Annotated in this window: 89 protein-coding genes and 2 pseudogenes; 64 read left to right on the top strand and 27 right to left on the bottom strand. The window is 69.8% G+C overall.

Annotated elements, in window-relative coordinates; genetic code table 11:
- The 14 genes and pseudogenes from AB0L53_RS53815 to AB0L53_RS53750 form a co-directional block, all read left to right on the top strand.
- Positions 1 to 1,004, top strand: a pseudogene (locus tag AB0L53_RS53815) (hypothetical protein); the annotation flags it as partial.
- Positions 1,001 to 1,423: a roadblock/LC7 domain-containing protein gene (locus AB0L53_RS53810; protein ID WP_214641568.1), complete on the top strand. Its 423-nt coding sequence runs from the start codon at positions 1,001 to 1,003 to the stop codon at positions 1,421 to 1,423. The pseudogene AB0L53_RS53815 and the gene AB0L53_RS53810, both read left to right, overlap by 4 nt.
- 65 nt (positions 1,424 to 1,488) lie before the next feature.
- The gene (locus AB0L53_RS53805; protein ID WP_214641717.1) at positions 1,489 to 1,836 is read left to right on the top strand and encodes a DUF742 domain-containing protein; all 348 of its coding nucleotides are present in this window, start codon (positions 1,489 to 1,491) and stop codon (positions 1,834 to 1,836) included.
- On the top strand, positions 1,817 to 2,407 hold the full coding sequence (locus AB0L53_RS53800) for an ATP/GTP-binding protein (RefSeq protein WP_214641567.1): 591 nt from the start codon (positions 1,817 to 1,819) through the stop codon (positions 2,405 to 2,407). The genes AB0L53_RS53805 and AB0L53_RS53800 overlap by 20 nt, the downstream gene beginning before the upstream one ends.
- 149 nt (positions 2,408 to 2,556) lie before the next feature.
- Positions 2,557 to 4,107, top strand: a complete 1,551-nt coding sequence (gene ffh / locus AB0L53_RS53795; RefSeq protein WP_364013069.1) for a signal recognition particle protein — start codon at positions 2,557 to 2,559, stop codon at positions 4,105 to 4,107.
- 220 nt (positions 4,108 to 4,327) lie between these two features.
- On the top strand, positions 4,328 to 4,798 hold the full coding sequence (rpsP, locus tag AB0L53_RS53790) for a 30S ribosomal protein S16 (protein WP_225290503.1): 471 nt from the start codon (positions 4,328 to 4,330) through the stop codon (positions 4,796 to 4,798).
- Position 4,799: 1 nt separating this feature from the next.
- Positions 4,800 to 5,045, top strand: coding sequence for an RNA-binding protein (locus tag AB0L53_RS53785; RefSeq protein WP_020546537.1), 246 nt, complete (start codon positions 4,800 to 4,802; stop codon positions 5,043 to 5,045).
- 71 nt (positions 5,046 to 5,116) lie between these two features.
- Positions 5,117 to 5,617: a ribosome maturation factor RimM gene (gene rimM, locus AB0L53_RS53780; protein ID WP_364013065.1), complete on the top strand. Its 501-nt coding sequence runs from the start codon at positions 5,117 to 5,119 to the stop codon at positions 5,615 to 5,617.
- Entirely contained in the window at positions 5,617 to 6,495 is an 879-nt protein-coding gene (trmD, locus tag AB0L53_RS53775) for a tRNA (guanosine(37)-N1)-methyltransferase TrmD (protein WP_364013062.1), read from the top strand. The genes rimM and trmD overlap by 1 nt, the downstream gene beginning before the upstream one ends.
- 137 nt (positions 6,496 to 6,632) lie before the next feature.
- Positions 6,633 to 6,995, top strand: coding sequence for a 50S ribosomal protein L19 (gene rplS / locus AB0L53_RS53770; protein ID WP_214641562.1), 363 nt, complete (start codon positions 6,633 to 6,635; stop codon positions 6,993 to 6,995).
- A gap of 141 nt (positions 6,996 to 7,136) precedes the next feature.
- Complete coding sequence (gene lepB, locus AB0L53_RS53765) at positions 7,137 to 7,997, top strand: signal peptidase I (RefSeq protein ID WP_364013059.1); 861 nt, start codon at positions 7,137 to 7,139, stop codon at positions 7,995 to 7,997.
- Positions 7,997 to 8,587, top strand: coding sequence for a signal peptidase I (gene lepB / locus AB0L53_RS53760; RefSeq protein WP_364013056.1), 591 nt, complete (start codon positions 7,997 to 7,999; stop codon positions 8,585 to 8,587). Before lepB (AB0L53_RS53765) ends, lepB (AB0L53_RS53760) begins: the two co-directional genes overlap by 1 nt.
- 53 nt (positions 8,588 to 8,640) lie before the next feature.
- Entirely contained in the window at positions 8,641 to 9,309 is a 669-nt protein-coding gene (locus AB0L53_RS53755) for a ribonuclease HII (protein WP_357942947.1), read from the top strand.
- 39 nt (positions 9,310 to 9,348) lie between these two features.
- Positions 9,349 to 9,672, top strand: coding sequence for a DUF2469 domain-containing protein (locus AB0L53_RS53750; protein ID WP_026215037.1), 324 nt, complete (start codon positions 9,349 to 9,351; stop codon positions 9,670 to 9,672).
- A 755-nt stretch (positions 9,673 to 10,427) separates the two neighbouring features.
- Here the strand turns inward: AB0L53_RS53750 and AB0L53_RS53745 are convergent.
- The gene (locus tag AB0L53_RS53745; RefSeq protein ID WP_364013053.1) at positions 10,428 to 11,081 is read right to left on the bottom strand and encodes a maleylpyruvate isomerase N-terminal domain-containing protein; all 654 of its coding nucleotides are present in this window, start codon (positions 11,079 to 11,081) and stop codon (positions 10,428 to 10,430) included.
- A gap of 657 nt (positions 11,082 to 11,738) precedes the next feature.
- Between AB0L53_RS53745 and AB0L53_RS53740 the strand changes: the two genes are divergently transcribed.
- The 7 genes and pseudogenes from AB0L53_RS53740 (at position 11,739) to AB0L53_RS53710 (ending at position 19,537) form a co-directional block, all read left to right on the top strand.
- On the top strand, positions 11,739 to 12,092 hold the full coding sequence (locus AB0L53_RS53740) for a YraN family protein (RefSeq protein WP_357942951.1): 354 nt from the start codon (positions 11,739 to 11,741) through the stop codon (positions 12,090 to 12,092).
- A 1-nt stretch (position 12,093) separates the two neighbouring features.
- Positions 12,094 to 13,629, top strand: a complete 1,536-nt coding sequence (locus tag AB0L53_RS53735) for a YifB family Mg chelatase-like AAA ATPase (protein ID WP_364013050.1) — start codon at positions 12,094 to 12,096, stop codon at positions 13,627 to 13,629.
- Between the two features lie 112 nt (positions 13,630 to 13,741).
- Positions 13,742 to 15,346 carry a DNA-processing protein DprA gene (gene dprA, locus AB0L53_RS53730; RefSeq protein ID WP_364013047.1) on the top strand — a complete coding sequence of 535 codons (1,605 nt, stop codon included), beginning with the start codon at positions 13,742 to 13,744 and terminating at the stop codon, positions 15,344 to 15,346.
- A 257-nt stretch (positions 15,347 to 15,603) separates the two neighbouring features.
- A pseudogene (locus tag AB0L53_RS53725) lies at positions 15,604 to 15,723 on the top strand (acyl-CoA thioester hydrolase/BAAT C-terminal domain-containing protein); the annotation flags it as partial.
- 235 nt (positions 15,724 to 15,958) lie between these two features.
- A complete protein-coding gene (locus AB0L53_RS53720; RefSeq protein WP_364013044.1) occupies positions 15,959 to 16,105 on the top strand; it encodes a hypothetical protein in 147 nt (48 codons plus the stop codon).
- A 179-nt stretch (positions 16,106 to 16,284) separates the two neighbouring features.
- A complete protein-coding gene (locus AB0L53_RS53715; protein ID WP_364013041.1) occupies positions 16,285 to 17,847 on the top strand; it encodes a cellulase family glycosylhydrolase in 1,563 nt (520 codons plus the stop codon).
- 823 nt (positions 17,848 to 18,670) lie between these two features.
- A complete protein-coding gene (locus AB0L53_RS53710; protein WP_364013080.1) occupies positions 18,671 to 19,537 on the top strand; it encodes a tyrosine recombinase XerC in 867 nt (288 codons plus the stop codon).
- Between the two features lie 72 nt (positions 19,538 to 19,609).
- On the opposite strand, the gene AB0L53_RS53705 is transcribed toward AB0L53_RS53710, so the two are convergent.
- On the bottom strand, positions 19,610 to 20,521 hold the full coding sequence (locus AB0L53_RS53705) for a M23 family metallopeptidase (RefSeq protein ID WP_364013038.1): 912 nt from the start codon (positions 20,519 to 20,521) through the stop codon (positions 19,610 to 19,612).
- Positions 20,522 to 20,926: 405 nt separating this feature from the next.
- Between AB0L53_RS53705 and AB0L53_RS53700 the strand changes: the two genes are divergently transcribed.
- Complete coding sequence (locus AB0L53_RS53700) at positions 20,927 to 21,403, top strand: GNAT family protein (RefSeq protein WP_364013035.1); 477 nt, start codon at positions 20,927 to 20,929, stop codon at positions 21,401 to 21,403.
- Between the two features lie 371 nt (positions 21,404 to 21,774).
- On the opposite strand, the gene AB0L53_RS53695 is transcribed toward AB0L53_RS53700, so the two are convergent.
- Positions 21,775 to 23,166, bottom strand: coding sequence for an MFS transporter (locus tag AB0L53_RS53695; RefSeq protein ID WP_364013032.1), 1,392 nt, complete (start codon positions 23,164 to 23,166; stop codon positions 21,775 to 21,777).
- 68 nt (positions 23,167 to 23,234) lie between these two features.
- Between AB0L53_RS53695 and AB0L53_RS53690 the strand changes: the two genes are divergently transcribed.
- From AB0L53_RS53690 to AB0L53_RS53665, 6 genes are all read left to right on the top strand, one after another.
- On the top strand, positions 23,235 to 23,843 hold the full coding sequence (locus AB0L53_RS53690; protein WP_364013029.1) for a winged helix-turn-helix domain-containing protein: 609 nt from the start codon (positions 23,235 to 23,237) through the stop codon (positions 23,841 to 23,843).
- Between the two features lie 220 nt (positions 23,844 to 24,063).
- Positions 24,064 to 25,002 (top strand): 30S ribosomal protein S2, encoded by a 939-nt coding sequence (gene rpsB, locus AB0L53_RS53685; RefSeq protein ID WP_364013026.1) that lies wholly within the window; start codon positions 24,064 to 24,066, stop codon positions 25,000 to 25,002.
- A 299-nt stretch (positions 25,003 to 25,301) separates the two neighbouring features.
- Complete coding sequence (gene tsf / locus AB0L53_RS53680; RefSeq protein WP_364013023.1) at positions 25,302 to 26,135, top strand: translation elongation factor Ts; 834 nt, start codon at positions 25,302 to 25,304, stop codon at positions 26,133 to 26,135.
- Positions 26,136 to 26,258: 123 nt separating this feature from the next.
- A complete protein-coding gene (pyrH, locus tag AB0L53_RS53675) occupies positions 26,259 to 26,957 on the top strand; it encodes a UMP kinase (protein ID WP_217709034.1) in 699 nt (232 codons plus the stop codon).
- 43 nt (positions 26,958 to 27,000) lie between these two features.
- Positions 27,001 to 27,558, top strand: a complete 558-nt coding sequence (frr, locus tag AB0L53_RS53670; RefSeq protein WP_364013019.1) for a ribosome recycling factor — start codon at positions 27,001 to 27,003, stop codon at positions 27,556 to 27,558.
- Between the two features lie 68 nt (positions 27,559 to 27,626).
- Positions 27,627 to 28,466: a phosphatidate cytidylyltransferase gene (locus AB0L53_RS53665; RefSeq protein WP_364013017.1), complete on the top strand. Its 840-nt coding sequence runs from the start codon at positions 27,627 to 27,629 to the stop codon at positions 28,464 to 28,466.
- Between the two features lie 22 nt (positions 28,467 to 28,488).
- On the opposite strand, the gene AB0L53_RS53660 is transcribed toward AB0L53_RS53665, so the two are convergent.
- The gene (locus tag AB0L53_RS53660) at positions 28,489 to 29,511 is read right to left on the bottom strand and encodes a suppressor of fused domain protein (protein ID WP_364013014.1); all 1,023 of its coding nucleotides are present in this window, start codon (positions 29,509 to 29,511) and stop codon (positions 28,489 to 28,491) included.
- A 132-nt stretch (positions 29,512 to 29,643) separates the two neighbouring features.
- On the opposite strand from AB0L53_RS53660, the gene rlmN reads away from it, so the two are divergent.
- Entirely contained in the window at positions 29,644 to 30,744 is a 1,101-nt protein-coding gene (gene rlmN / locus AB0L53_RS53655) for a 23S rRNA (adenine(2503)-C(2))-methyltransferase RlmN (RefSeq protein ID WP_364013011.1), read from the top strand.
- Positions 30,745 to 30,768: 24 nt separating this feature from the next.
- Here the strand turns inward: rlmN and AB0L53_RS53650 are convergent, their stop codons facing one another.
- From AB0L53_RS53650 to AB0L53_RS53640, 3 genes are all read right to left on the bottom strand, one after another.
- Positions 30,769 to 31,470, bottom strand: a complete 702-nt coding sequence (locus tag AB0L53_RS53650) for a GDSL-type esterase/lipase family protein (protein WP_364013008.1) — start codon at positions 31,468 to 31,470, stop codon at positions 30,769 to 30,771.
- Between the two features lie 80 nt (positions 31,471 to 31,550).
- The gene (locus tag AB0L53_RS53645) at positions 31,551 to 32,222 is read right to left on the bottom strand and encodes a hypothetical protein (protein ID WP_364013005.1); all 672 of its coding nucleotides are present in this window, start codon (positions 32,220 to 32,222) and stop codon (positions 31,551 to 31,553) included.
- On the bottom strand, positions 32,219 to 32,989 hold the full coding sequence (locus tag AB0L53_RS53640) for an ATP-binding cassette domain-containing protein (protein ID WP_364013002.1): 771 nt from the start codon (positions 32,987 to 32,989) through the stop codon (positions 32,219 to 32,221). Before AB0L53_RS53640 ends, AB0L53_RS53645 begins: the two co-directional genes overlap by 4 nt.
- 142 nt (positions 32,990 to 33,131) lie before the next feature.
- Here AB0L53_RS53640 and AB0L53_RS53635 point away from each other — a divergent pair, with 142 nt between their 5' ends.
- The gene (locus AB0L53_RS53635) at positions 33,132 to 33,680 is read left to right on the top strand and encodes a DivIVA domain-containing protein (RefSeq protein ID WP_357656443.1); all 549 of its coding nucleotides are present in this window, start codon (positions 33,132 to 33,134) and stop codon (positions 33,678 to 33,680) included.
- 30 nt (positions 33,681 to 33,710) lie between these two features.
- Here the strand turns inward: AB0L53_RS53635 and iolD are convergent, their stop codons facing one another.
- The 4 genes from iolD to iolC are packed head-to-tail and all read right to left on the bottom strand — an operon-like array spanning position 33,711 to position 38,222.
- Positions 33,711 to 35,567 carry a 3D-(3,5/4)-trihydroxycyclohexane-1,2-dione acylhydrolase (decyclizing) gene (gene iolD, locus AB0L53_RS53630; protein WP_364012998.1) on the bottom strand — a complete coding sequence of 619 codons (1,857 nt, stop codon included), beginning with the start codon at positions 35,565 to 35,567 and terminating at the stop codon, positions 33,711 to 33,713.
- Positions 35,564 to 36,400, bottom strand: coding sequence for a 5-deoxy-glucuronate isomerase (gene iolB, locus AB0L53_RS53625; protein WP_364012995.1), 837 nt, complete (start codon positions 36,398 to 36,400; stop codon positions 35,564 to 35,566). Before iolB ends, iolD begins: the two co-directional genes overlap by 4 nt.
- On the bottom strand, positions 36,397 to 37,293 hold the full coding sequence (locus tag AB0L53_RS53620; RefSeq protein ID WP_364012992.1) for a deoxyribose-phosphate aldolase: 897 nt from the start codon (positions 37,291 to 37,293) through the stop codon (positions 36,397 to 36,399). The genes iolB and AB0L53_RS53620 overlap by 4 nt, the downstream gene beginning before the upstream one ends.
- Before the next feature lie 5 nt (positions 37,294 to 37,298).
- Entirely contained in the window at positions 37,299 to 38,222 is a 924-nt protein-coding gene (gene iolC / locus AB0L53_RS53615; protein WP_364012989.1) for a 5-dehydro-2-deoxygluconokinase, read from the bottom strand.
- A gap of 258 nt (positions 38,223 to 38,480) precedes the next feature.
- On the opposite strand from iolC, the gene AB0L53_RS53610 reads away from it, so the two are divergent.
- The 10 genes from AB0L53_RS53610 to AB0L53_RS53565 are packed head-to-tail and all read left to right on the top strand — an operon-like array spanning position 38,481 to position 49,717.
- On the top strand, positions 38,481 to 39,875 hold the full coding sequence (locus tag AB0L53_RS53610) for an extracellular solute-binding protein (RefSeq protein ID WP_364012986.1): 1,395 nt from the start codon (positions 38,481 to 38,483) through the stop codon (positions 39,873 to 39,875).
- Complete coding sequence (locus tag AB0L53_RS53605; protein WP_358553786.1) at positions 39,850 to 40,776, top strand: sugar ABC transporter permease; 927 nt, start codon at positions 39,850 to 39,852, stop codon at positions 40,774 to 40,776. Before AB0L53_RS53610 ends, AB0L53_RS53605 begins: the two co-directional genes overlap by 26 nt.
- A complete protein-coding gene (locus AB0L53_RS53600; RefSeq protein ID WP_357656434.1) occupies positions 40,773 to 41,591 on the top strand; it encodes a carbohydrate ABC transporter permease in 819 nt (272 codons plus the stop codon). Before AB0L53_RS53605 ends, AB0L53_RS53600 begins: the two co-directional genes overlap by 4 nt.
- The gene (locus tag AB0L53_RS53595) at positions 41,591 to 42,661 is read left to right on the top strand and encodes an ABC transporter ATP-binding protein (protein WP_364012983.1); all 1,071 of its coding nucleotides are present in this window, start codon (positions 41,591 to 41,593) and stop codon (positions 42,659 to 42,661) included. Before AB0L53_RS53600 ends, AB0L53_RS53595 begins: the two co-directional genes overlap by 1 nt.
- Positions 42,658 to 43,842, top strand: a complete 1,185-nt coding sequence (locus AB0L53_RS53590; protein ID WP_364012980.1) for a CehA/McbA family metallohydrolase — start codon at positions 42,658 to 42,660, stop codon at positions 43,840 to 43,842. The genes AB0L53_RS53595 and AB0L53_RS53590 overlap by 4 nt, the downstream gene beginning before the upstream one ends.
- Entirely contained in the window at positions 43,833 to 44,726 is an 894-nt protein-coding gene (locus tag AB0L53_RS53585; RefSeq protein WP_364012977.1) for a TIM barrel protein, read from the top strand. The genes AB0L53_RS53590 and AB0L53_RS53585 overlap by 10 nt, the downstream gene beginning before the upstream one ends.
- A gap of 34 nt (positions 44,727 to 44,760) precedes the next feature.
- Entirely contained in the window at positions 44,761 to 45,852 is a 1,092-nt protein-coding gene (locus AB0L53_RS53580) for a Gfo/Idh/MocA family oxidoreductase (protein WP_364012974.1), read from the top strand.
- The gene (locus AB0L53_RS53575) at positions 45,849 to 48,581 is read left to right on the top strand and encodes an alpha-mannosidase (RefSeq protein WP_364012971.1); all 2,733 of its coding nucleotides are present in this window, start codon (positions 45,849 to 45,851) and stop codon (positions 48,579 to 48,581) included. The genes AB0L53_RS53580 and AB0L53_RS53575 overlap by 4 nt, the downstream gene beginning before the upstream one ends.
- A 37-nt stretch (positions 48,582 to 48,618) precedes the next feature.
- Positions 48,619 to 49,464 (top strand): hypothetical protein, encoded by an 846-nt coding sequence (locus tag AB0L53_RS53570; protein WP_364012969.1) that lies wholly within the window; start codon positions 48,619 to 48,621, stop codon positions 49,462 to 49,464.
- Complete coding sequence (locus tag AB0L53_RS53565; protein WP_364012966.1) at positions 49,457 to 49,717, top strand: hypothetical protein; 261 nt, start codon at positions 49,457 to 49,459, stop codon at positions 49,715 to 49,717. Before AB0L53_RS53570 ends, AB0L53_RS53565 begins: the two co-directional genes overlap by 8 nt.
- Before the next feature lie 53 nt (positions 49,718 to 49,770).
- Here the strand turns inward: AB0L53_RS53565 and AB0L53_RS53560 are convergent, their stop codons facing one another.
- Positions 49,771 to 50,265 (bottom strand): Lrp/AsnC family transcriptional regulator, encoded by a 495-nt coding sequence (locus tag AB0L53_RS53560; RefSeq protein ID WP_225290547.1) that lies wholly within the window; start codon positions 50,263 to 50,265, stop codon positions 49,771 to 49,773.
- Between the two features lie 262 nt (positions 50,266 to 50,527).
- Between AB0L53_RS53560 and AB0L53_RS53555 the strand changes: the two genes are divergently transcribed.
- The 7 genes from AB0L53_RS53555 to AB0L53_RS53525 all read left to right on the top strand — a co-directional run bounded on the left by AB0L53_RS53555 (position 50,528) and on the right by AB0L53_RS53525 (position 58,297).
- Complete coding sequence (locus AB0L53_RS53555; protein ID WP_364012963.1) at positions 50,528 to 51,961, top strand: gamma-aminobutyraldehyde dehydrogenase; 1,434 nt, start codon at positions 50,528 to 50,530, stop codon at positions 51,959 to 51,961.
- A 9-nt stretch (positions 51,962 to 51,970) separates the two neighbouring features.
- Positions 51,971 to 53,038, top strand: coding sequence for an ABC transporter ATP-binding protein (locus tag AB0L53_RS53550; RefSeq protein WP_364012960.1), 1,068 nt, complete (start codon positions 51,971 to 51,973; stop codon positions 53,036 to 53,038).
- 39 nt (positions 53,039 to 53,077) lie between these two features.
- The gene (locus tag AB0L53_RS53545; protein WP_358553804.1) at positions 53,078 to 54,271 is read left to right on the top strand and encodes a spermidine/putrescine ABC transporter substrate-binding protein; all 1,194 of its coding nucleotides are present in this window, start codon (positions 53,078 to 53,080) and stop codon (positions 54,269 to 54,271) included.
- A gap of 3 nt (positions 54,272 to 54,274) precedes the next feature.
- Positions 54,275 to 55,126 (top strand): ABC transporter permease, encoded by an 852-nt coding sequence (locus tag AB0L53_RS53540; RefSeq protein ID WP_364012956.1) that lies wholly within the window; start codon positions 54,275 to 54,277, stop codon positions 55,124 to 55,126.
- Positions 55,123 to 55,908 carry an ABC transporter permease gene (locus AB0L53_RS53535; RefSeq protein WP_358553808.1) on the top strand — a complete coding sequence of 262 codons (786 nt, stop codon included), beginning with the start codon at positions 55,123 to 55,125 and terminating at the stop codon, positions 55,906 to 55,908. Before AB0L53_RS53540 ends, AB0L53_RS53535 begins: the two co-directional genes overlap by 4 nt.
- A 75-nt stretch (positions 55,909 to 55,983) precedes the next feature.
- Positions 55,984 to 57,378 carry an FAD-dependent oxidoreductase gene (locus AB0L53_RS53530; protein WP_364012953.1) on the top strand — a complete coding sequence of 465 codons (1,395 nt, stop codon included), beginning with the start codon at positions 55,984 to 55,986 and terminating at the stop codon, positions 57,376 to 57,378.
- 46 nt (positions 57,379 to 57,424) lie between these two features.
- Complete coding sequence (locus AB0L53_RS53525) at positions 57,425 to 58,297, top strand: alpha/beta hydrolase (protein WP_364012951.1); 873 nt, start codon at positions 57,425 to 57,427, stop codon at positions 58,295 to 58,297.
- 3 nt (positions 58,298 to 58,300) lie between these two features.
- Here the strand turns inward: AB0L53_RS53525 and AB0L53_RS53520 are convergent, their stop codons facing one another.
- From AB0L53_RS53520 to AB0L53_RS53485, 8 genes are all read right to left on the bottom strand, one after another.
- Complete coding sequence (locus AB0L53_RS53520; RefSeq protein ID WP_364012948.1) at positions 58,301 to 59,821, bottom strand: MFS transporter; 1,521 nt, start codon at positions 59,819 to 59,821, stop codon at positions 58,301 to 58,303.
- Positions 59,822 to 59,856: 35 nt separating this feature from the next.
- Positions 59,857 to 62,664 (bottom strand): BTAD domain-containing putative transcriptional regulator, encoded by a 2,808-nt coding sequence (locus tag AB0L53_RS53515; protein WP_364012945.1) that lies wholly within the window; start codon positions 62,662 to 62,664, stop codon positions 59,857 to 59,859.
- 52 nt (positions 62,665 to 62,716) lie between these two features.
- Positions 62,717 to 63,469 carry an isocitrate lyase/phosphoenolpyruvate mutase family protein gene (locus tag AB0L53_RS53510; RefSeq protein ID WP_364012943.1) on the bottom strand — a complete coding sequence of 251 codons (753 nt, stop codon included), beginning with the start codon at positions 63,467 to 63,469 and terminating at the stop codon, positions 62,717 to 62,719.
- The gene (locus tag AB0L53_RS53505; protein ID WP_364012940.1) at positions 63,466 to 64,251 is read right to left on the bottom strand and encodes a cytochrome P450; all 786 of its coding nucleotides are present in this window, start codon (positions 64,249 to 64,251) and stop codon (positions 63,466 to 63,468) included. The genes AB0L53_RS53510 and AB0L53_RS53505 overlap by 4 nt, the downstream gene beginning before the upstream one ends.
- 84 nt (positions 64,252 to 64,335) lie before the next feature.
- Positions 64,336 to 65,046, bottom strand: coding sequence for a DUF998 domain-containing protein (locus tag AB0L53_RS53500; RefSeq protein WP_364012938.1), 711 nt, complete (start codon positions 65,044 to 65,046; stop codon positions 64,336 to 64,338).
- Positions 65,043 to 66,257, bottom strand: coding sequence for a glycosyltransferase (locus tag AB0L53_RS53495; RefSeq protein ID WP_364012935.1), 1,215 nt, complete (start codon positions 66,255 to 66,257; stop codon positions 65,043 to 65,045). Before AB0L53_RS53495 ends, AB0L53_RS53500 begins: the two co-directional genes overlap by 4 nt.
- Before the next feature lie 106 nt (positions 66,258 to 66,363).
- Positions 66,364 to 67,167 (bottom strand): DMT family transporter, encoded by an 804-nt coding sequence (locus AB0L53_RS53490; protein ID WP_357943044.1) that lies wholly within the window; start codon positions 67,165 to 67,167, stop codon positions 66,364 to 66,366.
- Positions 67,168 to 67,203: 36 nt separating this feature from the next.
- Entirely contained in the window at positions 67,204 to 67,821 is a 618-nt protein-coding gene (locus tag AB0L53_RS53485; protein ID WP_358553824.1) for a DedA family protein, read from the bottom strand.
- A 438-nt stretch (positions 67,822 to 68,259) separates the two neighbouring features.
- On the opposite strand from AB0L53_RS53485, the gene AB0L53_RS53480 reads away from it, so the two are divergent.
- On the top strand, positions 68,260 to 69,237 hold the full coding sequence (locus AB0L53_RS53480) for a hypothetical protein (protein WP_364012932.1): 978 nt from the start codon (positions 68,260 to 68,262) through the stop codon (positions 69,235 to 69,237).
- Here the strand turns inward: AB0L53_RS53480 and AB0L53_RS53475 are convergent.
- The 3 genes from AB0L53_RS53475 to AB0L53_RS53465 all read right to left on the bottom strand — a co-directional run bounded on the left by AB0L53_RS53475 (position 69,145) and on the right by AB0L53_RS53465 (position 71,969).
- On the bottom strand, positions 69,145 to 69,774 hold the full coding sequence (locus AB0L53_RS53475; RefSeq protein WP_358553828.1) for a VC0807 family protein: 630 nt from the start codon (positions 69,772 to 69,774) through the stop codon (positions 69,145 to 69,147). The two genes, AB0L53_RS53480 and AB0L53_RS53475, sit on opposite strands and share 93 nt — an antisense overlap.
- A gap of 261 nt (positions 69,775 to 70,035) precedes the next feature.
- On the bottom strand, positions 70,036 to 70,716 hold the full coding sequence (gene leuE, locus AB0L53_RS53470) for a leucine efflux protein LeuE (protein ID WP_364012928.1): 681 nt from the start codon (positions 70,714 to 70,716) through the stop codon (positions 70,036 to 70,038).
- A 47-nt stretch (positions 70,717 to 70,763) separates the two neighbouring features.
- Positions 70,764 to 71,969, bottom strand: coding sequence for a serine hydrolase domain-containing protein (locus AB0L53_RS53465; RefSeq protein ID WP_364012926.1), 1,206 nt, complete (start codon positions 71,967 to 71,969; stop codon positions 70,764 to 70,766).
- 195 nt (positions 71,970 to 72,164) lie between these two features.
- Between AB0L53_RS53465 and AB0L53_RS53460 the strand changes: the two genes are divergently transcribed.
- Positions 72,165 to 73,259 (top strand): putative sulfate exporter family transporter, encoded by a 1,095-nt coding sequence (locus AB0L53_RS53460; RefSeq protein ID WP_364012923.1) that lies wholly within the window; start codon positions 72,165 to 72,167, stop codon positions 73,257 to 73,259.
- An 88-nt stretch (positions 73,260 to 73,347) separates the two neighbouring features.
- Entirely contained in the window at positions 73,348 to 76,680 is a 3,333-nt protein-coding gene (locus AB0L53_RS53455; RefSeq protein WP_364012920.1) for a BTAD domain-containing putative transcriptional regulator, read from the top strand.
- Here AB0L53_RS53455 and AB0L53_RS53450 read toward each other — a convergent pair.
- Positions 76,653 to 78,002: a CocE/NonD family hydrolase gene (locus AB0L53_RS53450; RefSeq protein WP_364013078.1), complete on the bottom strand. Its 1,350-nt coding sequence runs from the start codon at positions 78,000 to 78,002 to the stop codon at positions 76,653 to 76,655. The genes AB0L53_RS53455 and AB0L53_RS53450 overlap by 28 nt on opposite strands.
- Before the next feature lie 464 nt (positions 78,003 to 78,466).
- Here AB0L53_RS53450 and AB0L53_RS53445 point away from each other — a divergent pair, with 464 nt between their 5' ends.
- From AB0L53_RS53445 to AB0L53_RS53435, 3 genes are all read left to right on the top strand, one after another.
- Entirely contained in the window at positions 78,467 to 80,299 is a 1,833-nt protein-coding gene (locus AB0L53_RS53445; RefSeq protein WP_364012917.1) for a M14 family zinc carboxypeptidase, read from the top strand.
- A gap of 403 nt (positions 80,300 to 80,702) precedes the next feature.
- Entirely contained in the window at positions 80,703 to 82,391 is a 1,689-nt protein-coding gene (locus tag AB0L53_RS53440) for a carbohydrate-binding protein (protein ID WP_364012914.1), read from the top strand.
- 206 nt (positions 82,392 to 82,597) lie between these two features.
- A complete protein-coding gene (locus tag AB0L53_RS53435; RefSeq protein WP_364012911.1) occupies positions 82,598 to 84,250 on the top strand; it encodes a carbohydrate binding domain-containing protein in 1,653 nt (550 codons plus the stop codon).
- Between the two features lie 49 nt (positions 84,251 to 84,299).
- Here the strand turns inward: AB0L53_RS53435 and AB0L53_RS53430 are convergent, their stop codons facing one another.
- On the bottom strand, positions 84,300 to 85,883 hold the full coding sequence (locus AB0L53_RS53430) for a molybdopterin-dependent oxidoreductase (RefSeq protein ID WP_364012908.1): 1,584 nt from the start codon (positions 85,881 to 85,883) through the stop codon (positions 84,300 to 84,302).
- A 117-nt stretch (positions 85,884 to 86,000) separates the two neighbouring features.
- Here AB0L53_RS53430 and AB0L53_RS53425 point away from each other — a divergent pair, with 117 nt between their 5' ends.
- Positions 86,001 to 87,392 (top strand): hypothetical protein, encoded by a 1,392-nt coding sequence (locus AB0L53_RS53425; RefSeq protein ID WP_364012905.1) that lies wholly within the window; start codon positions 86,001 to 86,003, stop codon positions 87,390 to 87,392.
- On the opposite strand, the gene erm is transcribed toward AB0L53_RS53425, so the two are convergent.
- Complete coding sequence (erm, locus tag AB0L53_RS53420) at positions 87,381 to 88,202, bottom strand: ErmE/ErmH/ErmO/ErmR family 23S rRNA (adenine(2058)-N(6))-methyltransferase (protein ID WP_364012902.1); 822 nt, start codon at positions 88,200 to 88,202, stop codon at positions 87,381 to 87,383. The genes AB0L53_RS53425 and erm overlap by 12 nt on opposite strands.
- A gap of 229 nt (positions 88,203 to 88,431) precedes the next feature.
- Here erm and AB0L53_RS53415 point away from each other — a divergent pair, with 229 nt between their 5' ends.
- The 10 genes from AB0L53_RS53415 (at position 88,432) to AB0L53_RS53370 (ending at position 98,767) form a co-directional block, all read left to right on the top strand.
- A complete protein-coding gene (locus tag AB0L53_RS53415) occupies positions 88,432 to 89,493 on the top strand; it encodes a MoxR family ATPase (RefSeq protein ID WP_364013075.1) in 1,062 nt (353 codons plus the stop codon).
- Positions 89,490 to 91,268, top strand: coding sequence for a hypothetical protein (locus tag AB0L53_RS53410; protein WP_364012899.1), 1,779 nt, complete (start codon positions 89,490 to 89,492; stop codon positions 91,266 to 91,268). The genes AB0L53_RS53415 and AB0L53_RS53410 overlap by 4 nt, the downstream gene beginning before the upstream one ends.
- A gap of 41 nt (positions 91,269 to 91,309) precedes the next feature.
- Positions 91,310 to 91,990, top strand: a complete 681-nt coding sequence (locus tag AB0L53_RS53405; protein ID WP_358553871.1) for a response regulator transcription factor — start codon at positions 91,310 to 91,312, stop codon at positions 91,988 to 91,990.
- On the top strand, positions 91,987 to 93,375 hold the full coding sequence (locus tag AB0L53_RS53400; RefSeq protein WP_364012895.1) for a HAMP domain-containing sensor histidine kinase: 1,389 nt from the start codon (positions 91,987 to 91,989) through the stop codon (positions 93,373 to 93,375). Before AB0L53_RS53405 ends, AB0L53_RS53400 begins: the two co-directional genes overlap by 4 nt.
- Before the next feature lie 44 nt (positions 93,376 to 93,419).
- Positions 93,420 to 93,959, top strand: a complete 540-nt coding sequence (locus tag AB0L53_RS53395; RefSeq protein WP_364012893.1) for a hypothetical protein — start codon at positions 93,420 to 93,422, stop codon at positions 93,957 to 93,959.
- Between the two features lie 34 nt (positions 93,960 to 93,993).
- Positions 93,994 to 95,097, top strand: coding sequence for a peptidoglycan-binding domain-containing protein (locus AB0L53_RS53390; protein ID WP_364012890.1), 1,104 nt, complete (start codon positions 93,994 to 93,996; stop codon positions 95,095 to 95,097).
- Positions 95,097 to 95,846 (top strand): ABC transporter ATP-binding protein, encoded by a 750-nt coding sequence (locus AB0L53_RS53385; protein ID WP_364013072.1) that lies wholly within the window; start codon positions 95,097 to 95,099, stop codon positions 95,844 to 95,846. Before AB0L53_RS53390 ends, AB0L53_RS53385 begins: the two co-directional genes overlap by 1 nt.
- Complete coding sequence (locus AB0L53_RS53380; protein ID WP_364012887.1) at positions 95,843 to 97,045, top strand: ABC transporter permease; 1,203 nt, start codon at positions 95,843 to 95,845, stop codon at positions 97,043 to 97,045. The genes AB0L53_RS53385 and AB0L53_RS53380 overlap by 4 nt, the downstream gene beginning before the upstream one ends.
- Positions 97,046 to 97,146: 101 nt before the next feature.
- Positions 97,147 to 98,007, top strand: coding sequence for a hypothetical protein (locus tag AB0L53_RS53375; protein ID WP_364012884.1), 861 nt, complete (start codon positions 97,147 to 97,149; stop codon positions 98,005 to 98,007).
- A 79-nt stretch (positions 98,008 to 98,086) separates the two neighbouring features.
- A complete protein-coding gene (locus tag AB0L53_RS53370) occupies positions 98,087 to 98,767 on the top strand; it encodes a DUF6597 domain-containing transcriptional factor (protein WP_364012881.1) in 681 nt (226 codons plus the stop codon).
- Here AB0L53_RS53370 and AB0L53_RS53365 read toward each other — a convergent pair.
- Complete coding sequence (locus tag AB0L53_RS53365) at positions 98,724 to 99,764, bottom strand: AI-2E family transporter (protein WP_364012878.1); 1,041 nt, start codon at positions 99,762 to 99,764, stop codon at positions 98,724 to 98,726. The genes AB0L53_RS53370 and AB0L53_RS53365 overlap by 44 nt on opposite strands.
- Positions 99,765 to 100,026: the final 262 nt, after the last annotated feature.

Here is a 100,026-nt window from a genome sequence, read left to right as displayed (position 1 = left end):
TGGGCCTGTTCGTGGTCGCCCGACTGGCGCACCGCCACGGCGTCCGCGTACAGCTGCGCCCGCACGGCTCCGGCGGTCTGACCGCCATGGTGCTGGTGCCCGAGAGCCTGCTCGGCAGCCAGTCCCCGGCCTACGCCGGGACGCAGGGCGGCATGCCCGTGCGCGAGGAGACCTACGCGGCTCCCGCTCCCACGGCCGCGCCGCCCCCCGCGCCTCCGCAGTGGCAGGGCGGCGGCTACCAGATGGGCCCGGGACACCCGTCCTACCCGTCCAACCCGGAACCTGCCGGTGCGGGCGCGGGCGCCTGGCCGTCCATGCCTCAGTGGCCGTCCGACGTCAACGGCTGGCCCTCCGACCCGCGCGCCAGCAGCGGCGGTTACGACACCGCCGACGTCTGGGTGCCGTCGCGAGGCCAGGGTGGTGGCGGCGGTGGCAGCTGGGGCAGCGACAACGGCCTGCCCAAGCGGCCCACCAGCGACCAGCCGCCGTTCCAGCCGCCACAGGACTGGAGCTTCGGCAACCGGCCGGTGGAGCAGAGCCTGCCGCCCAGGCCGAGGTACGACTTCCCGGAGACGGAGTCGGCCGCGACCGGCCCCATCCCGGTGGTCAACCCGCCCTCATCGGGTGACGAGTACCTGCCGATCTTCGCTTCGGTGGAGTCGGCCTGGTTCGAGCACGGTGGTGAAAGCGGCGCGAACTGGGGTTCCTCCAAGGCGGATGCCGGTTGGAACGCCGCGGCGGCCGCGGTCGAGCCGGTACGTGACGGCTCGACGGCCGCCGGGCTGCCCAAGCGGGTGCCCAAGGCCAACCTCGTGCCGGGTTCCGCCGACACCGCCTCGGCGCCGAAGGGTGTCACCCCGATGCCCTCTGTCTCGCCCGATCGTGTCCGCAGCCGCTTGTCCAGCTTCCAGCAGGGCTTCCGCGCGGCACGTGACGACATCAGCGAGGGCAAGGCGTACCCCGCCGGCTCGAGGCCCGTTGATAGCAGGGAGGAGGGCGTATGAACGACCTGAGCCACGCGGCACGCGGAGTCGACTGGTTGATAACCGACTTCGTCAGTACCGTTCCAGGTGTCGCCCACGCGGTCGTTGTCTCGTCCGACGGTCTGCCGCTGGCGGCATCGTCGGGCTTCCCCGTGGACCGGGCTGATCAACTGGCCGCGATCGCGTCCGGCCTGGTGAGCCTGACGCAGGGAGCGGCCAGGGTCTTCGAGGGCGGCGCGGTCAACCAGACCATCGTCGAGATGCAACGCGGGCTGATGCTGATCATGTCGATCAGCGACGGCTCCTGCCTGGCCGTGCTGGCGGCGCCCGACTGCGACATGGGCCTGGTCGCGTACCAAATGACGCTTATGGTCGATCGTGCCGGTCAGGTACTTACTCCGGCGGTGCGCGCCGAGCTGCGCGCCAGCCAGACCAGGTGATGTAGGTGACGGACCCAAGGTGGAACAGCGGTGGCTGGGATCCCCATCCGCAACCCCAGCCGCAGCTGAGCTCAGATCCCGCGTCGCCGGTCCGTCCATACGCCGTGACGGGAGGACGGACCGCGCCCCGGGTCAAGCTGGCGATGGAGGCCCTGGTCTCGTCCGCGACGGCCGAGCACCGGGAGTTCTCCCACATCACGCCGGAGTATCAGGCGATCAGCCAGCTCTGCCGGCAGGTCCGGTCGGTGGCCGAGGTGTCGGCCCTGTTGCGGATCCCGCTCGGCGTGGTGCGCGTGCTGATCGCCGACATGGCGGCCGAAGGTCTGGTACGCGTACACCAGCCAGCGCTGGAGTCCGGACGGCCAGACGTAAACCTGCTCGAAAGGGTGCTCAGTGGACTTCGCAGGCTCTAGCCCCGGCCTCACCTCGACGAAGATCGTGGTGGCCGGAGGGTTCGGGGTGGGCAAGACGACGTTCGTCGGCGCGGTGTCGGAGATCATGCCGCTGACGACCGAGGCCGTCATGACGGACGCTTCGGCGGGCATCGACGACCTCGGTATGACGCCGCTGAAGTCCACCACGACCGTGGCGATGGACTTCGGCCGGGTCTCGCTCGACCGTGACCTGATCCTCTATCTGTTCGGTACGCCCGGACAGCACCGGTTCTGGTTCATGTGGGATGACCTGGTGCGTGGTGCGATCGGCGCGGTGGTGCTGGTGGACACGCGGCGGCTGGCCGACAGCTTCCCCGCGATCGACTACTTCGAAGAGGCGCAGCTGCCGTTCGTCGTGGGCGTGAACGGGTGGGATGGGTCATACCCGCACAGCGACGCGGAGGTGCGCGACGCTCTCACACTGGCGCCGCACATCCCGCTGGTGCGGCTGGACGCCCGGTCGAAGGACTCGGTCAAGAGCGCGCTCATCAACCTGGTCGAACACGCGCTGACGGTCCGGATGGCGGTGCCGGGCTGGAGCGGTAGCTGACCTCGCCTGCCGCCTGGCAGGCGACCGTCCGGGATGTCGCCGTCTGGGGCATGCTGACAGACCGGATGGCCGAGCCAGGCTGGAAGGGCTGCCGGAGCGGATAGGCTGAACCATTAGACCAACATTCGCTTCGAGGACTGGCCTACCACGTGTTCGAGACGCTTTCCGACCGGCTGACATCGGTCTTCTCCTCCCTCCGCTCCAAGGGTCGGCTGTCTGAGGCCGACATCGATGCCACCACCCGCGAGATCCGCATCGCGCTGCTCGAGGCCGATGTCGCGCTGCCGGTGGTCAAGGCGTTCGTCGCCCAGGTCAAGGAGCGCGCCCGCGGCATCGAGGTCTCCCAGGCGCTCAACCCGGCGCAGCAGGTCGTCAAGATCGTCAACGACGAGCTGATCGAGATCCTCGGCGGCGAGACGCGCCGGCTCCGCTACGCCAAGACGCCGCCGACCGTCATCATGCTCGCGGGCCTGCAGGGCGCCGGTAAGACCACCCTGGCGGGCAAGCTCGCCAAGTGGCTGCGCGAGCAGGGCCACGCGCCCATGCTCGTCGCCGCGGACCTCCAGCGCCCCAACGCCGTGCAGCAGCTCCAGGTCGTGGGCGAGCGCGCGCAGGTGGCCGTCTACGCGCCCGAGCCCGGCAGCGGCGTCGGCGACCCGGTCGGGGTCGCCCGCCGGTCGATCGACGAGGCCAAGCGCGCGCAGCACGACGTCGTCATCATCGACACCGCCGGCCGTCTGGGCATCGACCAGGAGATGATGCGGCAGGCCGCCGACATCCGCGACGCGGTCTCGCCCGACGAGGTCCTGTTCGTGGTCGACGCCATGATCGGCCAGGACGCCGTGACCACGGCCCAGGCGTTCATGGAGGGCGTCGGCTTCGACGGGGTGGTGCTCACCAAGCTCGACGGCGACGCCCGCGGCGGTGCCGCGCTGTCGGTCAGGCACATCACCGGCCGGCCGATCATGTTCGCGTCGACCGGTGAGAAGCTCGAGGACTTCGACGCCTTCCACCCCGACCGGATGGCCTCCCGCATCCTCGACATGGGTGACATCCTCACCCTGATCGAGCAGGCCCAGAAGACCTTCGACGAGGAGCAGGCCGCCAAGATGGCGGGCAAGCTCACCTCGGGCGAGAACTTCACGCTCGAAGACTTCCTCGAGCAGATGATGATGGTCCAGAAGATGGGCCCGATCAAGAATCTGCTCGGCATGATGCCCGGCATGGGGCAGATGCGCGACCAGCTCAACTCCATCGACGACCGCGACCTCGACCGCATCGCGGCCATCATCCGCTCGATGACGCCGGGCGAGCGCCAGGACCCGAAGATCATCAACGGCTCCCGCCGCGCCCGCATCGCCGCCGGCTCCGGTGTGACGGTGAGCGCCGTCAACAACCTGGTGACGCGGTTCTTCGACGCCCAGAAGATGATGAAGAAGATGGCGGGGGGCATGGGCATCCCCGGCATGCCGGGCGGCCGGGGCAAGGCGGCCAAGGCCCAGAAGAAGACCAAGAAGGGGCGGCGCGTGAGCGGCGACCCGCGCAAGGCCGCCCTGGGTAAGGGCGACTCGGCTCCCGCCGAGCCGCAGCAGCCGACCAAGGGTGGTCTGCTGGGCAACCTGGGCGGGAAGCTGCCTCCGGGCATGGAGCTGCCGCCGGGCTTCGACCCCAGCAAGTTCAATCTCCCGGGCCAGAAGTAGCAACTTTTCTGGATATTCCGGGTTTAAGAGCGCGGCGACCCGCGCCAGCGGGTCGTGCGCAGTCCTGTGCGTCTGGCACAATGACATGTTGGAACACCGTGGCCAGGTGGGTGCCCTCTCACCTCCCGCCGGTCATGCCTGTCCCTGGAGCGGACTCCCATCGTGCCCCACTCGATGTGATGCCGTTCACCCACGCTCGAATGCAGGAGAGACCACACCAGTGGCAGTCAAGATCAAGCTCAAGCGGCTCGGTATGATCCGTAGCCCTCAGTACCGCATCGTCGTCGCCGACAGCCGCACCAAGCGTGACGGCCGGGCGATCGAAGAGATCGGCCTGTACCACCCGAAGGAAGACCCTTCGCGCATCGAGGTCAACGCCGAGCGCGCGGCCTACTGGCTCGGTGTCGGCGCGCAGCCGACCGAGCCGGTGCTCAAGCTGCTCAAGCTGACCGGTGACTGGCAGAAGTTCAAGGGCGAGGCCGCCCCTGCGCCGATGAAGGTCGCCGAGGCGGCGCCCGACCGTCACGCCCTCTACGAGGCCGCGGCCAAGGAAACGCTGTCCGGTGGCGACACCGGCACGTCCGCCACCACGCCGAAGAAGGCTCGCAAGAAGGACGAGACGGCCGAGGCCGCCCCCGTCGAGGCCGCTGCCGCCGCTCCCGCCGAGACCAAGACCGAGGGCGAGGCCTGAAGTGCTCGAGGAGGCTCTCGAGCACCTCGTTAAGGGCATCGTCGAACATCCCGACGATGTCCGGGTCCGCGCACGCCGCATTCGCAGCGGGCGCGTCCTGGAGGTCCGGGTGCACCCCGAGGACCTGGGCAAGGTCATCGGTCGCGGTGGGCGCACCGCCAAGGCGCTGCGCACTGTCGTGAATGCCCTGGCCGACGGGAAGTACGTTCGGGTCGATCTGCTCGACCTGGACGAAGCCGTCCGTTAGCGTCAGGTTCCTGCGCCCTCATCGGTTTCTTGCCGATGGGGGCGCTTGCGTTAGAAAAGGTGGGAGTTCACGTGCAGTTGGTCGTCGGCCGGATAGGCCGCCCGCACGGAGTACGCGGCGACGTGACCGTGGAGGTGCGCACCGACGATCCCGAGCTCCGCTTCGCCGTCGGCGCGGCCGTCGCCACCGATCCCGCCGACAGGGGGCCGCTGGTCATCGAGAGCCGCCGCTGGCACAAGGGCGCGCTGCTGATCACTTTCGCCGGGGTGACCCAACGCGACACGGCCGAAGAACTGCGCGGCACGATGCTGGTCATCGACTCCGACGAGGTGACGCCCTCCGACGACCCCGACGAGTTCCACGATCACCAGCTCACCGGGCTCGCGGTCGTGACCGTCTCCGGGGAGGCCGTCGGCGAGGTCACCGACGTGCTCCATCACGGTCAGGACCTCCTGGTCGTACGGCGGAGCGGCCAGGACGACGCGCTCATCCCGTTCGTCAGAGCCCTGGTGCCCGAGGTCGATCTCGACGGCGGCCGGCTCGTCGTCGACCCGCCCGAAGGGCTGCTGTGATGCGGCTCGACATCGTCTCGATCTTCCCCGAATACTTCGCGCCGCTCGACGTCTCCCTCATCGGCAAGGCCCGCGAGCGCGGCACCCTCGACGTCCGGGTGCACCAGCTCCGCGATTGGGCGCACGACGTGCACAAGACCGTGGACGACACGCCCTATGGCGGCGGACCCGGCATGGTCATGAAGCCCGAGGTATGGGGCGAGGCCATCGACGCGGTGATCGAGGGCGGCTCGCCGACGGCGGTCACTGAGGCGATGGCGGTCACTGAGGCGATGGCGGTCACTGAGGCGACGGCGGTCACTGAGGCGATGGCGGTCCGTAAGGGGGGCTTGCCGCGTCTGATCGTTCCCACGCCGAGCGGGCGGCCGTTCACCCAGGAGCTCGCCCAGGAGCTCGCGGACGAGCCCTGGCTGCTGTTCGCGTGCGGGCGCTACGAGGGCATCGACTCGCGTGTCATGGCCGAATACGGCACGCGCCTGCGCGTCGACGAGATCAGCATCGGCGACTACGTGCTGGCCGGCGGCGAGGTCGCGACGCTGGTGATGGTGGAGGCCATCGGCAGGCTGCTGCCCGGCGTGCTCGGCAACGCCCACTCGGCCGTCGACGACTCCTTCGCGCCGGGGGCCATGCGCAACCTCGTCGAAGGCCCCGTCTTCACCAAGCCGCCGGTCTGGCGGGGGCACGAGGTGCCGCCCGTACTCCTGTCCGGGCATCACGGGAAGGTCGCGCGGTGGCGGCGTGACGAGGCGCTGCGCCGTACCGTCGCCAACCGGCCCGAGCTGGCGGCGGCGCTCGACCCCGAGACGCTCGACAAGCACGACCGGCGGCTGCTGGAGGAGCTCTCGTTTCGCTTCCAGCCGGAAGATATGGCAAACTGAAGCGCTACCGACCATCATGTGGTTGGTCTGCCATGCCCGGGGGACAGTCCCGGGTTCATCGAATCAGCAGGCGCGTCCGCCGCGAGCTCAGGCCGGGTGGACCTCCGCGTGCTCGCGAGGACTTGAGGACAGCTCTCATGCACACGAAGATCCAGGAGCTCGAGAAGGCGACCCTGCGCGGCGACGTGCCGGATTTCCGCCCCGGTGACACGCTCGAGGTTCACGTCCGCGTCGTCGAAGGAAACCGCTCCCGCGTCCAGGTCTTCAAGGGCTTCGTGCTGCGCAGGCAGGGCAGCGGCGCCCGCGAGACCTTCACGGTCCGCAAGGTCAGCTACAGCGTCGGCGTCGAGCGGACCTTCCCCGTGCACAGCCCGATCATCGAGAAGATCGTGCTCGTGACCCGCGGTGACGTGCGTCGCGCCAAGCTTTACTACATGCGCGATCTGCGCGGCAAGGCCGCCCGGATCCGCGAGAAGCGCGAGGCCGTGCCCGCCAAGTGACACAGACCTTTCCGAATGGCCCGCGTCTTGCGCGGGCCATTCGGCTTTGCAGGGGCATTTCCTTTATGTGGAGCGACTCGGGCGCGGGTGTAACGTCGGTCGAGACTTGTCGAGCCGACGCATCATCTAGGCTCGTCAGCGATGACTAGCGAGAGCCAGGAGCACGGCGCGCCGCGCCGCCCTGTCAAGGACGAGGTGGACGTGGTCGCCGAAGAAACAGAGAAGCCAGCAAAGGGCGGCAAGAAGGACAAAAAGGGATCGTTCTGGAAAGAACTCCCCGTCCTGGTCGTCGTGGCGCTGGTGTTGGCCCTGATCATCAAGACGTTCGTGATCCAGGCCTTCTACATCCCGTCGGAGTCGATGGAGAACACTCTCCTGAAGAACGACCGGGTCCTGGTGAACAAGATGGTCTACCACACGCGTGACATCGAGCGCGGCGACGTGGTGGTGTTCTCGGGCGTCGACTCCTGGGACGGCGAGTTCGAGATGGAGGAGCCGTCAAACCCGGTCGCGGCGTTCTTCCGCTGGGTCGGCACCGCGTTCGGTGTGGTGCCCGGCGAGAAGGACTACATCAAGCGGGTCATCGGCGTCGGTGGCGACCACGTCAAGTGCTGCGATCCCAAGGGGCGCATCACGGTCAACGGCGTGGCGATCGACGAGGGTAGCTATCTCTATCCGGGCAATGTGCCCTCCGACAAGTTCTTCGACATCAAGGTGCCTGAGGGGCGGCTGTGGGTGATGGGCGACCACCGCTCGGTGTCGCTCGACTCGCGCTCGCACCAGGGTGACCCGGGCGGCGGCTCGATTCCCGTGGGCCAGGTGGTCGGGCGGGCGTTCGTCATCGTATGGCCGTTCAACAGGGCGACCACGCTGCCCATCCCCGACACGTTCGCGCAGCCGGCGTTGCAGGCGCTGGGCGGCTCCGTCCCGCTGGTCGCCGGGTTCGCGGGAGCACTACCCTTGGTGCTGATCCGTCGGCGCAGGCGAAGCAGGAGGCCCTGATGTCCTTCACCAAGAAGGCGGCGGCGGGGGAGAAGAAGAAAAAGGGCGGCTTCCGCGAGACGATCCTGCTGCTGGTCCTCGGCGTCGGCATCGCGCTGCTGTTGCAGGCGTATGTCGTCGGATCGTTCTACATCCCGTCGGAGTCGATGGAGAACACCCTGCTGATCAACGACCGGGTGTTCGTCAACAAGCTCTCGGGCAAGCCCGAACGCGGCGACATCATCGTGTTCAAGGGCTGGAACGGCGAGGACACCATCAAGCGGGTCATCGGCATCGGCGGTGACAAGGTGGCCTGCTGCGACGCCAAGAAGCGGGTGACGGTCAACGGCACGGCGCTGGACGAGGAGTCCTACCTCTATCCGGGCGACTTCCCATCGGGCGACACGTTCAAGTACACCGTGCCGCCGGGCAAGTTGTGGCTGATGGGCGACCACCGCAGCGCCTCCGCCGACTCGCGCAGCCACGTCGAGGAGCCCGGGGGCGGGTTCATCTCAGAGGACGCGGTGGTCGGCAAGGCCATCATGCGCTACTGGCCGCTGTCGCGAGGCAGCATCTTCATGCACCCTGACACCTTCGCCAAGGTCAAATAGCGGCGGCTCCCGGTCGCGGTTTGCGGCGATTGGGGCGTACGCTGCCTCTTGTCATGACAGTTGCGTTCCGCCCTCGGCCCAGCGTTGTCCGGCGTGATTCCGGACTCTATGCCTATGAGCGGGCATTGGCCCGCCGTGGCCTGACCCCGATCGCCGGCGTCGACGAAGCAGGCCGGGGGGCCTGCGCCGGCCCGCTGGTGGTCGCCGCGACCATCCTGCGCAGGCCGATCGAGGGTCTCAACGACTCGAAACTGCTGGTGCCGGCCGTACGAGAACGGCTCTATGACCTGATCATGGACTCGGCGCACGTCGGGATCGTCGTCATTCCCCCGGCGGAGATCGACGCGCGGGGGCTGCACAAGAGTAACGTGGCCGGAATGCGCCGGGCCGTCGCGCGGTTGACCTGTGACCCGGGGTACATCCTCACGGACGGCTTCCCCGTCCCGGGCCTGCCGGCGCCTTCGCTGGCGGTGTGGAAGGGGGACCAGGTGGCCGCCTGTGTGGCGGCGGCCTCGATCGTGGCCAAGGTCACCAGGGACCGCATGATGATCGAACTGGACGCCGAGTTCCCGGGTTACGGCTTCGCCGAGCACAAGGGGTACGTCACCCCAGGACATCGGCTGGCGCTGGAGACGAACGGGCCGTGCTCCCACCATCGTTACTCCTTCGTCACGGTGGCCAGGGAGATGGGGGAAAATGAAATGGGGGCCGGGGTTGCCTGACCAGGCGAACCGGAAGACCGGTACGACAGGAGGACCGCGATGAGCGCAGAGGATCTCGAAAAGTACGAAACCGAGATGGAGCTGCAGCTTTACCGCGAATACCGCGATGTCGTCGGGCTGTTTACGTATGTCGTGGAGACGGAACGGCGCTTCTACCTGACCAACTCGGTAGACCTCGACGTCCGGACCGCGGAGAACGGGGACGTGTTCTTCGATGTGAAGATGCAGGATGCTTGGGTTTGGGATATGTACCGGCCGGCGCGGTTTGTGAAGAATGTGCGGGTGGTCACGTTCAAGGACGTCAACGTCGAAGAACTGGCCAAGGCCGACCTGGAGATGCCGAAGGAGGGGTTCTCGGGGTAGGCGCTTTTTGAGGATGTTCGTACGGGGTGGCTGTCTGATGGACGCCCGCTGGGAGCCACTCACTCACTCGGGGGTTAGTCACCCCGGTTCCTTACACGTCCGCCCGTGACCAACTGGCTGGCTGTCAGGGGTCATCGACCAGGCCGATCCACAGCCGCGCCGCAGGGGGCCTGCCTGCCGTCAGTCGCCGGGCACCGCAGCCACGGCAGCTCGCCCCCTGCTGGGCCACACCCACTCGGGGGTCAGTCGCCCCGGTTCCCGCGCGCCCACGGATAACCGACTGCCTGGCTGCCATAGCCAATCCACAATCACCCGCCGGGGCCTACCCGTAGCCTGCCGCCGGGAACCGCAGCCACACGGTCACCCACCAGGCCGCCTGCCCCCTGGGCCACCCATCCACTTGGGGGTCGACACCGTGGTTCCTCGCACGTTCGCCCGTGACGAACCGCCCGGTTGTCAGGGCCCATCGACCGGGCCAATCCACAGCCGCGCCGGGCCTACCCGCAGCCAACCACTGGGCACCGCAACAACTTGGCCACCCGCCTGGGTCTCTTCCTCATAGGCACTCGCGAGATCCCATATGGCCACCCGCTACGGCGCCAGCCCCTCATGGGCCCAAGCACGGCCCCCCTGCCCGGCCCCGTAGCCCTCTCCGTGGCCCTCTCCATGGCCGTCTCCCGATGGCCCGTAGACCTGATGGCCCGTGGACCCCCAGGGGCCGTAGACCCCACGGGCTGTAGCCCACAGTGAACCGCTCAGCCGAGGATAAGCGGGAGCTTAGCGGCGAAATCACCCAGCGCGGCCTTCTCCGCGTCGGTCGGCATACGACGTCCGGTGCCGATCAGCAGCGCGTCCTTGTCGGAGAACGAGGCGGGAAACGAGGTCTTGCCGATCTTCTCCAGCGACGCGCGTGCCGCCACGAGGGTCTCGGTGGGCGGCTCGGCGGCCGCCGGCAGATGCGCGATCAGGTCGAGGTGGTGCAAGGTCCATTCGAGCACGTACGCGGACAGATAGTCGCCGACGGTCAGCACCTCGTCGCGGGTACTGACGCGCACGGCGGGATCGGCGAGTTCGGCAGCACGACCAGCGGCGGAACCGACGTCGTCGAGATGGAACTTGAGCAACCACGGCTCGCCATACGCGGCGGCCAGCCGGGGGATCAGCGCATCGAGCGGGTCCTCGCCGGTCGGGGGCTCGACAAGGTTCCAGTAGGTGACCGCGTCCACGGTCGGCTCGGTTTCGGCGGGCGTGACCAGCGTGATCAGTACGTCCTGGGCGTCGATGACCAGGTGGCACACCAGGTCTCGAACGAGCCAGCCGACACAACCGGACGGCCGCTCGAAGTCCTCATCCGAGATTGCGGCGACCGCCGTACGCAACGCCGTCCAAGAGCGTGAGAAGAGATCCACTGCGGCACGGTAGTGCGGACTGGAACGGCGGACAAGCGTAATCGAACGCCCGATTCACGTACCCGGACGGTTGTTCGCTCATCTCGGCGGCCTCTCACGCTAACTAGCGCAGCTCACCCACCACGCCACCCGCACCGCCCCAAGCCACCCGCGCTTCCCGCAGTCACCCGGCACCCGCAGTTACACCCGCACTCGCGCTGCCACCCGCACTGCCCCAAGCCACCTGCGCTTCCCCCGTTTTCCGCACTCGTGCTGCCACCCGCACCGCCCCAAGCCACCCGCACTCCCCTCAGTCACCCGCCACGGCCGACCCGCAGCCGCCACGGGTCACCCGCACCCACCGCCACTGACCACCCGCACCTGCCACAGGTCACTCAGGGTGGGTGAGCTGCCTGGACCGATTCACTCTGGGCGGATGGATCACCTGGGTCGGCTCACTCAGGGCTGGTGGATCACCCGGCGAGGCCATCCGGAGCGGCCAGCCGGCGAGGCCAGCCGGAGCGGAAGCGCACCTCACCCGGCGCGGTGCCAGATGCCCAACCCCGTCCCCGACTTATCCACAACCCCCCGGACCCACAGCCCCCTCTGTCCACAGAACCTCGCTCGGCCCCAATCGCCCATCCCCGATCCGCGAAAGTCAGGGCCCGGAGGTGCCACATGGCCGCGAGGAACGACCTCGGCAAACACGGCGAGCAGCTCGCCGTCAACTACCTGGAAGCCGAGGGAATGACCATCATCGAACGCAACTGGCGTTGCCGCCACGGCGAGATCGACGTCATCGCCGAGGACGGCCCCAACCTGGTCGTGGTAGAGGTCAAGACCAGATCCAGCCGATCACACGGCACAGCCTTGGAGTCGGTACGACCGGCCAAACTGGCCAAGCTCCGCATGCTCGCCGCCAAATGGCTCATGACCCAGCCCCGTGCCTTCGACACGGTCAGAATCGACGTGATCGCCCTGGAGCGCTTCGCCGGGGACTACTCCCTCCAGCACGTACGGGGGGCGATCTGAGATGGCAGTCGCGAGGACCCGCAGCGTGGCCCTGGTCGGCGTCAAAGGCCGCAGCGTGGAAGTGGAAGCCGACGTGGGCAACGGCTTGGCGGGGATCCACCTCATCGGCCTGCCGGACATGGCACTCAGCGAGGCCAGAGAACGGGTCAGATCGGCGATGGTCAACAGCCATTTCCCCTGGCCAGACGCCCGGATAACAGTAAGCCTCTTCCCCGCAAGCCTCCCCAAGCGTGGCAGTCAGTTCGATCTCGCCATAGCCGTGGCCATACTGGGCGCCGCCGGGGTGGTCCCCGCTGACCGGGTCGCGGAGCCGTTCTTCCTCGGCGAACTCGGCCTCGACGGACGCCTGAGACCCGTGCGTGGCGTTCTCCCGTCGGTCCTGGGCGCGGCCGAGCACGGAGACGTCACGGTGGTCGTCCCCGCCGCGAACTCGGCGGAAGCGGCGCTGGTGCCCGACGTCAAGGTGGCGCCGTTCACCGACCTGCGCCAGCTGGTGGAGTGGCTACGACGGGGAGACGACCTGCCCGAGTGGCACATCCAAGACGCTCCAGAGCCGCCTCAGCCGATCATCCAGCCCGCCGTCGACCTGTCCGACGTGGCCGGCCAGCCAGTCGCCCGCCGAGCACTCGAGATATGCGCGGCGGGAGGCCACAACCTCTGGATGCTCGGCCCGCCCGGCACAGGCAAGACCCTGCTCGCCGAACGCTTGCCCACACTCCTCCCCGAGCTGGAGCTGGACCACGCTCTTGAGGTGACGGCCATCCACTCGGTGGCAGGCGTACTGCCGCCCAGCAGCCCCATGCTGAGCAGACCACCGTTCGTCAGCCCTCACCACACCGCCACGGCGGCGGCCATCATCGGCGGCGGCAGCACCGTCATACGCCCCGGCGCGGTCTCCCTCGCCCACCGGGGAGTCTTGTTCATGGACGAAGCCCCCGAATTCCCCCGCCACATCCTCGACTCCCTCCGCCAGCCCCTGGAGGCCGGTCGCGTGACGGTGTGCAGATCAGCGGGCTCCGTCACCTTCCCGGCCCGCTTCATGCTCGTCCTCGCGGCCAACCCCTGCCCCTGCGCCCAGCCCCAGGACCAGGGGGAAAGCTGTCAGTGCTCACCCACGATGAGACGCCGCTACCTGGCCAGACTGTCCGGCCCGCTTCTCGACCGCGTAGACATGAAGGTCACAGTCGCCCGTACGTCCAGACGCGAGCTCATGGCCGACCGCCAGTTCGTCGAACCGAGCAAGATCGTGGCCGAGCGCGTGCTGGCAGCCCGCCAACGAGCCGCCAAACGCCTGGCCGGCACAGCCTGGCGCACGAACGCCGAAATCCCGTCGGCCGCCCTCCACGCCGACTACCGCCCTTCAGATGCCGCCATGAAGTGCATGACGGCCGCCCTCGACTCGGGCACCCTCAGCGCGCGCGGCCTCGATCGCGTCCTACGAGTCGCGTGGACCCTTACGGACTTGGCCGCCAAACCCCATCCCGAAGACGCGGAAACGTCGACAGCTCTCGCACTGTGGCTGGGGGTGAACACGTGACCCCTCAACCCGCCGCGCAGCCACCACCGAGGCCCGGCGCACCCGAAGCCCACATTCCCACCCCTCAGGAGCGTCGATGACGAGAGCAGAAGTGGAGGCGAGGGCCGCCCTCATGCGCGTGGCCGACGCTGGAGACCCGACGATGGGTCGCCTCGTCGCCTGCTGTGGCGCCGAGGCAGCAATCGACGCTGTACGCACGGAGACCCTCCCGCCCGATTTCATCACCCAGGTAACCCAAGACCACCACATCCCGGACCCCAGCCAACGCCGACTGGCGGACCTCGGCGGGCAGTACCTCCCGGACCTCACCCAACACCGACTGGCGGACCCCAGCGGGCAGCAACTCCCGGACGCCACCCAGCACCAACTGGTGGACCCCACCCGGCAACACCTTCCGGACCCCACTCAGCAACACATCGCGGACCCAACGTGGCGGCACATCGCAGCCGACCTCACTAAACGTCCGCCAAATGACCCAAGCTGGCAACTCAGAGACAATCCCATCCAGAGGCAGAGCACAGACTCCGGGGGGCAATGCGGAACGACGACCATCCCTCAGCAACGGATCTCCGACTCCACTCAGCAACACGTCACAGGCCTCGCCCAGCAACTCGGCACAGCCCTCACAGAGCGCCGCATAACAGAGCTCACCCAGCGACTTCGCGCCTGGCGCGCCCGTCTGGAGTCCGCCGATCCCGCAGCCGACCTCGCCAACGGCGAACGAAGCGGCGCCAGATTCATCATCCCCGGCAGCCCAGAATGGCCTACTCAGCTGGACCAACTCGGACCGCGCCGCCCGCTCGGCCTGTGGCTCCACGGCTCGGCCGACCTGCGCTTCTCCTGCCTGCGATCGATCGCCGTAGTCGGCGCACGGGCTGCCACGGCGTATGGTGTGCACGTCGCGGCTCAGTTCGCCGTGGGATTCAGTGACTCCGGCTGGACAGTGGTCTCGGGCGGCGCGTTCGGGATCGACGGCGCGGCCCATCGCGGCAGCCTGGCCGCCGACTCCCCGACGGTCGTCGTCCTGGCCTGCGGCGTCGACGTCAGCTACCCGACCGGACATCACGAACTGTTCGCAGCCGCCCGCGACCAGGGCGTTGTAGTCAGCGAGTGCCCTCCCGGCGTACACCCCACCCGTGCGCGCTTCCTCATCAGGAACCGCCTGATCGCCGCCCTGTCACGAGGCACCGTCGTAGTGGAGGCGGCACTCCGCAGCGGCGCACTCAACACAGCCGGTCACGCTCTGTCACTGCAACGCCACCTGGCGGCCGTGCCAGGCCCGATCACCTCCACCATGTCGGCCGGCTGCCACCGCCTACTTCGCGAACGCAAGGCCGTCTGCGTCACCTCGCCCGAGGAAGTGATCGACCTGGTCGGTTCGATAGGCGATGACCTAGCCCCCCAAACTCGCGGCCCGGTCGTCCCACGAGACACGCTGAGCGAGACAACCAGCCGGGTCCTCGACGCCATCCCCACACGCGGCGCCGCAGGCCCCGCCTCCATCGCCGTAGCGGCCGGAGTCTCTCTGGACACGGCCCTGAGCGCACTGGGCGGCCTGGCCGCCGCAGGCTACGTAGAACGAGTGGCCAAGGGCTGGCGAACCCGCAAAACGCCACCAAAGACGTACGTGAAAGCCGACGAAACAGCACCTCCTAGGCAGTACCCCTCAGACCTAACCGATGACGACGATCTCCCACCTTCACCCGACGATGCGTGAACTTCCTGCGGGCAGTCCACACCCATGTGCCAACGAGCCGCCCATGACCGTAAGCGATACTGCCCGGCGAAGGGGCGAAGGGGCGAAGGGGCGAAGGGGCGAAGGGGCGAAGGGGCGAAGGGGCGAAGGGGCGAAGGGGCGAAGGGGCGAAGGGGCGAAGGGGCGAAACGCCTACCGATCTGGCCCCTGGGCGGCCACCCGGTGTCTTATGTCCCGGATGACCACGCCACTCACGACGGCTCGCACCGCTTCGCCCGATCTACGAACGCAGCCTCCGATCCGATGCTGTTGCGGCGGCGGCGATTCCGGTGGAGCGGATCAACGGGCCGGTGCTGCTGGTGACCGGGGAGGACGACCAGGTCTGGTCGGCCAAGCGGTTCGCCCGTGAGCCCGAGGCGTGGCGTGGCGTGGCGCGGCGGGCCGGTCTGCTGACCCAGCTGCGGATCGGGTCGGGGGCGCGGGTTATCGGGTCTTGCTGTCGGGGGAGTCGCTGCCGGCCTGGCGGTCGTTCACGGTGGCTCACTGGAAGCGGACGCGCGCCGCCGCTCGGCGGCCCCATGGCCCGGCGGCGTTCGGGGCGCTGGTTTGGCCGCGCCTGCTGGAGCTGTTGCGGTGCAGGCCGCCCTGCTGGTGGCGCTGGGCTCGATGATCGGCGGCTTCTTCGGCGCACGCCTGGGCCGCAGGCTGCCCGCGCCGATCCTGCGCGGCGTGATCGTCTGCATCGGCGTCGTCGCGATCGTCAAGCTCCTGGCGACCTGATCGGCCGGAGGGTGGCCGCGGGCATCCGCCGGTTGTTGCCCGCTCCCGAGCGCTAGTTTGCCCAGTGAAACTTTCAAGCATTCTGCCTGGTCACAGCCATAGAACCCACGGTGCGTTGACGAGTGTGAAGACGGCAGCCGAGCATGACGCCGCGTTCTCCCTCTCCGAAAGGCACCCCCATGCACTTGTCCAAGGCGCTGACGGCCGCCCTGGCCACGCTGGTGGCCGGAGCGGCAGTCGCTGTCGCGGTGACCACGGTCGCCCCGGCAGGCGCGGCCGCCGGCACGGGCACCGGCTACCTGCACACCAGCGGCAACAAGATTGTTGACAGCACGGGCGCGACCGTGCGCCTGACCGGCCTCAACTGGTTCGGCATGGAGACCGACAACCGGACCTTCCACGGCCTGTGGTCGAGCACTCCGTGGAAGGGCCACCTCGACAAGATGGCCTCGCTGGGCTACAACACGATCCGCGTGCCGTACTCCAACGACGCGCTCAAGTCCGGCGCCACGGCCACCGGCATCAACGACTACGTCAACCCCGACCTGATCGGCCTGTCGCCGCTGCAGATCCTGGACAAGATCATCGCGTACGCGGGCGGCAAGGGCATGCGGATCATCCTCGACCGCCACCGCCCGACCGCCGCGGGCCAGTCCGCGCTCTGGTACGTCTCCGCCACGCCGGAGAGCACCTGGATCAACGACTGGAAGGCGCTGGCCCAGCACTACGCGAACAACCCCACCGTCATCGGCGCCGACCTGCACAACGAGCCGCACGCCGAGGGCACCAACCCCAACGCGACCGGCTCCTGCTGGGGCTGCGGCGACCAGGCCCGCGACTGGCGGCTGGCCGCCGAGCGGGCCGGCAACGCGGTCCTGTCGGTCAACCCCAACTGGCTGATCTTCGTGGAGGGCGTGAGCTGCCCGAGCGGCGGTCTGTCCAACGTGTGGGACGGCGATCCCAGCAACGACGAGGACTGCGGCTGGTGGGGCGGGAACCTGTCGAAGGCGGGCCAGTATCCGGTACGGCTCAACGTGGCCAACCGCCTGGTCTACTCGCCCCACGACTATGCGACCTCGGTCTACCACCAGACCTGGTTCGACGCCCCCGACTACCCCGCCAACCTGCCGGCCATCTGGGACAAGTACTGGGGTTACCTGTACAAGCAGAACATCGCGCCGATCATGATCGGCGAGTTCGGCACCACTCTGGCCGCGAACGTGGACAAGATCTGGCTGCAGGAGCTCCTGAAGTACACGGGTACCGGGGTGAACGGGATGTCGTTCACCTACTGGTCGTGGAACCCGAACTCCGGTGACACAGGGGGCATCCTCAACGACGACTGGACCACCGTCAACCAGGCCAAGCAGGCCATCCTCCAGCCGTACCTGATCCCGCCGACCGGCGGCACCGGGCAGCCCTCCGATACGCCCACGCCCAACCCTCCCGGGCAGTGCACGGTGACGTACAAGCAGACGAACTCCTGGCAGGGCGGCTTCCAGGGCGAGCTGACGGTGAAGAACACCGGCACCAGCACGATCAGCGACTGGACCGCCACCTGGACGTTCCCGTCGGGAGTGACGCTGGTCAACGGCTGGAACGCGGTCGTGACCCAGTCGGGCACCACGTGGACCGCCAAGGGCCCCGACTACGCCAAGAACCTCGCCCCCGGCGCGTCGGTCGCCGTCGGCTTCACCGTCAACGGACCGGCCGCCCAGCCCACCAACGCCACCTGCTCCTGACCCTTCCCACCGTCCCGAACTCGCGCTCATTCCCACCGTCACGGGCTCCCCGCTCCTCCCCATCGTCACGGGCTCCCGACTCTTCCCACCGTCAAAGGCTGCCGGCCTTACGACCGTCGCGAGCTCCTGACCCTCCCACCGTCGCGGGCGGACCCGCTCCCGCCCGCGGCCCCCGAACGAGCGCCCGCCCCGCGATCCACGACCGAGCACCGCGGGGCGGGCGCTCGCCTTCCCTCTCCAAGGGACAGCACCCAACGCCCCTCTCCAAGGGGCAGCACCCAACGGCCCTCCCCAAGAACGGCGAACTCCAACGCATCCAAGGTCTCTGGCTGGGGTTGCCGGGCGGCCGGCGCAGATGGCACTGACAGCCGCTGGCGGAGCATGGGTTGCTCATCCCTCTACGGGCGAGGCGCTGCCGCGAGCAAGGGATCATCGAGGGTGGGCCCAGCGGGCGCGGGCGCGTGATCGCGATCTGGGCTGCTTCCGGCCAGGAAACGGCGGGTGGTGTCCCACCCAGTGGTGGATCCACGAGCTCGCCGCATGGCTTGGTTGCTACCAGGGAGGATCGGGTCCGAGTGGCCGAGAAACCGCGCCACTCCGCGGGTCGTCATCGATCCGCGACCAACAAGACACCGCCCCATCGGTCGGCTGCTGGTCGTGGACCAATGTGCAAAGGTGAAAGAAGCGAGGCGACGGTAGGCCGATATACGGGTACAAGCCCGGCCGTGGACTGTCGATCGCCTGGTGCGCACGGCTCCGGCAGCGGTCGGCGTCTGTGAGAGGGGAGGCGCTTGTGGCCGACGGGTGGCTGGGGGCGGATGAGGTGACAGCCGAATTCGGCAGGTACTTGCGGTTTGAAAGAGACCTGTCACCGCATACCGTGCGTGCTTATCTCTCCGACGTCACGGCCCTGTTCGAGCACCTGGACGGTCGGCTCCACGGTCTTGATATCAGTACGTTGCGCGAATGGCTGGCCGAGCAGCATGCCGACGGTAAGGCGAGGGCGACGCTGGCGCGCAGGACCGCCTGCGTACGTACCTTCACGGCCTACTGCCATCGCAGAGGCTGGTTGCCGGACGACCCCGGCCTGCTGTTGGGCAGTGCCAAGGCTCCCCGCCCGTTGCCTGCCGTACTCGATCTGGAGCAGGCTCAGGCCACCCTTGAAGTGCCGTCGGACGGAGAGCCCAAGGAACTGCGGGATCAGGCCATCCTGGAGCTGCTTTACGCCACGGGGGTGCGAGTGAGTGAGCTGTGCGCGCTGGACGTCGACGATGTCGATCGGGATCGGCACGTCATCAGGGTGCTGGGCAAGGGCCGTAAGGAACGGTCGGTGCCGTTCGGGTTGCCCGCGCTTCGTGCTCTGGACAGATGGTGCGTCCACGGACGCCCCCGGTGGATCCGCGCTGGCTCGGGGGCGGCGGTGTTTCTTGGGGTACGAGGCGGGCGGATCGACGCGGGTACAGTGCGCCGGGTGGTGCACGCTCGCTTGCGTGAGGTCGAGGGAGCACCGGATATGGGCCCGCACGGGCTGCGACACACCGCGGCGACGCACCTGCTAGAAGGCGGCGCCGACCTGCGCAGCGTCCAGGAGCTTCTCGGACACGCATCGCTGCACACCACCCAGATCTACACGCACGTCTCGATCGAGCGCCTCCGCACGGCATACCGCCAGGCACACCCCAGGGCGTGACCGGACATCGGTTCGGGGCCCAGTGGGGGAGTGGGCTCGGGTCCAACGGGGCCTGGGTTCCGGGTCCAAGGGTTATCGCTTGGTGGGCCTGGCTCTGCGTCGGCGCTTTCGTGGGGGTCGATTGCGCTGCTGTTTGCGGTGCTGACCTCGTGTGGTGCGCGGGTGCTGCGTGCGTGTACTTCGATGGCGGCGGATCAGGGTCAACAGCAGTAATGCGCTGAACAGCGTGCCCACGCTGATGACTGAGATGGCGGGTGTCGAGGCGGAACGTGCCGCGAAGCGGAAGGCGGAGTTGGCGGCGGGGGGCCAGGTGGGTCCGCTCGAAACGGTGGGGCCGGGCGCAGGGGTGCGACCTGACTGAGGTGGCGATGTCAGCGGTCGGGTGGTTGCCGTTGTTGCCGTAGAGGGAGCCATGTCGGTGGGTGCCGGGTGGAGGCGTTTGGTGCTTGAGGGTGGTGGCTGCGTCCAGAGGGCGGCGGTGCCCAGGGCGTCCAGGTTCCAGTAAGGGAGGAGGCGGATGTGGGCTCGGCCGAGGAGGAGCAAGGGGTCGAGGTAGTGGGAGCCGCGCAGGAGGCCCCAGTGAAGACAGGATTCTCGGCAGTGGCCAGTTGGGCGTTCGATGACTCCGAGGCGGGTGCCGGGCGTTACGCGCTGGTGCCGGCGTACTGATGCGTTGACCGGCAGATACGTCGTGCGTAGGCCGTCCGTGTGCTCGATGGTGACCACACCCCGGCCCGCGAGGGGGCCGGCGAAGCGGACGATGCCTGGGCCTGCGGCTACGACAGGGGTGCTGGGTGGGGCGCCGAGGTCGATGCCCCGGTGGCCCGACAGCCATGGCTCGGGTGGGGGTGCGAACTGGCGGAGGACTCTGGGGTGTCCGTCCAGTGGCCATCGCCAGGTGGGGCGGTCGGCGGCGGCGGGGCTTGCGAGTGCCAAGGGGATCAGAGGAATGGCGAGGGCGAGGAGGGCGGTCAGAAGCGTCATCGGGCCTGAAGACGCGCCTCTCCGGAGGAGCTTTGTCGGTGGGGGATGTGTTGACCTGCTGCCATCGCAGGGGTGCCGGTGGATTGTGGGGTTTTCGTGCTTTTCGTGGTTGAAGGGGTGGGGGTGAGTTGTGGGGTTTTGGTGGTTGAAGGGGCGTGGGGAATTGGAGCTGGAGTGGCTGTTGGGAGGAGTGGGGTGGGAGTGAAGCGGTGCTGGAGGGGTGGGGTTGGAGTGGGTGAGTGGTGACGAACCGTGGGGGGTGGGGTGGATGGGCATGCGGTGAGTTTGCGGGAGAGGTGGGGGCGGTCGGAGGGGCGAACGTAATTCTGTGGAAAAGGAGGGCGCGGGTCGGTAAGCCTGTGGATAACTGCTGGCATCGTGGCGCGGGCGGGTTGGGGAGGCGGCATGGTTGAGCTGCGTGGGTCCCGGGTGATCCTGCGGGACGTCGTACGGGATGACGAGGCGCGGCTGCGGGAGATCGCGGGGACGCCGGAGGTGACCAAGTGGTGGGGGCCGGTCGATGAGTTCGACGACATGCTGGCCATCACGGTCAGTGGCGAGGTGATCGGGGCCATCCAGTACGAGGAAGTCGAGGATCCGATGTATCGCAGCTCGGGGATCGACATCTTCCTCGGACCGCGGTGGCACGGACGTGGGTTCGGGCAGGAAGCCGTTCGTACGTTGGCGCGATGGTTGATCGAGGAGCGGGGGCATCACCGGCTGACCATCGATCCTGCGGCGCACAACACGGTGGCCATCAATGCCTACGAGCGGGTGGGGTTCAAGCGGGTGGGGATTATGCGGGCCTATGAGCGGGATCCGGCGACTGGAGAGTTTCACGACGGGTTGCTTATGGACCTACTGGCAGGCGAGCTGATCTAGCTGTACTGACCACGGACGTCGGTGGCTGAAGGACTGCGCTCGAAGGGTTGGTGGCTGAGGCTGGGGTGTAGCTGCCTGAGCCGTATGTCACGGATGGCGGCGCTGGATGCTCCATGCTGCGGTGTTCGCAGAGCTGGGCCGTCAGGTTGATGCTCGGTCGTCACGGTGTGTCGGGCGGACGGTGAACGTCGGGCGGACGGTGAACGTCGGGCGGACGGTGAACGTCGGGCGGACGGTGAACGTCGGGCGGACGGTGAACGTCGGTCGCCACGGTGCGTCGGGCGGACGGTGAACGTCGGTTGTCATGGTGCGTCAGTTCGGTGGGGAACATCAGGGGATGGCACTGGACGAGGTGTTCTCGTCTGGAAGGGTCAGGACTTCGAGGGCTCTGGCGAGGGCTGGGTCGATGCCGGGTCAGTGGGGTCCGCGAAGCGATGGCGGCGGCCAGGGCGCAGGGGAGAGGTCCAGATCCAGACCGTACTGAGTGCGATGCCGACCGCTGAGACGAGAATGACGGGACGCAGGCCCGCGAACTCGGCCAGCGCGCCACCCGCGAGGCCGCCAAGAGCCATGACACCCTGTACGGCGAACGTCATGGTGGCATTGACGCGGCCACGGAGTTCGGGGGCGGTTTCGCGCAGGACGATCGCGCCCATGCAGGTCGCGAACGCAACTACGACGCCACCCGTGACGATGCCGGTGAGCGTGAGCAGAGCCAGCTTCCACCAGAGGGGTCCGCTGAGCAGGCCCACTGCCAGGAATTCGATCGGGAAGAAGAGTACGGAGACGAGGAGCACGCGGTTCTCGCCGTAGCGTTTGGCGGCGCGGGTGGTGATCCAGGCGCCGATGAGCCCGCCGACGCCGCCGAGGGCGATGAGGGCGCCGATGAGGCCCCTGGGGATGCCGAGGGTGTTCACCATGTACAGCATGTAGACGGCCGTGTAGGCCAGGGCGAAGAAGTTGATGGTGACGCCTGCGCCGAGGAGGGCACGGAGTACGGGATTGGTGGCGCTGACGCGGAGCCCTTCGGTCACGTCTCGCCACATGCCTCGGGAGGGGGCCGGCTCGTTCTTCTCCGGGGTACGGATCGAGCGCAGCAGCAGCGCCGAGGCCAGGAACGACAGCGCCTCCGTGAACACCGCCAGCGGGGCCGTCAGCAGTTGTACGAGGAGCCCGGCCAGGCCGGGGCCGCCCACGGAAGCCACTGAGTAGGAGGCGTGGAAGCCGGCCATGGCCTCCGTTCGTTGCTCGGGGCGGACGATCGCGGCCACGTGCGGGAAGTTCGCGGCCCTGAAGAACACGCCTGCTGAGCCGATGGCCAGGGCGACGACGATGAGCCAAAAGGCATTGAGTACGCCCAGGAGCCAGGCCACAGGGACCGTCAGCGCGGCGGCGCAGGAGACGAGTTCGCAGGCGATCATGAGGGGGCGGTGGCGCGAGAGGCGGTCGGCGATCGCGCCCGACTGGAGGCCGAGGAGCAGGGCGGGTAGTGAGGCCGCCCCAGTGAGCAGGCCCATTTCCATGGGGGAGGCGGCGAGCAGGGTGACCGCGGTCAGCGGCACGGCCAGCTTGGACACCTCGGAGCCGGTTACGGAGATGGTGCGAGCGGTCCAGAGCAGTCGATAGTCGCGCTGTTTGAGGAGCGGGGTGAGGTCTGGCGCTGGCGGGGCGTCCCCAGGTGAGGCTGCGTCCGCGAGTGATGTCGCGCCTCCGGGTGCGATGGGATCGCGAGGTGGAGCCGATTCGTGAAGGGAATGCTTCATAACTATGAAAGTAACCCTTCAGAGTTATGAAGGCAATACTTCACATCACTTCCGGGTACCTTGGTGCCATGACGCGGGAGAGCCTCAGTGACCCCAAGGCGATGCGGGCCCTGGCGCACCCGGCCCGGCTGGCGATCCTGAACCGGCTGGGTGTCGACGGCAGCGCCACCGCCACCGAGGTCGCCGAGGTCGCCGGCATCACTCCGAGTGCCGCCAGTTACCACCTGCGCATGCTGGCCAAGTACGGGTTCGTGGAGGATGCGCCCCCGCGCGGCGACGGGCGGGAGCGGGCCTGGAAGCCGACGGGTACGCCCCTGTCGGTCGGCGTGCGGCCCGGCGATCAGCCGGAGGTGCGTGAGGCCAAGCACCTGCTGATCCAGGCGTTTCGCAAGGAAGCGGACGAGGAGGCCCGGCGGGCGCTGGAGAACATCGACCAGGAGCCCGAGGAGTGGCGCGAGGCGACCCGCTTCAGCCGCCTGATGCTGCGGCTCGACGCCGAGGAGATGGCGCGGCTCAATGTCGAGGTCGAGAAGCTGTTCGAGCCGTACCTGGCGCGCCATCGCGATGAACGGGCGGCGCCTCCCGGTGCCAGGATCGCCGAGGCCCAGGTCAACCTCTTCCCGCATGTGCGGAGGGCGGCGCCGGGGCTGCCCACGGAGGACCACGACGCGGGCTGACCCGAGACGGTCAGGCCGGGGCGGCGTGGGAGGTAGACTTTTGGGTGGCCTGTGTATCACAGGCCGACTTCGCATGCCCCATCGCGGACCGCCCCATCGGTCCGAGCCACGGCTCGGCTGGAGCGGGTTCGGGGCATCAGGGCGACAGCCACTGGGCTGCCGCGGCACAACCGAGAACCGCGCCCGTCCGCACGGGCGCCCAGACCTGGAGGACCATCACATGGCCCCCGTCGTCACCATGCGACAGCTGCTCGAGAGCGGCGTTCACTTCGGGCACCAGACCCGCCGCTGGAACCCGAAGATGAAGCGCTTCATCTTCACCGAGCGCAACGGCATCTACATCATCGACCTGCAGAAGTCGCTGTCGTTCATCGACCGTGCCTACGACTTCGTCAAGGAGACGGTCGCCCACGGCGGCACGATCCTGTTCATCGGCACCAAGAAGCAGGCGCAGGAGGCCATCTCCGAGCAGGCGGCTCGCGTCGGCATGCCGTACGTGAACCAGCGCTGGCTGGGTGGCATGCTCACCAACTTCTCCACCGTGCACAAGAGGCTTCAGCGTCTGAAGGAGCTCGAGGAGCTCGACTTCGACAACGTCGCCGCCTCGGGGCTCACCAAGAAGGAGCTCCTCATGCGCCGGCGTGAGAAGGACAAGCTTGAGCGCACGCTCGGCGGCATCCGTGACATGGGCCGCGTGCCCAGCGCGGTGTGGATCGTCGACACCAAGAAGGAGCACATCGCGATCAGCGAGGCCAAGAAGCTTGGCATCCCTGTCGTCGCGATCCTCGACACCAACTGCGACCCCGACGAGGTCGACTACCCGATCCCCGGCAACGACGACGCCATCCGCGCCGTCGGCCTGCTGACCAGGGTCGTCGCCGACGGTGTCGCGGCCGGTCTGATGGCTCGCTCGGGCGCCGCCCGCGGTGACGAGAAGCCCGCTGCCGCCGAGCCGCTGGCCGAGTGGGAGCGCGAGCTCATCGAGCAGGGCGCCGCCGAGCAGGCCGCCCCTGAGCCGGCCGCCGAGGCCGCCGCTCCCGAGGCCGAGGCCGCCGCCCCTGAGGCTGAGGCTGAGGTCGAGGCTCCGGCCGAGGTCACGGCTGAGGCTGAGGCCGCTCCGGCCGCCGCCGAGGGCGAGACCGAGCAGCAGCAGGCCTGACCGCTCACACCTCGGGTAAACACCGAGGTGGCGAGCAGTCGCCTACCGAGCCCGGCTCCGTGGAGTGACCCGCACGCGAGGCCGAGCGGAAATCGCAGACGCTGAGCCCGGCGGCGGGGGTCAAGACCCCCGCCGCCCGGCAAGGCCGGAAGAGCCGGGAAGGCCGCGAAGGCAGGGCTGCTCACCAGGTAAGACTTTGAGCTCCTGTACGGCAGCCGCCGGCCGTTCGAACCATAGGGTGGGTGCCGGAAGGTCGGCGCCCACCCGATCCACGACGAAATCCCACAAGGAAAAAAGCAATGGCTTCCGTGAACATGGCCGACGTCAAGCGGCTTCGCGAGATCACCGCGGCCGGAATGATGTCTTGCAAGAAGGCGCTCGAAGAGGCTGACGGCGACATCGACCGCGCCATCGAGCTGCTGCGCCTCAAGGGCGCCAAGGACGTGGGCAAGCGCGAGGCGCGCACCGCCTCCAACGGCCTGGTCGCGCTCAAGCAGGACGGCGACTCCGCCGCCGCGCTGCTGGAGCTCAACTGCGAGACCGACTTCGTGGCCAAGGGCGAGCGCTTCCAGGAGCTGGCCGGCCAGGTCGTCGAGCACATCCTGGCCACCAAGCCGGCCGATGTGGCGACGCTGCTCGAGTCCTCCTTCGACGGCAAGACCGTCAAGGAGTACCTCGACGAGGCCAACGCCGCGCTGGGCGAGAAGATCGAGATCCGCCGCTTCGCGGTGCTGGAGGGCGGCTACATCGGCGCCTACATGCACCGCACCGACCCGGCGCTGCCGCCGGCCGTCGGCGTGCTGGTCCAGCTCGACAAGCCGAACTCCGAGGTCGCCAAGGACATCGCGCAGCACGCCGCCGCGATGGCCCCTCAGTACCTCAACGCCGCGGCCGTGCCCGCCGACGTCGTCGAGAAGGAGCGCAAGCTCTTCGAGGAGATGACGCGCGAGGAGGGCAAGCCCGAGGCCGCCATCGGCAAGATCGTCGAGGGTCGCGTCAACGGCTGGTACAAGGACTTCACCCTGCTCCAGCAGGCGTTCGTCAAGGACAACAAGAAGACCGTCGGCAAGTACGCCGAGGAGAACGGTGCCGAGGTGCTGGCCTTCGTTCGCTTCAAAGTCGGCCAGGCTTAGGCTTGAACGAAATTCCAGCCCATCGAACCGCCTAAGAGGGAGGCCGCCGCCGTGCAGGAGAACCAGGAGCCAGCTACGTCGGCGGCTTCTTCGTATCAGAACCCGCTCCGGTGGAAGCGGGTCATGTTGAAGCTGTCAGGTGAGGCGTTCGCCGGTGGCGACCCGCTGGGGATCGACCCGCTGGTGGTCGACCACCTGGCCGACTCGATCGCCGAGGCCGTACGCGAGGGTGTGCAGGTGGCGGTGGTGGTCGGCGGCGGCAACATGTTCCGCGGCGCGGCGCTGTCCGAGCAGGGCATCGACCGCGCCCGCGCCGACTACATGGGGATGCTGGGCACCGTCATCAACTGTCTCGCGCTGCAGGACTTCCTGGAGCGGCGTGGCGTCGAGACCCGCGTGCAGACCGCCATCACCATGCAGCAGGTCGCCGAGCCGTTCCTGCCGCGCCGTGCGATCAGGCACCTGGAGAAGGGGCGCGTGGTCATCTTCGGCGCCGGGCTCGGCTCGCCGTTCTTCTCCACCGACACCGCGGCGTCCCAGCGCGCCCTGGAGATCGGCGCCGAGGCGCTGCTCAAGGGCACTCAGGTGGACGGGGTCTACGACTCCGATCCACGGAAGAATCCCGACGCGGTCAGGTTCGACCACCTCGACTATGGCGAGGTGCTGATCCGCGACCTCCAGGTCATGGACGCCACCGCGATCAGCCTGTGCAAGGACAACGACCTCCCGATCGTCGTCTTCGACCTGATGGGCGAGGGCAACATCCTGCGAGCGGTCCGCGGTGAGAAAATCGGCACGCTGGTGAGTCCCGCAGGCAAATGAGGGAGCGCGCCCGACATCGCCAGCTAGAAGACAGGGAGCCGCTGTGATCGACGAAACCCTCCTCGAAGCCGAGGAAAAGATGGACAAGGCCGTTACGGTCGCGAAGGAGGACTTCGCGGGCATCCGGACGGGCCGGGTAACCCCTTCGATGTTCAACAAGATCAATGCCGAGTACTACGGCACGCCGACCCCGATCCAGCAGTTGGCCTCGTTCCATGTGCCCGAGGCCCGCATGGTGATCATCCAGCCCTACGACAAGGGTTCGATGGCCGCGATCGAGAAGGCGATCCGTGAATCCGACCTGGGCGTCAACCCCGGCAATGACGGGGCGGTGATCCGCGTGTCGTTCCCCGAGCTGTCGGAGGACCGGCGCAAGGAGTACATCAAGGTCGCCAGGAACAAGGGCGAGCACGCCAAGGTGTCCGTGCGCAACATCCGCCGCTCCGCCAAAGAGATCCTCGACAAGATGATCAAGGACGGGGAGGCGGGCGAGGACGAGGTCCGCCGCGCGGAGAAGGAGCTCGACGACATCACCCAGAAGCACGTCGCCAAGATCGACGAGCTGCTCAAGCACAAGGAAGCCGAGCTGCTCGAGGTCTGAGCGGCGCGCCGCACGGCCCTCGCCCGGTGGCGGGGGCCGTGGCTCATGGAAGACCCGGGAAGAGATCTGTGGACGAAAGTACGGCTGGCACCAGCCCGAGCGGCGGCAGCCGTACCGGACGGAACCTTCCTGCCGCCATAGCGGTGGGCTTGGGGTTGGGCGCGCTGGTCATCGGCACGCTCTACACCGTCAAAGAACTCTTTCTCCTGGTGCTGGCGGGGGCCGTGGGCGTCGGGGTCGTGGAGCTGATCCAGGCGTTCGGGAGCCGCGGCATCAAGGTGCCGGCCGTGCCCCTGCTCGGTGGCATGGCCGCGATGTTCGCCGGTGCCTACTGGGGCGGGCCCGTCTGGCTGCTCGGCGCGTTCGTGGTGGTCGTCTTCGTCCTGCTGATCTGGCGGATGTTCAGTGACGGCACCGACGGCTACGTACGCGATACGACCGCTTCGGTGTTCATCCTGGTCTATCCGCCGTTGCTGGCCGGGTTCGCGGCGTTGCTGCTGGCGCCTGGTGACGGCCGTGATCGGGTGGTCATCTTCATCGCGGTGACCGTGGCCAGCGACATCGGCGGCTACATCGCGGGCGTGCTGTTCGGCAAGCACCAGATGACCGTCATCAGCCCGAAGAAGACCTGGGAGGGGATGGCCGGGTCCATCATCGCGTGCGTGGCGGTGGGCGCCTGGCTGGTGAGCTGGCTCATGGACGGGCAGCTCTGGCAGGGCGCCCTGATCGGCGCGCTCGTGGCGGTGCTGGCGACCGTCGGTGACCTGATCGAGTCGATCATCAAGCGGGATCTCGGCATCAAGGACCTGGGCACGCTCCTGCCGGGCCACGGCGGTCTCATGGACCGGCTCGACTCGCTGGTGACCACGCTGGTGCCGGTCTGGCTGCTGATGACGCTGTTCTTCTGACGCGTCTCCGTGTTCCCTGACGCTAGTGGCGGTGTTCTTCCATCGCCTCGATGGTGATCGGCTGGAGCCAGAGCCAGCGGACGGCCTCACCACCAAAGGCGAATCCTGATAAATCCGGCATGGCGGGTGGGTCGGCGACCATCATGACCCCCGCGTACTGCGGGCCCAGCGGGAACGTGGCCGGCTCGTGATACCACTTGGCAGTATGCCCGTGCCCTAGCCACGTGACCGAGTGCCACGGATACTGCGACAGCCACACGAGCAGCAGCGCCGCCTCGCGCGGATCCTCGCGGGTGGCCACGGCCAGCTCGATCCTGGCGTACGCGCCCGGCCGGTCGATCCACTGCTCGACGGTGGGCATCCGCTGGCAGCTCATCCCGACCGTCGACAGCACCGTGAACCCCCGACGCCCGTACGGCGGCCGCTCGGTGACGCCGACAGCCGGCAGCCGCGCCCCGCTCACGTCCCAGTAGCGTCCGGCCGGCCCGAGCCCCCGTTCCAGATGCCCCATGACGAACTCCTGGAACGACGCCCAGGACCCCTCCCCATGCCTCCAGCGCCAATAGGACCTGGCGTTGGAGATGCGCGGCCGCAGCCCTTCGAGCGCCTCGGACAACGCCCAGGCGAACGGCGTCTCACCTACGGCGTCACGGGCGTAGCCGGGCATTCCCCTGCTCATGTCGGCCCACCCGGGGATGACCGCCAGCAGGTCCTCGTCCTCATAGACCGCGACCCCGTCGCCCTCCTCGAACCACAGCGCCGTCAGCTGCCCGAGCGGCCGGCGTCCGGCCGGGTGCGTGGTGTTGGGCCGGGGCATGAGCGGCGGCAGCCCGGAGTTGAGCCTGGCCAGATCGACCACCTCGGGCGCGGGGCGGTGGTTGGCCAGCCACACAGCCCCGTGCACGGCGCCGTCAGGCGAGCACAGGTAAGCTACCGAGGCGTCCTCGTCCCGCTCGACCACGAGCGTTCGGCTGCCGTACGGGTTGCCGGCGGTGAGGACGACCTCGGTCTGCCCCTCGCCAGAAGCCGGCCGGAAAATCGCCATACGAGATGCACTCTAGATCGGCCCATAACCTCATGCGAGAGCTTCCGCCACCCGGAGCTCCCTCATGGAATGACACCTGGCGGCCGAACGTTCACTAACCTGGTCGGTAACCACCCAAGCAAAGGCAGGAACGTGTCCCAGCAGCCAGGCCAGCTCACCTTCGTCGCGCCGCGCAGGGCCAAGCCGGCTCGGCACCTGGCGGACCTGTCCATGCCCGACCGCCGCGCGGCGGTGACGGAGCTCGGTGAGAAGGCCTTCCGCGCCGACCAGCTGTCCCGCCACTACTTCGAGCGCCTGAACGCCGACGTGCACGCGATGACCGACCTGCCCGCGGCGGCCCGCGACAAGCTGTCGGTGCTGCTGCCGTCGCTGCTCACTCCGGTCAAGGAGCAGACCACCGACGCCGGCACCACCCGCAAGACGCTGTGGCGCCTGTTCGACGGCGCGCTGGTCGAGTCGGTGCTGATGCGCTATCCCGACCGGGTGACGATGTGCGTGTCGTCGCAGGCCGGCTGCGGCATGAACTGCCCGTTCTGCGCCACCGGCCAGGCCGGGCTGACCCGCAACATGTCCACCGCCGAGATCGTCGAGCAGGTGGTCTCCGGCGCCCGCGCGCTGGCCGCGGGCGACGTGCCCGGTGGCACTGGGCGGGTGAGCAACGTGGTCTTCATGGGCATGGGCGAGCCGCTGGCCAACTACAAGCAGGTCATCGGGGCCGTACGCCGGATGGTGGAGCCCGCCCCGCACGGCCTCGGCATCTCGGCGCGCGGCGTCACGGTCTCCACGGTCGGCCTGGTGCCCGCCATCGGCAAGCTCGCCGACGAGGGCCTGCCGGTCACGCTCGCCCTGTCCCTGCACGCACCCGACGACGAGCTGCGCGACACGCTGGTGCCGATCAACACGCGCTGGAAGGTGTCGGAGGTCCTCGACGCCGCCTGGGCGTACGCGGCCAAGACCAAGCGGCGGATCTCGATCGAGTACGCGCTGATCAAGGACATCAACGACCAGGAGTGGCGAGCCGACCTGCTCGGCAAGCTGATACGCAACAAGCTGGTGCACGTCAACCTGATCCCGCTCAACCCGACGCCCGGCTCCAAGTGGACCGCCTCCCGGCCGGAAGACGAGCGGGCGTTCGTGCGGCGGCTCGAATACCACGGTGTGCCGGTGACCGTCCGCGACACCCGCGGCCGCGAGATCGACGGCGCCTGCGGCCAGCTCGCCGCCGCCGAATAGCCCTGGGAAGAGCTCTAGGAAAGCTCAGGAAGATCGTACGACGCCCTCGATCAGGTCCGCGATCATCCCGGCGCCGCGGCTGTTCAAATGGACGGTGTCCGTGGTCAGCAGCAGGCCGCGGCTCTTGGCGATCGAGTCGAAGCCGCGCCCGAGAAAGAAGTGCTGCATCGCGGCGGTGGGCGCCAGCAGGCTGTCCGCCCGGTAGTGGACGCGCGGCTTGCGGTCCGCCTTCTCCAGGTGCGCCACCATCTGCTCGTTGAGCGGGAGATACTGCACGAACTGCTCGGCCGCTACCTTACGTACGATCTCCCCGAACTCCGACGTCCGCCGCAGCGCCACCGAATTGAGGTCCTCGCCGAGCACCGGCGGCGAGATCAGCGCGATGCGGGCCCGGGTCTCGTCCTTGAGCCGGGTGGCGATGGCGGAGAGGTTCGCCGCGTAGCCGTCGGGGCTGATGTCCTCGGCCAGCTTCCACCGGTCGCGCAGCTTACGGGCGGTCGTCTCGCCCAGCGTGGCGGTGGCGTCGTTGGTGCCGATGAGTACGGTGACCACGTCGGGATCCTGGTCGACGACCTCGGAGAGCCGGTCCAGCACATGGGCGGAGACGTCGTAGTTGACGCCCGCGTTGATCACAGTGGTGCCCGGCAGCCTGGACTCCAGCATTTTCACGTAGTTCGCGCTGACCTGACCACGCGTGATGCTGTCGCCGACACAGATCACCTTCATGACGCCTGCTCCTCATAGGTGGGTGAGTACTCACTAACCTAGCGGCTAAAAGGGGCACGCGTGACGTTCCCATCGTGTTTTCAGGGTCGGGTACGGCGCAGCCAGGCGTAACAAGCCAGGCCGAGCAGGCACCACGCCAGCGAGATGGTCGCGAGCTCAGGCAGCCGGGCGGTCAGCTCGGCGGAGTTCGCGGACTTCATCCAGGTGATGACCGGGACCGTGAGCCAGTACAGAGGCGAGGCGCTGAGCATCAGCATGACCAGGAAGCCCAGCAACAGCGACATGATGGAGATCGCGGGGGAGCGCAGGATCGCCCGGCTGGTGAGCGCGCCGAGTGTGACCCCGGCGAGCGTCGCGAGGCCGTACAACGTCAGGACCGCGGCGAACTCCTCAGGCGCCGGGACCGTGCTGACGCCCAGTGCCAGGCCCCAGCCCAGGGCCAGCGCGATGAGCGCCAGAGACGTCGCGAAGGCCGCCAGCAGGCCCGCGCTCAGCTCGCGCAACCGGCCGCCCACGCTGATCGCCGACATGGCGCGCTGCTGATCCGGCTCGGTGTCGAGCAGGCTCCTGCTGGACCAGGCCAGGATCGGGATCACCAGCACCGCGGCGTCCGTGAGGACCTCGGTCTCGGCGCCCTTGGGCGCGCGGCTGCCGTAGAGGATGGCGACCAGCGCGAGCATGAGCAGGAGCGCCTGGAAGATGCGGTGGGACCGGATGTAGGCCGCGACGCGGAAGACAGTCAGGGCGATCATCGCTGCTCCTCGGTGACGTCGGTGGCGTCGGTGGCGTCGGCGCCGTCCGCAACGTTGGCGTCCGCGTCCGCGACCTCCGCGACGTGGGCGACCTCCGCGGCGGATGTGACGGATGTGGCGACGGACACGTCCTGGACCCGGTAGCCCTCGTCACGCATCCTGGCCACGAACGACCGGACCTCGTCCACCGGCAGATCCACCCGCACGGTCGCCCGCTGCCCCGCCGTACCCTCCTTGACCAGGCCGTCCACCACCGTCCAGTGCCGGATGGAGGGAAGGTGGCGCAGGCCGCCCTGGTGGTCGCTGGCGACCACGATGGCGCCGCCCTCGGAGAGCTCCGTGACGATGGACGGCAGCACCTCGCGGGTGTCGGCGTCGAGCCCCGCGAACGGCTCGTCCAGGATGAGCAGGCCGGGCCCGCACATCAGGGCCTGGGTCAGCCCGACCTTGTGGGCGCTGCCCTTCGATAACTCGCCCAGCCGCAGGCCGAGCAGGTGAGCCATGCCGAGGCGCTCCGCCCAGGGCTCCCAGCGCGCTCCGCCGCGTATCCGGGACATGTGGCGCAGGTAGCCGGAGACCGTGAAGGGTTGTTCGAGCGGGAAGCGGTCCGGGGCGAAGCCGACCACCGCCGGGCGGTCGGTGATGGTGCCCGACGACGGCTTGGTGAGCCCGGCCAGCAGCCGGAGCAGCGTGGACTTGCCCGCACCGTTGACGCCGGCGACCTCGATCACGTCACCGGGATCGAGGTGCGCGTCCACGTCCTTCATGACAGAAGGATCACGTCTTCGATAACGGAAAGAGACCTTGGTCAATCGCATGGTGCAGTAACGGTATATCTCAGTTCGCATTGTCAGGATAAAGAGCCCCACAATATGAGCAGCCCCCCAGCACACCGCAGAAGGAGTGAGCTTGAACCGCTTTCCACGCGTCATGGGTATGCGTTCAGGCTACGACCCGGTCGAGGTCGACGCCCTGATCGGGCGCATCGAGGCCACACTGGGCAGGGGGCCGCGCGACATCGAGCAGGTCACGGCCGACGACGTACGCAGGGCGACGTTCCGGGCCAGGCGCGGCGGTTATCAGGAGACCGCGGTGGACTTCGCGCTGGAGGCGTTCGTAGTGGCGCTGGAGACGCGGGCCAAGAGTCCTGTACGGCTGGCCATGACCGAGCCGACCGGTGAGATGCTGCGCGAGGAGTGGTTCGAGACGCAGGCGGCGCGGGTGGAGCGGGTGGCCTTCCGGCCCGGGCGGATGGGCACGGGCTACAACGAGGACGAGGTCGACGCCTTCCTGGACCGGATCGTGGCCACGCTGCGCGGCACCACCGACTATCCGGTGACGGCCAAGGACGTCCGAGAGGCGAAGTTCTCGACCGTGCTGCTGCGGCCCGGCTACCTGATCGCGGACGTTGACTCGTTCCTGGCGGGCATCGCCGACGTCCTGAAGCAGCGGGCCTGAAGCAGCGCGCCTGAAGCAGCGCCCCTTCTGTCAGGTGGGCGTGATGTGCGGCTTCTGGGCGCTCTTCTCGGACTCGTACGAAGCGCGCACCATAGGGCCTTCCGGAGCCGTGGAGAGCTCGGCAACCGGGACGTCCCACCACGCCTCCGACGACGGGCTGTCCAGCATGGGGTCGGCGCGGACATAGACCACGGTCGTCTCCTCGGCCGCGCGGGCCGCCTCCAGAGCCTTGCGGAAGTCGGTCAGCGTGTCGGGCCGCAGCACGGTGGCGCCGAGGCTGGCGGCGTTGGCGGCCAGGTCCACCGGTAGACCGTCGCCGTCGTAGCGGCCGGTGCCCCGGTAGGCGTAGGAGGTGCCGAGCCGCTGGGCGCCGACGCTCTCCGAGAGGCGGCCGATCGAGGCGAAGCCGGAGTTGTCCACCAGCACCACGATCAGCTTGATGCCCTCGGAGACGGCCGTGACGATTTCCTGGGCCATCATCAGGTAGGACCCGTCGCCCACCATGACGAACACCTCGCGGTCTGGGACGGCCATCTTGATGCCCAGCCCGCCGGCGATCTCGTAGCCCATGCAGGAATAGCCGTACTCCACGTGATAGCTGCCAGGACCGCTCGGCCGCCACAGCTTGTGCAGGTCGCCGGGCATGGAGCCGGCCGCGCAGACCACCACGCCGTCGTCGCCGGCCGCGGCGTTGACCGCGCCGATCACGGCCGACTGCGGCATCGGCCGGCCGTCCAGCGCGTACGCCTCGTCCACCACCGCGTCCCAGGCGGCCGACAGCTCGGCGGCGCGCGAGCGGTATGCCTCCGGGGTGCTCCAGCCCGCGCATGCCCCGGTCAGCTCGGTCAGGCCCTCGCGGGCGTCGGCCACGAGCTGGAGCCCCGACAGCTTGGCCGCGTCGAAGCCGGTGATGTTCAGGTTGACGAACCGTGCCCCGGCGGAGAAGAGCGTGCGGGAGGCCGTGGTGAAGTCGCTGTAGCGGGTGCCGACGCCGATGATCAGGTCGGCCTCGCGGGCCAGCGCGTTGGCCGCGGTGGTGCCGGTCGCGCCGACCGCGCCCATCGCGAGCGGATGCCCGTACGGCAGCGCGCCCTTGCCGGCCTGTGTCTCGGCGACCGGGATGCCGTACGCCTCGGCGAAGGCCCGCAGCTCGGCCGTGGCCTCGCTGTAGATCACCCCGCCGCCGGCGATGATCAGCGGCCGGCTGGCCGACTTGATCAGCTCGGCCGCCCGCGCCAGGGCCGCCCGCTCGGGTCGCGGTCGCGGCACGTGCCAGAGGCGGCGCTCGAACAGCTCCTCCGGCCAGTCGTACGCCTCGGCCTGGACGTCCTGCGGCAGCGCCAGGGTCACCGCGCCCGTCTCGGCCGGGTCGGTGAGGACGCGCATGGCGGCCAGCAGCGCCGAGGGGAGCTGTTCGGGCCGGTTGATCCGGTCCCAGAAGCGCGACACCGGCTTGAAGCAGTCGTTGACCGAGATGTCGTACGAGCGGGCGTCTTCGAGCTCCTGGAGCACCGGGTTGGCGACCCGGGTGGAGAACACGTCGCCGGGCAGCAGCAGCACGGGCAGCCGGTTGATCGTCGCGCCCGCCGCGCCGGTGATCATGTTGGTCGCGCCGGGGCCGATCGAGGTGGTGCAGGCCAGGGTGGACAGCCGGTTGGCGGCCCGCGCGTAGGCGGCGGCCGCGTGCACCATGGCCTGTTCGTTGCGGCTCAGGTGGTAGGGCAGGTCCTCGGTCGAGGTGGCCAGCGCCTGGCCGAGCCCGGCCACGTTGCCGTGGCCGAAGATGCCGAAGCAGCCGCCGAACAGCCGGTGCTCGACACCGTCGCGCTCGCTCCACTGGTGGGCCAGGAAGCGCACCACGGCCTGCGCCACGGTCAAACGGGTCATGAAGTCCTCCCGAACGGCAGTCTCGCATCGATGGCCTGGCCGTCCCAGGAAGAGCGGATCCAGGCGTGCCGGGGGTCGTCGCAGAACGCCATCGACCGCTCGTCGGCGGGACCGGCCAGGACGTTCAGGTAGTACAGGTCGTAGCCGGGCGCGGCCATCGAGGGGCCGTGGTAGCCATAGGGGACCAGCACCACGTCACCGGAGGAGACCTCGGCCAGCGTGTCGATCTGGCCTCGCTCGGAGGAGTAGACGCGCTGGTAGCCCAGGCCGCCGTCGGCCACCTCGAAGTAGTAGATCTCCTCCAGCACGGCCTCGCCCTCGTTGGGGGTGTCGTGCTTGTGCGGGGGATAGGACGACCAGTTGCCGCCCGGCGTGAGCACCTCCACGGCCACGAGCTTGTCGCACTCGAAGACGCCGGGGGCGCAGAAGTTGTTCACCTGGCGGCTGGCCTGGCCCGCGCCCCGGATCTCGACCGGCACCTCCGAGGCCGGGACGTACCGTGGAGCCAGCCGCCGGGTCGCCCGAGCGGAGGGGAACGCGATGCGGCCCGATCCCTCCACCGTCACATCCGTAGAAATCGGGATATAGGCGAAATCAGAAGGTCCGGCGAAGACCGACGCGCGGCCTGTCAGCTCGAACCGCTCGCCACCGCACGTCACCGTGCACGAACCCGACAATGGCAGGACCAGCATCTCCTCCTCCCCGGTCGAGAAGGAGACCGAGCCGCCCAGGTCGGCCACGCGCAGCCCCGAGTAGGTCCAACCGGCCAAGGCGGGTGTGATCTCCACCGACCACGACCCACCGGCGGCCTTGCCGTACGGAAGGTATGTCATGAGCGCACCTCTCGAACCAGAGCGGCCGCGCCGTCCACCGCGGCGGCCACGTCGTCGTCCGGAGGGTAGAGCAGCGCGCGGCCGATGACGAGCCCGCGCACCCCCGGCAGGCGCAGCGCGCGGTCCCAGTCGGCGTAGGCGGCGTCGATGTCCGGCGGGTCGCCGCCGAGCAGCAGCGCGGGCAGTGTGGTGGCGGCCATGACGCGCTCCATCTCGGCGACCGCGGGGATCTTCAGCCAGGTGTAGGCGGAGGTCGTGCCGAGTGCCTGGGCGACGCTGATCGACCGGATGACCGCTTCGGGCGACAGGTCGTTGCGCAGGACGCCCGCTTCCGTACGCGCTGCCCAGAACGGCTCGACCATCGCCAGCAGTCGCCGGCGGGCCAGGTCGGTGACCGCGTGGGCGCACGATTCGAGCGTGGTGACCGTGGCGTGGTCGGCCGGGTCGATGCGGCAGAGCATCTTGCCGCCGTCGAGGCGCATGGCGTCGATGGCGGCCGCGTCGAAACCGGTGAACCGGTCGTCCAGTTCGAACACCGAGCCCTGCAGGCCGCCCCGGTTCATCGAGCCGAAGGCCAGCTTCTCCTCCAGCGCGCCGAGCAGCAGCAGGTCCTCCAGCACGTCGGGGGAGGCCAGGATGCCGTCGACGCCGGGCCTGGCCAGCGCCGTCTGGAGCCGGTCGAGCAGGTCGGGGCGGCTGGCCATGGCCAGCGGCCGGTCGCGGACGCCGAGCGACCCGCGCGCCGGATGGTCGGCCGCGATGATCAGCAGGCGCTCGCCCTCACCTGGCAGCCCCCGGCGCTGCCGTCGGGCGGCGGCGCGCTCGATCTCCTCCGGCCGGGTGGCCCGGATGTGGGTCAGGTGGTCGTAGCGGGCGGTTCGGGGCAGCGTCATGTCGCTCATAGGAGTGCCTGCACCTCGTCAGTCGTGGGCATCGCGTCGGCGCAGGCCAGGCGGGCGGCCACGTAGGCCCCGGCGGCGTTGGCGAAGCGGATCGTCCGCTCCAGCGGCCAGCCGCTCAGCAGCCCCAGGCAGACGGCGCCGCCGAACGCGTCGCCCGCGCCGATGCCGTTGACCACGTCGACCTTGACCGGCTCCGCCACCACGTACTCGTCCCTGCTGCGGGCCAGCACCCCGTTGGGGCCCATCTTGACGATGGCGACGCGCATCCCGGCGTCGAGCAGCGCCTGCGCGGCCGCCTCCGGGTCGCGGGTGCCCACCGCGTTCTCCACCTCGTCGAGGTTGCCGACGGCCACGTTGGCGTGCGGAAGCGCCTGGCGTACCGCCTCCTGGGAAGCCTCGGGCGACTCCCACAGCATGGGGCGGTGATCCAGGTCGAAGACGGTCCAGCCGGACGTGCGCGCGGCCAGGGCGGCGGCGTGCGCGGCCCGGCTCGGCTCCTGGCTCAGGCCGGTGCCGGTGAACCAGAACAGCTTCGCGTCCCGGATCGCGGCCAGGTCCAGCGACTCGGCGGTCAGTTGCAGGTCGGGCGGATGCTCGCCCCGGTAGAAGTAGAGCGGGAAGTCGTCCGGCGGGAAGATCTCGCAGAACGTGACGGGCGTCGGGGGACCTTCGACGGTGGCCACGAAGGAGTCGTCCACGCCGAAACCGCGGATCGCCTGCCGTACGTACTCCCCGAAGGGGTCGGCGCCGACCGCGGTGATCACGGCGGCGCGCAGCCCGTGGCGCGCGGCCGCGACCGCGACGTTTGTCGGGCTCCCGCCGAGGAACTTACCGAAGGTGTCGACGTGGGCCAGGCCCACGCCGGTCTGCAGCGGATAGACGTCGACCCCGGAGCGGCCGATCGTGATCAGGTCGTACAACGCACCTCCAGTGACGGAGCCTTCGTGCCTACTATGGCATATTGTCATGACATTCGGATGTCCGCTATGCCGGTAGTTCTTCCCCGACCGAAACCCCAGTAAGTGGATCGACTAGGGTCGGACCGCCACTGAAACCTCCTCGTGACAAAGATGCAGCATGCGGACACACTCCTGAAATATCGGCAGGCCTTTACGTCATCTGGATGTCATGACATATTGGCCGAGTTCCCGGCTTTAAGGACATGTCGGAGGGTTTGCATGGGATTGCGGAAAAGATCGGTAGGCGCGGTCGCGGTCCTCGCCGTGTCCGCGCTGGGGCTCGCCGCCTGCGGCCAGTCGTCCGGCGGCGACAGCGGCGGGACGATCGAGTTAACGATCGCCCAGAACGCCATCGCGGGCGGCAAGAACGCGGCGGCGGCCGACTTCCTCGCCAACTGGGTCGCCCCCAAGTTCGAGGCGGCCGAGAAGGCGAAGGGGAAGGACGTCAAGGTCAAGTTCGTCCCCAGCGGTGTCGACGACGAGCAGTACAAGACCAAGCTCTCCCTCGACCTCAAGTCAGGCAAGGGCGCGGACGTGATCGACCTCGACGGCATCTGGGCCGGTGAGTTCGCCGAGGCGGGCTACATCAAGCCGCTGTCCGACGTGGTGGGGGCCAGCGCCGACAGCTGGGACGGCTGGCAGCAGATCCCCGAGTCGGTCCAGGGACTGGCCACCTTCAACGGCAAGAAGTACGCCCTGCCCGTCGGCACGGACGGCCGGGTGCTCTACTTCAACAAGACGCTCTTCCAGAAGGCCGGGCTGCCCGCCGACTGGCAGCCGAAGAGCTGGCAGGAGATCCTCGACGCGGGCGCCAAGCTGAAGACGGCGGGCGTACCGGTGCCGATCCAGATCAACGCCGGCACCGCGATGGGCGAGGCCACCTCGATGCAGGGCGTGCTCCCGCTGCTGGCGGGCGCGGGCGGCGAAGTGCAGAAGGACGGCAAGTGGACCGGCGCGTCCCAGCCGCTCAAGGACGCGCTCGGCCTCTACCAGAAGATCTACGGTGGCAGCGGCCTCGGTGACCCCAAGCTCCAGCAGGAGGCCAAGGGCCGCGACAAGTCCTTCCAGCAGTTCGCCGGCGGCAAGATCGGCATCCTGATGGAGGGCGACTACTTCTGGCGCGGCGTGGTCAACCCCAAGGACGGCGTGGCCAAGATGGCCGACCGCGACCAGACCGTCGGCTACGCCTTGATCCCCGCCATGGAGGCCGGCAAGGGACTGCGCGGCCAGGACTTCGTCAGCATGTCGGGCGGCGCGCTGCGGACCGTCAACCCCAACAGCAAGCATCCGAAGGAGGCCTTCGACCTGCTGGCCTTCACGCTCTCGCCGGAGGGGCTGAAGGAGGAGACCAAGAACGGTAACGTGCGCATCACCCCGCGCACCGACGTCAACAAGGAGATCCTCGCCGGGGAGCCGCTGCTGACGTTCATCTCGGAGAAGGTGCTGCCGCTGACGGCCTACCGGCCGCCGGTCGCCGTCTATCCGCAGGTGTCGGCCGCACTCCAAGAGGCCACGGCCGCCGTCGTCGGGGGCACGGCACCCGACCAGGCCGCCGCGGACTACCAGAAGAAGCTCGAAGGAATCGTCGGTGGCGCAGGCAATATCGCCTCCTGAAGCTCTCGAAGACGCACCGGCCCGTCGCTACAGCTCGGACGCGGCGGGCCTGGGCAGGCTGAGAGCGGGCGCGTTCGTGGCGCCCGCGCTGGCACTGATCGCGGTGTTCCTGGTCTTCCCCGCGCTCTGGGTCCTCTACCTCGGCCTCACCAACTACCGCCTCACCGGCGCCGCCGCCGCCGAGCCCCAGCTCGTCGGCCTGGACAACTTCGTCAAGGCGGTCTCCGACCCCGCGTTCTGGAACTCGACCTGGCTGACCGTCCAGTTCGTGCTCGGCTCGGCCGTCATCGGCCAGGTCGTGCTCGGGTTCACGATCGCCTGGCTGATGCGCGATCGCACCGGACCGCTCAAACGGACCGTCGAGGGCCTGGTCATCCTGGCCTGGATCCTGCCCAGCGCGGTGGTCTCGTTCCTGTGGGTGGCGCTGCTCGACCGCGACGGCGGCACGCTCCAAGCGCTGCTGCACGTCCCGGGATTCGCGCCGCTGCTCGACCACCCGATGCTGTCGATCGTCATCTTCAACACCTGGCGTGGCGCCGCCTTCTCGATGATGTTGTACGGCGCCGCGCTCGGGAACGTGCCGCCCTCGCACCTGGAGAGCGCCCGCCTGGCCGGGGCCTCCGGCTGGCAGCAGTTACGTGACGTGGTGTTCCCGCACATCAGGGGACACATCCTGACGAACCTCCTGCTGATCAGCCTGTGGACGTTCAACGACTTCACCCCGTTCATGCTCACCGCGGGCGGGCCCGACGGTCAGACCGAGGTGCTGGCGGTCCACGTCTACAAGGTCGCGCTGCAGGGCAGCGAGCTGGGCTACGGCGCGGCCGTCTCCACGGTCATCCTGCTGATCAACCTGGTCGTGGCGGTGTTCTACCTGCGCCTGCTCAGGAGTAAGAAATGACGCGGTTCGTGCTGGGCCGGATCGGCTTCTACACGCTGATCGCGGTGCTGCTGGCCTTCTTCACGATCCCCTTGCTGTGGCTGGCCGCCGCGCCGTTCACCTCGGACCCCACCTACGAGGTCCGGGTGCCCGACTTCACGCTGGACAACTTCCGGGCGATCCTGGAGCACCCGTACGCGCTGCCGTCGCTCCTGAACTCGCTGGTGCTGGCGGTCGGCACGGCCCTGCTCGTGGTGGTCTTCGCGGCGCTGGCCGCGTACGCGCTGAGCCGGGTGCGGCTGCCGGGCCGCGACGCGCTGCTCTACGCGCTGCTGCTGCTGTCCTCGATCATCACCGGCACGGCCGCGATGGTGCCGCTGTTCCAGCTGGCCGTCGAGCTGAACCTGATCGACTCGCAGTTCGGGGTGATCCTCATCCTGACCGGCGGTCTGCTGCCCGCGGCGATCTTCATGCTCAAGGACTTCATGGACTCCACGCCGAAGTCCTACGAGGAGTCGGCGCGCGTCTTCGGGGCCTCGCCGCTGCAGATCGTCCGCCACGTGGTCGTCCCCCTGGTACGGCCGGGGCTGGCGACGATCGCGGTATGGGCCGTGGCCAACGTGTGGGGCAACTTCCTGATGCCGTACCTGCTGCTCAGCGATGTCGAGAAGCAGCCCGCGGCGGTCATCATGTACACGCTCTACACCGAGGGCGGCCAGGCCAACCTCACCCTGCTGTCCACGTTCGGCCTGCTCTATTCGGTCCCCGTGGTGCTCATGTACCTGTTCGTCAGCAAGAAGTATGGCTTCCGCTTCCACGGAGGGATCAAGCGCTGATGGCCGCAATCGAACTGCGAGCCCTGACCAAGGTCTACCCCGGGGGAGTCAAAGCGCTCGACTCGCTCGACCTGGCCATCCCGGACGGCGAGTTCTTCGCCCTGCTCGGCCCGTCCGGCTGCGGCAAGACCACGCTGCTGCGCACGATCGCCGGGCTGGAGACCGCCACGGGCGGCGCCGTCGTCATCGGCGACCGCGACGTCACCGGCGTCCAGCCGGGCGGCCGGGACATCGCGATGGTCTTCCAGGACTACGCGTTGTTCCCGCACATGGACGTCACCGACAACATCGCCTACCCGCTGCGCATCAAGAAGGTCGGCAAGGCCGCCCGGCAGCGCAAGGCCGAGGAGGTCGGCGCCAGGCTGGGCCTGGACCAGCTCATGGACCGGCGCCCCGGCCAGCTGTCCGGCGGCCAGCAGCAGCGGGTCGCGCTGGCCCGCGTCATGGCGACGCAGGCGCAGGCGTTCCTGTTCGACGAGCCGCTGTCGAACCTCGACGCCCGGCTCCGCCTGGAGGCCCGTACGTTCCTGAAGAAACTGCAGCGCGAGCTCGGCGTCACCACCGTCTTCGTCACCCACGACCAGGCCGAGGCGCTGGCCATGGCCGACCGGATGGCCGTCATGGAGGCCGGGCACATCCGTCAGATCGGCACGCCGGCCGAGGTGTTCCAGCGGCCCGCCAACACCTTCGTCGCCGGGTTCATCGGCTCGACGCCGATGAACCTGCTCGACGGGACCGTCCGCGGTGACAGGCTGGAGGTGGCCGGATGCAAGGTGCCGGTCCCCGTCTCGGCCGAGGGCCTGCTGACCGACGGCGAACGGATCGTGTACGGCGTGCGGCCCGAGTACAACACCTACTCGGCCGAGCCCGCCGAGGGCTCGCTGGGTGGAAAGGTGGTCATCGTGGAGAACCTGGGGGCGTCCCACCTGGTGACGCTGGAGGTCGGCGACGTGCTCGTGCAGGCGGTCGTGCCCGAAGGCGGCGAGCCCTCGATCGGCGCCGACGGCTTCGCCACGCCGCGCCGTGACCGGGCCCTGATCTACCGGGACGGCGAGCTGGTGTCGGCATGACAATGATCCGCGGCCACTGGAGCCTGGACGACCGGCTGGAGCGGATCCTGCGCGAGGTGCCCTTCGAGGTGCCTGCCGGCACCGGCGCGCTGACCGTACGGCTGAGCTTCGACCGGTCACAGGGCGTGCTCGACCTCGGCTGCGGCTCGCCCGACGGGTTCCGTGGCTGGTCGGGCGGCGCGCGCGACGAGTACACGATCACCGCCGACTGGGCGACCCCCGGCTACCTGCCCGGCGAGCCGGCGCCGGGGACGTGGCAGGTGTGGCTGCGGCTGCACCGGGTGCCGCCGCAGGGGCTCGACTACACGCTGGAGATCCACACCGAGGCCGCCGCGCCCCCACGGCCGTTGATCGAGGAGCCGCCGCACGGGGATCGGCCGCCGCGCCGCGACCTGCCCGGCGTCGACGGCCTGCGCTGGTTCGCGGGCGACTTCCACTCCCACACCGTCCACAGCGACGGAGTGCTGACCATCCCCGAACTGGCCGAGCTGGCCAAGGGCCGTGGCCTCGACTTCCTGGTCATCACCGACCACAACACCGTCAGCCACCACCCCTGGCTCGGCGACGATCGAGGCATCACCCTGCTACCCGGCCAGGAGGTGACCACGGATCGGGGGCACGCCAACGTGTTCGGCGACGTCGGCTGGGTGGACTTCCGGCAGCCCGCCGACTCCTGGGTCCGGCACGCCGCACGCGAGGGCGGGCTGATGTCGATCAACCACCCGCTCGGCGGCGACTGCGCCTGGCTCCAGCCGCTGACCGAGCGACCGCGGATCGCCGAGGTCTGGCACTCCGGCTGGTGGGACCGGCGCTGGGGCGCACCCCTGGCCTGGGCCGACGCCTGGGGACCCGACCTGGTCGCGATCGGCGCCAGCGACTTCCACCGCGTCGGCGACGACGGCCTGCCGGGCGCGCCGACCACCTGGGTCCTGGCCGAGGACACCAGCACGATCTTCGACGCCGTCGCCGCGGGCCGTACCGCGATCTCCGCGGGCCCCGGCGAGCCGCTGCTGCTCAGGCTGGGTGACGAACTGCTCGCGCTCGACGCCGACGGCCTCATCCTGGTGCGCCCCGGCGGCGATCGCCAGGTCATCCGCGGCGAGCGGGTACTGGTCCCCGCAGGAGAGGGACGGCACCGCCTGGAAACGTACGAGAACGAGGTGATCGCCATATGCGCGTGACACGAGTCGCCAACGCCCCCGTGAGCTTCGGCGTGTTCGAACTGGCCGACGCGCCGCCGCCGCTGAGCGCCGACCAGATGGTCCGCGCGCTCGCCGACGCCGGTTACGCGGGCATCGACCTGGGGCCCATCGGCTACCTCGGCACCGGCGAGGATCTGGTGAAGCGGCTCGACGGGCTGCTGCTCGCCGGCGGCTGGGCCGACCTGCGCTACAGCGACGCCGTGGAGTTCGAGAAGGGACTGGCCGCGCTGGACGCGACGCTCGACGTGTTCGCCGCCGCGCCGGCCGCCCCCGAGCACCTGGCGCCCCGGCCCACGCTCGGCTGCTCGGGCTCTCCGGCGAGGTTCGCCAGGCCCGGCGGGAACGCTCCGGGGCTGGCCGCCGCCGACTGGCCCGGCTACGCCTCCCGCGTCCAGATCGCGGCCGACCGCTGCCGCGAACGCGGCTTCGAGCCCGCCTTCCACCACCACCTCGGCACCTACGTCGAGACGCCCGAGGACGTCGAGCGGCTGCTGGAGCTGACCGACGTACAGCTCTGCCTGGACACCGGCCACCTGCTGCTGGCCGGCGGCGACCCGGTGACCGCCCTGCGCGACTGGTCGGACCGGGTCGGCCACGTGCACGTCAAGGACGGCGACACCGCGATACTCGGCCAGGCCCTCGCCGACGGCGTGGACCTGCGCGAGCTCATGGGCCGGGGCGGCTTCGCGCCGCTGGGCGAGGGCGAGCTGGACCTGCCGGGCGTCGTCCGCGCGCTCGACGAGATCGGCTACCAGGGCTGGATCATCATCGAGCAGGACACCCTGCCGGGCCGCCGGTCTGTTGAGCGGAACATCGCCGATCAAGCCGCCAACCGCGAGAAGCTGAGAGAACTGGGACTGTGACCCCCAGGCTGACCCCACGCTGGAGGATCGGGTTTTGAAGATCGCGCTTGTCGGGTGCGGCGCCGTCACGCAGGCGGTGTACGTGCCGCTGCTGTCGAGGCGCCGCGACCTGTTCGAGGTGACCGCCGTCTGCGACCTGTCGCGGGCTCTCGCCGACGTCGTCGGCGACCGGCTGGGGGCGCCCGGGCGCTTCACGGCCGTGGAGAGCATGCTGGCCGAGGGCGGGTTCGACGCCGTGCTCATCCTCGCCTCCGGCTCCCACGGCGAGCCGGTACGCCGGGCGCTGGCCGCGGGCTACGCCGTGCTCTGCGAGAAACCGCTCGCGCTGACCAGGGCCGAGGTCGAGGCGCTGCCCGAGGGGCGGCTGATGGTCGGCTACATGAAGCAGTACGACCCGGCCGTGCGCCGGGCCGAGGCGCTGCTGGCCGAGCTGGGCGGCCCGGCCGCGATCCGGTCGGTCGAGGTGACCGTGCTGCACCCGAGCGCCGAGTCCCAGCTGGCCTTCGCGAGCCTGACGCCGGCCCGCGACGTCGACCCCGCGCTGCTGGCCTCGCTGCGGGCGGCGGAGCACTCGCTGGTCTCCTCGGCGCTGGGGGAGTCGGCTCCCGACTCGGTCCGGGCCCTCTATGGGGTAGCACTCGGCTCGATATGCCATGATTTGTCGCTCTTGAGGCGATTTAGCGGGTCGCCAGCGGAAATTTCGGCTGTTGAGACGTGGGGGCCGGGGCCCGGGTCCGTCGAGATCTCCGGAACGCTGCCGGTCAGCGGGCGGTTCTCGATCCGGTGGCACTACCTGGAGGACTACCCGGCCTACCGGGAGACCGTGGTCATCCACCACGACAAGGGCTCGCTGGAGCTGGTCTTCCCCTCTCCCTACCTGATGAACGCGCCCACGACGCTGACCGTGGTCTCGGGTGACGGCTCGGGCGGCGAGAGCCGGACCGAGTGGCGTGACGTGACCGAGGCGTTCGAGGTGCAGCTGGCCGCCTTCCACGCCTACGTCACCGAGAACGAGCCGCCGCTCACCGCCGCGGCCGGCGGGCTGGCCGACATCGTCACGGCCCAGAGCATCGCCGCGCGCTATGCCGTACAGCATGACCTGCCCATCGGAGGGGAAGCCGCGTGAGCGCCGAAATCGCCGTCGTCCCGCACACGCACTGGGACAGGGAGTGGTACGAGCCCTTCCAGCGCTTCCGGCTGCGGCTGGTGGCGCTGCTCGACGAGGTGCTCGACACGATGGAGCGCGAGCCCGACTACCACTTCACCCTCGACGGGCAGCTGGCCTGCGTGGACGACTATCTGGAGGTCCGGCCGGAGAACCGCGACCGCATCGCCGCGCTGGTCGAGTCCGGGCGGCTGGCGGTCGGGCCCTGGCAGATCCTGCTCGACGAGTTCCTGTGCTCGGGCGAGAACATCGTGCGCAACCTCGAACTCGGCATGAACCGGGCCGACAAGCTCGGCGGGGCCATGGCGGTGGGGTACCTGCCCGACATGTTCGGGCACACGGCGCAGATGCCGCAGATTCTTCGGCGGGCCGGGCTGCTGCACGCCTGCGTCTACCGGGGTGTGCCGTCGTCCGTGGTGACCGACGCCTTCGCCTGGGTCGCGCCCGACGGCACGGCGCTGCGGACCCAGTACCTTCCGGCCGGCGGCTACGGCAATGGGGCGCACCTCTTCGAGGATCCGGCGCGTCTGCCGGAGCGGGCCGCCGAGTTCACCGAGCGGATGCGGGAATGGCACGGGCCCGAGGGGGCCTTGCTGGCGATGTACGGGACCGACCATTCGGCCCCCGTGCGCGGGTTGCCCGGCATGGTGGCGGACATCGGCGCCCGCATGGACACCTTGTCCGGATATATCGGTGCCTATTCGGGTGATGTGGAGGGGCTGCCCCGGGTACCCGGCGAGCTGCGCTCCCACGCCCGCGCCAACATCCTGCCCGGCGTCATCTCCGTGCGCGCCCACGTCAAGCAGGCCATGGGCCGGGCCGAGCGGATGGTCGAGCGCTACGCCGAGCCGCTGGCCACCCTCTGGGGCGGCGACTGGCCCGGCCGCTTCCTCGACATGGCGTGGTGGCGGCTGGTGGACGCCAGCGGGCACGACTCGGTGACCGGCTGCGGCGTCGACGACACGGCCCAGCAGGTCGCCGCGCGCATCGCCGAGGCCGAGCACCTCGGGCAGGCCGTACGCGACATGGTGACCGCCCGGCTGTCCGCCGCCGTCCCGTCGGACGGGGTGCTCGTCGTCAACCCGACGCCCGCCACGCGGCGCGGCGTCGTGCTGGTGGACGTGGCGGGCCTGGACCCCCTGGTGGACCCGACCGGCGCGCGGGTGCCCGCGCAGACCCTGGAGTACGCGCCCACGCTGCTGCTGGACGCCGAGATGGACCCGGCCACGGCGCTGACGTTCATCCACGGCACGGAGCTGTACGGGCAGCACATCACCGGCTGGTCGGTGGACGACGGCACGCTGACGTTCATGGTGGCGCGGGAGTCCGCGACGGCCTTCAACGTGGCGCAACTGCGCGGGGCGCTCGACGGGGTGACCCGGGTACGCATCGTCGCCGAGGCCCGCCGTACGGTCGCCGCGCTCGTCGAGACCCCACCCCTGGGACACACCAGCATCCGACCGGCCTCCCACGACACCTCGCGCGACACCGGCGCGGCGCCCCACGGCTCTGCGGCGGCGTCCGATGCCTCCTCTGTGACCAGCGCGCCGTTCCCCGGGGTGCGGGCCGAGGAGCGGGCGCTTGACAACGGGCTGCTGCGCGTCGAGGTGGCGGCGGACGGGACGCTCGCGCTGACCGGCGCCGACGGGACCACCGTCGCGGGCGCCGGCCGCATCGTCGACGGCGGCGACGTGGGCGACACCTACAACTACGCGCCTCCGGCCGAGGACCGGATCGTGTCGGACCCGGTGTCGGCCGAGCTGACGCTCGTCTGCTCGGGCCCGCTGGTGGCCGCCTTCGACGTCCGCCGTACCTACCGCTGGCCCGCCGCCGGCCAGGGCATCGAGGGCACCCCGGAGATCCCGGCCGCCGCCAGGACCGAGGCGACCGAGGAGATCGTCGTCGACACGCGGGTCGAACTGCGGGCCGGCGAGCCGTACGTCAGACTGCACGTCTCCTTCGACAACCGATGCTCCGACCACCGGGTGCGCCTGCACGTACCGCTGCCCACGCGGTCGGCGGTCTCGCACGCGGAGGGCCAGTTCGCGGTCGTCACCCGCGGCCTGTCCTCGGAGGGCGGCTGCGGTGAGGAGCCGCTGCCCACGTTCCCGGCCTCCGGGTGGGTGGCCGCCGGTGGTGTCGCGGCGCTGCTGGAGCATGTCACCGAGTACGAGCTGGTGGACGACGGCGCGGAGCTGGCCCTCACCCTGCTGCGCTCGGTCGGCTACCTCTCCCGCAACCTGCACGTCATGCGCCCCGAGCCCGCCGGTCCCCAGCTGCCGACCCCGGCCGCCCAGTCGCGCGGCCTGCGCTCGGTCAGTCTCGCGCTCATGCCGTACGGCGGGTCGTGGGCGTCGGTGCCACCGGCGGCCGAGACGTTCCGGCACGACCTCCTCGTGGTGCCGGGCACCGGCGACCCGTCGCTCGCCCTGCCCCCGGCGGCCCCCGGCCTGTCGGTGACGGGCGACGGCGTGGTCATGACCTCGCTCAGGGTCCGCGACGGCCGACACGAACTCCGCGTCGTGGCGTACTCAGAAACCCCCACGAACGCCATCATCTCCGGCACGTTCACTCAGGCCCGCCACGCCGACCTCCGCGGCCGCCCAGGCGACCCGATCCCCGTCTCTTCCGGCACGATCCACCTTCCTCTGCGCCCTTGGGAGATCGCCACCGTCCAACTTGGAAACTGAGAGTATTTTCATGACTACGTAGAGTAATATCTCGGCCATGATCACCCCATTGCACGAGGGGCTGGTCGGGATCACCACTCTCGACCCCGAACTTACGGCGCGGATGCTGCGCGAGCTGTTCGCCCTCCCGATACCCGACAAGTCCACGGGCACCCAGGTGTCCTGCGACTTGTCGGAATGCGTACCGGCCGTCTACCGGGCGGACGCGGCGCTGTTGTACGGCGATGACGCCAAGAACAAGCTGGGCGTCATCGCCGAGGTTCAACTGGAGCAGGACAAAACGAAGCGCTTGTCCTGGCTCGCCTACATCGCCAATCTCCGCGCCCGCGACAACTGTCCTGTCTGCCTGGTCGTCATCTGCCCCAAGCGAAGTACCGCCGAGTGGGCGTCGCTTCCCATCGAAACCGGACATCCGGGGCTGACCCTCACCCCGCTGGTGATCGGGCCCGACAACACTCCGGTCATCACCGATGTGGCCGAAGCCGTCGGCAACATCGGCCTGGCGGCCATCTCCGCGATCACGCAGAGTAAGCATCCGCAGATAGCGGACATCCTCGCCACCCTGACGGAGGCTTTGGACAGCCTCGATTCGGACGTGGCCCGACGCTACGCTGAATATGTCACCGTGGCGCTGAAAGGCGACGCACAGAAGGAAATGGAGCGACTCATGGCCTCAGAGACCTACGTCTACCAGGGGGAGTACGCCCAGAGCCTGATTGCCAGGGGCGAGGTCAACTCGCTGCTCATTTTCCTCGAGGCTCGAGGGATAGCGCTGTCCGACAGTGACCGTGAGCGCATCACGACCTGTGGTGACATCGCACGCCTCGAGCTGTGGATGAAGCGGGCGGCTAAGGTCTCCACGGCGGAGGAACTCTTTGTCTGAGACCTCTCTCTCCCTGGGAGAGTACGCCCAGAGTTTGATCGCCAAGGGGTACCCCGAGGTTTATGCCAAAGGTTTCGCCGAGGGGTACCTCCAGGAAATGGTCGAGTCGGTCCTCATCGTGCTCGCGGCCCGCGAGATCATGTTGTCCGACAGTGACCGTGAGCGCATCACGACCTGCAGGGACATAGCGCGCCTCAAGCTGTGGATGAAGCGAATAGTTCTGGGCTGCACTGCGGAGGAACTCTTCGCCTGACCCGCAGCCGAACGATGACTTGAGGCGGGCGTACAGACCCGCCTCCAGTCAGCTCAGCGCGTCCCCCACGAGTACGTCTGCTTACGCAGCTTCAAATACACGAACGACTCGGTAGCCCGCACAGCCGGGATGGCCCGGATCTTGCTGAGGATCTCCAGCAGGTGCCCGTCCCCTTCACACACCACCTCGACGATCACGTCGAAGGACCCGGCCGTCAGCACGACGTAGTCGATCTCGTCGATGGCCGCCAGTTCGTCCGCGACCGACTCCAGGTCGCCCTCGCAGTTGACCCCGATCATCGCCTGGCGCGGGAAGCCGAGCGTCAGGGGGTCCGTCACCGCGACGATCTGCATCACCCCGGCCTCCTGCAGGCGTTGTACCCGCTGCCGGACCGCCGCCTCCGACAGGCCCACGGCCTTGCCGATCGCCGCGTACGGCATGCGCCCGTCGCTCTGCAGCTGTTCGATGATCTGCTTGGAGAGATCGTCGAGCACGAACGGCCCAGAGGGCGCGTCACTGTTGCGTCGTACGCGGGGCGGCGTGGACATTGCGAGGATCCTCCTAGCGGTCCGGCGTTGCGGGCGCATTCCCGCGGTGTTGCCGTCCTGGTGCGACATGGTGTCAGTTCTGATCGCTCTGTCAAGCGAATTCGTAGCAATTTGGTATATTCGCCACGAAATCCCTTGTCGTGAGGCGTGTGCTCTGTAAGAGTCTCGGCATCTCAGCCACCTCACCAGGAGGTCATATGACCGAGCTTGTCGAGGTCATCAATAGACACAGCACCTTGGTCAGGCGACCGAAGGAGAGCGCATGAGCACCCGTCTGCAGAACTTCGTCAACGGTGCGTTCGTGGACGCCAAGAGCGGCCGATTCTCCGATGTCATCGACCCCTGCACGGGCGAGGCCTATCTGCAGGCCCCGATCTCGGGCAGCGAGGACGTCGACGCCGCCTACGCCGCCGCGGCTGCCGCGTTCGAGTCATGGGGCCGGACCACCCCCGGCGAGCGGGCCAACCTGTTGCTCAAGGTGGCCGACGCCATCGACGCCCGCGCCGACGAGATCAACGAGGCGGAGTGCCTGAACACCGGCAAGCCGCGGGCGCGCATGGCCGAGGACGAGACCCCGGTCGCCTCCGATCACTTCCGCTTCTTCGCCGGCGCGGCCCGTACGCTGGAAGGCCCCACCTCGGGCGAGTTCCTCGCCGAGCACACCAGCGTGATCAGGCACGAGCCGATCGGTGTGATCGGGCAGGTCACGCCGTGGAACTACCCGATGATGATGGCGGTCTGGAAGATCGCCCCGGCGCTGGCCGCCGGCAACACGATCGTGCTCAAGCCGTCCGACACCACTCCGGCCTCCACGCTCAAGCTGGCCGAGATCCTCGGTGAAGTGCTGCCCGCCGGGGTCTTCAACGTGGTCACGGGTGACCGGGAGACCGGCGCGCTCGTCGTGGGTCACCCGACCGCGGCCATGGTCGCCATCACCGGCTCCGTCGGCGCCGGCATGTCGGTGGCCAAGACCGCCGCCGACGACCTCAAGCGGGTGCACCTGGAGCTCGGCGGCAAGGCGCCCGTCGTGGTCTTCGAGGACGTCAAGGACCTGCGTAAGGCCGCCGGTGACATCGCCACCGCGGGCCTGTACAACGCGGGCCAGGACTGTACGGCCGCGTGCCGCGTGCTGGTCCACGAGAGCGTGCACGACGAGTTCGTCGCCGCGCTCATCGAGGCCGCCGCCGGCACCGTGACCGGTGACCTGTCCAACGACGAGGCGCTGTACGGCCCCCTCAACAACGAGAACCAGCTGGCCAGGGTGCAGGGCTTCATCGAGCGCGTCCCGGCGCACGCCAAGGTGCTCACCGGCGGTCACCGGGTCGGCGAGAAGGGGTACTTCTTCGCCCCCACGATCGTCGACGGGCTCAAGCAGGACGACGAGATGGTGCAGAACGAGGTGTTCGGCCCGGTCATCACCGTCCAGACCTTCTCCGACGAGGCCGACGCGCTGGCCAAGGCCAACGACGTCAGGTACGGCCTGAGCGGCTCCGTCTGGACCTCCGACCACGGCCGCGCCATGCGTATGTCCAACAGGCTCGACTTCGGTGTGGTCTGGGTGAACACGCACATCCCGTTCGTGTCGGAGATGCCGCACGGCGGCTTCAAGCACTCGGGCTACGGCAAGGATCTCTCGGTGTTCGGTCTGCATGACTACACCCGGGTCAAGCACGTCATGCACTACATCGGCGACTAAGGACTGTGCATGGCCGATTTGAACGCGATCGAACTGGATGACGTCGTCAAGGAGTACCTCTCGCACGGCGAGGTCGTCCAGGCCGTGAAGGGCATAACGCTGGGCATCGCCGAGGGGGAGTTCTTCTCGCTCCTAGGCCCGTCCGGGTGCGGCAAGACCACGACCATGCGGATGGTCGCGGGGTTCGAGGACCCCTCGCGTGGCGTGGTCAGGCTGCACGGCAAGGACGTGACGGATGTCCCGCCGAACAAGCGTGATGTGAACATGGTTTTCCAGTCCTACGCGCTGTTCCCGCACATGAGCGTGTGGGACAACGTGGCGTTCGGGCTCAAGCAGCGCAAGGTGCCGCAGCAGGAGATCAAGCAGCGCGTCGGCGAGATCCTGGAGATCGTCGATCTCACCGGCCGGGAGAAGCGCCGGCCGCGCGAGATGTCCGGTGGCCAGCAGCAGCGGGTGGCGCTGGCCCGCGCCCTGGTCAACAAGCCGCGGGCGCTCCTGCTCGACGAACCGCTCGGCGCGCTCGACCTCAAGCTCCGCCAGGCCATGCAGATCGAGCTCAAACGCATCCAGCGCGAGGTCGGCATCACGTTCGTGTACGTTACGCACGACCAGGGCGAGGCGCTCACCATGAGCGACCGGATCGCGGTCATGAACGACGGCCTGGTCGAGCAGCTGGCCAAGCCGCGCGAGATCTACGAGCGGCCCGCGACGGCGTTCGTGGCCGGGTTCATCGGCACCTCCAACCTGCTGGCGGGCACGGCGGCCGGCGGCGTGCTGACCGTCGGCGGCGGCCGGGTGCTGGTGCCCGAGCAGGACGGCCAGGTCACCGTGACCGTCCGGCCGGAGAAGATCACCATCTCGACGGAGCAGCCCGACGGCGACGTCAGCGCCGTGCCCGGCACCGTGGCCGAGGTGGTCTACCTGGGGACCTACAACAGTTACGCCGTGAGCCTCGCGGACGGGGCCGAGATCACGGTGTTCCAGCAGAACGCGCTCGACTCGACGACCACCGCGGAGCGGGGCGATCCCGTCTGGCTGTCGTGGAGGGCGCAGCACTCTTATGCGATCGGAAGTTGATTCATGGACCCCTCGCTCAACCCAGCCCTCCTGAGGGGCATGACCCAAGCCCGTACCCGTCGAGACGCCTTCAGGATCGCCGGTCTGTCCGCCGCCGGGCTCGCCCTGGCCGCCTGCGGCGTGCAGGGTAAGAAGGCGGCGCCGCCCAAGGCCGACGCGGTCAAGGAGTTCTGGGCCAAGCAGACCAAGCACGGCCGCGTGGTCTTCGCCAACTGGCCCGAGTACATGCCCGAGAACCAGGCGCCGCTGAAGAAGTTCCAGCAGGCCACCGGTATCTCCTACGAGTACAAGGAGGTCATCCAGGAGAACGCCGAGTTCTTCGGCAAGGCCGACCCCGTGCTCAGGGCGGGCCAGTCGCTCGGCTTCGACATCGTCGTGATGACCAACGGCGTCCAGCTCCAGCACATGATCGACCTGGGCTACGTCACGGCGCTCGACCACTCGCAGATGCCGAACTTCCTGGCCAACGTCGGTGACAAGTACAAGGATCGCGCCTACGACCCCGGCAACGTCTACACGATGCCGTACACCTCGGGCGTGACGGGGATCGCCTACAACACCAAGTACGTCAAGGATGAGCCCAAGAGCATCGAGGCGCTCTTCGATCCGAAGTACAAGGGCCGGGTCGGCATGATGAGCGACGCGCAGGAGATCGCCAACTTCGGCATGTTCGCCCTGGGCCTGGACCCGGAGAAGTCGACCGAGGCCGACTGGCAGAAGGCCGGGGCGAAGCTCAAGGCCCAACGCGACGCCGGAATTGTCCGGAAATATTACGACCAGAGCTACATCGATGCCGTGTCCAAGGGCGACGTCTGGATCAGCATGGCCTGGTCGGGGGACGTCTTCCAGCGGCAGCTGGCCGGTGAGCCGGTCAAGTTCGTCGTGCCCGAGGAGGGCGGCACGATCTGGACCGACAACATGCTCATCCCCAAGAACGCCGCCAACCCGCTCGACGCGCTCATCCTCATGGACTACCTCTACCAGCCGGCCGTCGCCGCCGAGCTGGATGAGTTCATCCAGTACGTCACGCCGGTGCCGGCCGTACAGGATCTGCTAAGGGAGAAGGCAGGGAAGGCGACGGGCGAGGCGAAGAAGTCGCTGGAGGAGATGGTCGACAGCCCGCTGATGTTCCCGTCGGAGGCCGACTACGCCAAGCTGCGCACCTACACCAAGTTGAGCACCAAGCAGGAACAGGTGTTCAACCCGATCTTCCAGTCGATCACGCAGGCGTAGCCGATGAGGCGGCTCACCCCCTACCTGCTGGCGCTGCCGAGCTGGATGTGGCTGGGAATCTTCCTGGTCGTGCCGATGGCCGCGATGGCGTCGGTGTCGTTGCAGACGGGCAACGCGATCGACGGCTTCGCCATGACATTCAGCTTCTCCAACTACACCGACGCGCTCAGCCGCTACAGCCCGCAGCTCCTGCGCTCCCTCCTGTACGGCGGGCTCGCCACGGTGGCGATGCTGGTCATCGGCTATCCCGTGGCGTACTGGATCGCCTTCAAGGGCGGCGCGCGCAAGTCGATGTACCTGTTCCTGCTGCTGCTGCCGTTCTTCGTTTCGTTCGTGCTGCGGACGATCTCGTGGGGCTTCCTGCTGGCCGACGACGGCGTCCTGTTCGGCCCGCTGAAGAGCTGGGGCGTGCTGCCCGCCGGCTTCCACGTGCTGGCCACGACGTTCGCGGTGGTGGGCGGGTTGACCTACAACTTCCTGCCGTTCATGATCCTGCCGATCTACGTGGCGCTGGAGCGGGTCGATCCGCGGGTCATCGAGGCGGCCTACGACCTGTACGCCTCGCGCACGGCGGCTTTCCGCCGGGTGGTGCTGCCGCTGTCGCTGCCGGGTGTGTTCGCCGGGGTGCTGATGACCTTCGTGCCCGCCACGGCGGACCCGGTCAACGCGCAGATCCTCGGCGGCACGTCCAACACGATGATCGGCAACATCATCCAGACCCAGTATCTGACGAACCTCGATTACCCGACGGCCTCGGCACTGTCGTTCACGCTGATGGCCGTGCTGCTCGTGGGCATCTTCATCTACGCCAAGGCGCTCGGCACCGAGAACGTCCTCGAGGCGGCGGCTCGATGAGGGGCCGCGGGCTCGGGGACCGGCTGCTGCACGCCTACACCTGGCTGATCATCGTCTGGCTGTCGTCGCCGATCGCCGTGATGATCCTGTTCGGGTTCAACGACAAGAAGAGTAAGTCGAACACCACCTGGCAGGGCTTCACCCTCAAGTGGTACCACCAGCTCTTCGACATCTCCGACCTGACCGTCGCACTGCGCAACTCGCTGGTGATCGCGCTGGTCAGCACGCTCATCACGGTCGTGATCGGCACGATGCTGGGACTGGCCATCGGCCGCTACCGCTTCCGGGGCCAGGGAGTGACGAACTTCCTGGTGTTCGCCGCGATCTCGACGCCCGAGCTGGTCATGGGGGCGTCGCTGCTGTCGCTGTTCGTCTCGGGCAACGTGCCGCGCGACGCGAACACGATCATCGTCTCGCACGTGCTGTTCTCACTGTCGTTCGTCGTCGTCACCGTACGGGCCAGGGTGATCGTGCTGGATCCGGCGCTGGAGGAGGCGGCCAAGGACCTCGGCGCGACCAGCTGGGGGACCTTCCGGCAGGTGACGCTGCCGTCGATCCTGCCGGGTGTGCTGGCGGGGGCGATGCTGTCGTTCGCGCTGTCGATCGACGACTACGTGGTGACCAGCTTCGTGAACGGCTCCACCGTCACCTTCCCGCTGTGGATCGTCGGGTCCGTCAAGACCGGCATCCCGCCGCAGGTCAACGTCATGGGTACGCTGATCTTCGGCGTCGGGGTACTGATCGCCATCGCCACCTCGGTCACGGCTCGCCGTCGTGCCTAAGAGCTCCTGACGAACTTTGTGAAGAAACATTGTGAAGAAACATTGTGAAGAAAACACTGTGGGGAAGTGGAATGTGTGGATCCGCTGAAGGCGCTTGCTGACGCGGAGCGCAAGCCGTACTGGCTGGACAGTCCGGCCAGACCGGAGCCGCGACCGCGGCTCCTCGGAGACACCAGCGCCGACCTCATCGTGGTCGGCGGCGGCTTCACGGGGCTGTGGACCGCCCTGCTGGCCAAGGAACGCGACCCCGACCAGGACGTCGTCCTGCTCGAAGGCCGCAGGATCGGCTGGGCGGCCTCCGGCCGCAACGGCGGCTTCTGCATGGCGACCCTCACCCACGGCCTGCCCAACGGCCTCGAACGCTGGCCCGACGAGATCGACCGGCTCGAACGCCTCGGCGTGGCCAACCTTGACGAGATCGAGCGGACGCTGGAGCGCTACGGCATCGACTGCTCCTTCGAGCGCACCGGCGAGTTGAACGTCGCCACCGAGCCATGGCAGCTCGACGCGCTCGGCGAGCACCTCGATCTCGTCTCCGAGCTCGGCCTGGACTACGTGGCACTCGACCAGGACCAGGTGCGGGCCGAGGTGAACTCGCCGACCTACCTGGGCGGGGTCTGGGACCGCAGCGGCTGCGCCATGCTCGACCCCGCCCGGCTGGCCTGGGGGCTGCGCGAGGTCTGTGTGTCGCTCGGCGTCCGGGTCTACGAGCGCAGCCCGGTCCGCTCGCTGGTCGACGACGGCGTCACGATCAGCCTGCGCACCCCGCACGGCGGCGCCACCGGCCGCCGCGTCGCGCTCGGCACGGGCGTGTTCCCGCCGCTGCTGCGGCGGCTCAAGCACTTCGTGGTGCCGGTGTACGACTACGCGCTCATGACCGAGCCGCTGACCGAGGCGCAGCTCGCCGAGGTGGGCTGGCGCAACCGGCAGGGCGTCGGCGACGGGGCCAACCAGTTCCACTACTACCGGCTGACCGACGACAACCGTGTCCTGTGGGGCGGCTACGACGCCGTCTACTACAACGGCGGCCTGGTCAAGCCGGAGTACGACCAGCGCGACGAGACGTTCGTCAAGCTCGCCGGGCACTTCGCCACCACGTTCCCGCAGCTGGCCGACGTGCGCTTCACGCACCGCTGGGGCGGCGTGATCGACACCTGCAGCCGCTTCAGCGCCTTCTACGGCCAGGCGCACGCCGGTCGGCTGGCCTACGCCGTCGGCTACACCGGCATGGGCGTCGGTGCCACCCGCTTCGGCGCGAACGTGATGCTCGACCTGCTCTCGGGCGAGCGCACCGAGCGGACCGAGCTGCGGATGGTACGCGAGAAGCCGATCCCGTTCCCGCCGGAGCCGGTGCGGTCCGGGGTAATCCAGTTCACCCGGTGGTCGATCGCGCAGGCCGACCAGCACGAGGGCAGGCGCAACCTCTGGCTGCGCGCACTCGACCGGATGGGCCTCGGCTTCGACTCATAACCTGGGCAAAGGCTCATAACCGGGTCAAGGGCGGGATCATGGACACATGAGGGTTGAGTTCACCGCTGACGGGATCGTGCTGGCCGGGGACCTGCGGGTACCCGAGGGAGCGGGCCCGTGGCCCGGTCTGGTGTTCACCGGGCCGTTCACCGGGGTGCGTGACCAGGTCACCGGGCTCTACGCGGAACGGCTGACCGCGCGGGGCTATGCGACGCTGGCCTTCGACCACCGCAACTGGGGCGAGTCCGGCGGAGAGCCGCGCCGCCACGAGGACCCGCAGGGCAAGCTGGGCGACCTGCGGGCCGCGGTGTCGCTGCTGCGGTCGCGACCCGAGGTGGACGCGGCGCGGATCGGCGCGGTCGGCATCTGCCTGGGCGGGGGATACGCGCTGCGGTTCGCCGCCTTCGATCCCCGGGTGAAGGTCTTCGCCGGGATCGCCGGGGCGTACAACAATCCCTACGCGATGCGCTCGGGCATGGACTACCAGGCGGCCCTGGCCTCCTTCACCGAGGTGCTGGAGCGTCAAGACCTCGGTGGGCCGGTGGAGTACCTGCCCGCCGTGGCGCAGGAGGGCGAGGCGGCCATGCCCGGCGACGAGCCGTACGCCTACTACGGTGGCGCGCGTGCCGCGTCGGCGACCTGGGTGAATGAGGTCACCCGGGCCAGTGTGCGCGAGCTGATCACCATGGACAACGTGATGGGCGCCGACTTCCTGTCGCCCAAACCGGCGCTGATCGTGCACGGCGTGGTGGACCGGTTCTGCTCGCCGGAGGGCGCTGAGGAGGCGTTCCGGCGGCTCGACCAGCCCAAGAAGCTCGTCTGGGTCGATGCCAAGCAGCACATCGACCTCTACGACCAGGAGCCGTACGTCACCCTGGCCGTCGACGCGACAGCGGACTTCCTGCGCGAGCACCTGTGAACGTCAGACTCTGACCGTCGGGGACACGGTCTCGGGAATGACCTTGGGCACGCCGCGCAGCCCCACCAGCGCGAGCACCGCCACCACGGCCAGCATCGCCGCGGTGGCCAGCGCCGTGACCTGGACGGCCTCGACGTAGGCGACCCGGGCCGCCTCGATGAGCTGCCCGGCCTGGGCCGCGGGCAGCGTCTGGGCCGTGTGCAGCGCGCCCGCGATCGACTCCCTGGCGGCCTCGTCCGGCACTCCGGCGGGCAGGCGCAGGCCGGCGCTGTAGGAGCTGTTCAGCAGGGTGCCCAGGATGGCGATGCCCAGCGCCCCGCCCAGCTCGAACGCCGTCTCCGACACCGCGGCCGCCGCCCCGGCCCGCTCCTTGGGCGCGGTGGCCAGCACGTTGTCGTGGTTGACGGTGAAGGCGAACCCGATCCCGATCCCGCTGAGGAACTGCGGAGCGAGTATGGCGAGCAGGCTCGTGTCGAGCCCGAACGTGCTGTAGCAGAGGAACGCGCCCGCGGCCAGCGCCAAGCCGAGCGCCACGACGCCGTTCCTGCCCAGGAGCCCGATGACCCGGCCTGCCAGCATGCCGCTGATCGCGCCGCTGAGCCCGCCCGGCAGGCTCGCCAGTCCGGCCTGAAGCGGCGTCCAGCCGAGCACGAGCTGGAAGTACCAGGCGGACATCAGCGACATGGCGGTCATCGTGAAGATCGCCAGCAGGTTGGTGCCGATCGACGCGCTGAAGGCCCGGTTCCTGAACAGCCGCACGTCGATCAGCGGCTCCGCCAGCCTGGTCTGCCGCCACCCGAACAGCCCCAGGCACGCCACGCCCAGCACGGCCGCCACCGGCACGCCGACGTTCCCGAACCCCTGGTGGGCCGCCTCCTTGATCGCATAGATGGTCGTAACGATGCCGATGAAGGAGAGTGCCACGCTCGGCAGGTCGACACGGCCGGCGTCGGGGTTGCGTGACTCCGGCAGTACGAGAACGCCCCCGACCAGCACCAGCGCCATGATCGGCACGTTGATCAGGAAGACCGAGCCCCACCAGAAATGGTCGAGCAGCAGCCCGCCGATGACCGGCCCCACGGCGAACCCGGCGGCGCTCATCCCGCTCCAGAGGCCGACGGCGGCGGTCCGCTCTCGGGGATCGGTGAAGACGTTGCGGAGGATCGACAGCGTCGACGGCATGATCGTCGCCCCGGCCACGCCGAGCAGCGCCCTGGCCGCGATGAGCAGCTCCGGATTGGGGGCGTAGGCGGTCACCGCCGAGGCCGCCCCGAACGCGGCGGCGCCGATGAGCAGCAGGCGCTTGCGGCCGATGCGGTCGCCGAGATTGCCCATGGTGACGAGCAGGCCCGCGAGGGCGAAGCCGTATATGTCGCCGATCCACAGGAGCTGCGTGGCGTTCGCGCCGAGGTCGCCGACCAATCTGGGCAGGGCCAGGTGCAGGACCGTCATGTCGAGCGAGAGGAGGAGGCTGGCCAGGCACGCGACGGCCAGACAGGACCATTTGCTATTGATGGTGCGCATGCGGACCACCATGTTCGGAGGCGCTGACCGATCGCCTACCGCTCGCTGACGATCTCCGTGAGCTCGGTCAGCCCGGCCTGGATGCGGGCGCGGACCTCTCCCGCGCTGTACCAGTCGCCGGGGCACTCGGCCAGGGCCTGCTCCATGAGGGCGCGGGCCTCGTCGCGGTCGCCGCGGAGCATCGCCAGCTCGCCCAGCCCCACGTCCGCCCTGGCCATCGTGTCGCCGGAGCCGATCCGGCGGGCCATCTCGGCGGCCCGCAGATAGTCGGCCCGCGCCCCGTCGAGGTCGCCCAGGCGGGCCACGGAGTCCGCGCGCAGGCACAGGCACTCGGCCATGTCCGCCTTCGCGCCCAGCTCCCCGGACGTCCGCAGGCCCTGGTCGGCCAGGTCGCGCGAGGCCGCGTAGTCACCCTGCTCATAGGCCAGCTCGCCGAGCCCGCTGAGCGCCAGCGTGGCGCCCCAGCGCTCGCCGAGCGCCCGGAACGCGGTCAGCGCCCGCTCGAACTCGGCCCCGGCCTCGTCACCACGGCCGATGATCTGCAGCATGAACGCGAAGCCGCAGTGCATCAAGGCCCGCGACCAGGGCGACAGGCTGCCGGAATAGTGGGCCACCAGCTTCTGGACGCCCGCGTAGTCGTCGGGCGGGCCGGTGAACATCGGCAGCATCATCGTCAGGGACTCCAGCCGCGTCGGCAGGTAGGCGACCGGCATCAGGCGGCGGAGCTTGCCCAGCCGGGCACGCAGCTCGTCACCCGGCTGCCTGCCCCAGGCCGCGACCAGCACGCACATGGCGTACTCCTCTTCGAGGCCCTCGGGCGGGGTGCTGCCCATATCGGCGATCAGCCCGTCAGCCAGGCTCGCGCTGGTGCCCCGGTGGCCGCGCATCCACCAGTAGTAGGCGGAGTAGGCGAGGATCCGCAGGCCCAGCTCCTGCCGGCCGGTCTCGGCCGCCCAGCGTACGGCGGCGGCCACGTTGTCGCTCTCCTCGTCCAGGCGCGCCAGCCACTCCAGCTGCTCGGCCTTGCGCATGTGGCCGTCCGCCTCGACGGCCAGCGCCAGGTAGCAGTCGGCGTGCGCCTCGCGTACCACCTCGGTCTCGCCCGACTCCGCGAGCTTCTCGGCGCAGAACGCCCGGATCGTCTCCATCATCCAGTAGCGGCCGTCCACGGCCTCGACCAGCGACTTCTCCGCCAGTGAGAACAGCACCTCCTCCGGCAGCCCGCACACCCGCTCCGCCGACTCGGGCGTGGCACCGCCCACGAAGACCGTGAGCCGCCTGGCCATCCGCTGCTCCCGCTCGTCGAGCAGGTCCCAGCTCCACGCCACGACCGCGCGGAGCGTCTGGTGCCTGGGCAGGGCCGTACGGCTGCCGCGGGCCAGCAACCGGAAGCGGTCGTCGAGCCGCGCCGCCACGTCGCCGACCGACATCGTGCGCAGCCGCGCGGCCGCCAGTTCGATCGCGAGCGGCAGCCCGTCGAGCGCCCGGCAGATGCCGGCCACCTGGGCCAGGTTCGTCTCGTCGACCGGCTGCCGGACCGCGGCCGCCCGGTCGGCGAACAGCCGGACGGCGGGGTAGCCGAGGGGGTTCGCGGCGTCGGGCGGCGGCAGCCGCAGCGGCGCCACGGGCAGCAGGGACTCGCCGGTGATGCCCAGGGCCTCGCGGCTGGTCGCCAGCACACGTAGCGCGGGGCAGGAGGCCAGCAGCAGGTCGGCCAGCTCGGCCGCCGCCGCGACGAGGTGCTCGCAGTTGTCGAGCACCAGCAGCAGCGCGCGGTCGGCGAGCGCGGCGAGCAGGCGGGCCGTGGGATCGACGGCGGGCCGGTCGTGGCCGGACAGCCGGGTGTCGCGGATGTCGAGCGCCGCCAGCACCGCCTTCGGCACGTCGGCGGGGTCGGTGACGGGCGCGAGTTGCACGACGCAGACGTCTCCGGTGGCCCGCTCGGCGGCCTCCATCGCGAGCCGGGTCTTGCCCGCCCCGCCGGGCCCGATGAGCGTGACGAGCCGGGCCGCCTCCAGCTGGGCGCCCACCTGGCGGAGCTCCTCGGCTCTTCCGACGAAGCTGGTGAGCTGGGCGCGCAGGCCCTGCCTGCTCACGGCCGCCGCGGTGGCCGCCAGCGAAGGGTCGGCCCGGAGCACGGCTAAGTGCGCCGCGGCCAGCTCCGCTCCCGGCTCGACGCCCAGTTCCTCGTCGAGGATCCGCCGGGCATCGGCGTAGGCGGTCAACGCCTCGGCCTGCCTGCCGCTGCCGTACAGGGCCCGCATGAGCTGGGCCCGCATCCGCTCGCGCAGCGGGTGGGCGGCCGTCAGCCGCCGCAGCTCGGCGACCAGCTCGCGGTGGGCGCCCAGCTCCAGGTCGGCCTGGACGCGGTCCTCGACGGCGGCCAGGCGCAACTCCTCCAGCCCGGCGGCGGCCGCCTCCGCGTGCGGGGCGTCCGAGAGCGGCGCGCCCCGCCACAGGGCCAGCGCCTCGCGCAGCAGTGACGCCGCGCGGCGGGGGTCGCCCGCGCCGAGGGCGAGCCTGCCGTCGCCGGCCAGCCGCTCGAACCGGTGCGCGTCGACGTCCTGCGGGTCGGCCGCCAGCCGGTAGCCCGCCGGGTGGAACTCCACCCGGTCCTTGCCCAGCGCCCGGCGCAGCCTCGACACCTGCGCCTGCAGCGCGTTGGCCACGCCCTCGGGCGGCTGCGGGCCGTACAGGGCGGCGGCCAGCCGCTCGGCGCCGACGACCCGGCCCGCGTCGAGCGCCAGCAGCGTGAGCAGCCCCCGCACCCGGGGGCCGCCGAGCGCGACCGGCTCGCCGTCCTCACCCAGCGCCCTGGCCGGGCCGAGGATTTCGAAGCGCATGCCTCGATTATCGCGGCCCCGCGAAGATCGCGGCGATCTCCGCGTACGTCCCCTATCGCGATTCCGGCAGCATCGCGACGATCTCCGCGTACGTCGGCGCCGGTGGTGCCGTCTTCCCCTGTACGGCCAGCAGGTTAGACAACGCCCCATGCAGCGAGGCCCGGTACAGCAGCGACCCAGTACTCACCCTGGCGACGCCCACCGAGGCGAGCTGGGCCAGCGTCGGCCCGTCAGGCAAGAAGAGCACGTTGACCGGCAGCGGCGTGCTCGCCACCACCTCGGCGATCTCTCCCAGCTCGCGCAGGCCGGGGACGAAGACGCCGTCGGCGTGCCCGTAGGCGCTCACCCGCTCCCGCGTGTCGCCCGTCTTCAGCCAGTGGGTGTCGGTCCGGGCGTTGACGAACACGCCGTGGCCCATGGCCGCCTCGATGATCCGCTGGTGCAGCTCGATCGGCCGCAGCGTGCCGTCGGGCCGGCCGTCCTCCAGGTTGACGCCCGCGACGCCCAGGGCGGCGAGCGCCGCGACCAGGTCGGATACCTGTGCCGGATCGTCGCTGAAGCCGCCCTCGATGTCGACGGTGATCAGGACGCCGAGGTCTTTGAGCAGCTCGGCCAGCTCGATCGTCTCCGCCTTGGTGGCGCCCGCGGCGTCCGGCTTGCCGTGTACGGCGGCCACGCCGAGGCTGGTGGTGCCGATCGCCGGGAAGCCCTGCGCGGCCAGCATGGTGGCGGACCCGTAGTCCCAGGCGTTGGGCAGCAGCAGCGGGTCGCCCGGTCGGTGCAGGTCGCGGAACGTGGTGCTCATTGCGTGTCCTTCGGTCGCAGGACCCCCTCCAGCACGCCGGCCGCCAGGGCGAGCGCGTGGGCGGAGGCGGGGCAGGGGCGCACGCCCGAGCCGAACGTCAGGTGGGGCGTCGGGCCGCGCGAGACGTCGAACCGCTCGGGTCGCTGGAAGACGGCCGGGTCGCGGTTGGCGGCCACCAGGTCGATCGTGACCTCCTCGCCCGTCTGCCGATCGAGCCTGCGGCTGGCCTTGAGCGGCGGATCGTGGCGGAGCGTCTCGTGCAGCAGGTCGTCGGTGTCGTCGCCGGGTTCGGCGTGGGTGAGCGCGTTCGCGATGAGGGCCGTCGTGGCGGCGTGGGCCTGCAGGAGGATGGTGATTCCGGGGATCGGGTCGCCCGTGCCGGACAGGAGCTCGACCAGCTCGGCCACCGCGGTGTCGGCCTCGGGCCCGGCCTCGCCCGACAGGTAGCCCGCGGCGGCGGCCGTCACCGCTCCCGTCAGCCGCTTCTCGTCGGTGATCCCGAGCGCGGCGCCGAGCACCGCCGTCGGGACACCCGGCCAGTCGCCGCCCCGCTCCAGCGTCTTCGCCGTGGCGGCCTGTCTCAGCTCGGCCGGGTCGAGCGCGGCGAGTCGTTCGGTGACCAGCCGGCGTCGCTCGGCGTGGACCTCGCCGGTGCTGAACCGGGACACCTGGGAGCGGAGCCAGGCCAGCGTCCCGTAGGGCGCGTCCTGGCGCACCGGAGGCGGTACGTAACGGGTGTCGGCCAGCACCGAGACGGCTTCGGCATGGCGGGTGATGAGCATGGGACCCACGCTAGGCCGGAATCCCTTCGACGCCGAGCGAAGTATCGACGCGTCAGACCCACCAGGCGTTCAGGCCACCAGGCATCAGGCCGCTAGGCGTTCGGGATGTTCGGGGTGTTCGGCCGAGCCGAGCTGTGCCGCCGGCCGGACCGTGGGGCGCCGATCCACGGCGGTCACGGCCATGCACACGACCAGCGCGATGTCGGCCAGCACCACGCCGCGCTCCAGCAGCCCGTAGTAGGAGCCGCCGCCGATCAGCGGCGAGGTGAAGGCGGCCGGGTGCGCGGCCAGGTAGGCGACCAGCGCCACCACCGAGGTCACGCTGAGAGCCCTGACCCGGTTCCACTTCGGCAGGGGCGCGCGGCCCCTGGCCAGGGTCCAGCCGGCCACGGGCAGGGTGGTGAAGATGACGGCCGAGGACCAGCGGTGGATCTCACCCGCCAGCGAGCCGACCGCCGCGTTGCCGGGGTCGGTGGGGAAGACCGCGCTCAGCATCAACCCGGCCGTGGCGGCCAGCAGCAGTACCCGGGCGGCCGCGCTGCGGGCGGGCTCGCGGGTCGCCAGCGCGTACGCGAGGGACAGGCAGGCCCCGGCCAGCGCGAGCATGCCGATCAGCACGGGCGCCATCCCGCCGGGGATCAGCGCGTAGTCGCTCAGCAGCGGCTGGCCGGGCAGCGCGAACTGCGCGTAGCCGAGAGCGGCGACGGCGGCCAGCGCGCCGGCCACGGCGCTCACCACGGGCACCGTCACCGAAACCGGCTCCACGCCGCGACCTAGGAGGTCCGTCCGGGTCATCGGGTCACCTCGTCATAGATCTTCTCGAAGCGGGCCAGGGAGTTCTGGTGGTCGTGCGTGAGGGCCAGGTCGCGGCTCGCCTTGCCGAGGCGGGCACGCAGGTCGTCGTCGGTGAGGATGGTGGTCATGTGGCGGGCCAGCGACATGACGTCCCGCGGCTCGAACAGGTAGCCGTTGTCCGCCACCAGGTGCGGCAGGGCCATGGCGTTCGCCGCGACCACGGGCAGCCCGCTGGCCATGGCCTCCAGGGTCGCGATGCTCTGCAGCTCGGCGACGCTCGGCATGGCGAACAGGTCGGCGGCGGCGAAGGCCTGCGGCATGTTCTCGTCGGGCACGTAGCCGAGGAAGAACACCCGCTCGCGGACCCCGATGCGCTCGGCCAGCCGCTCCAGCTCCGGCCGCTGGTTGCCCTGCCCGACGAGCGCGATCTGCGCGTCGGTCTCGTTGAGCACGTACGGCAGCGCGCGGACGAGCTCGTCGAGGCGCTTCTCCTCGTCCAGGCGGCCGACGAACAGGGCGGTGGGGCGGTCGGGCAGGTCGAACAGCTTGCGGGCCCACGCCTTGGGCTCGGCGTGCGGGTAGAAGCGGGCCAGGTCGATGCCGCAGGACACCGATTCCACCTCGCGGGCGAAGCCCTGGTCGGCCAGCAGCTTGGCGGCCAGCGGCGTGGGCGTGGTGATGTGGTCGGCGCGGTCGAAGATCCGGGCGAAGTCGCGCCAGGCCAGTTGGCCGGCCTTCCGCCGGAGCCGGTCGGGGATGTGGCCGAACTGGAAGAGGTTGTCCGGCATGAAGTGGTTGGTGGCCACGATGGGCACCTGGCGGCGGCGGGCGGCGGCGATGGCGGCCCGGCCGACGACGAAGTGGCCCTGGGAGTGCAGGACGTCGGGCTGGACGGCGTTCATCAGCCAGTCCAGCCGGGTGGGGACGGTGACCCGCATGGTGGGGTGGACCAGGAGGGGCGCGGAGCGCAGCCGGTGCACCACCACGCCGTCGACCACGTCGGCCGTGGCCGGGCCCTGGTCCGACTGGCAGACGACGTGCACCTCGTTGCCGCGCGCGGCCAGGCCGCTGGCCAGTCGGTAGGTGAAGACGGCGGTGCCGTTGACGTCGGGTGGGTAGGTGTCGGTGGAGATCAGGATGCGCCGCGGACGCGCGGGGACGGGCGCGAGCTCTGGACGCTGGGCGGTGGTGGTGCGCAGGGGCATGACCATGACAGGGGACTCCAGTCGAAAGGATGATCGCCGACCGGCTGGGGAAGGCCGGTGCGGGAGTAGGTGGTGGGGAGTAGGTGGCGGGGGTGGGTGGTTCGGGGGCAGGTCAGTGGCGCGCCTCCAGCGGAGTGGTGCGAGCCAGTGCGAAGGTCCCCGCCGCGGTCAGCGCCGCCGCCGCGATCGGGGCCAGTCCGGAGGGCAGCGGCTCGCCCAGCAGCAGCGCGCCGAAGGCGACCGCGGTGAGCGGGTCGGCGATCTGCAGCGAGGCGAAGGAGACGCCGAAGTGACCGACGGCGTAGGCCCGCTGGAGCATCATCAGCGCCAGCAGCGCGGGCACCGGCATCGCCAGCAGGTACCACCAGTTCCAGGAGCCGTCGACCAGCGCCCGCATGAGCGTGGCCGTGGCGCCGTACAGCACGCCCGAACTGGTGGCCAGCAGCGCCGCCCGGCCCGCCGGCGAGGCGATCTTCGAGCCCGCCCAGAGCAGCACCGACGCGATGCCGGCGACCGCCAGCAACGTCAGTACGCCGTTCGGGCTCAGGTACGTCGGGCCTTCGGCCGCAGGCACCAGCAGGACCAGGCCGATCAGCCCGGCCGCCACCACACCCGCGGCGCTCAGTTCCTTGCGGGAGGGCCTGCGGCCGTGCAGCGCGGCGGCGATCGGCAGCGCGAACAGCAGGCTCGCCACCCCCATCGGCTGCACGACGGTCAGCGGGCCCAGGCCGAGGGCGACGATGTGCAGGCCGCCGCCGGACAGGATCGACAGGCCGCCGAGCAGCCAGCGCGGCCTCCGCAACAGCATGAGCAGGGTGGGCTTGGTCGTACCGGCCGCTTCGAACTGCTGAAGCGCGGCGCCGAGCGCGAAGAACAGGGAACCGACCAGGGCGATAACGGCGGCCAGGACAGTCATGCCCACTCCTCTCAAACAGATGGTTACCGGGCGAGGTCAAACAGACGTGTCCACCGGAAGGCGCTCCGGGGAAGCCTGGGTGGCGCGTCGCTTCCGCGACCACCGGATGACCTCGACGAGCCCGGTGACGGACAGGGCGATGCCCAGGCCGAGCAGCAGTCCCTTGATCGGGTCGTTCTCGAAGGCCATCCCGCCGAAGAAGCCGATCAGGCCGGAGTACAGGCCCCACGAGGCGGCCGCGATCGCGTCGAAGAAGGTGAAGGAACGCAGCGGATGGCGTACGGCGCCCATGGTCAGCGTGGTCGCGGTGCGCCCGCCGGGGATGTAACGAGCGGCCACGAGGATCATCCCGCCGCGCTCGGCCAGTGCGTTCCCGGCCCACACGAACGCCTTGCGGTGCCGCAGCCGCCCGCCCGACTTCTTGCCGATCAGGTAGGAGACATGGTCGCCCGCGAAGGCGCCCAGCGCGGACACCACGATCACCAACGCCAGGTTCGTCTGCCCGGAGGCGGCGAAGACGGCCGCGGTGATCACCGCGGTCTCCGCCGGCACGACCGGGAAGAACCCGTCGAGCAGTGCCAGCGCGAACAGCGCCACGTACAGCCAAGGTGACGACATCACCTGCTGGACCAGTTCCAGAATGGCGTGCGACATTGCGTGTACTCCGATCGTTGAGGCGCCCTCACAGCGTGTCTGTGTGAGGTGCCGTGGGACATCGGGGATCACCCCGGTCGAACGCGTGCCCCACCCCGATAGGGGTCAGGGCGCGCACCTTTTGAAGCTAGAAACTCCGCAGGTCACGGCACATCAGTCGATCGGCACACATGACCCCCGACTTTCGTCAGGGGCGGTCATACGACCTCCGGGCGACGCTCTTCGATCAAAGCGGGTGGCCGCTACCAGCACAGGAGTGTGGGTGGGCGGCTTTTGGGTGGGGTTAACACCACCGGGGATGGTTGATCCAGCACCACCCTGACTTTCGTCAGGGTAGTTCCCCTACCTTCGTCCGGACGCCCGGTTCCCCCTCATGGGTGAGGCGGATCCCTCCGCTGCGGGAGGGATGGCCGGGGCGAGGAGGCGCACTGTTGGCACATGACTCCCCAGAAGGCCGGAATCGGCCGCATCACGGCGGCGGTCGTGGCGATGGCCGCCATGCTCCCGTACCTGAGTTTGAAGATCTTCTGGCTGACCGGCCATCCGGTGGGCGTCTCCGACCCGGCGTTCATGAACGATCCGGCGATGGTCGGGCTGAACGTGATGACGTTCGGCATGGACGCGGTCGCGCTGCTGCTGGCGCTGGCGTTCACCACGCGGCGGGGCATGCGGCTGCCCGCCTGGCTGGTGCTGCTGCCCCTCTGGGTCGGCACCGGCCTGCTGTCGGTGGTGATCGTCACGGTGCCGGTCAGCGTCCTGGTCTCCGGCCCGTCGATCTTCGTGACGGACGGGCCCATCGCGCCCTGGGTGTACATGATGGTCTACGGCGGGTTCATCGGGCAGGGCGTGGGGCTGATCGTGGCGTTCGTCCTGTACGCCAGGGATCGGTGGCCCGTCGTCTTCTCCACGGCTCTCGGGTACGGCTACGCGAGCCCGACCAGGCCGTTCCAGACTGTCGTCGCCAGAGGGGCGCTACCGGTGTCGGCGGTGCTCGGCGGGACCCGACTGTACTGGGCCGCCGGTAACCCCGCGCCGGAGCAGGTGCTGCAGGACGGCTTCAAGGGCCTGCTCGCGCTCGGGGCGGGGATCGCGCTGGTCCTCCTCGTCAGAGGCCGGGGCTCCGGGGCGTTCTGGCCGCCGCTGGTGGTGGGCTGGCTCGGCACGGGCGTCATGTTCGCCTGGGGGCTCTACGCGATGATCCTCACGGTCACCGCCGGGCCGCTCGGGGCGAAGATGATCGGCGCGGAGGGCCTGGTGGAGCTGTTCGGCACGCTGACCGGGCTGGTGATGGCGATGTGCGGGGCGTTCCTGCTGGCCGAACGGTCAGGCGTGGGCCACGTGCAACCGGCGCAGGAGGCGCTTGAAGGCGAAGATCGAGAAGGCGATCGCGAGACCGCTGATCACGGCCACCGCTGAGGTGCGGAGCAGCATGAACGTGCTGAGTGACTCGTGCAGCGCGAGCCAGATGCTCACCGTCGAGTTGGCCATCAGCACGAACGCCCACAGCAGCGTGATCCTGGCGAAGAACCTGCGGACCCGCTCGTGCTTGAGCACCGCCGACGGCAGGTGGATGTAGTCGAGCGTGAGCTTCTGTACGAGCGGCCTGTTGAGCCGCACCGAGGCCAGGAAGGCCATGCTGATGCAGAGCGTGCCCAGCTCCGGCTGGATGAAGTAGACCACCCAGCTGCCGGTCCAGAAGCCCACGGCGGCGCGCGCGGTGATCGCGATCGCGGCCAGGATCATCGTGGCGGGCACCCGGATGCCCCTGATCAGCCGCCAGGCGACGCCGAGGTAGACCCAGGACACGGCCGCGACCAGCGCCCCGTTGAGCCCCAGCACGGCCAGGGCGGCGTAGAACACGGCGAGCGGCGCGACCACGCCTTCGAGCAGCCGAGGCACCGCCTGTCGCACAAGAGCGGTCAGACGCGGCAGGGTTACGGGAGGGTGATTCACGACTGCTCCGCAAATTGGCCGACGATCAGCGAACTACCCGAGCTTCGGGAGACCAGGCTTCCCGGACGGACCGGTGGAGATTACGAATTGGTTACTCCGGGTCTGCCGGTGGCTTACCGTACCCGACGAATCGGTATGCCACTGCCTCTTTTGCCACGTTCCATGAGTTTGTGGCTGTCCGACTCGGTGCGGCGCGGGTGGCGCGCCGCCGCCGATCGTCACTCAACCAGAGCTCGCTTGCGCCCCGCCGTAGACGCGGTTTCAGCTCAGTGAAGTGGTCGCCAGCTTGGCCCCGAAACCGAGGAACAGGGCGCCGACACCCGAGGTCAAGCCCGCGCTAAGTTTTCTGCGGGCGCGGAACTGGGTGGCCAGGAAGGTGCCCCCGAGGATGAGCGCGGTGAGGTAGAGCAGGCTGAAGACCTGGATGATCGCGCCCAGGATGAGGAACGACAGCACGGGCGCGGTGTAGCCCGGGTCCACGAACTGGATGAAGAAGGAGACGAAGAAGAGGATCGCCTTGGGGTTGAGCAGGCTGATCGTCAACGCCTTGCGGAACGGGCGGAGGCGGCTGCCCGGGATTTCCGCGTCAACGGCCTTGGCCGGGGCGGCGTCGGCGGTCTCGGCGGTGCCGGGCCGGGAGCGCCAGGCGCGCCAGGCACTCCGCAGCATCTGAAAGCCGATCCACGCCAGGTAGCCGGCGCCCGCGTACTTGACGATGCTGAACAGCACCGGGCTGGAGCGCAGCAGGGACGCCGCGCCCGCGGCCGTGAAGGCCATGAGAACCGTGTCACCGACGAAGACGCCCGCCGCGGCCCGGTAGCCGTGCCGCACCCCGTGCTGGGCGGCCGCGCTCAGGACGTACAGGGAGTTGGGGCCCGGCAGCAGGATGATGAGGAAGGCACCGAGGACGTAAGTCGAGAGATCCGTGATACCGAAGAACATGCCGCTCGCTCCTGGAATGCGTAATGACAAGCCAGGGTATCGCGCGATTAATCCCTCGGCGCGTACCAAATTCCTCCATGGGCTTGCTGGTAGCCGAGCGCCCGATAAGTGGCGTCCGCCAGAGCCTGGCCGCGCGGGTTGACGCCGAGTCCGATGCCCTGCTTGTTCATCGTGTAGCCGAAGGCCAGCCGGGCCGCCGGGTCGCAGAAGCCGAGCGAGCCACCCATGCCCGCGTGCCCGAACGCGGTCGCCGACAGCAACACGCCCTCGCTGTCGGCGGGCGGCAGGTACCTGTTGTCGACCGCCTTCATGAAGCCGGTCGAGAACCGGGTCGGCACGGCCAGCACCGCGTCGGTCCCGGCCGAGGCGGTCAGCCCCATGACGGCCAGCTGCTGCTCGGTCACGAGTTCGCCGCCCCCGAGGGACAGCGGCCGGTACATGCCCGCCAGGCCCCTGGCATTCGTCACCGCGCCGACGGCGCCGTATTCGGCCGCGTGCGCCTCGCGGCTGTCCGACTCGCCGGGCGTGGTCATGTAGCCGCCCTCGTTGGCCAGCAGCAGCCCCGGAATCGAGGCGGGATCGGTGAACGCCTTGACGTAGAACTTGGGCGGGTCCGACGGCGGGTCGGCGGGGATCGTGGGCGCCACCCGGCCTTCCTGCTCCTCGGGCAGGCCCAGCCAGAAGTCCAGGCCGAGCGGCTCGGCCACCTCCTCGCGGAAGAACGTGCCGAGCGAGCGTCCGCTCACCCTGCGGACGACCTCGCCGACCAGGAACCCGAACGTCAGCGCGTGATAACCGTGACGGCTGCCCGGCTCCCAGAACGGCCGCTCGCCGGCCAGCCGATCGACCATCAGCTTCCAGTCGTAGAACGCCCCGGGCGCCAGCGGCTCGCGCAACACCGGAACCCCCGCCTGGTGCGAGAGCAGATGCCTGACCAGCGTCGCCTCTTTGCCGTGGGCGCCGTACTCGGGCCAGTAGCGGACGACGGGGGCATCGAGATCCAGCTCACCGCGCGCGGCCAGCATGTGCGCGCAGAGCGCCGTGGCGCCCTTCGTGCATGACCAGACATGGCCGATGGTGTCGTGCAGCCAGGGGACGCCGGGCGCGGCCTGGCCGCCCCAGAGATCGACGACCATCTCACCGTCGAGCACCACGCACACCGACGCGCCGACCTCGCCGCGAAGTGCGAGGTTGCGATCGAACTCCTCCGCGACCTGGGAGAACCTGGGGTCGCACGTCCCTTGTACGGTCATTGCCCGAATCCATCACGAAAGAGGGCCGGTGTAAACCGACTGCCCCGATGACTGCGGACCCCTTTACCTTGATTCCATGTAGGTTTAGTGTGAAAACATGCGGTCGATCAACGAAGACTGGGCGGCGACCATCGTCGGCCTGGCGCTGCTGTTGCTCGTCATCACCGGTGTGATCCCGGCCGGGTTGGTGCCCTGATGAGCGCCGAAGCAACCGAAGGCCGGACGGCCACCGGTCTGGACGTCGCCGGAGGAGTGCTGGTGGTGCTGGTGCTCGGCGCCGCCACCAGGTTCCTGGAACAGAGCGTGCCCGACGCCACCAAAGGAGGGCCGTTCGAGCAGCTGGGCGCGGCCGTCGAGTATCCCGTCTACGCCATCGCCCTCGGTCTGCTCGGCAATGCCGTTCTGAGCGCCACCGGGCTGCGGGAGCGGCTCGCCGGCGGCTTCAGGACCGAGTTCTTCATCAAGACGGGCCTGGTGCTGCTCGGCGCGTCGATCAATCTCAAGGTGATCGTCACCGCCGCGGGCCCGGCCATCGCCCAGGCGGTCGTACTGATCAGCTGCGTCTTCCTGTTCACCTGGTGGCTCGGCGGGCGGCTGGGGCTGGACGACAAGCTGCGGGCGCTCCTCGCCTCCGCCGTGTCGATCTGCGGCGTCAGCGCGGCCATCGCCGCGGCCGGAGCCGTACAGGCCAAGAAGGAGCAGCTGGCCTACAGCGCGAGCCTGGTGATCGCGTTCGCGCTGCCGTCCATCTTCGTGCTGCCCTGGCTGGCCGGGGTGCTGGGGTTGAGCCCTGAGGTGGCGGGCGCGTGGATCGGCGGCAACATCGACACCACAGCGGCGGTTACGGCGGCCGGGGCGATCGTCGGCGAGCAGGCGCTGCAGGTCGCCACCATCGTCAAGGTGACGCAGAACGCGCTCATGGGCGTCGTCGCCGTCGCGCTCACCGCCTACTTCGCCTTCAAGGTCGAGCGCCGCCCCGACGCGCCCCTGCCGCGCCTGGCGGACCTGTGGCACCGCTTTCCGAAGTTCGTGCTCGGCTTCGTCGCCGCCTCGGTGATCGCCACCTGGTATCTGGGCGCGGGCGGCGACAAGGCCGCCATCGCCGTGGTGAACGACCTGCGGGTGTGTTTCCTGATCCTGGCGTTCGTCAGTATCGGGCTGGAGTTCCGCGTCTCCTCGCTCAGGGAGGCCGGCTGGCGTCCGGTCGGCGTTTTCGCCGCCGCGACGGCGGTGAACCTGCTGCTGGCGCTGGGGCTGGCCGCGCTGTTGTTCGGCGGGTTCGCCGTTTGAGAGTGGGTACGGCTCGCGTGGCTAGGGGTGGTCGCGCGAGCCGTACCACTTGAGCGCCTATCCGGGGGAAAGCGGCAGGATGGGTTTCGTGCGGATATCCATCCTGGGGACACTGGAAGTGACCGGCGCGGAGCCGATCGCGGTCGGCGGGTTCCGGTTACGGGCGCTCCTGGCCATCCTCGCCCTCGAAGCCGGGCGGACCGTCACCTCCGAGCGGCTCATCGACATGCTCTGGCCGCAGGAGCCGCCGGGCAACGCCGCCAACGCGCTGCAGACGCTGGTCAGGCGGCTGCGCGTGGCGCTCAGGCCGTACGAGATCGTGGAGAGCCGGGCGGGTGGCTACGCGCTGGCCGTCGACGCCGACCAGGTCGACGCGCTGCGCTTTCGCCGCCTGACCGGCCTCGCGAAGCTCGATCTGACCGGTCTGGCGCAGCTCGATGAGGCGCTCGCGCTCTGGCGTGGGCCCGCGCTCGCCGGTCTCGGCGCCGTGCCGCACCTGGCCAACGTGGCCGCCGGGCTGGAGGAGGATCGGCTGGCCGCGATCGAGGCCCGCGCCGAGGCGCGGCTGGCGGCCGGGCTGCCGGCCGACTTGGCCGCCGAGGTGGCCGCGCACCCCCTCCGTGAGCGGCTGTGCGCGCTGGAGATGCGCGGGCTGGCCGCCGCCGGGCGGCAGGCCGACGCGCTGGCCCTGTTCGAGCGCATCCGCCGGACGCTCGCCGACGAGCTCGGCGTCGACCCGGGGCCCGAGCTGCGCGCCGCCCACCTGGCGGTCGTGTCGGGCGAGGTTCCCGTACGGCAGGACCCTCCCAAGGGCCTGACCAAGGGCAACGTCCGGGTCCCCCTGACCACGTTCATCGGCCGCGAGGACGAGCTGGACCTGCTGACCACCGTCCTCGGTCACGCCCGGATGGTCACGATCGTCGGCCCGGGCGGCGCGGGCAAGACCAGGCTGGCCGCCGAGGCGGCCCTGCGCATGGGCACGCGGTTCGACGGCGCGTGGATGGTCGAGCTGGCCTCCGTCGCCGACCCCGCGGCCCTGCCCGGCGCGGTGCTCGACGCCCTCGGCCTGCGCGACGACCGGCCCGGCTACTCGCATCACTCGCCGGAGGCGACCGGTTATTCGCGCCAAGGGCCGGACACGCCGGGCGCGTGGGCGGACGGGCGACCGGGAGGGGACGGGGGACCAGGAGGGGGCGGCCGGTTTGGCGGGGGCGGGCCGCTCCGGCAGGTGGTCGAGGCCCTGGGCGAGCGCCGGGTGCTGATCGTGCTGGACAACTGCGAGCACCTCGTCGACGCCGCCGCGCGCCTGGCCGATGACCTGCTGGCCGGCTGCCCCGGCCTGCACGTGCTGGCCACCAGCCGGGAGCCGCTCGGCGTGCCGGGGGAGCGGCTGGTGCCCATCCCGCCGCTGGAGCCGCCCCCGCCCGGCGTGGACGCGACCCGAGCGGCCGAATACCCGTCGGTACGCCTGCTGCTCGACCGCGCCACGGCGGCCCGGCCCGCGTTCGCCCTCGACGCGGGGAACGTCGCGGCCGTGGTGGCCCTGTGCCGCCGGCTGGACGGCATGCCGCTGGCCATCGAGCTGGCCGCGGCCCGGCTGCGGACGATGACCCCGCGGCAGCTCGCCGACCGCATCGACGATCGCTTCCGGCTGCTGACGGGCGGCAGCCGTACGGCGCTGCCCCGCCAGCAGACGCTCAGAGCGGTGGTGGAGTGGAGCTGGGACCTGCTCGACGAGCCCGAACGCGAGCTGGCCCGCGGGTTCGCGGTCTTCGCGGGCGGCGCCACGCTCGAATCCGTCGAGGCGGTGTGCGGTGGTACCGCCCACGTGCTGGGCGCGCTGGCCGACAAGTCGCTGGTCCAGGTGTCGCCGGAGGGCCGCTATTCGATGCTGGAGACGATCCGCGCGTACGCCGCCGACCGGCTGGCCGAGACCGGGGAGATGGCGGCGTACCGGCGGCGCCATGCCGTACACCTGCTCGATCTCGCCGAACGGGCGGTTCCCCAGCTGCGGACCGGCGCGCAGATCGAGTGGATCGAGCGGCTTTCGGCCGAGCGAGACGACTGCTCGGTGGCGCTGCGCTGGGCGCTCGACGAGCGCGACGTGGAGATCGCGCTGCGGCTCTGCGCGGCACTCAACTGGTATTGGTGGATGTGCGGCTACCGGCACGAGAGCGCGAACTGGGCGGGGCAGGCGCTCGACCTGGCGGGCGACACCCCGCCCCCGGGCCTGGTGAGGGCGTACGTGGCCTGTCTGTTCGCGGATGGGGTGAGTAAGTTCGCGTCGATCGTCAGTGATCGGGCGGCCATGCGGGACCTGTCCGTGCGGATGAACGAGCTGATCACGGCGGCGGAGCGGGAAGGGCCCGTCCACCCGCTGCTGCTGATCAGCCGGGCCGTCATGGCGAGCGCGGCCGGGCAGGATGAGAAGGCCGCCGCGCTGCTCGATCGCCTCGCCGAGAGCGACGACCTCTGGCTGGCCAGCTCGGCCAGGATGCTCGGCGGGCCGCACGCGTCCGAAGAGCGGCTCGAGCAGGCGGTGGCCGGGTTCAGGAAGCTGGGCGAACGGTGGGGGCTGAGCGAGGCGCTGCTGAATCTGGCCGCGCTGCGCGCCGCGCGCGGGGAGCCCACGGAAGATCTGATCGCCGAGACCCAGTCGCTCACCAGCGAATGGGTGAGCTCGGAGGAGACGATCTCGACGCTGACCCGGTTGGCGACGCTCCGCGCGCAGAGCGGCGACCTTGACGGCGCCGCCGCCGACCTGGCCAAGGCCCGACGCGGAGTCACGGCGGACCGGATCACCAGCCGGGCCGCCGACCAGATCACTGGCCGAGCCGCCACCGGAGCCGCTGACGGAACCACCGATCGGGCCGACGACGGAGTTGCCGGCCGGGCCGGTGCCCGGCTCGGCTTGGATGCGGAGATCTCGGCGTTCACCCTTATCCAGCTCGGCCTGGGGGAGGCCACGCTGGCCTACCGGCTCGGCGATGTCGAGCAGAGCCTGGCCACCTACCGCGACCTGTTCCCGCTGCTGGCCGAGGCGCCGGCGATTCCGCAGCTCGCGGTGGCGGTGCACACCGGCTACGGCAGGGCGCTGACGGTCGGTGGCGACCCCGCGGCCGGGCTCGAACAGCACCGCCTGGCGCTCGGCCTGCTGGGTGCCACGCCGGATCTGCCGTACCTGTCGATCGTGCTGGCCGGGTGCGCGCTGGCCGAGCTGTCGGGCGGTGACCCGGCACGCGCGGCCGTCCTGTTCGGCGCGTCGGCCGCCGTCGAGCCGCCCGACGCGTCGGCCGACACCGTCGCGGGGACGGCGTCGGCCAGGGCCGCGCTCGGCGACGCGCGCTACGACGACCTGTACGGCAAGGGCGCCGCCATGACCAGGCAGGAGGTCTACGAGATGATCGGCAGCATCACGTAGGAGGGGTCGAGGACCGTGGTCGTGCCCTTCTCGGGGTTCCTGGCGAACCTGGGGAAGTTCGATCCCGCCACGTCGATCCTGATCCGGTGTCCGGGGCGGAAGAGGTTCGAGATCGCGCCCAGCTCGACCCTGACCTCGCGCACCTCGCCGGGAGCCAGGTCCGTCACCCGAGTGATGGCGTCGGTCAGCAGCTCGGCCCGGCCGCCGGGGTGCACGTCGATCAGCTTGACGGCGACGTCCGCGCTGGTCGCGGTGGACGACACGAGCACGATCAGCTCGACGTCCCCGGTCACCTCCAGCGCGGCGTCGAGCGGTTCGCTCTGGTGACGCAGCACGTCACCGCGCTCGTCGAGCGGGCGCTGGTCGAGCGGCCCGAAGGCGTCGAACGTCATCACCGCCCCGCCCACCGTGGGGACCGGGTCGTCGGGGTCGCTGACGAACTCGCCGCCCCCGCCGCCCGCCGGGATGGTGCTGAGCGTGCCGTCCGGGCCCAGGTGGTACGCCACGCGCCGGGCGGCGGGTGGCGGCCAGTCGGACGCGGTGCGCCACTCGTCGGCGCCCATCAGGAAGTACGTCACCGTGGCCCGGTCGGCCGGCGACTCCCCGCGCAGCCACTGGCCGAACCACTCCAGGTGCAGGCCGGTCCAGTCGATCGCGTCCTGGCTCGCTCCTGCCCCGTAGTCCCGCCCGCAGACGTCGCCGTCCTGCGTGAAGTGCGCCCACGGGCCCACGACGAGCCGGGATCCGCCGCGCAGGTGCTGGTAGTGGCCGACGGAGGCGTCGCGGAAGTAGTCGTACCAGCCGGTACCCACCAGAGCCGGCACCTCGATCTCGGCGTAGCGGACGGCGCCGTCCCGCCACGGCTCCGCCGCCGGGTCGGGATGGTCCATCCAGCCGGCGTAGAAGGGTACGAGGTCGGTCAGGAGCGGCTGGTCGCTCAGCGGCAGGCGCTCGGCCAGCCGCAGCATGGTCTCGGGGAAGCGATCGGGGAAGCCCAGCGCCGCCAGATAGGCGTCCCTGTCGGCGGCGAGCGCCGTACCCCGGTTGATCCGGCGCTGCAGTTCGTCGAGCGCGAGCACGGCCGCGCTGACGGTCAGGACCACGTTGAGGTTGGGCACGCCCGAGTGGTAGACCACCTCGTGCAGTGACGCGGGCGCCACGTGCGGCGCGATGGCCCGCAGGCCCGCCGGGCGTTCCTGGGCGGCCAGGAGCTGGGTGATGCCCAGGTAGGAGTCGCCGAACATGCCGACGTTCCCGTCCGACCAGGGCTGCGTGGCCGCCCACCGCACCGCGTCGTAGCCGTCGGCGGCCTCGCCGGCGATGAAGTGAGCTCGCCGTCCGAGTCGCCGGTCCCACGCACGTCCTGGACGGCGACCGCGTATCCGGCGGCCACCAGCCGGGCCAGGTCCAGGTGCATTCCGGGCCCCGGATCCGTCCTACCGTACGGCGTGCGGGACAGCAGCACCGGGAAGGGGCCGGGCCCGGCGGGCCGCCAGAGCGTGGCGACGAGGGTGACGCCGTCGCGGGTGGTCATGGTCTCCGTGGTCTTGATCATGGGACCTTCCTGTCGCAGGCCCTCAGCACTGATGCTCATGTCGCTCAGCGTGTCTGAACGCCCTGGTAGAGGGCTGGCATTAACCTGTCGCTTAGCTGTCAGGCTCTGGAGCCGGCAGGAAACGGGCCCACCGGACGGGCCGGAAAGTTGGGCCTTTCCCAACCACCGCAACGTCCTCACCCTCGGTTCAGGCGCGTGTCAACGACATCCCATGCGCCCGAGGAGGACTAGGTGAAACGCCGTTTTGTCATCCTGCTCGCCGTCCTCGGCCTGGTCTGCCTGACCGGCATGACCGGAGCCGGGGCCGCCGCCGAGCCGCCACCGAACCGGCAGTATCGCGTGGAGGGGCCGGCGAACGCCCAGCAACGCAGCGCCGTCGCCGCGACCGGCGCCGCGATCGACGAGGTGGCCACGGAGTCGGTCCTGATCACCGCCACGACGGCCGAGGTGGACGCGATCAGGCGCCTCGGTTACCGGGTCTCGGAGGTGTCGCGCCCGTTATCGCCGTCCGGCGGCGTCGGGACCTTTGACTTCCCGCCGGCGGACTCCGGCTACCACAACTACGCCGAGGCGAACGCCGACATCAACGCGCTCGTCGCCGCTCATCCCAACCTCGCGACGGTCTCCACGTACGGCACGTCGTACGAGGGCAGAGCCATGCGCGTCATCAAGATCAGCGACAACGTCGCGACCGACGAGGCCGAGCCGGAGGTGCTCTTCACCGCGCACCAGCACGCCCGCGAGCACCTCACGGTGGAGATGGCGCTCTACCTGGCGCACCTGCTGGTGGACAACTACGGCACCGATACCCGGATCACGAACCTGGTGAACTCCCGGGAGATCTGGATCATGCCGGACCTGAACCCGGACGGCGGCGAGTACGACATCGCCAGCGGCTCCTACCGTTCCTGGCGCAAGAACCGCCAGCCGAACAGCGGCTCGTCGGCCGTCGGGACCGACCTGAACCGTAACTGGGCCTACAACTTCGGCTGCTGCGGCGGCTCCTCCGGCAGCACCTCCAGCGAGACCTACCGCGGCGCGTCGGCCGAGTCGGCACCCGAGGTCAAGGCCGTGGCCAACTTCGTACGTGGCCGCGTCGTCGGCGGCGTCCAGCAGATCAAGTCGAACATCGACTTCCACACCTACGCCGAACTCGTCCTGTGGCCCTACGGCTTCACCTTCAACGACACGGCCCCGGGCCTGACCCAGGACGACCACGACGCGTTCGCGGCGCTCGGCCGGAACATGGCCTCCACCAACAACTACACCCCGGAGCAGGCCAGCGACCTCTACATCACCGACGGGACGATCGACGACTGGCTGTGGGGCGCGTACAAGATCTTCAGCTTCACCTTCGAGATGTACCCCGTCAGCTCCAGCCCGGGCTTCTACCCGCCGGACGAGCAGATCGTCCCGCAGACCACCCGGAACAGGGAGGCGGTGCTCCGCTTCCTCGAGTACTCCGACTGCGTCTACCGGATCATCGGCAAGGAGTCCCAGTACTGCGGCACCGGCACCCCGCCCGTGACCGTCTACTCCGACACCTTCGAGACGGGTACCGGCTGGACCGTCAACGCGAGCGCCACGGACACGGCCACTCTCGGTGCGTGGGAGCGCGGCGTCCCAGAGGCGACCACCTCCTCCGGCGCCAAGCAGCTCGCCACCACGGTCAGCGGCACCAACGACCTGGTGACGGGCCGCCTCGCGGGCACCTCCGCGGGTGACTTCGACGTCGACGGCGGCATCACCTCGATCCAGTCGCCGCCCATCACGCTGCCCGCCACCGGCATGCTCAGCCTCTCGCTGTCGTGGTACCTGGCGCACGGCTCGAACGCCTCCAGCGCCGACTACTTCCGGGTCAGGGTGGTCGGCGACACCACGACGACCGTCTTCCAACAGGCCGGCGCGGCGGCCAACCGCAACGGGGCCTGGGCCACGGCCACGGCCAGTCTGAGCGCGTACGCGGGGCAGACGGTCCGCATCCTCATAGACGCCGCCGACGCTTCCGGCGCGTCCCTGGTCGAAGCGGGCGTCGACGACGTCCGCATCACCCAGCAGAACTGATCGTTCAACGGTCGGTCATCACGGCGGAGCACCGAGTCCAGGTGCTCCGCCGTTGCTGTGCCTTTCGGACCTCATCTTTGGGTCTTGTAAGACCCCGGTGTCAAGGCTACGATCGCGGCAACTCTTAGGAAACTTTCCTAAAAGAAATCATGAATCAGGAAGCCATGTCCCGGTCTCCGCCGCCCTCCTCCACTCTGAGCCAGAGTGTTCCGGGCCGTCGAAGCGACCCTCCGGCGTAGGCGCTGACTGGCCGAGCAAAGCGAACCCTCCTGCTGCCACCCCCCAGCGGCCCGCCCCACCACGCGGGCCCATGCCGTACGGCTCGCGCTCTCACCCCCCGGCGCGAGCCGTACGGCACGCCACAAGGACATGACCCGTCACAGCCGCACCACCAGGGAATGCCATGAGATTTCGCCGCATGTTCCTCGCCTTACTCGCCGCCCTGGCCATGATGGGGGCCGGGCTCGCCACCGTCTCGACCAGCGCCTATGGGGCCGTGGCCCTCGCCTACCCCGCGTGGACGGCATGGACCGCCTACAGCGTGGGCACCCGCGTCACCTACAACGGCGTCGACTACGAGTGCATCCAGGCCCACACCTCCCAGCCCGACTGGACGCCGGACGCCGTGCCCGCCCTGTGGAAGACCGTCTCCGGCGGCGGCGGCGACACCACCGCCCCCTCGGTGCCGGGCAACCTCCGCTCGACCGGCACGACCTCCAGCAGCGTCTCGCTGGCCTGGAACGCCTCCACCGACAACGTCGGCGTCACCGGCTACAACGTCTACCGGGGCTCGACGCTGGTGACGACGGCCACCGGCACCACCTACACCGACGGCGGGCTCGCGGCCTCCACCAGCTACACCTACACGGTCCGCGCCCGTGACGCCGCCGGGAACCTCTCCGCGGCCAGCAACTCCGTGACCGCCACCACCTCGGCCGGCACCGGTGCCCCCGGCCAGCCGGGCTCGCCGAGCGTCAGCGGGTCCACGAACAGCTCCCTCTCCCTGTCGTGGGGTGCGTCGTCGGGCACGGTCACCGGCTATCGCGTGTACGAGGGCAGCACGGTCAAGGCCACCGTCACCGGGACATCGGCCACCATCGGCTCCCTGGGCACCTGCACCTCGCACACCTTCACCGTCAGGGCGTACAACTCGGTAGGCGAGTCGGCCTCCAGCGCCGCGGTCACCGGGACCACCACCGGCTGCACCGGCGGCGGCAGCAAGCTGCCCGGCGCCCCCTACCTCTACATGGGCTGGGGCGACCCGCCCGCGCCCGCCACGGTGATGAGCGCGACCGGCGTCAAGTCGTTCACGATGGCGTTCATCCTGTCCAGCGGTGGCTGCAACGCGGCCTGGGACGGCAGCCGTCCGCTGACCGGCGGCGCCGACGCGCAGGCGATCTCGGCCATCAAGTCGGCCGGCGGCAGCGTGCAGGTCTCCTTCGGCGGCTGGTCGGGCAACAAGCTCGGCCCGAACTGCTCCTCGCCCTCGGCGTTCGCCGGCGCGGTGCAGACGGTCATCAACGCCGTCGGTCCCGCGGCCGTCGACTTCGACATCGAGAACACCGACGAGTTCGAGAGCGAGGCGGTCCAGGACCGCATCCTGAACGGCCTCAAGATCGTCAAGCAGAACAACCCCAACGTCAAGGTCGTCGTCACCTTCGGCACCTCGACCACCGGCCCCACCTACTGGGGCACCCGCCTGATCAACCGCTCGAAGGAGCTCGCGGTCCCGATCGACAACTACACGATCATGCCGTTCGACTTCGGCGGCGGCTCGAACATGTACCAGAGCACGGTCAACGCCTCCGAAGGGCTGAAGAACACCCTCAAGACTGCCTTCGGCTGGTCGGACGCCCAGGCGTACGCGCACATGGGCATCTCGGGCATGAACGGTCTGTCGGACCAGCAGGAGCTCACCTCCACGGCCACCTGGACGCAGATCCGTGACTACGCCAGGAACAACGGCCTGACCAGGCTCGCGTACTGGGCCGTCAATCGCGACCGGCCGTGCCCGGGCGGCGGGGTCGTGTCCAACTGCAGTGGGATCGCCCAGTCGAACTGGGACTTCACCAGGATCACCGCCGGCTTCTGAACCGGGACCGGCCCACCCCACCCGTCGCACCGGCGTCCCGCCGCCGGTGCGGCGGGTGGCCCACGGGCGCGCGGCGGCACTTTCACGCAAACCCGGGCTTCACGAAGACCCGAGTTTCACGAAGCCGAGTTTCACGAAGCCGAGTTTCACGAAGACGAGTTTCACGAAGACGAGAACGTGAAGACCCGAGAACATGAGGGATCTCCATGAACCTGCGAGGACTCGCGGCGACGGCCGCCATCGCCCTGGGCCTCATAGCCCTCCAAGCCACACCCGCCTCAGCCGCCAACATCCTGACGAACCCCGGCTTCGAGTCCGCCCTGACCGGCTGGACCTGCCAGGCTTCCGCCGCCGCCCAGGCGGTGTCGCAGCCCGTTCACGGCGGTACGAAGGCCCTGCAGGCCACCCCGGCGGGCAATGACTACGCCAGATGCCAGCAGACCGTGACGGTCCAGCCCAACACGACCTACCAGCTGTCGGCGTGGGTCCAGGGCAACTACATCTTCCTGGGAGCGACGGGCACCGGGATCGACGTCAGCACCTGGGGTGCCCCGGGCGGTCAATGGCAGCAGCTGAAAACGTCGTTCACCACCGGCGCGGGTGTGACGAGCGTGATCGTCTACGTCAACGGATGGTACGGCCAGGGCGCCTACTACGCCGATGACGTCGTGCTCGACGGACCGGGCGGCGCCCCGGACACCCAGGCGCCGACTGTGCCGGGAAGCCCGGCGGTCGGTGGCGCCACCAACTCCAGCCTGACCGTGACGTGGTCCGCCTCCACCGACAACTCCGGCAGCGTCGCCCGTTACGAGGTGTCCAGGGACAACGCGTCCCCCACGGCGGTCACCGGCACCTCCTACACGGCCACCGGGCTCAGCGCCGCCACGACCTACGGGTTCCGCGTCAGGGCGTGTGACGCCGCCGGTAACTGCTCGGCGTACACGGCGTCCGTCAGCGGGAAGACGACCAACGACACCACGCCGCCGACCGGCGACATCCGCTACGCGCCCTACATCGACATCACCATGAACACCCCGTCCCTGGCCGGCGCCGCCGCCGCGACGGGGGTGAAGAACTACACGCTGGCCTTCGTGCTCGGCGACAGCACGGGCTGCAACCCGGCCTGGGGCGGGGTCATCCCGCTCACCGATTCCAGGATCATCAACGACGTCAAGGCGCTCCAGGCCCAGGGCGGCCAGGTGGTCGTCGCCAGCGGCGGCGCCCAGGGCCCCTACCTGGAGCACAACTGCGGCACCACCGCCACCTTGCTCGCCGCCTACAAGAAGGTGCTCGACGCGGTCGGCACGAACCAGCTGGACGTCGACGTCGAGGCGTCGATCGATGTGAACAAGGTCAACAGCGCGCTGAAGCAGTTGCAGTCCGAACGCGGCACCGTCGTGAGGTACACGCTGCGCGTGCAGGCACAGGACTACGGCCTCGACCCGTTCTCAGTGCAGATCCTCCAGGACGCCGCCGCCAAGGGGCTGAACGTGATCGTCAACCCGATGGTCATGGACTTCGGCTACACCGGCAACTGGGGCGACGCGATGGTCTCAGCCGCCCAGGCGACGCTCGGCCAGATGAAGGGCGTGTGGCCGTCGAAGACCGACGCCCAGATCAAGCGGATGCTCGGCGTCACACCGATGATCGGCAAGAACGACACGGGCCAGACCACCACTCAGGCCGACGCCCGCAAGCTGCGCGACTGGGCCAACACCAACCACATCGGCTTCGTCGGCTTCTGGTCGGTGGGCCGCGACAACGGCGGCTGCCCCAACGGCAGCGTCTCGCCGACGTGCAGCGGGATCTCCCAGTCGGCGTACGAGTTCACCGGCATCTTCAAGGGCTTCACCGGATGAGCGCCTTCACAAGGTTCGCCGGATGAGCGCCGGCTAACGCACCAGTTGGCTAACGCACCAACTGGGTCGGCTTCACGGGCAGGCCCTGCCCCGGCGGACGATACGTCGGCAGGGCCTCCCCGTACTCGTGCATCCACGCGTGATCGACCAGCAACCGCATCCGCCCTCCGGCGGCGACCGCCGCCGGATCCGGCGCGGCGGGCTCCATGTGATCGACGGTCAGCTTGGCCACCGCGTCCGCCACCAGGTAGGCGTCGGGCGGCGCGAGGTCGCACCGGTCGTCGGGCCCGATGAGCAGCTCCACCTCAGGCGGAAGCGGATAGATCGGGCGCGGGATCGCCAGCACGCGCGGCGACGGCGCCATCGGCAACCCGTCACGCACCGCTTCGAGCAGCATCGACCGCGACGACCGCCGGTCGAACAGCCCCTCGGCCAGCGGCCAGCTCAGCGCACCCACGTCCGTGCCGTCCTCGCCGCACGCGTGCAGGCACAGGTACGGCACGAGCGGAATGGCCGACCCCGCCCCGGCCTGCGCCCAGCCTCCACCACAGCCGGTCAGTACGAGCAGCGCCAGCATCGCCCGGTAGGCGGTGTCGGCGTGGTTCGTCTCCAGCCGCCCGGGCACGATCATGCACCGCCCGCCGGTCCGCTCCGCCGTCGCCCCCAGCTCCCGCGCGATCTTCAGCGTGCGCGCGGCGGCGACCCCCGTGTACGCCTCCTGCCAGGCGGGCGTGTACGGCTCACCGCGATCGCCATATCCGTCCGGCCAGCAACCCGGCAACCCGTCCCGCGCCACTCCGTACACCGCCAGCAGCAGGTCGAACACCGTCGTCACCGGCTCGTCGCCGTCCCTGACCACCGGCACCCCGCGGCGCAGCAGCCCCGGCCCGTCGTCGAAGCGCGGCAGCAGCACCTCCACCGAGTCGCCGCCGTACACGCTCAGTCCTTCGGCGGGCCGCCCGGTCAGCCCGCCGGCCACGAAGGCGCCGCCGTGTTCGCGCAGCCGCACCAGCAACGGCAGGTCCGTGCGCTCCATCGCGTGCCCGGCGAACGCCGCCCGCTCCAGGAAGAACTCCTTGAGCAGCACATGTCCCATGGCCATGGCCAGCGCGCCGTCGGTGCCCGGCCGGACGACCAGGGTCTCGTCCGACAGGCGCGTCGGATGCGGCCCGATCGCCACGACCTTCTGGCCCTTGTAGCGCCCGGCGATCACCAGGGGCATGTCGGGCGTGCGGACGAGCCTGTTGTTCTCTCCCCACAGCAGTACATACGCCGCCTGCGGCCAGTCCTCCGGCGACGTGCCGGGGAATCCCTGGCCGAGCAGCTGGTCCGGCACGCTGGACTGCTCGGTCAGCACCGCGCCGCCCAGGCCGCCGATCAGCCCGGCGAGCGGCGAGGTGGACAGCGCGGCCACCCGGTCCGCGCCGTGCTCGGTGGCCGTGTGCACGATCGCCGCGGCGGTCAGCTCGGCCGCCGTCCCGTCGTCCAGCGGAACCCGCCTTCCACCCCTGGCCTGCTGGTAGACCTGCGAATTTCCTGTGAGTTTCGCCCACGCCGCGACCGGGTCACGCAGCCCGTCTTTCACCTCGAAGTAGAGCCTGACCAGAGCCTGGTTGACCTGCGATCCCCCCATGAGAAAAGTTCAGCACAGAGGGTCATGTTCTATCGCGTTACGACCCGCCATGTCAGAGTTAAGAATCGGAACCCTCGGTGGAAGTACTCAGAGGAGTACGGCAGGCTAGAAGCCGCCATGGATTACGCAGTTCTCACGGGGACGATCCTCGTCGCAGGTGTTTTGTTCGCTCTCATCGCCCAATGGCGTGACTGGCGACCCCCTCTCCTTGTCTCCGTGCTGGTCGGCGTGGCTGTACGCGTGGTGCTGATGTTCACCGCGGCCCACGACTCCTGGCAGCCCGTCGACTTCATGGAGAGCTTCCAGCCGGCGGGTCAGGCGGTGCTGAACGGACAGGACCCGGTCCTGGCCAGCGAGGGCGGCTGGCACTTCCTGCCGACCATCCCCTATGTCTACGGGATCCTGCTGTGGCTGGGCATCCCGTGGGTCTACGCCGGGCGCCTGGTCACCGTGGTCGCCGACATCGTGCTGATCCCGCTGGTCGCCAAGCTGGCCGGCGGCCCCAAGGCGTCGCTGCGCGCTCTGCAGTACGCGCTCAACCCGCTCGCCCTGCTCGTCGCCTGCATCCATGGCCAGGTCGAGCCGGTGGCGCTGGTCTTCGGCGTGGCCGCCTTCGTGGTGGCGCGCGGCCCCGGCTCGCCCGACCGGGCCGGCGTCACGACTCAGGTGGTCGCCAAGGTACGCCGAGGCGTCGCAGCCTACGGCTGGCGGGCTTCGCTGCCCCGCATCATCGGCCCCGGCGGCATGCTCCACCGCGCCCTCATGCCCGGCCCGATGGACCGCGCCGATCTGAGGCGCGGCGCGCTGGCCGGCCTGCTGATGGGCCTGGCGCTGTGCGCGAAGAGCTGGCCGATCTGGCTGATCCCCGGCATGCTGCTGCTCCTGCCCAACCTGCGGGCCAGGATCGCCGCGCTGTTCATGACCGGCGCGCTGCCGGTGTTCTTCCTGGTCACACTGCCGATCTTCGCCGGCACGTCGCTCAAGCAGATCCCCGCGGTCATCGAGACCATTCAGGACATCCGGCCGATCATCGGAGAGTGGGGCTGGACGCCGCACTTCACCGGCGGCGACTGGGCGCTGATCCCCGGCCTGGCCAAGATCGGCACCTACCTGATCTACATCTGTGTCGTCCTCGCGGTGCTGCTCTGGCGGCGGGCCGACCCGATCGACATGACCACGGCCATCCTGCTGATCTTCATGGTCGTCACGCCGCGGTTGGGCGCCCAATACCTCCTGTGGTTCATGCCGTTCCTGATCGCCAGGCCCACGAGGTTCGCCTGGCCGGCGATCATCGGTGTCTCGTTGTGGTCGGCGTACGGCTATCTGTACATGACCCAGTTCGACGACAACGCCTGGTGGCTGCTGCACCGCGACTGGTCGAGAGCCTCGATCGTGCTGCTGCCGATCCTGCTCATGGCGATGCCCTGGGGCCGCCGGTCCCCGGCGGCCCAGGTGCTCGCCCCGCCCGTCGGGCCGGCGGAGAAGGCCACGGTCACGTCAGCGGCATAGCCGCTCCCACAACGTGATCCACTGGTCGGGGTGGACGTGGCCCACCACCGTGTCGCGGGCGATGCCCGCCGCGGCGATGGCGGCGTCGACTCCCTCATAGCGGTGTCCGAGCGAGGCGCGCACCGAGCCGCCGACTCCGCCGAACCCCACCTCCACCAGCTCTTGGTAGCCGCGCCGCGCCTCGACCAGCGGCGTGGGCCGCCGCTCGATCCGCAGGATCGCCGAGTCGACCGACGGGACCGGCCGGAAGCTATCCCTGCCGATCCGGTCGCCCAGCCGCCAGTGGAACCACGGCCACGACTCCACCGTCACCAGGCTCCAGCGGCCGAAGTCGCCCGAGCGCTTGCGGGCGTACTCCCGCTGGGTGAGCAGCGTCGCCGAGGTGAGCCCCGGCGCCCGCAGGCACCAGCCGACGATCCGCGAGGTGACGGAGTAGGGGATGTTGCCGACGACCGCGAACGGCCCGCGCGGCGCCCGCGCGGTCGTGAAGTCGGCCCTGATCACGTCGATCCGGGGATCGTCGCGGGTGCCCGCGGCGAGCCGGCCGGCCAGCCGCGGGTCGATCTCGTAGCCGATCACCTGAGCTCCGGCCTCGGCCAGCGCCCGGGTCAGTACGCCCTCGCCCGAGCCGGGTTCGAGCACCAGCCCGTCGGGGGCGGCCGCCTTGACCACCAGCTCGACGGCATGCCGGTCGACCAGGAAATTCTGCGACAAGGCGCGCCTGGCCCGGTCTCTGGGCGTGCGACCGCCGCTGTTCCTGGTGTTCTTCTGGGTGTGTGAATAGTTTCCGTGCGCGAAGTTCTGCGCCACAGCCGCCCTCTCGGGTCTTCGAGATGTATGGGTCTCTCGAAGGGCCCGGGGCGCGCCGGCGGACGCCTAGGTCGTAACCGCGTCAGCTAGCGGGCCCGAGCCCGGTCGCTGCGCAGACGCATGAAGCAGAGGCAATACATGCCGACGATGCTAGGAACGCGGCAGCCGGCGCGGCAACTCAATAAAAAACCTGATGCGCGTGACAGCCACTGTTCGCCACTCTGAAGACGTGCAGGCGACGGTCACGGTCACTCCCATGCAGCTCCCCGAGCTGCTGCTGCACGTCGCCGTCGTCCGGCCGGTGTTCCTGTGGGGCGCCCCCGGCATCGGCAAGAGCTCGCTGGTCCGCGAGTTCGCCGACTCCCTCGGCCTCGACTGCGTGACCCTGCTCGGCACCCAGCTCGCGCCCGAGGACCTCATCGGGGTGCCCGAGCTGGTCGACGGCCGCAGCCGGTTCGCGCCGCCCGAGTCGATCGCCCGCGCCGAGCCCTACTGCCTGTTCCTCGACGAGCTCAACGCCTCGGCGCCCGAGGTGCAGAAGGCGTTCTACTCGCTGATCCTCGACCGCAGGATCGGCGCGTACGAGCTGCCCGCCGGGTCCGTCGTGATCGGCGCGGGCAACCGGGCCACCGACAGCGCGCTCGCCCGCCCGATGGCCTCCGCGCTGATCAACCGGCTGGTCCACGTACACCTGCGAGCCTCGCCCGACGACTGGCTCAAGTGGGCCGCCGCCAACGGCATCCACCCGTGGATCGTCGACTACCTGGTGCAGCGGCCCGACCACCTGTGGAGCGCGCCGCCCAAGACCGAGGAGCCGTTCTCCTCGCCGCGCGCCTGGCACATGCTCTCCGACGTGCTGACCTCCTACGGCGACGACGTCGCCGACGAGACGCTCGCCATGCTCGCGTTCGGCACGCTCACCGCCAACCACGCCTCCGCCTTCCGCGCCTACGTCAAGACCGTCCGGCACGCCTACGACCTCAACGCCGTGATCAAGGGTGAGGCGCCGTGGCCGCGCCGGCCCGAGGAGCGCGACCTGCTCTACTTCCTGGCCGAGGCGTTCCGGGCCCGGCTGGTCAAGGAGCTGCCCGCGGACAAGCGCGGCGCCTCCTCCAGGGGGCGTGACCTGGGCTTCCGCGCCAAGACGCTGCTGGTCGAGCTGGCCGAGATCTCGCTGGAGTGCGCCCAGCTCGTCATCGCCTCCGACGCGAACGGCGCGCCCGCGCTGCCCACCTGGTTCCTCGTCGAGGTCGGCAGGGACGTGCCCAGGTTGATGGCGGCCCGATCATGAGCCCCCGCAACAAGGCCAAGACCGACCCGTGGCGCGCCGAGGTGCGCAAGGGCTGGCAGCTCGTCGACCGGCACCCGCTGTTCTCCGTCTACCACAGCTGGCTCTACGCGGCGGATGAGGGGGAGCTGTCGGCCGACACCTGGGCGGTGGTGACGGAGGACGGGGACATCCGCCACCACCCCCGCCGCCGCGCCGAGGCGGCCGAGTGGGCGTGGATCTTCGCCCACCTGCTGCTCCATCTCGGCTTCGGCCACGCCGACCCGCGCACCTGCGCGCCGAAGGACGTTGAAGGCGACCGTCCCGAGCCCGCCTACCGGGCCGCGTGCTGCCTGGCCGTCGACCGGTTCCTGCGGACGCTCAAGATCGGCCGCTGCCCCGCGCCGCTGCCCGCCGAACTGCCCGAGCAGGACGAGGTCACGCTGTCGGAGCGCTGGCGCAGGCTCGGCATCCCCGAGGCGTACAAACCGCTCGGCGAGGAGGACTTCCGCGTCTGCTCGGCGGAGATGGCCAAGCACTTCGACTTCCCGTCCATGTTCGCGGTGGGCGTCGCCGAGGCGGCCACCGCCGCGCTCGACCAGGCGGGCACCCCGCGCGTCACGACCGACAAGCACGTCGAGGGGCCGTGGGACGCGGCGCTGCGCTGGTTCGTCTCCTCCTACCCGCTGCTGGGCGCGCTCGCCGCCGGCATGAAGATCGTCGCCGAGGTGGAGCTGGCCAGGAGCTGGGGGATCTCCATCGCCGCGGTCAGCGCGGAAGCCGGCGAGATCTACATCAACCCGCTCGCCCGGCACTCCGAGGAGGAGTGGCGGTTCGTGCTGGCCCACGAGATGCTGCACGCCGCGCTCCGCCATGGCGAGCGGGTCGGCCCGCGCGAGCCGTACATCTGGAACGTCGCCTGCGACTACGTGATCAACGGCTGGCTCACCGAGATGGGCGTCGGCGAGATGCCGGAAGGGCTGCTGTTCGACCAGACCCTGTCCGGCATGTCGGCCGAGGCGATCTACGACACGATCGTCACCGACCTGCGGCGGATGCGGAAGCTCGCCACGCTGCGCGGGCGCGGCCTCGGCGACGTCCTCGACCGGCCACCACGCCCGGCCGGCGGCTGCGTCGACCTCGACGAGTACTACCGCAGCGCGCTCTGCACGGGCCTGGCCTTCCACCAGGGCAACAGCCGCGGCTTCGTGCCGGCCGGGCTGGAGCAGGAGATCCGGGCGCTCGACCAGCCGCCGCTGCCGTGGGACGCGCAACTGGCTCGCTGGTTCGACGAGCACTTCCAGCCGGAGGAGACGCGGCGCTCCTACGCCCGCGCCTCCCGCCGCCAGGCCGCCACCCCGCACATCCCGCGCCCCGGCCGGGTGCGGCCGGAGGAGGTGGTCAGGAAGGCCACGTTCGGCGTGGTGCTGGACACCTCGGGCTCGATGGACGTCAAGCTGCTCGGCAAGGCGCTCGGCGCGATCGCCTCCTACGCCTCGGTCCGCGACGTGCCGCGGGCGCGCGTGGTGTTCTGCGACGCGATCGCGTACGACGCCGGCTACCTGCCGGTCGAGGACATCGCGAACCGGGTCAAGGTACGCGGCCGGGGCGGCACGATCCTGCAGCCCGGAGTCAGCCTGCTGGAACGGGCCGACGACTTCCCGACGGACGGGCCGATCCTGCTCATCACCGACGGCCAGTGCGACGTGATCCGCATCCGCCGCGACCACGCCTTCCTCGTGCCCCAGGGCGCTTCGCTGCCGTTCCGGCCGCGCGGGCCGATCTTCTTCATGAAATGACTTTGAGCTGGCTTTGAACTGGCTTGGGTAGAACTTTGACCATGGATCGACCGGCCAGGGTGCTCGTCGTGGACGACGAGCCGAACATCCGTGCCCTGCTCTCGCAGACGTTGCGCCTGGTCTCGTTCGAGGTCAGGACCGCAGAGTCCGGCGTCGAGGCGGTGCGGGCCGCCAGGGAGTTCGAGCCCGACATCGTGGTGCTCGACGTGATGATGGCGGACATCGACGGGTTCGAGGTGGCCAGGCGGCTCGGCGAGAGTGTCCCGGTGCTGTTCCTGACCGCGCGCGACACGGTCGAGGACCGCGTCAAGGGGCTCACGCTGGGCGCCGACGACTACGTGGCCAAGCCGTTCAGCCTGGAGGAGGTGGTGCTGCGGATCCGGGCCATCCTGCGGCGCAGCCGTACCGAGACCGGGCGCGAGGACGTGCTGCGCTACGCCGACCTGGAGCTCGACGTGGCCGCGCACGAGGTGCGCCGCGGCGGCGTGCTCGTCGATCTGTCGCCCACCGAGTTCAACCTGCTCGAATACCTGCTGACGAACGCCGGCCGGGTGGTGAGCAAGGCGCAGATCCTCGACAGCGTGTGGCGCTACGACTTCGACGGCGACTCCAGCATCGTCGAGTCGTACGTCTACTACCTGCGCAAGAAGATCGACAAGTTCGAGCCGCAGCTCATCCACACCGTGCGCGGCGTCGGCTACACGCTCAGGACCCCGCGGTGAGGCCGGGCAGGTGGACGCTGCGCGCCCGGCTCGTCATGGCGATACTCGGGCTCACCACGGTCGCGCTCGTGCTGGCCAACGTGGTCGGCATCGCGCTGCTCGGCGACAATCTCCTGCGCCGCGTGGACTCCCAGCTCAACACGATGGGCGGCGCGGTCGGCAAGCTGCCGATGATGGCCGGCCTGATCTCCGGCGGTCAGACCATGGACTGGGAGAAGGTGCTGACCAAGCGGGTCGCCTCCGTGGCCAGGATCTACATCTACTCCGCCGACGGCAGACTGGTCAGCGAGCTGCCGGGCGACTCGGACCCCGGCCCGGTGCTCGGCGACGTCCACGTGGGCGATCCCTACACGGTGAGCGGCACCACGGGGCCGTCCTGGCGGCTGAAGGCGATCACGACCTACGACGGCGGCACCGTGGTGGTCGCGCAGTCCCTCGGCGAGCTGGAGGCGACCCGCGCCTCGCTCGTCGCCATCGCCTTCGCCGTCAGCGCGCTCATCCTGCTCATGCTCGGCCTGGCCGCCGACGCCGTCGTACGCCTCGGTCTGCGCCCGCTGACCAGGATGGAGCGTACGGCCGGCCAGATCGCCATGGGCGACTTCGCCAGCCGGGTCCCCGCCCCCGACCCGCACACCGAGGCGGGCCGTCTGGGCGCGGCCATGAACGTCATGCTCGACCGCGTCGAGAACGAGATCGCCGCCAGGACCGACTCCGAGTCCCGCATGCGCCGCTTCCTGGCCGACGCCTCGCACGAACTGCGCACCCCGCTCACCTCGGTCCGCGGCTTCGCCGAGCTCTACCGCCGGGGCGGCGGCGACGAGCAGGAGACGATGCGCAGGATCGAGGAGGAGGCCGCCAGGATGGGCATGCTCGTCAACGACCTGCTCACCCTGGCCCAGCTCGATCAGGAACGCCCCATCGACCGCCACCCCGTCGACCTGCTGGAGGTGGCGGCCGACACCATCCGGGACGCCCGCGTCCGCGTGCCCGGCAGGCAGGTCAGGCTGAGCGGCCTGGGCGGGACGCTGGCCCCCGTCTCCGTGGTGGGCGACGAGGCCCGGCTGCGCCAGGTCGCCGCCAACCTCGTCGGCAACGCCCTCACCCACACCCCGGAGGACGCGTCGGTGACGGTGAGCGTGGGCACGGCACGCGGCATGGCGGTGTTCGAGGTGGCCGACACCGGGCCTGGCGTGTCGGAGCAGCACATCCCCCACGTCTTCGACCGCCTCTACCGCGTCGGCCAGGGCAGATCCAGGACCGACGGCGGCGCGGGACTGGGCCTGGCCATCGTGGCCGCGATCGTGCACGCCCACGGTGGCACGATCGAACTCGACTCCGCGCCGGGTCAGGGCGCCACCTTCCGCGTGCTCCTACCCGGCTCCTAGGCGGTTCCCAGGCTCCTTTGATCGGCGCTCGGCACATTCGGGGCATGAAGCGAAGAATCCTGATCGCCACCGGCGTGCTGGCCCTGGCCGCCGCCGGATGCGGCTCGGCGCCCAGCTCCGCCGGAGTCGCCTCCGTCAAGACCACCTCGGCCGCACCTGCATCTAGCCCGTCGCCCTCGGCCAGCCCTTCGGCCAGTGTGGACAAGGCCGAGCAGGGCAGGAAGTTCGCCGCCTGCTTGCGTGAACACGGCCTCGACGTTCCCGACCCCGACCCGAACGGCGAAGGGATGTTCCAGGCGCTGCCCAAGTCGGAGCTGAACTCGGGCAAGGTCAAGAAGGCGTTGGAGGCCTGCCGCTCCGTCGCCCCCGTCAGGGACGCCAAGGAGCTGAGCCCGGCGGACCAGGACAAGATGCGCCAGTTCGCCGCCTGTATGCGCGAGAACGGCATCGACCTGCCCGACCCGGACTTCAGCGGGAAGACCAACCAGAACCTCGCCAAGAGCTTCAGACTGGACGACCCCGACTTCAAGAAGGCTTATGAGGTCTGCCGGGATAAGTTCCCGCAGCTGGGCAAGACGCAATGACGCGGATCAAGTTCTCGCAGTTGGGACGGACGCGATGACGCAGGTCAAGTCCCAGCCCGAGGTCGTCCCCCGTCGGCCGGGCCGGCCGATCCGGCCCAGGCGGCGCTCGCTCCGCACCGTCGCCTGGGCCGGAGGCACCGCCCTGCTCGCCGCCGCCGTCGCGGCCGCCGCCATCGGCTTCGGCGGCAGCGGCTCGGGCACGGCCGTCGCCGACCGTACGCCCCCGGCCACCGCGAAGGTGACCCGCACGACGCTCACCGAGACCAAGACCGTCGACGGCACGCTCGGATACGGCGACACCATCACGGTCACCGCCAAGTCGCCGGGCACGATCACCTGGGTGCCCGAGGAAGGCGCCACCATCACCCGGGGCAAGGCCGTCTACAGTGTCGACGCCGACCGCCGCCCCCTGCTCTACGGCGGCATGCCCCTCTACCGGGTGCTCAAGGACGGCGTCGAGGGCAAGGACGTCGAGTTGCTGGAGCGGAACCTGGCCAAGCTCGGCTACACCGGCTTCGACGTCGACAAGGAGTTCACCTGGGCCACCCGCGAGGCCGTCGAGGACTGGCAGGACGACCTCGGCCTGGACGTCACCGGCGAGGTCCAGCCCGCCGACGTGGTCGTGGAGCGCGGACCCCTCCGCGTCGCCGGCCTCAAGACCACGCTCGGCGCCGGCGGCACGGGGCCCGTGCTCACCGCGACGGGCACCACCCGCCAGGTGCTCGTCAACCTCGACGTGGCTGACGCGCATCTGGTCAAGAAGGGCCTCGGCGCTACGGTCGAGCTGCCCGACGGCTCCACCGTGAAGGGCAAGGTCACCAGCGTGGGCAAGGTCGCGACCGAGACGGGCACGGGCGGCGACGCCACCACCACGATCGAGGTCAAGGTGTCGGTAAGCGGTCTGAAGAAGCCGTTCGACTCCGCCCCGGTCGACGTCACGATCGTGTCGGCCCAGCGCGAGGACGTGCTGGCCGTACCCGTCGGAGCGCTGCTGGCCCTCGCGGAGGGCGGCTACGGCGTTCAGGTCGTGACGGGCGGCACCACCCAGTACGCGGCCGTCGACATCGGCATGTTCGCCGACGGCAAGGTGGAGGTCAGCGGCGTCCAGGAGGGCGCGACCGTGGCGGTGCCCAAGTGATCGTCCAGCTGCGCGCGGTGAGCAAGGAGTACGGCGAGGTGGCCGCGCTGCGCGGCGTCTCCATGGGCATCGAGTACGGCGAACTCGTCGGCATCGTCGGCCCGTCGGGTTCCGGCAAGTCGACCATGCTCAACATGATCGGCACCCTGGACCGCCCGTCGAGCGGCACCGTGCGCATCGCCGGGCACGACGTGCTCACCCTCAACGACAGGCAGCTGTCGGCGCTGCGGGCGAACGTCATCGGCTTCGTCTTCCAGCAGTTCCACCTCGCCGCGGGCGTCCCCGCACTGGACAACGTCGCCGACGGTCTCCTGTACGCGGGGCCCTCCCTGCGCGAACGCCGCCTGCGCGCCTACGAGGCACTCGAACGGGTCGGGCTCGGGCACCGGCTCGGCCACCGCCCGCACGAGCTGTCCGGCGGCGAGCGGCAGCGGGTGGCCATCGCCCGTGCCGTGGTCGGCGGGCCGCGACTGCTGCTGGCCGACGAGCCGACGGGCAACCTGGACTCCCGCTCCGGCGCGGGCGTCATGGACCTGCTGCGCGAGTTGAACGCCGGCGGCACCACCGTGGTCGTCATCACCCACGACCGCGACATCGCGGCCTCGCTCCCGAGGCAGGTCGAGATGCTCGACGGCCTCGTGGTGGACGGCGCTGCAGACGGCCTTGCGGTGGACGGTGCTGTGGCCGGCGGCTTTGTGGCAGGGGGCGCTGTGGCGGGCGGTTTTGTGGTGGACGGAGCCGGGCTATGACCGCTGCCATCCTCACCTCCGCCCGGCTGCGCCCGCGCGACATCCTCAGGGTCGGCGGCGCGGGCCTGCGGGCCAGGCCGCTGCGGGTGTTCCTGTCGGCGCTCGGCATCGCCATCGGCATCGCGGCCATGCTCGGCGTCGTCGGCATCTCCGCCTCCAGCCAGGAGGACCTGAACCGCCAGCTCGAAGCGCTCGGCACGAACCTGCTCACCGTCTCACCCGGACAGACGCTCTTCGGCGAGAGCTCCCACCTGCCCGCCGAGGCGGAGGGCATGATCGAACGGATCGCACCCGTCACCTCGGTCACCGCCACGGGCACCACGCCTGCCAAGGTCTACCGCAACGACCACATCCCGGCGGCCCAGTCGGGCAGCATCTCGGTCACGGCCGCCCGCCTCGACCTGCCGCACGACGTGGGCGCCCAGGTCGTCAGCGGCACCTGGCTGAACCAGGCCACCCAGCGGTACCCGGCCACCGTGCTCGGCGCCAAGGCGGCCGACCGGCTCGGCGTCGTACGGGCGGGCCCCGACCAGCGGGTCTGGCTGGGCGGGCAGTGGTTCACCGTCGTCGGCGTGCTCGGTCCCGCGCCGCTCGCCCCCGAACTCGACACCGCGGCGCTGATCGGCTGGCCCGTCGCCGAGGAACGGCTGGACTTCGACGGCTACCCGACCACGATCTACGCCAGGGCCGAGGAGGCGTCCGTCGTCGCCGTACGCGATGTGCTGGGCCCCACCGCCAACCCGGAGAAGCCCAACGAGGTCGAGGTCTCCAGACCGTCGGACGCGCTGGCCGCCAAGCAGGCCACCGACGCCACGCTGAACGCCCTCCTGCTCGGCCTCGGCGGCGTCGCCCTGCTGGTCGGCGGGGTCGGCGTGGCCAACACGATGGTGATCTCGGTACTCGAACGGCGCGCCGAGATCGGGCTACGCCGCTCGCTGGGCGCCACCCGCGGGCAGATCCGGCTGCAGTTCCTGGCCGAATCGCTGCTCTTGTCCGCCATCGGTGGCGTGGGCGGCGTCGTGCTGGGCATCGGCGTCACCGCCGCGTACGCGAGCTTCCAGGGCTGGCCGGCGATCGTACCGGTCTGGGCCATGCTCGGCGGCGTGCTCGCCACCCTGGTCATCGGCGGGATCGCCGGGTTCTATCCGGCCGTACGAGCCGCCCGCATGTCGCCCACTGAGGCCCTGGCCACGCCGTGACGAACAGGCGGGCGGAGATGCCCGTGCGGCGCGCACCCCGGCGCCCCACGTGTCCGTTTCTTACAAGAAGAACCTGGCCAGGCGGGGATAACTTCACCGGTATGGAGCTGAATTCGCGGGCGGTCTCCCGCGCTGAGAGATACCTGCTGCTGCACGGGCGGCTGATCGACAGGCTCAGGTTCGAGGCCCTGTTCAGGGATGCCTCCCGTACGCGCGTGCTCGACGCGCTGCGCTGCTACCGGAACGACGACGGCGGGTTCGGCAACGCGCTCGAACCGGACCTGCGCGGGGCGGGCAGCCAGCCGGAGCCGGTGGAGGTGGCGTTCTGGATCCTCGACGAGCTGGACGCCTTCGACGATCCGATGGTGACCGCCGCCTGCGACCACCTCCTGGGGATCACGGCCAAGGACCGCGGCGTGCCGTTCGTGCTGCCGAGCGTCCGCGACACGCCGCGGGCGCCCTGGTGGGAGACCGGCGAGGAGCCCCCGGGCAACCTCATCCCCACCGCGTCGATCGCCGGGCTCCTGCACAAGCATGGCGTCGCCCATCCATGGCTCGGGCCCGCCACCGACTTCTGCTGGTCGGCGATCGCCGACATCTCGGACACGACCCCGTACGAGGCGCGGGCCGTCGTCCAGTTCCTGAACCTCGTCCCCGACCGGGCACGGGCCGAGGCGGAGTTCGCCCGGCTGCGCGAGGCCCTGCTGGCCACGGTCACCTTCGACCCCGACGCGTCCGGCGAGGTGCATTTCCCCCTCGACTTCGCTCCGTCGCCGCTGCGGCTGCCGCTCTTCACGCAGGACGTCCTGGACCGGCACCTCGACGCGCTCGCCGCCGCCCAGTCGGAGGAGGGCGGGTGGGAGGGGAACTGGCTGATCTGGACGCCCGTGGTGGAGCACGAGTGGGGCGGCTTCATCACCGTGCACCGGCTGCGGACGCTCCAGGCGTACGGGCGGCTGTGACTGCTTGGGCGTACGGGCGGCTTCTTGGGCGTACGGGCGGGTGTGATTTCTTGTCGGTGGGGGTGCGTAGCTTGGAGGCATGTACGAAGAGCGGCCTCCTGGGGACGGCTTCGACGGACGGGTCACCTGCGTGTGGCGGCAGGTGAGCGACGCCGACGGCACGCGACTCGTGGTGCCCGATGGGTGCGTGGACCTCATCTGGGGGCCTTCGGGGGCGTTCGTGGCCGGGCCGGACACCGGGCCGATGCCGGTGCGGGTGCGCGCGGGGGACGCCTTCACCGGGATCCGGTTCAAGCCGGGCGGCGTCGGGGACGTGTTCGGCGTTCCGGCGTACGCCCTGCGCGACCAGCGCGTGCCGGTGGCGGACCTGGAGTTCTCCGTAGGGCGGTATGTGGCGATGTCCGGCGCGCGGCTCGCGAGCATGCGGGCCGCGGTCGTGGCCCGGCTTCGGGCCACCGCGCCCGCCGACGCCGCGGCGCCCGCGATAGCCGAGGCGCTCCGGACGGGACGGACCGTGGGAGAGGTGGCCTGGACGCTGGGGTTCAGCGAGCGGCAGCTGCTGCGGCGCAGTCTGGCCTCGTTCGGATACGGGCCGAAGGTCCTGCAACGGGTCGTCCGGTTCCAGCGGGCGCTGAAACTGGCCCGTGCGGGGGTGGTGCCTGCGGAGGTGGCGGTGGTCTCGGGCTACGCGGATCAGGCGCATCTGGCCAACGAGGTCAAGCGCCTGAGCGGCGTGACTCTGGCGGAGCTCCGGAGATGAGAGCGGCCGCCCAGCCCGCGCTGGGGTCGCTGTCGACGAGGAGCGCCCGCGTGAGCAGGCTCAGGGGGATCGCCAGGAGCGCGCCCAGCGGCCCTAGGACGAACGCCCAGACGATCAGCGACAGGAACGTCATCGTGGTCGACAGCCCCACCGCGTCCCCCAAGAACTTAGGCTGGATGAACGACTGGATCACCACGTTGATGGCGATATAGGCGGCGATGACGAGGAGCATCTGCTTGATGCCGCCGTCGAGGAGCGCCAGCATTGCGGGCGGGATCAGACCGAGGACGAAGCCGATGTTCGGAATGTAGTTGGTGATCAGCGCCAGGACACCCCAGAGAAGGGGCAACGGCACACCCAGGATGGACAGAGCCACGACGTCCAGCGCCGAGCAGATGAGACCGAAGATCGTGGAGACGATGAGATAACGCCTGGTGTTGTGGGCGAACGTGCCGAACGCCTCCACCAGGTGTGGCTTGGCCTCCTTGCCCGACGCGATGATTCTGGCGATGGCCGGGGTGTCCAGGCACATCGCGAGCAGCAGCACCACGATGAGGAACAAGCTGGACAGGATCCCCAGCAGACTCGACAGCAGGCTCTGCGCCAGCCCGAGCACCTTGGCCGGATCGAAGGCCTGGATCGCCTTGTCGAGCTGGGCGTTGCTGACGCCGTGGGTGGTGGCGAAGTTCTGGGCGTCGGTGAGCAACTGCTGAAACTGCGGGGCGTACGCGGGGAGCAGCGAGGCGAGCTGGGTGACGGAGACGGTCAGCACCGCGACCATGCCCAGCAGCACGAACAGCACGATGAGGAAGGGCACGGCGACCTGCACCCATCCGGGAGCGCCCGCGCGGGAGAGCCGGCTCCGCACCGGGGCGACGGCGATGACCAGCACGAGCGCGAGCACGACCGGGCCCAGGATCGACGCGACCTCGCGCATGCCGAACAGGACGATCACCGCGCAGGCGATACCCAGCAGGATGGTGAGGGCTCGGGGCACAGTGGCTTCCTACCCGTGGGCGGGGGATGACACCGGCGGGCGGTTGATTTGACGGTTCCGGGAGGCGTACATAGAGTTCACCAGTCCCGCGAGGACGGCGATGATCGCCGGTCTCACTCGGGGACAACCTCCACACAGATCCTTTCGGATGGTGTTCGCACCACTCAGGATGGTCTGGTAAGTTAGAGGGGTTGTCCCGGAAACGGGGCGGTCTTTATTCCAGCAGGTCGGAGCGGGTCGGGTCAATTTGACACCGGGCCGG

It is taken from the genome of Nonomuraea sp. NPDC052129, assembly GCF_040680095.1.
Classification (GTDB): domain Bacteria; phylum Actinomycetota; class Actinomycetes; order Streptosporangiales; family Streptosporangiaceae; genus Nonomuraea.
Note: the sequence above shows the minus strand (reverse complement) of the source record. Positions and strands in the feature narration are given on the sequence as shown.

What these genes read in the sequence shown, in the direction of transcription:
- AB0L53_RS53695 (WP_364013032.1), bottom strand. Translation starts at nt 23,166, where the DNA reads ATGAAGCATTCCCTTCACGAATCGGCTCCACCTCGCGATCCCATCGCA.
- AB0L53_RS53645 (WP_364013005.1), bottom strand. Translation starts at nt 32,222, where the DNA reads ATGATCGCCCTGACTGTCTTCCGCGTCGCGGCCTACATCCGGTCCCAC.
- AB0L53_RS53410 (WP_364012899.1), top strand. Translation starts at nt 89,490, where the DNA reads ATGAGCCCCCGCAACAAGGCCAAGACCGACCCGTGGCGCGCCGAGGTG.
- iolD (WP_364012998.1), bottom strand. Translation starts at nt 35,567, where the DNA reads ATGACCCGTTTGACCGTGGCGCAGGCCGTGGTGCGCTTCCTGGCCCAC.
- AB0L53_RS53640 (WP_364013002.1), bottom strand. Translation starts at nt 32,989, where the DNA reads ATGAAGGACGTGGACGCGCACCTCGATCCCGGTGACGTGATCGAGGTC.
- AB0L53_RS53440 (WP_364012914.1), top strand. Translation starts at nt 80,703, where the DNA reads ATGAGATTTCGCCGCATGTTCCTCGCCTTACTCGCCGCCCTGGCCATG.
- pyrH (WP_217709034.1), top strand. Translation starts at nt 26,259, where the DNA reads ATGTTGAAGCTGTCAGGTGAGGCGTTCGCCGGTGGCGACCCGCTGGGG.
- AB0L53_RS53520 (WP_364012948.1), bottom strand. Translation starts at nt 59,821, where the DNA reads ATGCGCACCATCAATAGCAAATGGTCCTGTCTGGCCGTCGCGTGCCTG.
- AB0L53_RS53500 (WP_364012938.1), bottom strand. Translation starts at nt 65,046, where the DNA reads ATGACCCGGACGGACCTCCTAGGTCGCGGCGTGGAGCCGGTTTCGGTG.
- AB0L53_RS53505 (WP_364012940.1), bottom strand. Translation starts at nt 64,251, where the DNA reads ATGCTCATCACCCGCCATGCCGAAGCCGTCTCGGTGCTGGCCGACACC.
- AB0L53_RS53375 (WP_364012884.1), top strand. Translation starts at nt 97,147, where the DNA reads ATGGAGCTGAATTCGCGGGCGGTCTCCCGCGCTGAGAGATACCTGCTG.
- AB0L53_RS53755 (WP_357942947.1), top strand. Translation starts at nt 8,641, where the DNA reads ATGACAGTTGCGTTCCGCCCTCGGCCCAGCGTTGTCCGGCGTGATTCC.
- AB0L53_RS53650 (WP_364013008.1), bottom strand. Translation starts at nt 31,470, where the DNA reads ATGAAGGTGATCTGTGTCGGCGACAGCATCACGCGTGGTCAGGTCAGC.
- AB0L53_RS53705 (WP_364013038.1), bottom strand. Translation starts at nt 20,521, where the DNA reads ATGACGCTTCTGACCGCCCTCCTCGCCCTCGCCATTCCTCTGATCCCC.
- trmD (WP_364013062.1), top strand. Translation starts at nt 5,617, where the DNA reads ATGCGGCTCGACATCGTCTCGATCTTCCCCGAATACTTCGCGCCGCTC.
- AB0L53_RS53465 (WP_364012926.1), bottom strand. Translation starts at nt 71,969, where the DNA reads ATGACCGTACAAGGGACGTGCGACCCCAGGTTCTCCCAGGTCGCGGAG.
- AB0L53_RS53380 (WP_364012887.1), top strand. Translation starts at nt 95,843, where the DNA reads ATGACCGCTGCCATCCTCACCTCCGCCCGGCTGCGCCCGCGCGACATC.
- rpsB (WP_364013026.1), top strand. Translation starts at nt 24,064, where the DNA reads ATGGCCCCCGTCGTCACCATGCGACAGCTGCTCGAGAGCGGCGTTCAC.
- AB0L53_RS53740 (WP_357942951.1), top strand. Translation starts at nt 11,739, where the DNA reads ATGGCCGCGAGGAACGACCTCGGCAAACACGGCGAGCAGCTCGCCGTC.
- AB0L53_RS53390 (WP_364012890.1), top strand. Translation starts at nt 93,994, where the DNA reads ATGACGCAGGTCAAGTCCCAGCCCGAGGTCGTCCCCCGTCGGCCGGGC.
- AB0L53_RS53460 (WP_364012923.1), top strand. Translation starts at nt 72,165, where the DNA reads ATGAGCGCCGAAGCAACCGAAGGCCGGACGGCCACCGGTCTGGACGTC.
- lepB (WP_364013059.1), top strand. Translation starts at nt 7,137, where the DNA reads ATGACTAGCGAGAGCCAGGAGCACGGCGCGCCGCGCCGCCCTGTCAAG.
- AB0L53_RS53515 (WP_364012945.1), bottom strand. Translation starts at nt 62,664, where the DNA reads ATGCGCTTCGAAATCCTCGGCCCGGCCAGGGCGCTGGGTGAGGACGGC.
- rplS (WP_214641562.1), top strand. Translation starts at nt 6,633, where the DNA reads ATGCACACGAAGATCCAGGAGCTCGAGAAGGCGACCCTGCGCGGCGAC.
- AB0L53_RS53430 (WP_364012908.1), bottom strand. Translation starts at nt 85,883, where the DNA reads ATGGGGGGATCGCAGGTCAACCAGGCTCTGGTCAGGCTCTACTTCGAG.
- AB0L53_RS53545 (WP_358553804.1), top strand. Translation starts at nt 53,078, where the DNA reads ATGACCCAAGCCCGTACCCGTCGAGACGCCTTCAGGATCGCCGGTCTG.
- AB0L53_RS53690 (WP_364013029.1), top strand. Translation starts at nt 23,235, where the DNA reads ATGACGCGGGAGAGCCTCAGTGACCCCAAGGCGATGCGGGCCCTGGCG.
- AB0L53_RS53735 (WP_364013050.1), top strand. Translation starts at nt 12,094, where the DNA reads ATGGCAGTCGCGAGGACCCGCAGCGTGGCCCTGGTCGGCGTCAAAGGC.
- AB0L53_RS53495 (WP_364012935.1), bottom strand. Translation starts at nt 66,257, where the DNA reads ATGGTCATGCCCCTGCGCACCACCACCGCCCAGCGTCCAGAGCTCGCG.
- AB0L53_RS53550 (WP_364012960.1), top strand. Translation starts at nt 51,971, where the DNA reads ATGGCCGATTTGAACGCGATCGAACTGGATGACGTCGTCAAGGAGTAC.
- AB0L53_RS53590 (WP_364012980.1), top strand. Translation starts at nt 42,658, where the DNA reads ATGACAATGATCCGCGGCCACTGGAGCCTGGACGACCGGCTGGAGCGG.
- AB0L53_RS53750 (WP_026215037.1), top strand. Translation starts at nt 9,349, where the DNA reads ATGAGCGCAGAGGATCTCGAAAAGTACGAAACCGAGATGGAGCTGCAG.
- AB0L53_RS53620 (WP_364012992.1), bottom strand. Translation starts at nt 37,293, where the DNA reads ATGACGCTGCCCCGAACCGCCCGCTACGACCACCTGACCCACATCCGG.
- iolB (WP_364012995.1), bottom strand. Translation starts at nt 36,400, where the DNA reads ATGACATACCTTCCGTACGGCAAGGCCGCCGGTGGGTCGTGGTCGGTG.
- AB0L53_RS53595 (WP_364012983.1), top strand. Translation starts at nt 41,591, where the DNA reads ATGGCCGCAATCGAACTGCGAGCCCTGACCAAGGTCTACCCCGGGGGA.
- AB0L53_RS53405 (WP_358553871.1), top strand. Translation starts at nt 91,310, where the DNA reads ATGGATCGACCGGCCAGGGTGCTCGTCGTGGACGACGAGCCGAACATC.
- AB0L53_RS53715 (WP_364013041.1), top strand. Translation starts at nt 16,285, where the DNA reads ATGCACTTGTCCAAGGCGCTGACGGCCGCCCTGGCCACGCTGGTGGCC.
- leuE (WP_364012928.1), bottom strand. Translation starts at nt 70,716, where the DNA reads ATGTTCTTCGGTATCACGGATCTCTCGACTTACGTCCTCGGTGCCTTC.
- AB0L53_RS53570 (WP_364012969.1), top strand. Translation starts at nt 48,619, where the DNA reads ATGATCACCCCATTGCACGAGGGGCTGGTCGGGATCACCACTCTCGAC.
- AB0L53_RS53525 (WP_364012951.1), top strand. Translation starts at nt 57,425, where the DNA reads ATGAGGGTTGAGTTCACCGCTGACGGGATCGTGCTGGCCGGGGACCTG.
- AB0L53_RS53560 (WP_225290547.1), bottom strand. Translation starts at nt 50,265, where the DNA reads ATGTCCACGCCGCCCCGCGTACGACGCAACAGTGACGCGCCCTCTGGG.
- AB0L53_RS53490 (WP_357943044.1), bottom strand. Translation starts at nt 67,167, where the DNA reads ATGACTGTCCTGGCCGCCGTTATCGCCCTGGTCGGTTCCCTGTTCTTC.
- AB0L53_RS53585 (WP_364012977.1), top strand. Translation starts at nt 43,833, where the DNA reads ATGCGCGTGACACGAGTCGCCAACGCCCCCGTGAGCTTCGGCGTGTTC.
- AB0L53_RS53425 (WP_364012905.1), top strand. Translation starts at nt 86,001, where the DNA reads ATGGATTACGCAGTTCTCACGGGGACGATCCTCGTCGCAGGTGTTTTG.
- dprA (WP_364013047.1), top strand. Translation starts at nt 13,742, where the DNA reads ATGCGCGTGGCCGACGCTGGAGACCCGACGATGGGTCGCCTCGTCGCC.
- AB0L53_RS53535 (WP_358553808.1), top strand. Translation starts at nt 55,123, where the DNA reads ATGAGGGGCCGCGGGCTCGGGGACCGGCTGCTGCACGCCTACACCTGG.
- AB0L53_RS53510 (WP_364012943.1), bottom strand. Translation starts at nt 63,469, where the DNA reads ATGAGCACCACGTTCCGCGACCTGCACCGACCGGGCGACCCGCTGCTG.
- AB0L53_RS53600 (WP_357656434.1), top strand. Translation starts at nt 40,773, where the DNA reads ATGACGCGGTTCGTGCTGGGCCGGATCGGCTTCTACACGCTGATCGCG.
- AB0L53_RS53660 (WP_364013014.1), bottom strand. Translation starts at nt 29,511, where the DNA reads ATGGCGATTTTCCGGCCGGCTTCTGGCGAGGGGCAGACCGAGGTCGTC.
- AB0L53_RS53810 (WP_214641568.1), top strand. Translation starts at nt 1,001, where the DNA reads ATGAACGACCTGAGCCACGCGGCACGCGGAGTCGACTGGTTGATAACC.
- AB0L53_RS53700 (WP_364013035.1), top strand. Translation starts at nt 20,927, where the DNA reads ATGGTTGAGCTGCGTGGGTCCCGGGTGATCCTGCGGGACGTCGTACGG.
- AB0L53_RS53480 (WP_364012932.1), top strand. Translation starts at nt 68,260, where the DNA reads ATGACTCCCCAGAAGGCCGGAATCGGCCGCATCACGGCGGCGGTCGTG.
- tsf (WP_364013023.1), top strand. Translation starts at nt 25,302, where the DNA reads ATGGCTTCCGTGAACATGGCCGACGTCAAGCGGCTTCGCGAGATCACC.
- AB0L53_RS53540 (WP_364012956.1), top strand. Translation starts at nt 54,275, where the DNA reads ATGAGGCGGCTCACCCCCTACCTGCTGGCGCTGCCGAGCTGGATGTGG.
- AB0L53_RS53610 (WP_364012986.1), top strand. Translation starts at nt 38,481, where the DNA reads ATGGGATTGCGGAAAAGATCGGTAGGCGCGGTCGCGGTCCTCGCCGTG.
- AB0L53_RS53370 (WP_364012881.1), top strand. Translation starts at nt 98,087, where the DNA reads ATGTACGAAGAGCGGCCTCCTGGGGACGGCTTCGACGGACGGGTCACC.
- AB0L53_RS53435 (WP_364012911.1), top strand. Translation starts at nt 82,598, where the DNA reads ATGAACCTGCGAGGACTCGCGGCGACGGCCGCCATCGCCCTGGGCCTC.
- lepB (WP_364013056.1), top strand. Translation starts at nt 7,997, where the DNA reads ATGTCCTTCACCAAGAAGGCGGCGGCGGGGGAGAAGAAGAAAAAGGGC.
- AB0L53_RS53485 (WP_358553824.1), bottom strand. Translation starts at nt 67,821, where the DNA reads ATGTCGCACGCCATTCTGGAACTGGTCCAGCAGGTGATGTCGTCACCT.
- AB0L53_RS53395 (WP_364012893.1), top strand. Translation starts at nt 93,420, where the DNA reads ATGAAGCGAAGAATCCTGATCGCCACCGGCGTGCTGGCCCTGGCCGCC.
- AB0L53_RS53555 (WP_364012963.1), top strand. Translation starts at nt 50,528, where the DNA reads ATGAGCACCCGTCTGCAGAACTTCGTCAACGGTGCGTTCGTGGACGCC.